The 111,813-nt window shown below is 69.6% G+C and carries 108 protein-coding genes and 3 tRNA genes (1 of these 111 cut by a window edge); 60 read left to right on the top strand and 51 right to left on the bottom strand.

Features of this window, described 5'->3' with window-relative positions:
* Window positions 1-23: 23 nt before the first annotated feature.
* The 3 genes from WD026_RS01095 to WD026_RS01085 are packed head-to-tail and all read right to left on the bottom strand — an operon-like array spanning window position 24 to window position 2,346.
* Window positions 24-824 carry an extracellular solute-binding protein gene (locus WD026_RS01095; RefSeq protein ID WP_425723176.1) on the bottom strand — a complete coding sequence of 267 codons (801 nt, stop codon included), beginning with the start codon at window positions 822-824 and terminating at the stop codon, window positions 24-26.
* Window positions 825-844: 20 nt separating this feature from the next.
* Window positions 845-1,612: a phosphate ABC transporter ATP-binding protein gene (locus WD026_RS01090; protein WP_425723175.1), complete on the bottom strand. Its 768-nt coding sequence runs from the start codon at window positions 1,610-1,612 to the stop codon at window positions 845-847.
* Window positions 1,613-1,617: 5 nt separating this feature from the next.
* Window positions 1,618-2,346 (bottom strand): ABC transporter permease, encoded by a 729-nt coding sequence (locus WD026_RS01085; RefSeq protein WP_425721819.1) that lies wholly within the window; start codon window positions 2,344-2,346, stop codon window positions 1,618-1,620.
* 117 nt (window positions 2,347-2,463) lie between these two features.
* Here WD026_RS01085 and WD026_RS01080 point away from each other — a divergent pair, with 117 nt between their 5' ends.
* Window positions 2,464-3,579 carry a substrate-binding domain-containing protein gene (locus tag WD026_RS01080; protein WP_425721818.1) on the top strand — a complete coding sequence of 372 codons (1,116 nt, stop codon included), beginning with the start codon at window positions 2,464-2,466 and terminating at the stop codon, window positions 3,577-3,579.
* 16 nt (window positions 3,580-3,595) lie between these two features.
* Here the strand turns inward: WD026_RS01080 and WD026_RS01075 are convergent, their stop codons facing one another.
* A complete protein-coding gene (locus WD026_RS01075; RefSeq protein ID WP_425721817.1) occupies window positions 3,596-4,636 on the bottom strand; it encodes an MBL fold metallo-hydrolase in 1,041 nt (346 codons plus the stop codon).
* A 321-nt stretch (window positions 4,637-4,957) separates the two neighbouring features.
* Here WD026_RS01075 and WD026_RS01070 point away from each other — a divergent pair, with 321 nt between their 5' ends.
* Window positions 4,958-5,863, top strand: coding sequence for an aspartate/glutamate racemase family protein (locus tag WD026_RS01070; RefSeq protein ID WP_425721816.1), 906 nt, complete (start codon window positions 4,958-4,960; stop codon window positions 5,861-5,863).
* Between the two features lie 12 nt (window positions 5,864-5,875).
* Here WD026_RS01070 and WD026_RS01065 read toward each other — a convergent pair whose 3' ends face one another.
* Window positions 5,876-6,766: an amino acid ABC transporter substrate-binding protein gene (locus WD026_RS01065; protein WP_425721815.1), complete on the bottom strand. Its 891-nt coding sequence runs from the start codon at window positions 6,764-6,766 to the stop codon at window positions 5,876-5,878.
* A 122-nt stretch (window positions 6,767-6,888) separates the two neighbouring features.
* Window positions 6,889-8,100 carry a bifunctional phosphopantothenoylcysteine decarboxylase/phosphopantothenate--cysteine ligase CoaBC gene (gene coaBC / locus WD026_RS01060; protein WP_425721814.1) on the bottom strand — a complete coding sequence of 404 codons (1,212 nt, stop codon included), beginning with the start codon at window positions 8,098-8,100 and terminating at the stop codon, window positions 6,889-6,891.
* Window positions 8,101-8,203: 103 nt separating this feature from the next.
* On the opposite strand from coaBC, the gene WD026_RS01055 reads away from it, so the two are divergent.
* The 6 genes from WD026_RS01055 to WD026_RS01030 are packed head-to-tail and all read left to right on the top strand — an operon-like array spanning window position 8,204 to window position 13,361.
* Window positions 8,204-9,850 carry a CTP synthase gene (locus tag WD026_RS01055; protein WP_425721813.1) on the top strand — a complete coding sequence of 549 codons (1,647 nt, stop codon included), beginning with the start codon at window positions 8,204-8,206 and terminating at the stop codon, window positions 9,848-9,850.
* A 16-nt stretch (window positions 9,851-9,866) separates the two neighbouring features.
* Window positions 9,867-10,724, top strand: coding sequence for a 3-deoxy-8-phosphooctulonate synthase (gene kdsA / locus WD026_RS01050; RefSeq protein WP_425721812.1), 858 nt, complete (start codon window positions 9,867-9,869; stop codon window positions 10,722-10,724).
* Between the two features lie 14 nt (window positions 10,725-10,738).
* Window positions 10,739-11,026, top strand: a complete 288-nt coding sequence (locus tag WD026_RS01045) for a DUF1330 domain-containing protein (RefSeq protein ID WP_302173886.1) — start codon at window positions 10,739-10,741, stop codon at window positions 11,024-11,026.
* A 33-nt stretch (window positions 11,027-11,059) separates the two neighbouring features.
* The gene (gene eno / locus WD026_RS01040; RefSeq protein ID WP_425721811.1) at window positions 11,060-12,343 is read left to right on the top strand and encodes a phosphopyruvate hydratase; all 1,284 of its coding nucleotides are present in this window, start codon (window positions 11,060-11,062) and stop codon (window positions 12,341-12,343) included.
* Window positions 12,344-12,350: 7 nt separating this feature from the next.
* Window positions 12,351-12,656, top strand: coding sequence for a septum formation initiator family protein (locus tag WD026_RS01035; RefSeq protein WP_425721810.1), 306 nt, complete (start codon window positions 12,351-12,353; stop codon window positions 12,654-12,656).
* Between the two features lie 6 nt (window positions 12,657-12,662).
* A complete protein-coding gene (locus WD026_RS01030; RefSeq protein WP_425721809.1) occupies window positions 12,663-13,361 on the top strand; it encodes an AAA family ATPase in 699 nt (232 codons plus the stop codon).
* Window positions 13,362-13,367: 6 nt separating this feature from the next.
* Here WD026_RS01030 and WD026_RS01025 read toward each other — a convergent pair whose 3' ends face one another.
* Window positions 13,368-14,348: an Hsp33 family molecular chaperone HslO gene (locus tag WD026_RS01025; protein WP_425721808.1), complete on the bottom strand. Its 981-nt coding sequence runs from the start codon at window positions 14,346-14,348 to the stop codon at window positions 13,368-13,370.
* 35 nt (window positions 14,349-14,383) lie between these two features.
* The gene (locus WD026_RS01020) at window positions 14,384-14,908 is read right to left on the bottom strand and encodes a gamma carbonic anhydrase family protein (RefSeq protein ID WP_425721807.1); all 525 of its coding nucleotides are present in this window, start codon (window positions 14,906-14,908) and stop codon (window positions 14,384-14,386) included.
* 38 nt (window positions 14,909-14,946) lie between these two features.
* Here WD026_RS01020 and WD026_RS01015 point away from each other — a divergent pair, with 38 nt between their 5' ends.
* The 5 genes from WD026_RS01015 to WD026_RS00995 all read left to right on the top strand — a co-directional run bounded on the left by WD026_RS01015 (window position 14,947) and on the right by WD026_RS00995 (window position 20,180).
* Window positions 14,947-15,828: a ferritin-like domain-containing protein gene (locus WD026_RS01015; protein WP_425721806.1), complete on the top strand. Its 882-nt coding sequence runs from the start codon at window positions 14,947-14,949 to the stop codon at window positions 15,826-15,828.
* A gap of 137 nt (window positions 15,829-15,965) precedes the next feature.
* A complete protein-coding gene (locus tag WD026_RS01010; RefSeq protein ID WP_425721805.1) occupies window positions 15,966-16,994 on the top strand; it encodes a sensor histidine kinase in 1,029 nt (342 codons plus the stop codon).
* On the top strand, window positions 16,991-18,502 hold the full coding sequence (locus tag WD026_RS01005) for a sensor histidine kinase (protein ID WP_425721804.1): 1,512 nt from the start codon (window positions 16,991-16,993) through the stop codon (window positions 18,500-18,502). Before WD026_RS01010 ends, WD026_RS01005 begins: the two co-directional genes overlap by 4 nt.
* Window positions 18,499-19,911, top strand: coding sequence for an ATP-dependent RNA helicase DbpA (gene dbpA, locus WD026_RS01000; protein ID WP_425721803.1), 1,413 nt, complete (start codon window positions 18,499-18,501; stop codon window positions 19,909-19,911). The genes WD026_RS01005 and dbpA overlap by 4 nt, the downstream gene beginning before the upstream one ends.
* Window positions 19,908-20,180 (top strand): DUF3297 family protein, encoded by a 273-nt coding sequence (locus tag WD026_RS00995; protein ID WP_425721802.1) that lies wholly within the window; start codon window positions 19,908-19,910, stop codon window positions 20,178-20,180. The genes dbpA and WD026_RS00995 overlap by 4 nt, the downstream gene beginning before the upstream one ends.
* Window positions 20,181-20,197: 17 nt before the next feature.
* Here WD026_RS00995 and xerD read toward each other — a convergent pair whose 3' ends face one another.
* Window positions 20,198-21,124 carry a site-specific tyrosine recombinase XerD gene (gene xerD, locus WD026_RS00990; RefSeq protein ID WP_425721801.1) on the bottom strand — a complete coding sequence of 309 codons (927 nt, stop codon included), beginning with the start codon at window positions 21,122-21,124 and terminating at the stop codon, window positions 20,198-20,200.
* A complete protein-coding gene (locus WD026_RS00985) occupies window positions 21,124-22,104 on the bottom strand; it encodes a tripartite tricarboxylate transporter substrate binding protein BugE (protein ID WP_425721800.1) in 981 nt (326 codons plus the stop codon). Before WD026_RS00985 ends, xerD begins: the two co-directional genes overlap by 1 nt.
* 160 nt (window positions 22,105-22,264) lie before the next feature.
* Between WD026_RS00985 and WD026_RS00980 the strand changes: the two genes are divergently transcribed.
* Window positions 22,265-23,176 (top strand): AEC family transporter, encoded by a 912-nt coding sequence (locus WD026_RS00980; protein WP_425721799.1) that lies wholly within the window; start codon window positions 22,265-22,267, stop codon window positions 23,174-23,176.
* 19 nt (window positions 23,177-23,195) lie between these two features.
* Here WD026_RS00980 and WD026_RS00975 read toward each other — a convergent pair whose 3' ends face one another.
* Genes WD026_RS00975 through WD026_RS00965 form a run of 3 tightly spaced genes read right to left on the bottom strand, consistent with a single transcriptional unit; the run spans window position 23,196 to window position 25,622 of the window.
* Window positions 23,196-23,825 carry a hypothetical protein gene (locus WD026_RS00975; protein WP_425721798.1) on the bottom strand — a complete coding sequence of 210 codons (630 nt, stop codon included), beginning with the start codon at window positions 23,823-23,825 and terminating at the stop codon, window positions 23,196-23,198.
* Window positions 23,822-24,814, bottom strand: a complete 993-nt coding sequence (locus tag WD026_RS00970; protein ID WP_425721797.1) for an MlaD family protein — start codon at window positions 24,812-24,814, stop codon at window positions 23,822-23,824. The genes WD026_RS00975 and WD026_RS00970 overlap by 4 nt, the downstream gene beginning before the upstream one ends.
* 4 nt (window positions 24,815-24,818) lie before the next feature.
* On the bottom strand, window positions 24,819-25,622 hold the full coding sequence (locus WD026_RS00965) for an ABC transporter permease (protein WP_425721796.1): 804 nt from the start codon (window positions 25,620-25,622) through the stop codon (window positions 24,819-24,821).
* Window positions 25,623-25,764: 142 nt separating this feature from the next.
* Between WD026_RS00965 and WD026_RS00960 the strand changes: the two genes are divergently transcribed.
* Window positions 25,765-27,330 carry an acyl-CoA synthetase gene (locus WD026_RS00960; RefSeq protein WP_425721795.1) on the top strand — a complete coding sequence of 522 codons (1,566 nt, stop codon included), beginning with the start codon at window positions 25,765-25,767 and terminating at the stop codon, window positions 27,328-27,330.
* Between the two features lie 6 nt (window positions 27,331-27,336).
* Here WD026_RS00960 and queG read toward each other — a convergent pair whose 3' ends face one another.
* Complete coding sequence (queG, locus tag WD026_RS00955; RefSeq protein WP_425721794.1) at window positions 27,337-28,428, bottom strand: tRNA epoxyqueuosine(34) reductase QueG; 1,092 nt, start codon at window positions 28,426-28,428, stop codon at window positions 27,337-27,339.
* On the opposite strand from queG, the gene tsaE reads away from it, so the two are divergent.
* The 4 genes from tsaE to WD026_RS00935 are packed head-to-tail and all read left to right on the top strand — an operon-like array spanning window position 28,411 to window position 31,443.
* Window positions 28,411-28,962, top strand: coding sequence for a tRNA (adenosine(37)-N6)-threonylcarbamoyltransferase complex ATPase subunit type 1 TsaE (gene tsaE / locus WD026_RS00950; RefSeq protein WP_425723174.1), 552 nt, complete (start codon window positions 28,411-28,413; stop codon window positions 28,960-28,962). The genes queG and tsaE overlap by 18 nt on opposite strands.
* A complete protein-coding gene (locus WD026_RS00945; protein WP_425721793.1) occupies window positions 28,959-30,407 on the top strand; it encodes an N-acetylmuramoyl-L-alanine amidase in 1,449 nt (482 codons plus the stop codon). Before tsaE ends, WD026_RS00945 begins: the two co-directional genes overlap by 4 nt.
* 20 nt (window positions 30,408-30,427) lie before the next feature.
* A complete protein-coding gene (locus tag WD026_RS00940) occupies window positions 30,428-30,901 on the top strand; it encodes an OsmC family protein (protein WP_425721792.1) in 474 nt (157 codons plus the stop codon).
* A gap of 2 nt (window positions 30,902-30,903) precedes the next feature.
* Entirely contained in the window at window positions 30,904-31,443 is a 540-nt protein-coding gene (locus WD026_RS00935; RefSeq protein WP_425721791.1) for a GAF domain-containing protein, read from the top strand.
* 13 nt (window positions 31,444-31,456) lie between these two features.
* On the opposite strand, the gene WD026_RS00930 is transcribed toward WD026_RS00935, so the two are convergent.
* The 3 genes from WD026_RS00930 to WD026_RS00920 are packed head-to-tail and all read right to left on the bottom strand — an operon-like array spanning window position 31,457 to window position 33,984.
* Entirely contained in the window at window positions 31,457-31,948 is a 492-nt protein-coding gene (locus tag WD026_RS00930) for an aromatic-ring-hydroxylating dioxygenase subunit beta (protein ID WP_425721790.1), read from the bottom strand.
* Between the two features lie 11 nt (window positions 31,949-31,959).
* Window positions 31,960-33,306, bottom strand: a complete 1,347-nt coding sequence (locus tag WD026_RS00925; protein WP_425721789.1) for an aromatic ring-hydroxylating dioxygenase subunit alpha — start codon at window positions 33,304-33,306, stop codon at window positions 31,960-31,962.
* 30 nt (window positions 33,307-33,336) lie between these two features.
* The gene (locus WD026_RS00920; RefSeq protein ID WP_425721788.1) at window positions 33,337-33,984 is read right to left on the bottom strand and encodes a DedA family protein; all 648 of its coding nucleotides are present in this window, start codon (window positions 33,982-33,984) and stop codon (window positions 33,337-33,339) included.
* A 38-nt stretch (window positions 33,985-34,022) separates the two neighbouring features.
* Between WD026_RS00920 and mutL the strand changes: the two genes are divergently transcribed.
* Window positions 34,023-35,966, top strand: a complete 1,944-nt coding sequence (gene mutL, locus WD026_RS00915) for a DNA mismatch repair endonuclease MutL (protein WP_425721787.1) — start codon at window positions 34,023-34,025, stop codon at window positions 35,964-35,966.
* A 125-nt stretch (window positions 35,967-36,091) separates the two neighbouring features.
* Window positions 36,092-37,435: an NADP-specific glutamate dehydrogenase gene (gene gdhA, locus WD026_RS00910; protein WP_425721786.1), complete on the top strand. Its 1,344-nt coding sequence runs from the start codon at window positions 36,092-36,094 to the stop codon at window positions 37,433-37,435.
* Here gdhA and WD026_RS00905 read toward each other — a convergent pair.
* A complete protein-coding gene (locus WD026_RS00905) occupies window positions 37,428-37,844 on the bottom strand; it encodes an HIT family protein (RefSeq protein WP_425721785.1) in 417 nt (138 codons plus the stop codon). The genes gdhA and WD026_RS00905 overlap by 8 nt on opposite strands.
* A 78-nt stretch (window positions 37,845-37,922) precedes the next feature.
* Here WD026_RS00905 and WD026_RS00900 point away from each other — a divergent pair, with 78 nt between their 5' ends.
* The 10 genes from WD026_RS00900 (at window position 37,923) to WD026_RS00855 (ending at window position 49,150) form a co-directional block, all read left to right on the top strand.
* Entirely contained in the window at window positions 37,923-38,786 is an 864-nt protein-coding gene (locus tag WD026_RS00900) for an alpha/beta hydrolase (RefSeq protein ID WP_425721784.1), read from the top strand.
* A 67-nt stretch (window positions 38,787-38,853) separates the two neighbouring features.
* On the top strand, window positions 38,854-40,128 hold the full coding sequence (locus WD026_RS00895; RefSeq protein ID WP_425721783.1) for a Bcr/CflA family efflux MFS transporter: 1,275 nt from the start codon (window positions 38,854-38,856) through the stop codon (window positions 40,126-40,128).
* Window positions 40,129-40,134: 6 nt separating this feature from the next.
* The gene (miaA, locus tag WD026_RS00890; RefSeq protein WP_425721782.1) at window positions 40,135-41,115 is read left to right on the top strand and encodes a tRNA (adenosine(37)-N6)-dimethylallyltransferase MiaA; all 981 of its coding nucleotides are present in this window, start codon (window positions 40,135-40,137) and stop codon (window positions 41,113-41,115) included.
* A complete protein-coding gene (locus tag WD026_RS00885; protein ID WP_425721781.1) occupies window positions 41,112-41,804 on the top strand; it encodes an ABC transporter ATP-binding protein in 693 nt (230 codons plus the stop codon). The genes miaA and WD026_RS00885 overlap by 4 nt, the downstream gene beginning before the upstream one ends.
* Window positions 41,805-41,843: 39 nt before the next feature.
* Window positions 41,844-43,316, top strand: a complete 1,473-nt coding sequence (zwf, locus tag WD026_RS00880; protein WP_425721780.1) for a glucose-6-phosphate dehydrogenase — start codon at window positions 41,844-41,846, stop codon at window positions 43,314-43,316.
* A 29-nt stretch (window positions 43,317-43,345) separates the two neighbouring features.
* Window positions 43,346-44,104 carry a 6-phosphogluconolactonase gene (pgl, locus tag WD026_RS00875; protein ID WP_425721779.1) on the top strand — a complete coding sequence of 253 codons (759 nt, stop codon included), beginning with the start codon at window positions 43,346-43,348 and terminating at the stop codon, window positions 44,102-44,104.
* A 12-nt stretch (window positions 44,105-44,116) separates the two neighbouring features.
* Window positions 44,117-45,964, top strand: a complete 1,848-nt coding sequence (edd, locus tag WD026_RS00870) for a phosphogluconate dehydratase (protein WP_425721778.1) — start codon at window positions 44,117-44,119, stop codon at window positions 45,962-45,964.
* The gene (gene eda, locus WD026_RS00865; RefSeq protein ID WP_425721777.1) at window positions 45,961-46,602 is read left to right on the top strand and encodes a bifunctional 4-hydroxy-2-oxoglutarate aldolase/2-dehydro-3-deoxy-phosphogluconate aldolase; all 642 of its coding nucleotides are present in this window, start codon (window positions 45,961-45,963) and stop codon (window positions 46,600-46,602) included. Before edd ends, eda begins: the two co-directional genes overlap by 4 nt.
* Window positions 46,599-48,197, top strand: a complete 1,599-nt coding sequence (pgi, locus tag WD026_RS00860; protein WP_425721776.1) for a glucose-6-phosphate isomerase — start codon at window positions 46,599-46,601, stop codon at window positions 48,195-48,197. The genes eda and pgi overlap by 4 nt, the downstream gene beginning before the upstream one ends.
* A 98-nt stretch (window positions 48,198-48,295) precedes the next feature.
* A complete protein-coding gene (locus WD026_RS00855; protein ID WP_425721775.1) occupies window positions 48,296-49,150 on the top strand; it encodes a hypothetical protein in 855 nt (284 codons plus the stop codon).
* 6 nt (window positions 49,151-49,156) lie between these two features.
* Here WD026_RS00855 and WD026_RS00850 read toward each other — a convergent pair whose 3' ends face one another.
* The 4 genes from WD026_RS00850 to WD026_RS00835 form a co-directional block, all read right to left on the bottom strand.
* On the bottom strand, window positions 49,157-50,137 hold the full coding sequence (locus tag WD026_RS00850) for an NAD(P)H-dependent flavin oxidoreductase (RefSeq protein ID WP_425721774.1): 981 nt from the start codon (window positions 50,135-50,137) through the stop codon (window positions 49,157-49,159).
* A 22-nt stretch (window positions 50,138-50,159) separates the two neighbouring features.
* A complete protein-coding gene (locus tag WD026_RS00845) occupies window positions 50,160-51,947 on the bottom strand; it encodes an acyl-CoA dehydrogenase (RefSeq protein WP_425721773.1) in 1,788 nt (595 codons plus the stop codon).
* Window positions 51,948-52,030: 83 nt separating this feature from the next.
* Entirely contained in the window at window positions 52,031-52,963 is a 933-nt protein-coding gene (locus WD026_RS00840) for an electron transfer flavoprotein subunit alpha/FixB family protein (protein WP_425721772.1), read from the bottom strand.
* A 28-nt stretch (window positions 52,964-52,991) separates the two neighbouring features.
* A complete protein-coding gene (locus WD026_RS00835; RefSeq protein WP_425721771.1) occupies window positions 52,992-53,741 on the bottom strand; it encodes an electron transfer flavoprotein subunit beta/FixA family protein in 750 nt (249 codons plus the stop codon).
* Window positions 53,742-54,068: 327 nt separating this feature from the next.
* On the opposite strand from WD026_RS00835, the gene WD026_RS00830 reads away from it, so the two are divergent.
* The 3 genes from WD026_RS00830 to WD026_RS00820 all read left to right on the top strand — a co-directional run bounded on the left by WD026_RS00830 (window position 54,069) and on the right by WD026_RS00820 (window position 56,967).
* Window positions 54,069-55,082 carry a TRAP transporter substrate-binding protein gene (locus WD026_RS00830; protein WP_425721770.1) on the top strand — a complete coding sequence of 338 codons (1,014 nt, stop codon included), beginning with the start codon at window positions 54,069-54,071 and terminating at the stop codon, window positions 55,080-55,082.
* Between the two features lie 98 nt (window positions 55,083-55,180).
* Window positions 55,181-55,675 (top strand): TRAP transporter small permease, encoded by a 495-nt coding sequence (locus tag WD026_RS00825; RefSeq protein WP_425721769.1) that lies wholly within the window; start codon window positions 55,181-55,183, stop codon window positions 55,673-55,675.
* Window positions 55,672-56,967 carry a TRAP transporter large permease gene (locus WD026_RS00820; RefSeq protein ID WP_425721768.1) on the top strand — a complete coding sequence of 432 codons (1,296 nt, stop codon included), beginning with the start codon at window positions 55,672-55,674 and terminating at the stop codon, window positions 56,965-56,967. The genes WD026_RS00825 and WD026_RS00820 overlap by 4 nt, the downstream gene beginning before the upstream one ends.
* On the opposite strand, the gene WD026_RS00815 is transcribed toward WD026_RS00820, so the two are convergent.
* Genes WD026_RS00815 through WD026_RS00805 form a run of 3 tightly spaced genes read right to left on the bottom strand, consistent with a single transcriptional unit; the run spans window position 56,954 to window position 60,058 of the window.
* Window positions 56,954-58,282, bottom strand: coding sequence for a mechanosensitive ion channel family protein (locus WD026_RS00815; RefSeq protein WP_425721767.1), 1,329 nt, complete (start codon window positions 58,280-58,282; stop codon window positions 56,954-56,956). The two genes, WD026_RS00820 and WD026_RS00815, sit on opposite strands and share 14 nt — an antisense overlap.
* Before the next feature lie 20 nt (window positions 58,283-58,302).
* A complete protein-coding gene (locus WD026_RS00810) occupies window positions 58,303-59,112 on the bottom strand; it encodes an enoyl-CoA hydratase (protein ID WP_425721766.1) in 810 nt (269 codons plus the stop codon).
* Complete coding sequence (locus WD026_RS00805; RefSeq protein WP_425721765.1) at window positions 59,105-60,058, bottom strand: histone deacetylase family protein; 954 nt, start codon at window positions 60,056-60,058, stop codon at window positions 59,105-59,107. Before WD026_RS00805 ends, WD026_RS00810 begins: the two co-directional genes overlap by 8 nt.
* 47 nt (window positions 60,059-60,105) lie before the next feature.
* On the opposite strand from WD026_RS00805, the gene WD026_RS00800 reads away from it, so the two are divergent.
* From WD026_RS00800 to mltB, 4 genes are read left to right on the top strand one after another with little or no spacing between them, the layout of a single operon-like run.
* The gene (locus WD026_RS00800; RefSeq protein ID WP_425721764.1) at window positions 60,106-61,026 is read left to right on the top strand and encodes an AAA family ATPase; all 921 of its coding nucleotides are present in this window, start codon (window positions 60,106-60,108) and stop codon (window positions 61,024-61,026) included.
* A gap of 4 nt (window positions 61,027-61,030) precedes the next feature.
* Window positions 61,031-62,014, top strand: coding sequence for a DUF58 domain-containing protein (locus tag WD026_RS00795; protein ID WP_425721763.1), 984 nt, complete (start codon window positions 61,031-61,033; stop codon window positions 62,012-62,014).
* Window positions 62,011-64,041, top strand: coding sequence for a transglutaminaseTgpA domain-containing protein (locus tag WD026_RS00790; protein WP_425723173.1), 2,031 nt, complete (start codon window positions 62,011-62,013; stop codon window positions 64,039-64,041). Before WD026_RS00795 ends, WD026_RS00790 begins: the two co-directional genes overlap by 4 nt.
* Window positions 64,038-65,180: a lytic murein transglycosylase B gene (gene mltB / locus WD026_RS00785; protein WP_425721762.1), complete on the top strand. Its 1,143-nt coding sequence runs from the start codon at window positions 64,038-64,040 to the stop codon at window positions 65,178-65,180. The genes WD026_RS00790 and mltB overlap by 4 nt, the downstream gene beginning before the upstream one ends.
* 6 nt (window positions 65,181-65,186) lie before the next feature.
* Here mltB and WD026_RS00780 read toward each other — a convergent pair whose 3' ends face one another.
* From WD026_RS00780 to orn, 4 genes are all read right to left on the bottom strand, one after another.
* A complete protein-coding gene (locus WD026_RS00780) occupies window positions 65,187-66,737 on the bottom strand; it encodes an FAD-binding domain-containing protein (protein WP_425721761.1) in 1,551 nt (516 codons plus the stop codon).
* Between the two features lie 82 nt (window positions 66,738-66,819).
* Window positions 66,820-68,682 (bottom strand): DEAD/DEAH box helicase, encoded by a 1,863-nt coding sequence (locus WD026_RS00775; RefSeq protein WP_425721760.1) that lies wholly within the window; start codon window positions 68,680-68,682, stop codon window positions 66,820-66,822.
* 288 nt (window positions 68,683-68,970) lie between these two features.
* Window positions 68,971-70,551 (bottom strand): inorganic phosphate transporter, encoded by a 1,581-nt coding sequence (locus tag WD026_RS00770; RefSeq protein WP_425721759.1) that lies wholly within the window; start codon window positions 70,549-70,551, stop codon window positions 68,971-68,973.
* A gap of 70 nt (window positions 70,552-70,621) precedes the next feature.
* Entirely contained in the window at window positions 70,622-71,221 is a 600-nt protein-coding gene (gene orn / locus WD026_RS00765) for an oligoribonuclease (RefSeq protein WP_425721758.1), read from the bottom strand.
* A 65-nt stretch (window positions 71,222-71,286) separates the two neighbouring features.
* Between orn and WD026_RS00760 the strand changes: the two genes are divergently transcribed.
* Genes WD026_RS00760 through rsgA form a run of 3 tightly spaced genes read left to right on the top strand, consistent with a single transcriptional unit; the run spans window position 71,287 to window position 73,809 of the window.
* Entirely contained in the window at window positions 71,287-72,564 is a 1,278-nt protein-coding gene (locus WD026_RS00760) for a M48 family metallopeptidase (RefSeq protein WP_425721757.1), read from the top strand.
* 6 nt (window positions 72,565-72,570) lie between these two features.
* Window positions 72,571-72,888, top strand: coding sequence for a 4a-hydroxytetrahydrobiopterin dehydratase (locus WD026_RS00755; protein ID WP_425721756.1), 318 nt, complete (start codon window positions 72,571-72,573; stop codon window positions 72,886-72,888).
* On the top strand, window positions 72,889-73,809 hold the full coding sequence (rsgA, locus tag WD026_RS00750; protein WP_425721754.1) for a ribosome small subunit-dependent GTPase A: 921 nt from the start codon (window positions 72,889-72,891) through the stop codon (window positions 73,807-73,809).
* 16 nt (window positions 73,810-73,825) lie between these two features.
* Here rsgA and WD026_RS00745 read toward each other — a convergent pair whose 3' ends face one another.
* The 6 genes from WD026_RS00745 to rpsP form a co-directional block, all read right to left on the bottom strand.
* Window positions 73,826-74,755 carry a CobD/CbiB family protein gene (locus WD026_RS00745; RefSeq protein WP_425721752.1) on the bottom strand — a complete coding sequence of 310 codons (930 nt, stop codon included), beginning with the start codon at window positions 74,753-74,755 and terminating at the stop codon, window positions 73,826-73,828.
* A gap of 34 nt (window positions 74,756-74,789) precedes the next feature.
* Window positions 74,790-75,473 (bottom strand): CoA pyrophosphatase, encoded by a 684-nt coding sequence (locus WD026_RS00740; RefSeq protein WP_425721750.1) that lies wholly within the window; start codon window positions 75,471-75,473, stop codon window positions 74,790-74,792.
* Window positions 75,474-75,545: 72 nt separating this feature from the next.
* Window positions 75,546-75,902: a 50S ribosomal protein L19 gene (gene rplS, locus WD026_RS00735; protein WP_086121047.1), complete on the bottom strand. Its 357-nt coding sequence runs from the start codon at window positions 75,900-75,902 to the stop codon at window positions 75,546-75,548.
* Window positions 75,903-76,002: 100 nt separating this feature from the next.
* Complete coding sequence (trmD, locus tag WD026_RS00730; protein ID WP_425721748.1) at window positions 76,003-76,779, bottom strand: tRNA (guanosine(37)-N1)-methyltransferase TrmD; 777 nt, start codon at window positions 76,777-76,779, stop codon at window positions 76,003-76,005.
* Between the two features lie 16 nt (window positions 76,780-76,795).
* On the bottom strand, window positions 76,796-77,383 hold the full coding sequence (rimM, locus tag WD026_RS00725; RefSeq protein WP_425721746.1) for a ribosome maturation factor RimM: 588 nt from the start codon (window positions 77,381-77,383) through the stop codon (window positions 76,796-76,798).
* A gap of 25 nt (window positions 77,384-77,408) precedes the next feature.
* A complete protein-coding gene (rpsP, locus tag WD026_RS00720) occupies window positions 77,409-77,666 on the bottom strand; it encodes a 30S ribosomal protein S16 (protein ID WP_086119933.1) in 258 nt (85 codons plus the stop codon).
* A gap of 178 nt (window positions 77,667-77,844) precedes the next feature.
* Between rpsP and WD026_RS00715 the strand changes: the two genes are divergently transcribed.
* Entirely contained in the window at window positions 77,845-78,375 is a 531-nt protein-coding gene (locus WD026_RS00715; protein WP_425721743.1) for a GNAT family N-acetyltransferase, read from the top strand.
* Entirely contained in the window at window positions 78,375-78,830 is a 456-nt protein-coding gene (locus WD026_RS00710; protein WP_425721741.1) for a hypothetical protein, read from the top strand. Before WD026_RS00715 ends, WD026_RS00710 begins: the two co-directional genes overlap by 1 nt.
* Here WD026_RS00710 and WD026_RS00705 read toward each other — a convergent pair.
* Together WD026_RS00705 and WD026_RS00700 are read right to left on the bottom strand one after the other, a co-directional pair.
* On the bottom strand, window positions 78,820-79,782 hold the full coding sequence (locus tag WD026_RS00705; protein WP_425721739.1) for an AEC family transporter: 963 nt from the start codon (window positions 79,780-79,782) through the stop codon (window positions 78,820-78,822). The two genes, WD026_RS00710 and WD026_RS00705, sit on opposite strands and share 11 nt — an antisense overlap.
* A gap of 83 nt (window positions 79,783-79,865) precedes the next feature.
* Window positions 79,866-80,381 (bottom strand): Fur family transcriptional regulator, encoded by a 516-nt coding sequence (locus WD026_RS00700; RefSeq protein ID WP_425721737.1) that lies wholly within the window; start codon window positions 80,379-80,381, stop codon window positions 79,866-79,868.
* A 100-nt stretch (window positions 80,382-80,481) separates the two neighbouring features.
* Here WD026_RS00700 and aztA point away from each other — a divergent pair, with 100 nt between their 5' ends.
* From aztA to WD026_RS00680, 4 genes are read left to right on the top strand one after another with little or no spacing between them, the layout of a single operon-like run.
* Window positions 80,482-81,258 (top strand): zinc ABC transporter ATP-binding protein AztA, encoded by a 777-nt coding sequence (gene aztA / locus WD026_RS00695; protein ID WP_425721735.1) that lies wholly within the window; start codon window positions 80,482-80,484, stop codon window positions 81,256-81,258.
* A 38-nt stretch (window positions 81,259-81,296) separates the two neighbouring features.
* Window positions 81,297-82,121: a metal ABC transporter permease gene (locus WD026_RS00690; protein WP_425723172.1), complete on the top strand. Its 825-nt coding sequence runs from the start codon at window positions 81,297-81,299 to the stop codon at window positions 82,119-82,121.
* Window positions 82,122-82,145: 24 nt separating this feature from the next.
* The gene (locus WD026_RS00685; RefSeq protein ID WP_425721733.1) at window positions 82,146-83,072 is read left to right on the top strand and encodes a metal ABC transporter substrate-binding protein; all 927 of its coding nucleotides are present in this window, start codon (window positions 82,146-82,148) and stop codon (window positions 83,070-83,072) included.
* Between the two features lie 15 nt (window positions 83,073-83,087).
* Window positions 83,088-83,969 (top strand): EamA family transporter, encoded by an 882-nt coding sequence (locus WD026_RS00680; protein WP_425721731.1) that lies wholly within the window; start codon window positions 83,088-83,090, stop codon window positions 83,967-83,969.
* On the opposite strand, the gene msrA is transcribed toward WD026_RS00680, so the two are convergent.
* A complete protein-coding gene (msrA, locus tag WD026_RS00675; protein WP_425721729.1) occupies window positions 83,950-84,501 on the bottom strand; it encodes a peptide-methionine (S)-S-oxide reductase MsrA in 552 nt (183 codons plus the stop codon). The genes WD026_RS00680 and msrA overlap by 20 nt on opposite strands.
* A gap of 32 nt (window positions 84,502-84,533) precedes the next feature.
* Window positions 84,534-85,424, bottom strand: a complete 891-nt coding sequence (locus WD026_RS00670) for a LysR family transcriptional regulator (RefSeq protein WP_425721727.1) — start codon at window positions 85,422-85,424, stop codon at window positions 84,534-84,536.
* Between the two features lie 99 nt (window positions 85,425-85,523).
* On the opposite strand from WD026_RS00670, the gene WD026_RS00665 reads away from it, so the two are divergent.
* The 8 genes from WD026_RS00665 (at window position 85,524) to WD026_RS00630 (ending at window position 95,224) form a co-directional block, all read left to right on the top strand.
* Window positions 85,524-86,717, top strand: coding sequence for an acyl-CoA dehydrogenase (locus WD026_RS00665; protein WP_425721725.1), 1,194 nt, complete (start codon window positions 85,524-85,526; stop codon window positions 86,715-86,717).
* Window positions 86,718-86,834: 117 nt separating this feature from the next.
* A complete protein-coding gene (locus tag WD026_RS00660; protein WP_425721723.1) occupies window positions 86,835-87,527 on the top strand; it encodes a TetR/AcrR family transcriptional regulator in 693 nt (230 codons plus the stop codon).
* Window positions 87,524-88,669, top strand: coding sequence for an efflux RND transporter periplasmic adaptor subunit (locus tag WD026_RS00655; protein ID WP_425721721.1), 1,146 nt, complete (start codon window positions 87,524-87,526; stop codon window positions 88,667-88,669). The genes WD026_RS00660 and WD026_RS00655 overlap by 4 nt, the downstream gene beginning before the upstream one ends.
* A 21-nt stretch (window positions 88,670-88,690) precedes the next feature.
* Window positions 88,691-91,843 (top strand): efflux RND transporter permease subunit, encoded by a 3,153-nt coding sequence (locus WD026_RS00650; RefSeq protein WP_425721719.1) that lies wholly within the window; start codon window positions 88,691-88,693, stop codon window positions 91,841-91,843.
* A gap of 42 nt (window positions 91,844-91,885) precedes the next feature.
* The gene (locus WD026_RS00645) at window positions 91,886-92,587 is read left to right on the top strand and encodes a protein-L-isoaspartate O-methyltransferase family protein (RefSeq protein ID WP_425721717.1); all 702 of its coding nucleotides are present in this window, start codon (window positions 91,886-91,888) and stop codon (window positions 92,585-92,587) included.
* Window positions 92,588-92,598: 11 nt separating this feature from the next.
* The gene (locus WD026_RS00640) at window positions 92,599-92,949 is read left to right on the top strand and encodes a rhodanese-like domain-containing protein (RefSeq protein ID WP_425721715.1); all 351 of its coding nucleotides are present in this window, start codon (window positions 92,599-92,601) and stop codon (window positions 92,947-92,949) included.
* 24 nt (window positions 92,950-92,973) lie between these two features.
* Complete coding sequence (locus WD026_RS00635) at window positions 92,974-94,326, top strand: TolC family outer membrane protein (protein ID WP_425721713.1); 1,353 nt, start codon at window positions 92,974-92,976, stop codon at window positions 94,324-94,326.
* A 19-nt stretch (window positions 94,327-94,345) separates the two neighbouring features.
* Window positions 94,346-95,224 (top strand): hypothetical protein, encoded by an 879-nt coding sequence (locus tag WD026_RS00630; protein WP_425721711.1) that lies wholly within the window; start codon window positions 94,346-94,348, stop codon window positions 95,222-95,224.
* A gap of 15 nt (window positions 95,225-95,239) precedes the next feature.
* Here the strand turns inward: WD026_RS00630 and WD026_RS00625 are convergent, their stop codons facing one another.
* Genes WD026_RS00625 through WD026_RS00605 form a run of 5 tightly spaced genes read right to left on the bottom strand, consistent with a single transcriptional unit; the run spans window position 95,240 to window position 100,469 of the window.
* Window positions 95,240-96,337, bottom strand: a complete 1,098-nt coding sequence (locus WD026_RS00625) for a rhamnan synthesis F family protein (protein WP_425721709.1) — start codon at window positions 96,335-96,337, stop codon at window positions 95,240-95,242.
* Window positions 96,334-97,608 (bottom strand): O-antigen ligase family protein, encoded by a 1,275-nt coding sequence (locus tag WD026_RS00620; protein ID WP_425721707.1) that lies wholly within the window; start codon window positions 97,606-97,608, stop codon window positions 96,334-96,336. The genes WD026_RS00625 and WD026_RS00620 overlap by 4 nt, the downstream gene beginning before the upstream one ends.
* Window positions 97,601-98,719 (bottom strand): UDP-N-acetylglucosamine 2-epimerase, encoded by a 1,119-nt coding sequence (gene neuC, locus WD026_RS00615; protein WP_425721705.1) that lies wholly within the window; start codon window positions 98,717-98,719, stop codon window positions 97,601-97,603. Before neuC ends, WD026_RS00620 begins: the two co-directional genes overlap by 8 nt.
* Window positions 98,720-98,724: 5 nt before the next feature.
* The gene (locus WD026_RS00610) at window positions 98,725-99,777 is read right to left on the bottom strand and encodes an N-acetylneuraminate synthase family protein (RefSeq protein ID WP_425721703.1); all 1,053 of its coding nucleotides are present in this window, start codon (window positions 99,775-99,777) and stop codon (window positions 98,725-98,727) included.
* Entirely contained in the window at window positions 99,774-100,469 is a 696-nt protein-coding gene (locus WD026_RS00605) for a cytidylyltransferase domain-containing protein (protein ID WP_425721701.1), read from the bottom strand. The genes WD026_RS00610 and WD026_RS00605 overlap by 4 nt, the downstream gene beginning before the upstream one ends.
* A 145-nt stretch (window positions 100,470-100,614) precedes the next feature.
* On the opposite strand from WD026_RS00605, the gene WD026_RS00600 reads away from it, so the two are divergent.
* Both WD026_RS00600 and WD026_RS00595 read left to right on the top strand, forming a co-directional pair.
* Window positions 100,615-102,012 (top strand): 3-deoxy-D-manno-octulosonic acid transferase, encoded by a 1,398-nt coding sequence (locus WD026_RS00600; protein WP_425721699.1) that lies wholly within the window; start codon window positions 100,615-100,617, stop codon window positions 102,010-102,012.
* Window positions 102,009-103,253 carry a 3-deoxy-D-manno-octulosonic acid transferase gene (locus WD026_RS00595; RefSeq protein WP_425721697.1) on the top strand — a complete coding sequence of 415 codons (1,245 nt, stop codon included), beginning with the start codon at window positions 102,009-102,011 and terminating at the stop codon, window positions 103,251-103,253. Before WD026_RS00600 ends, WD026_RS00595 begins: the two co-directional genes overlap by 4 nt.
* Before the next feature lie 6 nt (window positions 103,254-103,259).
* Here the strand turns inward: WD026_RS00595 and WD026_RS00590 are convergent, their stop codons facing one another.
* Window positions 103,260-104,642, bottom strand: coding sequence for a phosphomannomutase/phosphoglucomutase (locus WD026_RS00590; RefSeq protein ID WP_425721695.1), 1,383 nt, complete (start codon window positions 104,640-104,642; stop codon window positions 103,260-103,262).
* 125 nt (window positions 104,643-104,767) lie between these two features.
* On the opposite strand from WD026_RS00590, the gene WD026_RS00585 reads away from it, so the two are divergent.
* From WD026_RS00585 to WD026_RS00575, 3 genes are read left to right on the top strand one after another with little or no spacing between them, the layout of a single operon-like run.
* Window positions 104,768-106,321, top strand: coding sequence for an Ada metal-binding domain-containing protein (locus WD026_RS00585; RefSeq protein ID WP_425721693.1), 1,554 nt, complete (start codon window positions 104,768-104,770; stop codon window positions 106,319-106,321).
* Window positions 106,318-106,845, top strand: a complete 528-nt coding sequence (locus WD026_RS00580) for a methylated-DNA--[protein]-cysteine S-methyltransferase (protein ID WP_425721691.1) — start codon at window positions 106,318-106,320, stop codon at window positions 106,843-106,845. The genes WD026_RS00585 and WD026_RS00580 overlap by 4 nt, the downstream gene beginning before the upstream one ends.
* 23 nt (window positions 106,846-106,868) lie before the next feature.
* Window positions 106,869-107,774, top strand: a complete 906-nt coding sequence (locus WD026_RS00575) for a DMT family transporter (protein ID WP_425721689.1) — start codon at window positions 106,869-106,871, stop codon at window positions 107,772-107,774.
* 71 nt (window positions 107,775-107,845) lie between these two features.
* On the opposite strand, the gene WD026_RS00570 is transcribed toward WD026_RS00575, so the two are convergent.
* The 6 genes from WD026_RS00570 to purF all read right to left on the bottom strand — a co-directional run.
* Window positions 107,846-107,922: transfer RNA gene (locus WD026_RS00570), tRNA-Asp, on the bottom strand.
* 67 nt (window positions 107,923-107,989) lie between these two features.
* A tRNA-Glu gene (locus WD026_RS00565) sits at window positions 107,990-108,065 on the bottom strand.
* Window positions 108,066-108,147: 82 nt separating this feature from the next.
* Window positions 108,148-108,223, bottom strand: a tRNA-Ala gene (locus tag WD026_RS00560).
* 107 nt (window positions 108,224-108,330) lie between these two features.
* Window positions 108,331-109,713, bottom strand: coding sequence for a glutamate--tRNA ligase (gltX, locus tag WD026_RS00555; protein WP_425721687.1), 1,383 nt, complete (start codon window positions 109,711-109,713; stop codon window positions 108,331-108,333).
* Window positions 109,714-109,718: 5 nt separating this feature from the next.
* Window positions 109,719-110,927, bottom strand: a complete 1,209-nt coding sequence (locus WD026_RS00550; RefSeq protein ID WP_425721685.1) for an O-succinylhomoserine sulfhydrylase — start codon at window positions 110,925-110,927, stop codon at window positions 109,719-109,721.
* Window positions 110,927-111,813: the 3' portion of an amidophosphoribosyltransferase gene (purF, locus tag WD026_RS00545; RefSeq protein ID WP_425721683.1), read on the bottom strand. It continues 616 nt past the right edge of the window; the window shows 887 of its 1,503 coding nt (coding positions 617-1,503); its start codon lies off the right edge, out of view; it ends in the stop codon at window positions 110,927-110,929. Before purF ends, WD026_RS00550 begins: the two co-directional genes overlap by 1 nt.

Genomic DNA, 111,813 nt, shown 5'->3' with positions numbered 1-111,813 from the left:
CCGAAGGCGCGGCGCGGGGGTGTTCATTTGACGGCGTTGGGGAAGAAGAGCTGTTCGCCGCCGATCTTGTAGGCGGCGATCGAAGCCTGGCCGGCCGGGCCGGTGACCCAGTCCACGAACTTCTGGCCCTCGGCGGTCTTGACCTGCGGGTGCTTGGCGGCGCTCACCAGCATCACGCCGTACTGGTTGAACAGGCGCTGGTCGCCTTCGACCAGGATGGCCAGGTCGGCGCGGTTCTTGAAGTTCAGCCAGGTGCCGCGGTCAGCCAGCACATAGGCGCCCTGGGCGGCACTGGCCGCGATGTTCAGGGCCGGGCCCATGCCGCAGCCGCATTCCTTGTAGCCGCTGCCCTTGTTGGCGTCGGTGTCGGTCATCTTCCAGAAGCGCAGTTCGGCGGCGTGGGTGCCGCTCTTGTCACCGCGCGAGATGAAGGGGGCGTTGGCGGTGGCGACCTTCTTGAGCGCGGCCACGATGTCGCGGCCCTTGGTGCCGGCCGGGTCGGCCTTGGGGCCGATCAGCACGAAGTCGTTGTACATGACCTCCTGGCGCTTGGCGGCAAAGCCGTCGGCCACAAACTTTTCTTCGGCCACCTTGTCGTGCACGAACAGCACGTCGGCATCACCGCGGCGGGCCATGTCGATGGCCTGGCCGGTGCCCAGGGCCACCACTTTCACGTCGATGCCGGTGGCCTTCTTGAACTCGGGCAGCAGGTGGCCGAACAGGCCCGACTGCTCGGTCGAGGTGGTGGATGCGATCACGATGCTGGCCTGCGCCAGCGCGGTCGCGCTGCCCAGCAGGGCCGAGGTGCCGACGACGGCGGCGATCACGAGTTGCTTGAAACGGATCACAGGGCTTCTCCTTGAACAAAAAGATGGGCCTGCGGGCAGGTGGCGCGCAGGAGGTCGTGGTTGAAGAAATCGTTGACGGGCAGGTCGGCCAGCAGGCGGCCCTGCTCCAGGTAGACCACCCGGCTGGCCAGGCGCTTGACCTGGCCCAGGTTGTGGCTGCTGAACACCAGGGTGGGCGCGCGGCCGCTGGCGGTGCCGGCCTGGGTGAAGGCGGCAATCAGGGCCTCGACCTCGCGTTTGGCATGCGGGTCCAGGCTGGCCGTGGGCTCATCCAGCAGCCACACATCGGGCTGCAGCGCCCAGGCCCGGGCCAGGGCCAGCCGCTGCTGCTGGCCGCCCGAGAGGGCGCGCGCGTTGCGGTCGGCGATGTCGGTCAGCTCCACCTTGCCCAGCGCCTCCACCGCCCGCTGCTTCGCCTCGCGCCAGGGCAGGCCCTGCATCCACAGGCCGAGCGCGATGTTGCGGCGCGCACTCAGGCGCAGCATGTGCGGGCGCTGGAACAGCATGGCCACCCGACGCTGGTCGGGGGTGTGGATCTCGCCGGTGGTGGTGGGCTGCAGGCGGTGCAGGGTGCGCAGCAACGTGCTCTTGCCGCTGCCGTTGGCACCCACCAGGGCCACCCGCTCGCCTTCGGCGATGCGCAGGAAGATGTGGTCGAGCGCCGGGCGCCGGCCGGCCGAACCGAGCCGCACCTGCACGCCGCGCAGGTCGAAGCACACCGGGGGCACGGCCGAGGCAGCGGCCTGGGCCAGGGTCTCGGGCATGGGCTTCATGCCGGCACCATGGCCGGCATCAGGCCGTCGGCCCGCTCGCGCCAGCGCCGCAGCACCGACACCAGCGCATTGAGCAGCAGCACCACGGTCATCAGCACCAGCCCCAGGCCCAGGGCCAGCGGCAGGTCGCCCTTGCTGGTTTCCAGCGCGATGGCGGTGGTCATGACACGGGTGAAACCTTCGATGTTGCCGCCCACGATCATGACCGCGCCCACCTCCGAGATGGCCCGGCCGAAGGCAGTGATCAGCACGGTGAGCAGGGCATAACGCTCGTCCCAGGCCAGCAGCAGGCTGCGCAGGCCGGTGCCAGCGCCCAGCGAGCGCAGCTGCTCGCCGTGTTCGCGTTCGGCGTCTTCCACGGCCTGGCGCGTCAGCGCCGTGACCAGCGGCAGCACCAGCACGGCCTGCGCCAGCACCATCGCCTGAAAGCTGAACAGCCAGCCCAGAAAACCCAGCGGGCCGGAGCGCGACAGCAGCAGGTAGATGACCAGGCCGACCACCACGGCCGGCACGGCCAGAAAGGTGTTGAGCACGGTGAGCACGCCGTCGCGCCCACGGAACCGCACCACGCCCAGCCACGCGCCCAGCACGATGCCCACGCTGCAGGCCAGCAGGCAGGCCGTGGCACTGACCGCCAGCGAACGCATGACCACCGTCCACAGGACGGTATCGCCGGAAACGATCAGTTCCAGCGCGGTGACCGCGCTGCTTGCAAAGGTGCTCATGACGGCGGGCAGCTTAAGCGTAAGCATGCCAATCCACGGTACGTGAATTCGCGGTATGAACTGAACAACATAAGTTGCCGGATGCCCCTGCAGCGGCTTGATGCACACTGCGGGTCCATGCGAAGCATCGAGCTCTCCTACACCATCGGCCAACCCCGTCCGCGCGGGCCGGGCGCGCCGACCTTGCTGCGCAACCCCATGATGGATGTGCTGCACGCGGTGCGCACCCAGGGTTCGATCTCGGCGGCCGCACGCAGCATCGGCCTGTCGTACCGCCATGTGTGGGGCCAGCTGCGCGAATGGGAAGTGGAGCTCGGCCAGCCCCTGATCTTCTGGGAGCGCGGCCAGGCGGCGCGGCTCACCCCGTTCGGCGAACGCCTGCTCACCGCCGAACGCCTGGCCCAGGCCCGGCTGGGCCCGCAGCTGGAACACCTGCGGGCCGAGATCGAACGGGCGTTCTCGCGCGTGCTCGACGGCGAGAGCGAGGCCGATGCCGGCCAGCAGGACCTGCTCACGCTGTATGCCAGCCACGACCTGGCCCTGTCGGTGCTGCAGGAGCACGCCGCCCAGTCCAGCGAACGCCTGCACCTGGACATCCGTTTCTGCGGCAGCGTGGACGCCATCCGCGCGCTCAACGAAGGCCGCTGCTCGCTGGCGGCCTTCCATACCCAGCCGTTTGCTGCTGCCGGCAGCCTGAGTGCGCGCACCTACCGGCCGCTGCTCAAGCCCGGCCTGCACAAGATCATCGGTTTTGCCCGCCGCTCACAGGGCCTGATGGTGGCGCCGGGCAACCCGCTGCGGCTGCGCGACATGGACGACGTGGCCCGCCTGCAGGCGCGCTTCGTCAACCGCGCCCTGGGCACCGGCACCCGGCTGCTGGTGGACGAGCTGCTGCTGCAGGCGCAGCTGCTGGAGGCCGACATCGAGGGCTACCACCGCATCGAAGGTTCGCACGCCGCAGTGGCCATGGCGGTGGTCGGCGGCACGGCCGATGTGGGCGTGGGCACCGAGTACGCAGCACGACAACACGGGCTGGACTTCATTCCGCTGGTGCAGGAGCGCTACCTGCTGGTGTGCCTGAAGACCTCGCTGGAGACGCCGGCCATGCAGCGCCTGCTGCAGCACCTGACCAGCCCGGCCTGGGCGCAGCGGCTGCTGACCCTGCCCGGCTACGCGCCCGACCACTGCGGCGAGGTGGCCTCGATGAAGCGCCTGCTGCCCTGGTGGACCTGAGCCCCCGGCCCTGGCCTCAGAAGGCTTCCTTCTCGGCCTCCAGGTAGGCCAGGCTGATGTACTTGCCGATGTTGCTCTCGAAGCCCTGCATGCCGGCCGAGCGCGAGGCCACGCGGGGATCGCGCAGCACGGCGGCACGGGCGGCGTCCATGGGCGCGCCGTCCTTGACGGCCTGCACGCAGGGCTCGTAGATGCCGGCCATGAAATCGCCATAGTCCTTCAGCAGCGTCTTCGACGGCAGGCCGTGCCCCGGCAGCCAGGTCTGCTCACCGGCGGCCTTCTGCAGCGCCGCGTAGTACTTGAAGGTACCCACATAGGAGCCGTCGTCGATGTTGGCGATGCGGTTGTTCATGGCCACGTCGCCCACATAGGTCACGCGGTCTTCCACCACCTCCATGCTCAGATCGGACGGCGTGTGCGCGGTGCCGTAGTGGTGCAGCCGGATGCGGGTGTCGCCGAAGTCGAAGACCTGGGCATGCTCCACCGTGCGGTTGGGCACCACCACCTGCGTGCCCAGCGTGGCGCCCTGGGTCCAGCGCTCCATCATGCTGCGCCAGCCGCTGCCCTCGGTGCCGGCGATCTGCTCGCGGGTGTGGGCCAGGGCATGGATGGGCAGCTCGCGGCCGAACGCATTGACGAAGGCATGGTTGCCCAGCCAGTGGTCACCGTGGTAGTGGCTGTTGAAGACCGCCACCACCGGCCGGTCGGTGACGGTGCGGATCATGCGGATGGCCATCTCGCCGATCTGCAGCGAGCAGCCGGAATCGAGCATGACCACACCCTGCTGCGTCACGACGAACACGATGTTGGCCATCAGGCCCTGGTTGGCGGCGGTGGGAAAACCATCGCGCGCATGCACCAGCCAGACCCGTTGCGACACCTGCTGCGGCGGCACGTCGGGCACTTTGGGACCGGCGATGAAGCTTTGCGCCTGCTGGGCAAACAGGCGTGCGTCTGGAAAAGCGGCCAGACCGACTGCGGCGCATGTCGAGCCGCCGGCCAGCCGAAGCCAGTCCCGGCGCCGGATGCAGGCGGGCGGCGTCTGGTTCATGGACATCAGGAATCTCCTGTTTATATAAGCAATTAATTATTTAAACACAGCTTGCAGCGCAAGAACGTGATCGGCCCACCGCGCCGATCACCCAAACCTCAGAAGAAATCACGGCCCCGATGTGTCCCATGGCCTACCGCCATTCACGCCGGAGTCCAGATGATTCGCCGCTCAGTTGCCCAGACGTCCACCCCTTTCCTTTCCGTATCTCAGGCACCGCTGGATCCTGGGTCACCCCCTGATGAAAGACCTTCACGTCCACGCATCCCGACCCGCTGGCGCTGGACCGACGCCGCCACCGCGCAACGGGCGTTGACCGAGACCTATGTGACCGAGCTGCACGCCCATGCCCGGCAGATCGCGCATCTGCAAGGCCGTATGGCGCGCGATCAGGACTTCCCCGTGGAACTGCTGCGGTGCGTGCCACCAGATGCTCGCCGGTCCCCACTCCTGATCGTCGGTGGCATGGGGCCGCTGGCAGGAGTGCAGGCCCTGCAGACTGCGCTGGAGCGTTTCGGACATGAACGCGAAATCGTCCTGTTGCAGTTGTGTAGCGTGCCCGACCGGACTCAGGCACTGGCAGAGGACGACCAGCTGGGGCTGCCTTCGGCCCTGCACCATGAAGTGGTGGAAGCGCTGCACCAGGGCATTGCCGCTGCAGAGGCCGAACTGGAAACCCGTCACCTCGGTCCGGCCCATGTCGTCGTCGCGTGCAACACGGCGCACAACTTCGTGCCCGAGGTCATCGAGCGAAATCAGCTTCGGGACCCGCCTGGCTGGCGATTGCAGTCGATGGTGACCTGCGTGAGCCGGGCGCTGGCCGATACAGCTGGCACGGGGGGCCAGCCAGTGCTGGTCCTGGGCACCGATGGGACTCTCAAGACTCGGCTCTACCTCGATCCGCTGCAATCGGGCGGAGTACGCTGCGTGGTACCGGACACCGTTGCCCAGAACAGCCTGATGGCTGCCATCTACCAGGGAGTCAAGGCCTTCGACCCGGATGCCGTGCTGCACCATGGGCAGGCGCTGTTCCGACAGCTGATCGCAACGGGTTCGGTGGGGCCAGAGCAACGCATTGTGGTGCTCTGTGCATGCACCGAAGTGCCCGATATCGTGAACACGCTACGCGATCGGGGCGACCCCGATGTGCGGGACCTGCTGGTTCGGGCGACGGTGGCGGACCCGCTTCGCATCACCCTGGATCACATCGGCCGGCTGGATGCCGGCCGATGAGCATGGGCGACATTACTGGGCAGGCTGGTCAGACAGGTTCTTGAGGTTCGCCCTCAGTTCTTCACTCATGGGGGCATTCAGGTTGATGCCCTTGGGCGGGATCGGTGACTCGAACCACTTCTTGTACAAAGCGGCGAACTCACCGGTCCGGATCAGATCCTTCAGCGTGTCGTCCACCAGCTTCTTGAAGGCTGGATCGTCCTTGCGCAGCATGATGGCGTAGGGCTCGACCTGAATCGGCTCGCCGACCACCGCCAGCGAGGCCGGATTGACAGCGCTGGCACGCACCCCGTAGAGCAGGATGTCGTCCATGCCGAAGGCATCGGCCCGGCCCTGCTGCACCAGCAAAGCGGATTCGGCATGGTCCTTCGCGGCCATCAGGTCGAAGCCCAGCCCCTGGTCGGCGTTGAGCTTGCGCAGGACCTGCAAGTTGCTGGTCCCGGTCGTGGACACCACCTTGCGGCCTTTGAGATCGGTCACCGATCGCACCGGCGAGTCGGCCTTCACCAGGAAGCGCGTGCCGGTGTAGAAGTAGTTGATGCTGAAGGCGACCTGCTTGTTGCGCTCGGGATTGTTGGTGGTGGAACCGCATTCAATGTCGACGGTGCCATTGGTCAGCAGGGGAATGCGGTTCTGGGCGGTGATGGCCTGGGTCCTGACGACGAGATCACCGCGGCCGGTGACCCGTCGGACCTGCTCGACGATACGTCCGCAGATGTCCCATCCAAAACCGGTGGGCTGGGCATCGGCCCCCAGGTAAGAGAAGGGGAGCGACGCCTCGCGGTAGGCGACAGTGATGGCGCCGGAGGCCTTGACCTTGTCCAGTGTGGATGGCGACTGGGCCATGGCCGGGCTCGACAGCGCAAAAGCAAGGCAGGACAGCAGGGATCGGTGCAGGAGCATGGAGGATTCCGGTAAGGGTTGATGGATGCCGAAGTGAATACTTTGGTACTCAAATTGGCGCTCGCAATATACCCATCGGCAGGCGCTCGGGCCACGCCGTCCGGAAGCTCGTCGTCGAGGATTCAGCTCAAACGCCGCGCAATCTCTCCCACCAGCTGCCGCGCCAGGCTGAGCTTGTCGGCACGCGGCAGCTCGGTGCTGCCGTGCGCGTCCACCAGCAGCAGCGCGTTGTCGTCGCGGCCGAAGGTGTCCGGCCCGATGTTGCCCACCAGCAGCGGCACGCCCTTGCGTTCGCGCTTGGCCTGGGCATGGGCCAGCAGGTCGTGGCTTTCGGCGGCAAAGCCTACGCAATACAGGGCGCCGCTGCGGGCGCGCTGGCTGGCGGCCACGCCGGCCAGGATGTCGGGGTTCTCGACGAAGGCCAGGGCCGGCACCGCGCCCGAGCCGTCCTTCTTGAGCTTCTGGTCGGCCGCGCTGGCCGGGCGCCAGTCGGCCACGGCGGCGGCCGACACGAACACGTCGGCCCGGGGCGTTGCGGCCTGCACGGCGGCCTGCATGTCCAGGGCCGACCGCACGTCGATGCGCTGCACGCCGCGCGGCGTGGGCAGGCCCACCGGCCCGGCCACCAGCGTGACCTGCGCCCCGGCCTCGTGCGCTGCGCGGGCGATGGCGAAACCCATCTTGCCGCTGGACAGGTTCGTCAGGCCCCGCACCGGGTCGATGGCCTCGAAGGTGGGGCCGGCCGTGATCAGCACGTGGCGTCCCTGCAGGGATTTCGGCTGTAAGTGGCGCTGCACCTCATACAGCAGCTCGTCCGGCTCCAGCATGCGGCCGTCACCGGTCTCGCCACAGGCCTGGTCGCCCACGCCCACCCCCAGCACCACGGCGCCGTCGGCCTGCACCTGGGCCACATTGCGCTGCGTGGCGGGGTGTGCCCACATCTCGCGGTTCATGGCCGGGGCCAGCAGCAGCGGCACGCGTTCGATCGGGCGGGCCAGGCACAACAGGGACAGCAGGTCGTCGGCCCGGCCCTGGGCCAGGCGGGCGATGAAGTCGGCACTCGCCGGCGCCACCACCACCACATCGGCCTCGCGGCCCAGGTTGATGTGCGGCATGTGGTTGGGCTGGCGCTCGTCCCACTGCGACAGGTACACCGGCCGGCCGGAGAGCGCCTGCAGGGTGGCCACGGTGATGAAGCGGGTGGCCGATTCGGTCATGACCACCTGCACGGTGGCACCGTCCTTGACGAGGGCCCGGCAGAAATCGGCCGCCTTGTAACAGGCGATGCCGCCGGAAAGGCCCAGAACCACGTGTTTTCCGCTCAGATCGTTCATGCCGCGCAATGTAGCAGGGGCCAGCCTGCGCGGCCGGGTGCCCCGGGGGGGCCCCCTATAATTCCCATTTCCACCTCCTGCGGGCAAGCGGCTCGCCCGAGTCATGACCAAATTCGTGTTCGTCACCGGCGGTGTGGTGTCCTCCCTGGGCAAGGGCATTGCTTCTGCTTCTCTTGCCGCGCTGCTTGAATCGCGCGGCCTCAACGTCACCCTCATCAAGCTCGACCCGTACATCAACGTGGACCCGGGCACCATGTCGCCCTTCCAGCACGGCGAGGTGTTCGTCACCGACGACGGCGCCGAGACCGACCTCGATCTGGGCCACTACGAGCGTTTCATCGAAACGCGCATGCGCAAGAGCAACAACTTCACCACCGGCAAGATCTACCAGTCGGTGCTGGAGAAGGAACGCCGGGGCGACTACCTCGGCAAGACGGTGCAGGTGATCCCGCACGTCACCAACGAGATCCAGGAATTCATCCAGCGCGGCGCCGGCATCGGCACGCCTGACGCGGTGGACGTGGCCATCGTGGAAATCGGCGGCACCGTGGGCGACATCGAGTCCCTGCCCTTCCTGGAGGCCGTGCGCCAGATGAGCCTGCGCATGGGCCCGAACAACTCGGCCTTCGTGCACCTGAGCTACGTGCCCTGGATCGCGGCGGCCGGCGAGCTCAAGACCAAGCCCACCCAGCACACCGCCCAGAAGCTGCGCGAGATCGGCATCCAGGCCGACGCCCTGCTGTGCCGCGCCGACCGCCGCATCCCCGACGAGGAACGCGCCAAGATCAGCCTGTTCAGCAACGTGCCCGAGTGGGGCGTGATCAGCATGTGGGACGTGGACACCATCTACAAGGTGCCGCGCATGCTGCACGAGCAGGGCCTGGACGGCCTGGTGTGCGACAAGCTGCGCCTGAACACGCCGCCGGCCAACCTCAAGCGCTGGGACCAGCTGGTGCACGAGGTGGAACACCCGCAGGCCACCGTGACCATTGCCATGGTGGGCAAGTACGTCGACCTGTCGGACAGCTACAAGTCCCTCAACGAGGCGCTGCGCCATGCCGGCATGAAGAACCATGCCAAGGTGAAGATCGAGTACATCGACTCCGAAACCCTCACCCCGGACAACGTGGCCGAGGTGCTGGGCCGTTTCGACGCCATCCTGGTGCCCGGCGGCTTCGGCAAGCGCGGCACCGAGGGCAAGATCTGCGCCGCCCGTTTTGCCCGCGAACACAAGGTGCCGTATCTGGGCATCTGCCTGGGCATGCAGGTGGCCACCATCGAATACGCGCGCCATGTGGCGGGCCTGACGGGTGCCAACAGCACCGAGTTCGACCCCGACACCCCGCACCCGGTGATCGCCCTCATCACCGAGTGGAAGGACGCCGACGGCAGCATCCAGCAGCGCGACGCCAGCTCCAACCTGGGCGGCACCATGCGCCTGGGCGCCCAGAGCTCCGACGTGGCCCCCGGCACCATCGCCCACAGCATCTACGGCCCGGTGGTCACCGAGCGCCACCGCCACCGCTACGAAGCCAACGTGAACTACCTCGACCGCCTGCGCCAGGCCGGTCTGGTGATCTCGGCCCTGACCCAGCGCGAGCAGCTCACCGAGATCGTCGAGCTGCCGCAGAGCGTGCACCCCTGGTACGTGGGCGTGCAGTTCCACCCCGAGTTCAAGTCCACCCCCTGGGACGGTCATCCGCTGTTCAACGCCTATGTGCGGCAGGCGCTGACCCGCCACAAGTCCTGATGCCGGAGGCCACCCCATGAAGCTCTGCGGATTCGACGTCGGTCTGGACCGGCCCTTCTTCCTGATCGCCGGTCCCTGCGTGATCGAGTCCGAGCAGCTGCAGATGGACGTGGCCGGCCAGCTGCGCGACATCACGGCGAAGCTGGGCATTCCCTTCATCTTCAAGAGCAGCTTCGACAAGGCCAACCGCAGCAGCGGCACCAGCTTCCGCGGCCCGGGCCGCGAGAAGGGCCTGGAGATCCTGGGCCGCATCCGGCGCGAGCTGGGTGTGCCGGTGCTCACCGACGTGCACTCCGAAGACGACATCGCCCCGGCTGCAGCCGTGTGCGACGTGCTGCAGACCCCGGCCTTCCTGTGCCGCCAGACCGACTTCATCCACGCCGTGGCCCGCAGCGGCAAGCCGGTGAACATCAAGAAGGGGCAGTTCCTGGCGCCGCACGACATGAAGAACGTGATCGACAAGGCCCGTGCCGCCGCGCGCGAGGCCGGCCTGGACGAGGACCGCTTCATGGCCTGCGAACGTGGTGCGAGCTTCGGCTACAACAACCTGGTGAGCGACATGCGGTCGCTGGCCATCATGCGCGAGACCGCTGCGCCGGTGGTGTTCGATGCCACCCACAGCGTGCAGCTGCCCGGTGGCCAGGGCACCAGCAGCGGCGGCCAGCGCGAGATGGTGCCGGTGCTGGCCCGCGCCGCCGTGGCGGTGGGTGTGGCCGGCCTCTTCATGGAGACCCACCCCGACCCGGCCAAGGCCCTGTCGGACGGCCCCAACGCCGTGCCCCTGAAGCACATGCCGGCGCTGCTGGAGACACTCATGGCACTCGACGCCGTGACCAAGCGCAACGGCTTCCTCGAAAACGATTTCAACCACTGACCACCCCGCCCACCATGCCCGCCTACCTGATTGCCGACGTCACCGTCACCAACGAAGAACAGATGAAGGTCTACCGCGAGTGGAGCACCCGCGCCATGCAGGAGCACGGCGCCGAGGTGCTGGCCCGTGGTGGCCGCACCGAGCAGCTCGAAGGCGGCTGGGCGCCGCAGCGCATCGTGGTGCTGAAGTTCAAGGACCTGGCCGCCGCCCGTGCCTACTACGACTCCGAGACCTACACCCGGGCCCGGGAAGCCCGCGAGGGCGCCGGCTCGATCCGCATGATCGCCGTCGAAGGCGTCTGATCCCGTTTTTTCATCTCCAAGGCAGAAGAACCCATGAGTGCAATCGTTGACATCGTTGGCCGCGAAGTGCTGGACAGCCGCGGCAATCCCACCGTCGAGTGCGACGTGCTGCTGGAATCCGGCGTGATGGGCCGGGCCGCCGTGCCCTCGGGCGCCTCCACCGGCAGCCGCGAGGCCATCGAGCTGCGCGACGGCGACAAGAGCCGCTACCTCGGCAAGGGCGTGCTGCGCGCGGTCGAGAACATCAACACCGAGATCAGCGAAGCCGTGCTGGGCCTGGACGCCTCCGAACAGGCCTTCCTGGACAAGACCCTGATCGACCTGGACGGCACCGACAACAAGGGCCGCCTGGGCGCCAACGCCATGCTGGCCGTGTCCATGGCCGTGGCCCGCGCTGCGGCCGAAGAGGCCGGCCTGCCGCTCTACCGCTACTTCGGCGGCATGAACGCGGTGCAGATGCCGGTGCCCATGATGAACGTGGTCAACGGTGGCGCACACGCCAACAACAACCTGGACCTGCAGGAACTCATGATCATCCCGGTGGGCGCACCGAGCTTCCGCGAAGCCCTGCGCTGGGGTGCCGAGGTGTTCCACGCGCTCAAGAAGATCATCCACGACAAGGGCATGAGCATCGCCGTGGGCGACGAAGGCGGCTTTGCCCCCAACGTGCCCAGCCACGAGGCCGCGCTGCAGATGATCCTGGAAGCCATCGACAAGGCCGGCTACACCGCCGGTGAACAGATCGCCCTGGGCCTGGACTGCGCCGCCAGCGAGTTCTACAAGGATGGCAAGTACCACCTGGAGGGCGAAGGCCTGCAGCTCACCGCCGAAGAGTGGACCAACATCCTGGCCACCTGGTGCGACAAGTACCCCATCATCAGCATCGAGGACGGCATGGCCGAAGGCGACTGGGATGGCTGGAAACACCTGACCGAGCGCCTGGGCAAGAAGGTGCAGCTGGTGGGCGACGACCTGTTCGTCACCAACACCAAGATCCTGCAGGAAGGCATCGACAAGGACATCGCCAACTCGATCCTGATCAAGATCAACCAGATCGGCACCCTGACCGAAACCTTCGCCGCCATCGAGATGGCCAAGCGCGCCGGCTACACCGCCGTCATCAGCCACCGCTCGGGCGAGACCGAGGACAACACCATCGCCGACATCGCGGTGGGCACCAACGCCGGCCAGATCAAGACCGGCTCCCTCTCGCGTTCGGACCGCATGGCCAAGTACAACCAGCTGCTGCGCATCGAGGAAGACCTGGGCGACGTGGCGGTCTACCCGGGCCGCGCGGCCTTCTACAACCTGCGCTGATCGCCCCATGGCCAGCCGCCTCATCCCTGCCCTGCTGGTCGGCCTGCTGCTGATGCTGCACGCCCAGCTGTGGCTGGGCCGGGGCAGCGTGCCACGGGTGGCCGAGATGAAGCGCGAGCTGGCCGCGCAGCTGGAAGCCAACGAGCAGGCGCAGCAGCGCAACGACCAGATCGCCAGCGAGGTGCGCGACCTGCAGGAAGGTCTGGACATGGTCGAGGAGCTGGCCCGCCAGGACCTGGGCATGGTGCGGCCCAACGAGATCTTCGTGCAGGTGGCCGCACCGGGCACCGCGCCCGCACGCACCGCACGCTGACCGGCCATGGCCGCCCCGGTCGCTCCGGCCGCTGCCTGCATCGCCTTGCTGGGCGGCGAGTCCAGCGGCAAGTCCACCCTCTCCCTCGCACTGACCCAGGCCCTGCAGGCGCACGGCCTGCGCGTGGCCCTGGTGCCCGAGCACCTGCGCGCCTGGTGCCTGGCCGCCGGCCGCGCCCCGCACGCGCATGAACAGGCGGCCATTGCGGCCGAGCAGGACCGGCAGATTGCCGCCGCCCGCGAGAGCGACGTGGACGTGGTGGTGGCCGACACCACCGGCCTGGTGGTGGCCGCCTACAGCGCGCACTACTTTGCCGACGACGCCTTGTGGCCCGATGCGCTGCAGCGCCAGCGCGGCATCGACCTCACCCTGCTGATGGGCCTGGACCTGCCGTGGCAGCCCGACGGGCTGCTGCGCGACAGCCCGGCGGTGCGGGACGCCATCGACCGCCGCCTGCGCCAGGCGCTGCAGGGCGCCGGCCTGCCCTTCGCGCCGGTGTACGGGCGGGGCCCGCAGCGGCTGGCGCAGGCGCTGCGCGCGGTGCAGAACCGGCTGGGCAGCTCGCTGGGTGATCGGCTGGCCCGGCCCCTGGTGGACCCCGACGAGGTGCTGGAGCAAGGCAGTGGCCGCTGGAGCTGCGAGAACTGCAGCGACCCCGAGTGTGAACACCGGCTGTTCAGCAGCCGGATACGCCAGCGGGGCTGACCCCCGTCAGTGGGTCTGTCGGTTGACGGGCGGCTGCTGGTCGGCCTGCAGGAAGACCTGGGCCGCGTCCACCGGATCGAAGCGGTACTGGGCGCCGCAGAAATCGCAGCCCACTTCCACCCCGCCCTGTTCAGCGATGATGGACTCGACCTCGTCGCGGCCCAGGCTGCGCAGCATGCTGCTCACCCGCTCGCGCGAACAGGTGCAGGCAAAGCGCGGGCCTTGCTCGCCGGTCAGCGGCTCGAAGCGGCGCACGTCCTCTTCCCAGAACAGGCGGTGCAGGATGGTGTCGGCATCCAGGGTGAGCAGTTCCTCGCGCTTGAGGCTGGCGGCCAGGATGGCGATGCGGTTGTAGTCCTCGTTGCGGCCGATGTGGTCTTCGTCGCTGCGGGCCACGCCGCTGCCGGCCAGGTTGGCCTCGCCCTGCAGCGGCAGGCGCTGGATCAGCAGGCCGGCGGCCACCTGGTCGTTGGCGGCCAGCACCAGGCGGGTGTCGAGCTGCTCGCTCTGCAGCATGTAGTGCTCGATGACCTCGCTGATGCGCTCCAGCTTCTCGTGCCGGTCGCCGAACAGCGGCACCACGCCCTGGTAGGGCTGCTGGCCCGGCAGGCGGTCCCTGGGGTCCAGCGTGATGGCGCAGCGCCCCTGGTTGGTGACGTTGACCATGTGCGAGAGCGGCGCGTCCGGTGCCACCTCACCCATGACGGTGGCGGTGGCGCGCAGGGCCAGGTCGGGCTGCACCTCGGCCACGGCCAGCTTGACCGGGCCGTCGCCCATGATCTGCAGCGTGAGCGAGCCGTTGAACTTGATGTTGGCCTGCATCAGGGCGGCAGCGGCCGTCATCTCGCCCAGCAGCTCGGTCACGGCGGCCGGGTAACCACCGGCCTGGGCGCGGCGGCGCAGGATGTCCTGCCAGGCATCGGTCAGGCGGACCAGCATGCCGCGCACCGGCAGGCCTTCAAAGACGAATTTGTGGAGTTCGGACACGGGGGGCTTTCGAGGGGAACGCAGGCAGGTCGGGGTCAGCCGATCTTTTTCAAGCCCTGGCGGTAGCGGCGTGCGTTGTCGATGTAGTGCTCGGCACTGCGGCGCAGGCCGGCGATCTGCTCGGGGCTGAGCGTCTTGATGGCGCGCGCCGGGCTGCCGATGATCATGGAGCCGTCCGGGAATTCCTTGCCCTCGGTCACCAGGGCGCCGGCGCCCACCAGGCAGTGCTTGCCGATCTTCGCGCCATTGAGCACCACCGCGCCGATGCCGATGAGCGATTCGTCGCCGATGGTGCAACCGTGCAGCATGACCTGGTGGCCCACGGTCACGTGGCGGCCGATGGTCAGCGGGAAGCCCACGTCGGCGTGCAGCACGCTGCCGTCCTGCACATTGCTGCCCTCGCCCACGGTGATGGTCTCGGTGTCGCCGCGGATGGTCACGCCGAACCAGACGCTGCTGTCCTCGGCCAGCGTCACGCTGCCCATGACCTGGGCGTTGTCGGCCACCCAGGCGCTGGGGGCCAGCTGGGGAGCGGTTCCGTCGAGTTCGTAGATGGCCATGCGGTGCCTCCGGGGGTATGAAACCTAGAATTGTAGGGATGGCCTCCACCCCCGCCCGCCCCGCTGCCACGCCCGCCCTGCAGGACGCACACGACCTGCGGGCACGCGCGCTGCAGGCGCTGCTGTGCGACGACCCGGCGGCCAAGGCTTCGGCCACGAAGGCCCTGTGGCAGACCCTGCGGGACCTGCAGGCCGTCGGCCAGGCCGATGCGGTGCTGGAACGGCAGGCCGCGCTGGTCCTGCCTGAGCCGGCTGCGCCGCTGCCGGGACGGCCCGGGCGGCCGCTGCTGGTGCCGCCGGCCGACGTGCCGCACCGCACCCCCTTCACCCCCGAGGGACTGGCCGCCCAGCTGCACGCCATTGCCCACATCGAGTTCAACGCCATCAACCTGGCGCTGGACGCGGTCTGGCGCTTCGGTGGCATGCCGGCCGACTACTACCGCGACTGGCTGCGCGTGGCCCACGAGGAAGCCACGCACTTCGGGTTGCTGGCCGGGCTGCTCGGGGACATGGGCCATGCCTATGGCGACTTCAGCGCCCACGACGGGCTGTGGACCATGTGCGTGCGCACCCAGGACGACATCACCGCCCGCATGGCGCTGGTGCCGCGCACGCTCGAAGCCCGGGGCCTGGACGCCACCCCGCTGATCCAGCGCCGGCTGCGGCAGGTGGGCACGCCGCACGCATGCAGGGCGGTGGACATCCTGGACATCATCCTGCGCGACGAGATCGGCCATGTGGCCGTGGGCAACCGCTGGTACGGCTGGCTGTGCGAGCGCCAGGGTCTGGACCCGGTGAGCCATTACCGGCTGCTGGCACGCCGGCATGCGGCGCCCCGGCCGCGCCCGCCGCTCAACGAGGCCGCCCGGCGTGCTGCCGGTTTTTCGGATGTCGAGATGGCCGCACTGATGGCGGAATGAACCCCTGACGGGGGACGCCGCCTGGCCGTTTGTCACGTTTGAGCTGCGTAATCGGGTGTACACCACCGGGTAGTGCATCCAAAAGCGCCTCTCCGACGTAGCATCCCCACCAGGAGTGGGGAAATGACGGAAGTCACATGAGCAGCAAGAGCGTTCCGCTGGACGAATACCTCGGCCGCGCCTTCGACCGCACGCCGGTGTCGATGATCGTCGTCAACCAGGCGGGCGAGATCACGCGCGCCAACCGGCTGGCCGAGCAGACCTTCGGGTACGACAGCGACGAGCTGATCGGCCAGCGGGTGGAAGTGCTCGTGCCCGAACGCTACCGCCATGCCCACCCCGGCTACCGGCAGGGCTTTCTGGCCGAGACCTCGGCCCGCCCCATGGGCGCCGGGCGCGACCTGGCCGGCCGCCGCAAGGACGGCAGCGAGTTTCCGGTGGAGATCGGCATCAATCCGGTGGAAACCGGCGAGGGGCCCATGATCCTGTCGGTCATCCTGGACCTGTCGGAACGCAAGCAGAGCGAGCGCCGCATCCAGGAAGCGCTGGCCCAGAAGGACCTGCTGCTGCGCGAGGTGCACCACCGGGTCAAGAACAACCTGCAGGTGATCCACAGCCTGCTGGACCTGCAGGCCATGCGGCTGCAGGACCACGATCTGGTGGGCGCGCTGCGCGAGAGCCAGAACCGCATCCGCTCCATGTCGCTGATCCACCAGACGCTCTACCAGTCGGAGAACGTGGCCCAGGTGGACTTCGCGCGTTTTCTGGACGAGCTGGTGCGCGGCCTGACCGACTCCTACCGGTCCGAGGCCGGACAGGTGCGGATCGGGGTTCAGGCCAACGGCATCAAGCTGCCCATCAACGAAGCCATTCCCTGCGGTCTGGTCATCAACGAACTGGTGAGCAACGCACTCAAGCACGGTTTCCCGGACGGGCGCAGCGGCCACATCGAGGTGGAATTGCGCGAACCCGCCCCCGGCGAGGTGGTGCTGTCGGTCAACAACGACGGCGTGCCGATTGCCGAAGACCGCAACCTGCGCCAGACCCAGACCCTGGGCCTGCAGCTGGTGCAGCTGCTCACGCGCCAGCTCGGCGGCGTGCTGGACATCCACCGCAGCAACCCGGTGCGGTTCGAGCTGCGGTTCAAGGTGGAGGCAGCGGCATGAAGGGACCGGCCAAGATCCTGATCGTGGAGGACGAAGGCATCGTCGCCTTCAACCTGCAGCAACGCCTGCAGCACATGGGCTACACCGTGGCCGGCGTGGCCGAGTCCGGCAGCGAAAGCCTGTCGCTGGTGGAATCCGAGCGGCCCGACCTGGTGCTGATGGACATCCACATCAAGGGCGAGATGGACGGCATCGACGTGGCCGAAGCGCTCAGCCACAAGCCGCACGGCTCGGTGCCGGTGATCTACCTCACCGCCTATTCCGAAGATGCCACGCTGGAACGGGCCCGCCTGACCCGCCCCTACGGTTATCTGATCAAACCGTTCTCGGAACGCGAGCTGCACGCCACCATCCAGATGGCGCTGGAGCGGCACCAGATGCAGCTGGCCCTCCACGACAACCAGCGCCTGCTGGCCCAGGCCCTGAAATCGGCCGACATGGGCAGCCTGGAGTGCGACCCCGAAGCCGGCACGGTGCGCACTGCCGGGGCCAGCTCCCGCCGCATCGGCGTGGCCGAGCATGTGCCGGTGCCGCTGGCGACGGTGCTGCGCATCGTGGTCGATGAAGACCGGCTGGCCGTGACCCGCTGCCTCATGGGGCAGGTGCCCGGCCGCTTCAGCCAGGAGTTCCGCAGCAACGTGCCGGGGCAGGGATTGCGCTGGCTGCGCATGGACGGCGCCACCCTGGAGGACGGCCGCACCAACTGCGTGGTGCAGGACATCACCGCCACCAAGCAGACCGAGCAGGCGCTGCAGCAGGCCAACGAGGTGCTGGAGGCCCGTGTGCAGGAGCGCACCCGCGAGCTGCAGCAGAGCCTCAAGGAGCTCGAAGCCTTCAACAACACGGTGGCGCACGATCTGCGCGCCCCCATCCGCGCCATTTCGGGCCTGAGCGAGATCCTGCTGGAAGACCACAAGAACACCCTGGGCCCGGAAGGGGCTGCGGTGCTGCAGCGCATCGCCGCCTCAGCGGTGCACATGGGCAGCCTGATCGACGCGCTGCTCAACATGGCGCGCCTGTCCCGCCAGGACATACGGCTGGGCCGGGTGGATCTGGGCGAGATCGCCACCGAGGTGGTGGACAACCTGCGCCATGCCGAGCCACAGCGTGTGTGCGACATCAGCATCACATCGGGCATGGTGGTGCTGGCCGACCCGGCGCTGATGCGCAGCGTCATGGACAACCTGCTGCGCAACGCCTGGAAGTTCAGCGCCCGCGAAGCCATCACCCGCATCGAGGTGGGCAGCCAGACCATCGACGGCGAGACGGTGTATGCGGTGCGCGACCACGGCTGCGGCTTCGACGCGACCAAGGCAGCGCGCCTGTTCGATCCGTTCTTCCGCCTGCATGCCGAGCGCGACTATGCCGGCACCGGCCTGGGCCTGAGCATCGTGCACCGCATCGTCACCCGCCACGGCGGGCGCGTGTGGGCCGAGAGCGCACCCGGCCAGGGCGCCACCTTCCGCTTCACCCTGGGCCAGCCGGCAGGCAGCGACAATCGGGCATGACCGATGCCCGATTCGACACCCTTCCCCTCACGCCCGGCCTGCTCGATGCCCTGAAGCGACTGGGCTTCGAGCGCATGACGCCCATCCAGGCGGCAGCGCTGCCCCCGGCCCTGCTGGGCCGTGACCTGATCGCCCGCGCACAGACCGGCAGCGGCAAGACCGCCGCCTTTGCGCTGAACCTGCTGACCCAGCTCAACCCGCGCCATTTCGGCGTGCAGTCGCTGGTGCTGTGCCCCACCCGCGAGCTGGCCGACCAGGTGGCCACCGAGATCCGGCGCCTGGCCGCCGCGTCCGACAACATCAAGGTGGTCACGCTGTGCGGCGGCGTGCCGCTGCGCGGCCAGCTGGCCACGCTGGAACACGGCGCCCATGTGGTGGTGGGCACACCCGGCCGCGTGCTGGACCACCTGCAGCGCCAGAGCCTGCAGCTGGACGGGCTGCGTACCCTGGTGCTGGACGAGGCCGACCGCATGCTCGACATGGGCTTTGCCGACGACATCGCTGCCGTCGTGCGCGCCTGCCCGGCGCAGCGCCAGACGCTGCTGTTCTCGGCCACCTACCCGGACGACATCGCGAAACTGGCCGGCCGCATCCTGCGTGACCCGCTCACCGTGACCGTGGCCGATGCACCGCAGGCCGGCCGCATCGAACAGCGCTGGTACGAAGTGACCGAAGCGCAGCGCCTGCACACCGTGGGCCGCCTGCTGCTGCACTTCCGCCCCGCCAGCACCATGGCCTTCTGCAACACCAAGGCCCAGTGCAACGACCTGGTGGAGGTGCTGCGCGCCCAGGGCATCGGGGCACTCGCCCTGCACGGCGACCTGGACCAGCGCGAACGCGACCAGGTGCTGGTGCGTTTTGCGAACCGGTCCTGTCCGGTGCTGGTGGCCACCGACGTGGCCGCGCGCGGCCTGGACATTCCCAGCCTGGGCGCCGTCATCAACGTGGACACCACCCCCGACGCCGAAGTGCATGTGCACCGCATCGGCCGCACCGGGCGCGCCGGCGAGGACGGCCTGGCCCTGAACCTGGCCAGCCTGGACGAGATGGGCCGGGTGGGCCGCATCGAACAGCAGCAGGGACACGAGGTGCAGTGGTACCCGCTGGACAGCCTGAAGGACAGCGGCACCGGCCCGCTGCTGGCCCCCATGGCCACGCTGCACATCCAGGGCGGGCGCAAGGAAAAGATCCGCGCCGGCGACGTGCTGGGCGCGCTCACCGCCGACCTGGGCTACACCCGCGAGCAGGTGGGCAAGATCAGCATCAATGACTGGTCGACCTATGTGGCGCTGGACCGCAGCGTGGCGGCTGAAGCCGCGCGCCGGCTGGCCGGCACCCGCATCAAGGGCCGCAGCGTCAAGGTGCGGCTGATCGGCGATCTGGAACTGTCGGACAATGCCGCTCCATGAACGACAACACCTCCCCCGCCACCGCCTCCCCTGACAACCGCCCCGCCCTGCCCGACCGCCTGAGCATCGACCCGCGCAGCCCGCACCATGTGGCCGCCGTGTTCGAGCACGACATCGGCATCATGTTCAACGGCAAGGAACGCTTCGACGTGTCGGAGTACTGCATCAGCGGTGGCTGGATCAAGGTGCCTTCGGGCAAGACGCTGGACCGCAAGGGCCAGCCGCTGCTGATCCAGCTCAAGGGCCAGGTCGAGGCCTTCTACAAGTAAGCGGCGCCCGCGGTGCTTCACCCGCGCGGGTGGTGCCGCGCCACCAGCGTCTTCAGCCGCTCGCGCGCCACATGGGTGTAGATGGTGGTGGTGGAGATGTCGGCGTGCCCCAGCAGCAGCTGCACCGCCCGCAGGTCGGCCCCGTGGTTGAGCAGGTGGGTGGCAAAGGCGTGGCGCAGCGTGTGCGGCGACAGGTGCACCGCGATGCCGGCCTGCTGCGCATAGCGGCGCACCAGCTGCCAGAACATCACGCGGGTCATGGCCTCGCCGGCGCGTGAGCCGCGCGAGGTGACGAACAGGTCGTCGCTGGCCTGTCCACCCAGGATGTCCGGCCGGCCCTCGGCCAGGTAGCGCTGCAGCCACTGCCCGGCCACCTGGCCGAACGGCACCAGCCGCTCCTTGTTGCCCTTGCCGGTGACGCGCAGCACCCCTTCCGACAAGGACACATGCCAGGCCTTGAGGGTGACCAGCTCGCTCACCCGCAGGCCGCTGGCGTACATCAGCTCCAGCATGGCGCGGTCGCGCAGGCCCAGGGCGGTGCCGGTGTCGGGCGCGTTGAGCAGCGCCTCCACCTGGGCCTCGCTCAGGGTGTGCGGCACCCGCAGCGCCTGCTTCGCGGGCATGAGGCGCAGCGTGGGGTCGGTGGTGATGAAGCGTTCGCGCAGCGCCCAGCGGAAGTAGCGCCTCAGCACGGTGAGGCGCCGGTTGGCGGTGCTGGCCCGGGTCTGCGCATGCCGGGCCGCAAAGTAGGCATTGATGTCGGCCTCGGTGGCCTGCAGCAGGGTCTTGCCCTGCGGCGCCAGCCACTCGCCGAACAGGACCAGATCGCGCCGGTAGGCCTCCAGCGTGTTGCGCGAGAGGCCTTCTTCAAGCCACAGGGCATCGACGAAGGCCCCGGCCAGGTCCTGTGGCCCGGCCGGCACGCGGGAGGCCGTAGCGGTCATCAGTCCAGACGGAGCTTCTGCTTGTCCACCACCTGCTTGTAGACGCCGAACTCGGCCTTGATCTGCTCGGCGAACTGGGCCGGGGTGTTGGCCACCACCAGCGAACCGGTGTCCTCGATGCGCTTCTTCACCGCCGGGTCGGCCACGGCCTGCAGGGCGGCGGCATGGATCTTGTCCACCACCTCCTTGGGCATGCCCTTGGGTCCGATCAGGCCGTAATAGGCCATGCGGTTGACGGCCTCCAGACCCACTTCCTTGAAGGTGGGGATGTTGGGCAGGCCGGCCACGCGGTCGGGGGCGGCCACCACGATGGCGATCAGGCGGCCGTCGCGGATGAAGGGCAGTGCCGAGGGCAGGTTGTCGAAGATGATGGGCACCTGGCCGCCCACCGTGTCGTTCAGGGCCGGGCCGGCGCCGCGGTACGGGATGTGGGTGATGAAGGTGCCGGTCAGGCTCTTGAACAGCTCGGTCTGCAGGTGGCCGATGCCGCCGGTGCCCGAGGTGGCATAGCTGTACTTGCCGGGGTTCTTCTTGATCTCGGCCAGGAAACCCTTGTAGTCGCGCGCCGGGAAGCTGGGGTGCACCGCGATCACGTTGGGGGTGGCCGCGATGTTGATGATGGGCGTGAAGTCGGTGAGCGTGTTGTACGGGATCTTGGGGTTGATCGCCGGGTTGGCGGCCGTGGTGGACACGGTGGCCATGCCGATGATGTGACCGTCCGGCACGGCGCGGGCCAGCTCGGAAGCCCCCACCACGCCGCCGCCGCCGGCCTTGTTCTCGACGATCACCGACTGGCCCAGGGCCTTGCCCAGCGGCTCGGACATGACGCGGGCAATGATGTCGGTGGTGCCGCCCGGTGCAAACGGCACCTGCAGGCGGATCGGCTTGTTCGGGAAGGTCTGGGCCCAGACGGCAGCGCCCGGCACGGCAAGGCCGGCCAGCACGGCAGCGGTCGTCAGGACATGGCGTCGGTTCAGCATGAGAGGTCTCCTTGTGGGTATGAAGATGCGTCCGGCGCCAGGGCGCCGGCCCGCTGTGGGTGACCCATGAATGTACCAACCGGTTCCCGGCTTGCGATCCGGAGAACCACAGACGGGGAAAACCCCGAGACGACCCCGCTGCAGCCGCTATGCTCGGACGGTGAACCACGCCCAGCTGCTCTTCCCCGATTTCGCGCTCATCCTGTGCGGCTTCCTGCTCTGCCGCTTCACCGCCCTGGACCGCAAGGTGTGGGAGCCGGTGGAAGCGCTGGTGTATTACTTCCTGTTCCCGGTGCTGCTGTTCCAGGCCATCGTGCGCAACCCGCTCGATCTGGGGGCGGCGTCGCACCTCATGGGCGCCGGCATCACGCTGGGGCTGTGCGGCATTGCGCTGGCCTACTCGCTGCCGCGCTGGCCCTGGGTGGGGCGGCGGCTGGACACCCGGCTGCACGCCGCCAGTGCCCAGGTGGGGTTCCGCTTCAACTCCTTCATCGCGCTGGCCCTGGCCGACCGGCTGGCCGGGGCCCAGGGCGTGCAGATGATCGCCGTGATCATCGGCGTGTGCGTGCCGCTGTTCAACGTGGCGGCCGTGTGGCCCATGGCCCGGCACGCCGGGCGCGGCTTCGTGCGCGAGCTGCTGCGCAACCCGCTGATCATCGGCACCACCAGCGGCCTGCTGTTCAACCTGGCGGGCGGGTCGATCCCGGTGTGGATGGAGCCCACGGTCACCCGCATCGGCCAGGCCTCGCTGGCGCTGGGCCTGATGGCCGCCGGCGCCGGCCTGCAGTTCGGCCTGCTGGCCAGCGCCAAGACCCTGGGCGGGCTGGTGCTGGCGGTCAAGCACCTGGGCATGCCGCTCATGGCCTTCGGCATCGCGCAGCTCTTCGGTCTGGACCCGCAGCAGACCCTGGTGCTGCTCATGTTCTCGGCCGTGCCCACCGCCTCGAGCTGCTATGTGCTGGCGGCGCGCATGGGCTACAACGGCCCCTATGTGGCCGGGCTGGTGACGCTGTCCACCCTGCTGGGCATGGTGAGCCTGCCGCTGGCGCTGGGCGTGCTGGGCGGGCGTTGAGGCCCCGGGCCGGGTCGCGTCAGCGCGTGGTCACCAGGTCCATGCGGCGCTGCAGCCGCGCCGCCTCGTCGGTGCGGCCGGCCTGCAGGGCCTGCTCGCGCTGCACCCCCAGCCAGGCCAGCAGCGGCCGCCGCCAGCCCTGCGCGGAGGCCGTGTCCACCGCCAGCGCCACCTCGGCCGGCGTGATCTGCCCGGCCTGCAGCCGCGCCCCGGCCGCCACCAGGCGCGACAGGGGATCGGCCACCTCGGCCACGGGCTGGCGCTGCGCGGGGGGCAGCCAGGCGCGGTCGGCCTCGATGGCCTGGCCTTTCAGGTAGCGGGCATAGGCCTGCTCGGCGGGTGCGGCATCGGCGGCCAGCGCATCGAAGGCCGGGCAGACGCCTGGCTGCAGCGCGGCCACGCGGGCGGCACAGGCATGCAGCTCCGCCCGGGCCAGCAGCGCCGGCTGGCCGGTGCTGCGCAGCTCGCGGCGGGCGCGCTGCATCTCGGCCTCGGCCACGCGGTCGTTGCCCTGCAGCCAGGCCTGGGCCGCGCGGTCGAGCGAGATGCGGGCGGCCATCTGCCAGTCGGGCGGCGGCGGGGTGCTGCTGCAGGCGGCCAGGACCCCAGCCAACGCGAACAGGCACAGGCATTTCAGGGTTCGTGTCATGGCAGCTTGACCTCGGCATCGCGGGCAAAGGGCCAGCGGCGGTTCAGGTCCAGGATGAGGCCATCCACCAGGCGCAGGCTGGCTTCCACCTCGGCGCGCAGGGCGGTCAGGTCGACCGTGGCCTCGCGCGTGTTGGCGGCCACACCCTGCGCCTCCACCAGCACCGCGTCGAGCTTCTGCAGGCTGCCGCGGGTGTCGGCCAGCAGCGCGTCGAGCTGGCGCACCGTGGCGCGCACATCGCCCACCAGCCCGGCGGGTCGACCGTCCGGTCCGGGCGGCTGGCCCTGGCCGAACACCTGCCGGTCGGCATTGGCCACCAGCGAATCGAGCCGGGCCAGCAGCGCGTTGCTGCGCTCGATGGCCTGCAGCAGGCGGCGGGCATCGGCCTCGTTGCCGGTGAGCATGCCGGCCATGCCCTGCGGACCGGCCAGGCGCCCGGTGGCCACCTCCACATGGTCCAGCGATCGGGCCAGCGGCGCGTCGGCGCGGGTCAGGGCATTGAGGTTGCCCAGCAGGTCGCGCACGGCCGCCGTGAGCTGCGGAATCTCGGCCGCCGCATCGCCGCGCAGCACGGTGCGCTCGGCGCCGTCCGGCAGGGGCGGGTCGTCCAGCACGCCGCTGTAGGCCCGCAGCCGGGTGCCGCCCACCAAGCTGCGCTCCAGCGTGAAGATGCTGGAGGTGCGCAGCCAGCGGGCGTCGCGCCGGGGCACGTCCACCAGGATGCGGGCACGGCCGTCGTCGGCCAGCTCGATGCGGGCCACCCGGCCGATGGCAAATCCGGCAAAGGTCATGTCCATGCCGACCGCCACGCCTTCGGAATCGTCGGCCACCAGCACCACGCGCTGCGTGGGCTGGAACACGCCCCGGGCGAACAGCACATAGGTGACCGAGCCGATCAGCAGCACCAGCATGAGGACGATGAGCGCCGTGGCCTTGAAGGCCAGGTGGCGGACCGGGGGATCGGTGTCGGGGGGCAGGACGGGGGTCATGGGATCAAGCGTAGTTGCCCAGCAGCGAGCCGATCTCGATCAGCAGCAGGGCCGAGAACAGGCGGGCGAAGGAGGCCATGTCGCTCTGGCGGCGAAAGCGCCCGGCGGCATCGGGCCGGGCGGCCGCAGCCAGCGGCACCACCGCCACGGCCAGCGCGAACAGGCCGGTCTTGAGCGCAAAGATGAGCCCCACGGCCGGACTGAAGATGCCGCCCACCGCATGGGTGTAGGCCGGCAGGCCCCAGGGCGAGAAGCCGTAGATGCTGAGGTAGGACAGCACCAGCGCCGTCACCCCGGCCAGGCCGGCCAGCAGCAGCACCGCAAAGCCGCTGGCCAGCGCGCGCGGGAACAGGGCCAGGGCCACAGTGGCCAGGGCGTCGGGCGCGCTGGCCGCCTGGCGCCGCCGCGCCAGCAGGGCCCGCACCTGCTGGGCCTGGGGCATGGCGTGGCGCAGCGCCACGAACAGCGCCGCGTACAGCGGGATGAGTTCGAGCACCAGGGTGCGCACCAGCACCTCGATGGCGTACTGCGACAGGCCGTAGCTGGCCGCCGTGGCCACCACGATGCGGATCAGCACCAGGCTGACCAGCGCCGAGAGCACCAGGAACCAGGTGAGCAGGGGCAAGGTGGCGCGCACCAGCTGCTGCATGACCGCCTGCCGGCGGGCCGGCTGCAGATAGCTCGACGGCGACAGCGACAGCACCACCATCAGCGCGCCCAGGCGCAGCAGGTGCAGCACGCCGCCGGCCATGCGCACCACGCCCCGGGCGGCCGGGTCGGCATTGAACGACAGGAGCAGGCGGTCCATGCGGGCCATGATAGTGGCGGGCTGTGGCAGCGCGGATGCAACGGCCTGTAAGGGCGGCGCAGGCTGGTGAAAACGCGCATGGCCGAAACGGGCGGGTGCGGGTGGAATGCGGGGCTTGTCCTGTGCCCTGCCCTCATCCGCCATGTCCCACCACCTCGCCCCCGTCATCCGCCGCCAGACCATTGCCGACGCGCTGCACCGCACCGCGCTGCGCCTGCCCGAGAAGACCGCCATCGTCTGCGGCGACGTGTGCTGGACCTATGCCGACTTCAATGCCCTGGTGACAAGGCTGGCCGCCGGCCTGGCCCACATCGGCGTGGCCGAGGGCGACAAGGTGGCCGTGCTGGCCCGCAACTCCCACGCCTTTGCCGCGCTGCGCTTTGCCCTGGCGCGCCGGGGTGCCGTGCTGGTGCCGATCAACTTCATGCTCAAGGCCGACGAGGTGGCCTACATCCTGCGGCACGCCGGCGCCCGCACCCTGGCCACCGACAGCGGCCTGGCCGAGCTGGCCCGGGCCGCTGCCGCCCTCGACACGCCGGTGGAGCAGTTCATCTGGATGCCCGGCGAAGACCCGAGCGAGCCGGTGGAACGCATGCACCGCTTCGACCACCTGGCCGCCTGCGGCGACCCGCTGCCGCCGGTGCAGCTGGGCAGCACCGACCTGGCGCAGATCGTCTACACCAGCGGCACCGAGTCCAGCCCCAAGGGCGCCATGCTCACCCACGATGCGGTGCTGTGGCAGTACGTGAGCTGCGTGATCAATGCCGAGATCGCCGAGGCCGATGTCACCCTGCACGCGCTGCCGCTCTACCACTGCGCCCAGCTCGATGTGTTCTTCGGCCCGGCCATCTATGTGGGCAGCACCAACATCATCACCGGCAAGCCGGTGCCCGACCACCTGCTCAAGCTGCTGGAGCAGCACCGCATCACCAGCTTCTTTGCGCCGCCCACGGTGTGGATCGGCCTGCTGCGCTCGCCGGCCTTCGACCCGGCGCGCCTGACCCGCCTGGCCAAGGGCTACTACGGTGCGTCCATCATGCCGGTGGAGGTGCTCAAGGAACTGGCCTCGCGACTGCCTGCCGTGCGGCTGTGGAACCTGTACGGCCAGACCGAGATCGCGCCGCTGGCCACCATGCTGGCCCCGCAGGACCAGCTGCGCAAACCCGGCTCGTGCGGCAAGGCGGTGCTGAATGTGGAAACCCGGGTGGTGAACGACCAGATGGAGGACGTGGCGGTGGGCGAAGTGGGCGAGATCGTGCACCGCTCCCCGCACCTGATGCTGGGCTACTTCAACGACCCCGAACGCACCCGCGCGGCCTTCGAGGGCGACTGGTTCCACAGCGGCGACCTGGCCGTCATCGACGACGAGGGCTACATCACCGTGGTCGACCGCAAGAAGGACATGATCAAGACCGGCGGCGAGAACGTGGCCAGCCGCGAGGTGGAGGAAATGATCTACCGCCTGGGCGCCGTGAGCGAGGTGGCGGTGATCGGCCTGGCCGACCCCAAGTGGGTCGAGGCGGTGACCGCCGTGATCGTGGTGAAGGCGGGCCACCAGCTCACCGAGGACGAGGTGATCGCGCACTGCAACACCCACATGGCGTCGTTCAAGTCGCCCAAGCGGGTGGTGTTCACCGACGCCCTGCCCAAGAACCCCAGCGGCAAGCTGCTCAAACGCGAGCTGCGGCTGCGCTACGCGCAGGCCTGAGGCGGCTCAGCCCGCCGGCGCGAGCGACCAGGCCACCTGCTCCCGCACCACGGCACTCGTGTGGTCGGCCCGGGCCTGCAGCGCGGCGCGGGCGGCATCGGCCTCGGGGCCGGCCAGGCCACCGTGCAGCGCATTGCCCAGTGCCAGGGCGATGTTGCGCAGCCAGCGCTCGTGACCGATGCGGCGGATGGCGCTGCCTTCGGTGCGGCGCAGGAATTCGGCCTCGGTCCAGCCGAACAGCTCCACCAGCGTGCGGCCGGCCAGGCCCTCGCGTTCGTCGAAATCCGGCAGCGGGGAGCGCTGGGCAAACTTGTTCCAGGGGCAGACCAGCTGGCAGTCGTCGCAGCCGTAGATGCGGTTGCCCAGCAGCGGTCGCAGATCGGGCGGGATGGGCCCCTCGTGCTCGATGGTGAGGTAGCTGATGCAGCGGCGCGCATCGAGCCGGTAGGGGCCGGTGATGGCCTGCGTGGGGCAGGCATCGATGCAGGCGCTGCAGCTGCCGCAATGCGCGCTGACCGCCTCGGTGGGCGGCAGGGCCAGGTCGACGAAGATCTCGCCCAGGAAGAACATCGACCCGGCCTCGCGGTCCAGCACCAGGGTGTGCTTGCCGCGCCAGCCCAGACCGCTGCGGGTGGCCAGCTCGGCTTCCAGCACCGGGGCCGAATCGGTGAACACGCGGTGGCCGAAGGGGCCGATGTCGGCCGCAATGCGGTCGGCCAGTTTCTGCAGGCGCTGGCGCAGCACCTTGTGGTAGTCGCGCCCCCGGGCATAGACCGAGACCACCGCCTCGCCGGGGCGCTGCAGGCGCTGCAGTTCGCGCCCGGTCCAGTCGGGCGCGGTGCCCTCGGGCAGGTAGTTCATGCGGGCGGTGATGACGCTCACCGTGCCCGGCACCAGCTCGGCCGGGCGGGCGCGGGTCATGCCGTGGCGGGCCATGTAGTCCATGCCGCCATGGCAGCCGGCGTCCAGCCAGGCCTGCAGGCCGGGCTCGGCCGAGCGCAGGTCGACACCCGTCACACCGATTTGGGAGAATGCGAGCTCTTGCCCCCAGACGCGTATGCGGGAGACCAGTTGAGCGACATCCAGACCCGTGTTCATGCGGCACCGATTGTAGGAAGCGGTGTATGGCATGGCCGCTGGCCCCACGAGGAGGCCACGCAGGCCTTCGCGCAGCGGCTGGCCGCCTGCCCGGCCGTGGCCCATGCCACGCTGGCGCTGCAGGGCGATCTGGGCGCCGGCAAGACCACCTTCGTGCGGCACCTGCTGCGGGCCCTGGGCGTGCGCGGCCGCATCAAGAGCCCCACCTACGCGGTGGTGGAACCCCACTCCGCCATCGACTGCCCGCTCATGCCGCCCGGCGAGGCGCTGTCGATCTGGCACTTCGACTTCTACCGCTTCACCGATCCACGCGAGTGGGAAGACGCCGGATTCCGCGAACTTTTCGGCAGCCCCGGCCTCAAGCTGGTGGAATGGCCGGAGCGCGCCGCCGGCTTCATGCCCGCCATCGACCTGACGCTGGACATCGACCCCGATCCCATGAACACCGATCCCGAGCACGACGGTTCGCGCCTGGTGCGCGCCACCGCCCACACACCGGCCGGCCAGCGGCTGCTGGAGGCCCTGGCCGGATGACGCGCCTGCCCGATCCCGCCCGGCGCAGCCTGCTCCAGGTCGGCTCGCTGGTGCTGCTGCTGGGGCCGCACCACATTGCGCGCGGCGCCAGCGTGCTGGCGGTGCGCATCTGGCCGGCCGAGGACTACACGCGGGTCACCATCGAATCCGACACCCGGCTGGTCTCGCGCTCCAGCTTCGTGGACAACCCGCCGCGCCTGGCGGTGGACATCGAGGGCCTGGACCTGATGCCCGGTCTGCGCGACCTGGTGGCCCAGCTGCGATCGGACGACCCCAACATCGGCGGCATCCGTGTGGCCCAGTTCGCGCCCAACGTGGTGCGCCTGGTGATCGACCTGAAGCAGGCCATGAAGCCCGAGGTGTTCAACCTCGATCCGGTGGCGGCCTACCAGCACCGGCTGGTGCTGGACCTGCGCCCGGTCAACCCGCCCGATCCGCTGGAGCAGCTCATTGCCCAGCGCATGCGCGACCTGGACGAGGCCAGCGCCCGCGCCGCGCGCCTGCTGGGCCTGGAAACCCAGGGCACCGGTGCCACCGTGACGCCCGAACGCGCCGCCCGCCCCGACCCGCTGGGCGAGCTGATCGCCCGCCAGGAATCGGCCGGCAGCGCGGCCAAGGCCACCCCACCCGCCCGCGCCGAGCCACCGGTGGCCGCAGCGCCGTCGGACCGGCCCGCCCGGCCGGTGGCCCCTTCGGCCAAGGCCCGCGAACGCGCCCGCACCGAACGCCTGATCGTGATCGCGCTCGACCCCGGCCACGGCGGCGAGGACCCGGGGGCCATCGGTCCCGGCGGCACGCACGAAAAGAAGGTGGTGCTGCAGATCGCCCACAAGCTGCGCGAGCGCATCAACAACACCACCGTCAACGGCAACCCCATGCGGGCCTTCATGACCCGGGACGCCGACTTCTTCGTGCCGCTGCAGGTGCGGGTGGCCAAGGCCCAGCGGGTGCAGGCCGACCTGTTCATCAGCCTGCATGCCGACGCCTTCTACAGCCCGCGTCCGCAGGGCGCCAGCATCTATGCACTCAGCACCCGGGGCGCCAGCAGCGCGGCCGCCCGCTGGATGGCCGACAAGGAAAACGCGGCCGACCTGGTGGGCGGCATCAATGTGCGTTCGCAGGACGCCACGGTGCAGCGCGCCCTGCTCGACATGAGCACCACTGCGCAGATCAACGACAGCCTCAAGCTCGGCAGCTCCATGCTGGGCGAGGTCAAGCGCGTGGGCAAGCTGCACAAGCCCCGCGTGGAGCAGGCCAACTTTGCGGTGCTGCGTGCCCCCGACATTCCCAGCGTGCTGGTGGAGACCGCCTTCATCAGCAACCCCGACGAGGAAAGACGCCTCAACGACCCGAAGTACCAGAACGACCTGGCCGACGCCCTGATGCGCGGCATCGTGCGGTACTTCGAAGCCAACCCGCCGCTGGCGCGCAACCGCCAGATCTGACCCCTCCACCCGAACCCGACATGGCCCACCAGTACACCGCCGAGATCCTCTGGGAACGCGGCGACCAGACCTTCACCGACAACCGCTACAGCCGCCGCCACACCATCCGCCTGGACGGCGGGCTGGAGGTGGCCGGCTCGTCCTCGCCCCTGGTGGTGCCGCTGCCCTACTCCGACCCGGCCGCCATGGACCCGGAAGAAGCCTTCGTGGCCTCGCTGGCCAGCTGCCACATGCTGTGGTTCTTCTCCATTGCGGTGCGCGCCGGTTTCTGCGTGGACCGCTATGCCGACCACGCGGTGGGCGTGATGGCCGCCAACGAGAAGCGCAAGTTCTGGGTGTCGCGCGTCACGCTGCGGCCGGCCGTGAGCTTCTCGGGTCGCCAGCCCACCGCCGATGAACTGGCCGACATGCACCACCAGGCCCACGAGGAATGCTTCATCGCCAACTCGGTGAAGACCCAGGTGGTGGTGGAGCCCCAACCTGCAGGAGCCTGACCATGCCGCTGTCCGTGCACGACCTGGGCTACGAGCCCGACGATCTGAAAGTCACCGTCTCCGAGATGCTGGTGGCCACGGCCGACCAGTCCGACGAGGCGCTGGACCGCAACATCACCGACGTGCTGCGCACCCTGCGTGAGCGCATGAAGATGGATGTGGTGTTCTGTTCCGAGTTCGTGGATGGCCGGCGCGTCATGCGCCAGGTGGCCACGGATGCCACGCGCCCGGTGGTGCAGGTGGGCCAGTCGGCCGCGCTGGAGGAGAGCTGGTGCCACCATGTGGTGGAAGGCCGGCTGCCCGGCTACCTGCCGGATGCGTCGCAGCACCCGCTGGCGCGCCAGCTGTCGGCCTCGCTGCCGTTTGCCATCGGCACCCACATCAGCGCGCCCATCGTGCTGAGCAACGGCGAGGTGTACGGCACGCTGTGCAGCTTCAGCTTCAGCCCGCAGGACAACCCCAACCCGGACGATCTGAAGACGCTGGAGATGACCGCCCGCCTCACCGCCATGCGGCTGGAGGCGGGCCGCAAGGCCGGCTGAGACGTCTGAGGGTTCAGACCGGGTAGATCAGCGAGTTCAGCACCATCTCGCTGTCGTACACGCAGTGGCGGTCCTGCAGGCGCAGGCCCTCGGGCGTGTGCACGAAGGCGTCGATGTAGCGGCCCACCTGGAACACCTCGCTGGCGTTGCCCGGCTTGGTGCGGAACACCGCATAGCCCGACTCGGCGCGCACCGGATCGTCCGGCGTGCCGGCGCCCAGGTGGGTGATGCGCGCGGCCCCCACCACATGGCGGGTGTAGTAAGGCGCGTGGTAGATGGTGGTGGTGGCGCCCACCACGCGGTCGCGCATCATGGCCTGGCTCTCCAGGTGGATCAGGCACAGCGGCAGGCCACGGTCGAAGTTCTCGCGGCCCTGCACCTTGTAGCGGGCATCCGCCACGAACAGCTCGGGCCACAACGCGAAGCGGCGGTCGTCCAGCACGGCGGCGTACTCGGCGTTGAACGCGTCGATGTGGGAGCGCAGGGCCAGGGCGTCAGGGGTCATGACGGTCATGCTCAGACCCCCATGGCCCGACGCCAGTAGGCGTACATGGACCGGATCAGGGTTTCGGTGACCATGTGCTCGGTGGGCGGCTTGCCCACGTCGTCGGCCTTGCCACCCAGCTCCACCAGGGTGGCACCGTCCTCGCCCCACTGGCGGAAGCCGTCCTGGCTGAACTCGATGACCTCGCCATCGTCGGCGCTCACGAAGCCGGCCGGGCCGAACAGGTTGGCCTGGCGCAGGCGGCGGGTGGTCATCTCTTCGGAGTCGTCGGCAAAGCCGAAATGGGTCCAGACAAAGTCGAACTCGCCCGGGCCGCGCGGCACGATGTGGCGGGTGGACAGCGAGTTGACCTGCTGCTGCACGATGACACCGGGGAACAGGGTGATCATGGTCACGGTGGGCGTGATGGGGGTGCCGGGGTTCGACGGATCGTCGATGGTCCACCAGGGCTCGGGCACCACGTCCAGCAGGCGCGGATCGCCCAGCTTCATGTCGGCCTTGAAGCTGGTCACGCCCTCGGTCACGGCCTTGTTGGCGCCGCCATCGTTGCGGCGCGAGAGCATGACCGCATGCCGGCCGTGCCGGTCCATCACCATGCGGCTCTGCTGGTCGGCACGCCACAGGCCGAAGGTCACGAACCAGGTGTGCAGCAGACCCGGGTGGTAGGGGTCCTTGATGTTCTCCATCATCAGCTTCCAGTTGCCCGGAATGCGCTGGCGGTTGGTGCCCAGCAGCTTCAGCTCGCGGCCGGCAAAGATGCGGTTCAGCCAGGGCATGACGTCGCTGCCCAGGTAGTCCTCCAGCGGCTCGGCGTCGTCGCTGAAGGTGGCAAACACCAGGCCGTGCAGCACCGCCACGCGCAGCTTGGTCAGGCCGTTTTTCGACAGGTCGAAGTCTTCGGGCATGCCGCCATGCACACACTCGCTGTCGGCACCCTCGGCCTTCACGCCGTCCTTGAACGGCAGGCCGGCCAGATCGCCGTTGAGCTTGTAGGTCCACTGGTGGTAGGGGCACACGAAGCTGCGCGCGTTGCCGGTCTGGCCGTCCATGGGCGGCTGGCAGAAGCGCACGCCGCGGTGGGCACAGCGGTTCTCCACCACGCGGATGCCGTGGTCGGTGTCGCGGTCGCGCGGGGCCACGCGGTCGCGCACCATGATCACCTGGCGTTCACCCACCCAGCTCAGCTTGTAGTCGCCGGTCTTGGGGATCTCGATGGCCAGGCCGATGTAGTTCCAGTGCGGTCCATAGAACAGGCGTTCGAGCTCGCGCTGGTACAGCGACGGATCGGTGTAGGCCCAGTAGGGAATGCGGCTGGTGCCCGGGTTGGGCCAGCGGACCAGGGGTTGGGGTGCGTTCATGGGGCCTCCGTGTTCATGGGGTCGCTGTGCTCAGGGGGTCGCTGTGTTCGTGCGGGCCTTCCACGCGCCGAACAGCGCGATCAGACCCGGAATGAGGATCAGTGCCCAGATGATCTTGCTCAGGTTCGCCTGCACCCAGGGCAGGTTGCCGAACCAGTAGCCGGCCAGCGTGAGGCCCACCACCCAGATGAGTGCGCCGATCACGTTGAAGGCGGTGAAGCGCGCACGGTTCATCTCGGCCACGCCGGCCACGAAGGGGGCGAAGGTGCGGATGAAGGGCATGAAGCGCGCCAGGATGATGGTGATGCCGCCGTAGCGCTCGTAGAAGGCATGGGCCTGGTTGAAGGCGTTGCGGTTGAACAGCCGCGAGTTCTCCCACTGGAACACGCGGGGGCCGAAGTAGCGGCCGATGCTGTAGTTGGTCTGGTCGCCCAGGATGGCCGCGGCCACCAGCAGCCCCATGGCCAGCGGCAGGCTCATCAGGCCGGCACCGCACAGCGTGCCCACCACGAACAGCAGCGAGTCGCCGGGCAGGAAGGGCATGACCACCACCCCGGTCTCGGTGAAGACGATGAGGAACAGCAGGGCATACACCCAGGCTCCATAGGTCTGCACGAAGGCCTGCAGGTGCTGGTCGACGTGCAGGATGAAATCGATCAGGAAGGTGATGAGCTCCATGCCGGGGATTATCGGCGCGGCCTTCCTACAATTTGCCGATGACGACCCCGCCGATTTCCAGCGCCCTCCCCGCACCCCGCGCCATCCGCGAGCTGCCCGACGAGCTCATCAGCCAGATTGCGGCCGGCGAGGTGGTGGAGCGTCCCGCCTCGGTGGTGCGTGAACTGGTGGACAACGCGCTGGACGCCGGCGCCCGCCAGATCACGGTGCGGCTGCAGGCCGGCGGCGTGCGCCTGATCAGCGTGGAGGACGACGGCCACGGCATCCCGCGCCACGACCTGCCGCAGGCGCTCAAGCGCCACGCCACCAGCAAGATCGCCAGCCTGTCCGACCTGGAATCGGTGGGCACCATGGGGTTCCGGGGCGAGGCCCTGGCCGCCATCGCCTCGGTGGCCGAGGTCTCGCTGCTCACCCGCATCGACACCGACGACGTGCCGCACGGCTGGCTGCTGGATGCCCGCAGCGGCGAGCTCGGCCCCGCCGCCCGCCAGCGCGGGACCACGGTGGAGGTGCGCGAACTCTTCTTTGCCACGCCGGCACGGCGCAAGTTCCTCAAGAGCGACGCCACCGAACTCGCGCACTGCGTGGAATCGGTGCGCCGGCACGCGCTGGCCCGGCCCGACGTGGGCTTTGCCATCTGGCACGACGGCCGCCTGGTGGCCCAGTGGCGGGCCGCCGCCGTCGACCTGGCCGACGAACCGCAGGACGCGCTGGCCGCCCTGCGCCAGCGACTGGCCGACGTGCTGGGCAGCGACTTCGTGGAGCAGGCGGTGCCGGTGGCCTGGCCGGCCGAGCCGGGGCCGTCCACCGCGGTGCGGGTCTGGGGCTGGGCCGGTGTGCCGGACGCCGCCCGCTCGCGGGCCGACCTGCAGTTCACCTACGTGAACGGCCGCTATGTGCGCGACAAGGTCATCCAGCACGCGGTGCGCAGCGCCTATGAAGACGTGCTGCACGGCCACCGCCAGCCGGTGTTTGCCCTCTTCATCGCGCTGGACCCCACGCGGGTGGACGTGAACGTGCACCCGACCAAGATCGAGGTGCGTTTCCGCGACAGCCGCGAGGTGCACCACGCGGTGCATCAGGGCGTGAACACCGCCCTGGCCGCGCCCCGGGCCGCGGCGGCGCCGGTGGTGCCCCCCCCGCCGGCGCAGGGCATGCCGGCGGACCCGCTGCTCTCCGCCCGGCAGGACCGGCTGGCCTTCGGCGGCAGCGGCCCTTCGCTGGCGGCACCGGGCTGGTCGACCGCGCCCGCCCAGGCCGGTGTGCCGGTGAACGATCTGGCCGCGCTGTGGACACCCAGTGTGGCAGCCAGTGCACCGCCCGGCCCGGACGCCGCCACGGCGACCCAGCCCACCGCGCCCCTGCCGGCGCAGCCCCTGCCCGAGGGCGACTGGCCCCTGGGCAGGGCCGTGGCGCAGATCCAGGGCGTCTACATCCTGGCCGAGAACGCGCAGGGGCTGGTCATCGTGGACATGCACGCGGCCCACGAGCGCATCGTGTACGAGCGGCTCAAGCAGCAGCTCGATGCCCGGTCGGTGCCCATGCAGCCGCTGCTGATACCGGCCACCTTTGCCGCCACGCCCACCGAAGTGGCCACCACCGAGAACGCCACCGAGGTGCTGGCCCGCCTGGGGCTGGAGATCACGGCACTCTCCCCGCGCACGCTGGCGGTGCGGGCCGTGCCCACCACGCTGGCCCAGGGCAACCCGGTGGAGCTGGCCCGCAGCGTGCTGGCCGAACTGGCCGAGCTGGCTGGCGTGGACGCCGCCAGCGTGGTGCAGCGGGCGCAGCACGAGCTGCTGGCTACCATGGCCTGCCACGGCGCGGTGCGCGCCAACCGCCGCCTCACGCTCGACGAGATGAACGCCCTGCTGCGGCAGATGGAGGTCACCGAGCGCAGCGACCAGTGCAACCACGGCCGGCCCACCTGGCGCCAGCTGGCCATGCGCGATCTGGATGCACTGTTTTTGCGCGGACGCTGATCCGGTCGGCATCCAGACGCCCCAAAAACGTACGCAACGCGCCTGAAGCGCACCAGAAAACGGCATTTTGGTTCGCGAAATGCCGTTTTCGCATAATGTCATGCACTTTTTTGGAGCATGACCCGATGAAACACGCGTCCGTTCACGACTTCCTGGCCCAGGTGGCCCTGCGCAATCCGGGGCAGCCCGAGTTCCTGCAGGCCGTCACCGAGGTCATGGAAAGCCTGTGGCCCTTCATTGCCGCCCACCCGCGCTACGCCGAACAGGGCGTGCTGGAGCGGCTGGTGGAACCGGAGCGCGTGGTCATGTTCCGCGTGTCCTGGGTGGACGACCATGGCCAGGTGCAGGTCAACCGGGGCTACCGAATCCAGCACAGCATGGCCATCGGCCCCTACAAGGGCGGCATCCGCTTCCACCCCTCGGTGAACCTGTCGGTGCTGAAGTTCCTGGCCTTCGAACAGACCTTCAAGAACGCGCTGACCACCCTGCCCATGGGCGGCGGCAAGGGCGGCGCCGACTTCGACCCCAAGGGCAAGAGCCAGGGCGAGGTGATGCGCTTCTGCCAGGCCTTCGTGACCGAGCTGTACCGCCACGTGGGTCCCGACACCGATGTGCCGGCCGGCGACATCGGCGTGGGCGGGCGCGAGGTCGGCTTCATGGCCGGCATGTACAAGAAGCTGGCCAACAACGCGGCCAGCGTGTTCACCGGCAAGGGCCTGAGCTTCGGGGGCTCGCTCATGCGGCCCGAGGCCACCGGCTACGGCACGGTGTACTTTGCCCAGGAGATGCTGCGCACCCGGGGCAAGTCGTTCGAGGGCCTGCGGGTGTCGGTGTCCGGCTCGGGCAACGTGGCCCAGTACGCGGTGGAAAAAGCCATGGCGCTGGGTGCCAGGGTGGTCACCGTGTCGGACTCCAGCGGCACCATCGTGGACGAGGACGGTTTCACGCCCGAGAAGCTGGCCATCCTGATGGACGTGAAGAACCACCACTACGGCCGCGTGAGCGACTACGCCCAGCGCACCGGCGCCCGCTTTGAAGCCGGCGTGCGCCCCTGGCATGTGCCGGTGGACGTGGCCCTGCCGTGCGCCACCCAGAACGAGCTGGACGCCCAGGATGCCGCCACCCTGATCCGCAACGGTGTGCTGTGCGTGGCCGAAGGCGCCAACATGCCCTCGACCATCGAGGCGGCCAAGGCCTTCGAGGCGGCCGGTGTGCTGTACGCGCCGGGCAAGGCCAGCAACGCCGGCGGCGTGGCCACGTCAGGCCTGGAGATGAGCCAGAACGCCATGCGCCTGGGCTGGACCCGCGAAGAGGTGGACCGCCGCCTGCTGGAGATCATGCAGGGCATCCACGCCGCCTGCGTGCGCCACGGCCAGCGCGCCGACGGCACGGTGAGCTACATAGCCGGGGCCAACATTGCCGGCTTCGTGAAGGTGGCCGACGCCATGCTGGCCCAGGGCATCACCTGAGGCCGGTCGCGCGCAGCTGATCGGCCCAGGCCTGCAGCTGCGCCATCGGCGGGTCCATGCGGGGCCAGACCAGCCCCACCCCGTCGCCCTCGTGCCGGGGCAGCACGTGCACATGCACATGGGGCACGGTCTGCCAGCCGGCGGGGCGGTTGGTCTGCAGCAGCGTGATGCCGGCCGGTGCAAACGCCTGCTGCACGGCGCGGGCCATGCGGTGGGCCACCGCAAACAGGTGGGCGGCCTCGGCTTCGTCCAGATCGAGCAGGGTCTCGGCCACGCGGCGGGTGGCCACCAGCACATGGCCCGGGTTCACCTGGCCGGCGTCCATGAAGGCGATGACCCGGTCGTCCTCGAACACGATGGCGGCGGGTATTTCGCGGCGCGCGATGCGCGCAAACACACTGTCGGTCATGATGTGAGGCTCCGGCGTGGCGGGTGATCCGGGCATTCTCGCCTGAACTTTTGCCGCGCCACCCGCTCCACCTTTGCCATGAAGCGACTCATCGCCCTGCTGCTGGCGTCGCTCGGCCTGCTGGCCGGCTGTGCGACGCTGGACGAAAAACAGCGCCAGTGGATCTTCCAGCCCTCCGACCGCAGCTGGTCGGGCGGCTCGCTGGCGGCCGAAGACATGGACGATGTCTGGATCGAGTTCACCTCGGCCGAGACCGGCGAGCCGGTCAGGCTGCACGGCCTGTGGCACCCGCACCCCGACCTGCGCCAGCGCGCCGATGCGCCGGTGCTGCTGTACCTGCACGGTGCGCGCTGGAACGTGACCGGATCGGCCTTCCGCATCCGGCGCATGCAGGAGCTGGGCTTCTCGGTGCTGGCGGTGGACTACCGGGGCTTCGGCAAGAGCACCCCGCAGCTGCCGTCCGAGACGCTGGCCGCCGAAGACGCCCGCGCCGCCTGGGACTGGCTGGCGCAGCGCCACCCCGAGCGCCCGCGCTACATCTTCGGCCACTCGCTGGGCGGGGCGATTGCCATCGAACTGGCCCGGCAGGTGCCGGACGAGCGCGGCACCCTGGTCGAAGGCACCTTCACCTCCATCCCCGATGTGGTGAGCACCTTCCGCTGGGGCTGGCTGCCGCTGTCGCCCCTGATCACCCAGCGCTTCGAGTCGGTGCGCAAGGTGGCCGACATCGGCTCGCCGTTGCTGGTGGTTCACGGCAGCGAGGACCGGCTGATCAAGCCCGAGCTGGGTCAGAAGCTGTTCGAGGCGGCGCGCGGCCCCAAGGCCTTCGTGCTGGTCGAGGGCGGCTCGCACCACAACACCAATTCGGTCGGTCAGCCGCAGTACCGGCAGGCCCTGGCCGAGCTGTTCGGTCTGGGCGAGGCACCCCAGGCGATGCGGTGACGGCCATGGGCTGACGGCTGTCTGCCCACGGCAGTGTGCGGTCGGTGCATCTGCTACCCTCGACCGGATGTCTGCCCCCTCTTCCGCCGCCGTTGCGCCCGCTGCCATGAGCCCCGGTTTCGTGGTGCTGGCTCTGGCCCTGCTGCTGGGCCTGCAACCGGTGGCCACCGACCTCTACCTGCCCGCGCTGCCGGCGCTCACCACCGGGTTCGGCGCGCCCATGTCGCAGGCGCAACTCACGCTGACGGCACTGCTGCTGGCTTTCGGCCTGTCGCAGATGGTGTGGGGTCCGCTGTCGGACCGCTTCGGCCGCCGCCCCATCCTGCTCATCGGCCTGGGGGCCTTCGTGGCCGCCTCGGTGGGCAGCGCGCTGGCCGCCAGCATGGAGCAGCTGATTGCGTGGCGCGCCGTGCAGGGCGCCGCGCTGGGTGCGGCGGTCATGTGCGCCCGCGCCATCGTGCGCGACCTGTACGCGCCGGCCGAAGGCGCCCGCTTCATGTCGCGCGGGCTGACCGGTCTGGGCGTGATCGCCTGCTGCAGCGCCCCGCTGGGCGGCCTGTCGTCCGACCTGCTGGGCTGGCGCGCCGCGCTGCTGCTGATCGGCGTGTTCGGCGCGGTCACCCTGGCCATCATTGCCTGGCGCTTCCAGGAAACCGTGCGCCACACCAACCCGCAGGCCCTCCACCCCCGGGTGCTGATCGGCAACTGGGTGCGCATCGCGCGCCACCCCACGTTCCGGGCCTACGCCCTGCTGGCCACCGCGTCCTACGGCGGCCTGTTCACCTACCTGGCAGCATCGTCCTTCGTGTTCATCCAGGTGCTGGGCCTGAGCAAGACCCAGTACGGGCTGGTGATGTTCACCATGTCGCTGAGCTACATCAGCGGCACCGTGCTGTGCCGCCGCCTGCTGGCCCGGCTGGGGGTGCGTCGCACGGTGGCCGTGGCCGGTGCGCTGTCGCTCGTCGGGGGCAGCACCATGGGCCTGCTGGCGCTGGCGGGCGTGCAGACGGTGTGGGCCGTGGTGCTGCCGTTCTACCTGTTCATGGTGGCGCACGGCGTGCACCAGCCCTGCGGCCAGAGCGGTGCGGTGGCGCCGTTCCCGCAGTCGGCCGGCGCGGCCTCGGCGCTGGCCGGACTGATCATGATGGTCACGGCGTTTGCCATGGGCAGCTGGCTGGGCCACAGCATGGCGGCCTTCGGGCCGGGCCAGGGCAGCGTGCTGCCGCTGACCAACGGCATCTGGTTCTGGGGCGTGCTGTGTGCGCTGTGCGCCTGGACCCTGGTGCGCCGGCACGGCGAGGCACCGGCCGCCCCCCGGACCGCGGCATCCAGGGCATCCTGACCGGGCATGACCACCGCCGCCCGCCCGCGCTGCATCGCCCTGGCCGGCCCCACGGCCAGCGGCAAGAGCGCGGCCTCGCTGGCGCTGGCCCGGCACTGGCCGGTGGAGATCGTCAGCGTCGATTCGGCCCTGGTCTACCGGGGCATGGACATCGGTACCGCCAAGCCCACACCGGCCGAGCAGGCGCAGGTGCCGCACCACCTGATCGACCTCATCGAACCCACCGAGGCCTACAGCGCTGCCGCCTTCGTGCGCGACGCCACCCGGCTGGTGGATCAGATCGCCGCACGCGGCCGCACCGCCGTGCTGGTGGGCGGCACCCTGCTGTACTTCAAGGCCCTGCTGGTCGGGCTGGACGACATGCCCACCGCCGATGCGTCGGTGCGCGACGCCATCGAGGCCCGTGCCCGCGAACAAGGCTGGCCGGCGCTGCATGCCGAGCTGGCGCGGGTCGACCCGGTCAGCGCTGCCCGCCTCTTCCCCAACGATGCGCAGCGCATCCAGCGCGCGCTCGAGGTGCACGCGGTGTCGGGTCGGCCGCTGTCGGCCTGGCAGAGCGGCCGCACCCACAACCCGCACAGCCCGCTGCTGCCGCAGCACCTGATCTCGCTGGAGCCGCAGGACCGGGCCTGGCTGCACCAGCGCATTGCACAGCGCTTCGACCTCATGCTGGCCACCGGGCTGATCGACGAAGTGCGTGCGCTGCGCGCGCGCGGAGACCTGCATGCCGACCTGCCGTCCATGCGCTGCGTGGGCTACCGCCAGACCTGGGAAGCGCTGGACCTGGCCGATCCCCTGGATGCGGCCACGCTGACCGATCTGCGGGAGCGCGGCATCGCCGCCACCCGGCAGCTGGCCAAACGCCAGCTCACCTGGCTGCGCTCCATGCCCGAGCGCCGCCAGGTGGCCTGCGATGCGCCCGACGCACTCGCGCAGGTGCTGTCCATCGCCCACGAATGGCTGGGTCCTCCACCCTCACACCCATGACGCTGCACATCCAGAACCTGTCCCGGCACTACGACGACACCCTCATCTTCAAGCAGGCGAGCCTGAAGGTGGAGCAGGGCGAGTTCGTGGCCATCGTCGGCGAGTCCGGCGTGGGCAAGTCCAGCCTGCTCAACTGCATGGCGTCCCTGGACACCTGGAGCGAGGGGCAGGTCACCTGGACCGCCCCGGACGGCCGCGTGACCGATCTGGGCCGGCTGGACGAGAGCACCCGGGCACGGTGGCGGCGCAGGCATCTGGGCTTCGTGTTCCAGGCCTTCCATGTGCTGCCCCACCTGGACGTGAGGCAGAACGTCACCCTGCCGCTGATGCTGCTGGGCCGTGAGGATCCGCAGCGGGTGGAAGACCTGCTGGATGCCGTGGGCCTGACGGGCCTGGGTCATCGGCTGCCGGCCGCGCTCTCGGGCGGGCAGCTGCAGCGGGTGGCCGTGGCCCGCGCCCTGGTGCACCGGCCGGCCGTGGTGCTGGCCGACGAACCCACCGGCAACCTCGACCCCACCACCGCCGCCGGCGTGCTGGACCTGCTGCAGCAGCAGACCCGTGAAAACGGCGCCTCGCTGGTGCTGGTGACCCACTCCACCGTCGCGGCCGCACGGGCCGACCGGGTGCTGCAGCTGCGCAGCGATGGCCTGTACCCGATGGACCCGGTGCATCCCGTTACCGGCATGTAACTTGATTACATTAAACTTTGGGCTTTCTGTAACCGCACGATGCCCATGCCCGACACCCCCGCCCCCGACCGACCGCTGGACCTGGTGATCTTCGGCGGGGCCGGCGACCTGTCGGTGCGCAAGCTGCTGCCGGCGCTGTTCGCCGCCCACCGGCACGGCCATCTGCCGGCGCAGGCCCGCATCCATGTGCTGGGCCGCCAGCCCTGGGACCGCAGCAGCTTCCTGGCCTTCATCGAGGACAAGGTGGCCGGCTTCGTCGGGGCCGACGGACGCCAGAGCGGGCACTGGACCGGTTTCCTGGAGCGGCTGCAGCACGCCACGCTGGACGCCACCCGGGCCGAAGACTTCACCGCCCTGGGCCGGCAACTGCGGCCCGGTGCCGACCGGGTGTTCTACCTGGCCACCGCGCCCACCCTGTTCACCGACATCTGTGCCCACCTCGACGCCGCCGGGCTGATCAGCCCGGACAGCCGCGTGGTGCTGGAGAAGCCCCTGGGCCACGACCTGGCCTCGGCCCGCCGCATCAACGACGAGGTGGCGCGCCACTTCAGCGAGGAACGCACCTACCGCATCGACCACTACCTGGGCAAGGAGACGGTGCAGAACCTCATGGTGCTGCGCTTCGGCAACGCCATATTCGAGCCGCTGTGGCGCAGCCCCGGCATCAAGAGCATCCAGATCACCGTGGCCGAGAGCGTGGGCGTGGGCAGCCGCGCCGGCTTCTACGACGGCACCGGCGCACTGCGCGACATGGTGCAGAACCACCTGCTGCAGCTGCTGTGCATCGTGGCCATGGAGCCGCCGGTCTCGCTCGACCCCGACGCGGTGCGCGACGAGAAGCTCAAGGTGCTGCGTTCGCTGCGCCCCATGAGCCTGGCCGATGTGGCACGCGACACGGTGCGCGGCCAGTACACCGCCGGCCACATCGACGGCCAGCGCGTGCCCGGCTACCAGGACGAGGACCAGGTGCCCGCCGGCAGCCGCACCGAGACCTTCGTGGCGCTGCGCGCGCGCATCGACAACTGGCGCTGGGCCAACGTGCCCATCTTCCTGCGCACCGGCAAGCGCATGGCCGAACGCCGCAGCGAGATCGTGGTGGAGTTCGCCGACCTGCCCTGCTCGCTGTTCCCCGACACCCCGCGCCAGCCGGTCAACCGCCTGGTGCTGAGGCTGCAGCCCGAAGAACACGTGCAGCTGCAGATGATGGCCAAGGAGCCCGGCAGCGGCATGCGGCTGCGCCCGGTGCACCTGGATCTGGACCTGCAGTCGGCCTTCACCGAACGGCGGGCCGAGGCCTATGAACGCCTGCTGGTGGACGTGATCAAAGGGCGGCTGACCCACTTCATGCGGCGCGACGAACTGGAGGCCGCCTGGGCCTGGATCGACCCCGTCCTGCAAGGCTGGGAGGCGCTGGGCGAAGCGCCGCGGCCGTATGCGGCCGGCAGCTGGGGCCCGGCCGCGGCATCGAGCCTGCTGGCCAGCGAGAACGCCGCCTGGGCCGAAGCGCACTGACGAAGAGGACGAGGACGACGAGGACCCCCATGCCGACCACCGACGCCACCCCCCGCACCGACCCGATCCAGGAACACCACCACCAGCCGGCCGACACGCTGTGGCCGGCGCTGGCCGCCCACATCGGCCAGGCGCTGGAGACGGCCATGGCGCGGCGCGGCCAGGCCACGCTGGCGGTCTCGGGCGGGCGCAGCCCGGTGCCGCTGTTCGAGGCCCTGCGGCAGCTGCCGCTGGCCTGGGCGCGGGTGCATGTGATCCCGGTGGACGAACGCTGTGTGCCGCCGCTGCACGCCGACAGCAATGCCGCGCTGGTGCGCCGCCACCTGCTGCAGGAACACGCCATCGGTGCGCGCTTCGTGCCGTTCTTCGACGCCCTGCCCGATGCCCCCGAGTCGCTCGACACGCGCGACCTCGACGAACTCGCCCGCGCCGCCAGCCGCCGCGTGGCCACCCTGCTGCCGGCCGATGTGGTGGTGCTGGGCCTGGGCGAGGACGGCCACACCGCCTCGCTGTTTCCCGATGCCCCCGGCACCGCCCAGGCCCTGGCCACCGCCGAGCCGGTGGCCTGGACCCGCCCGACGCGGGCACCACACGCCCGCCTCACCCTGAGCCTGACCGCCCTGCGCGGCGCCGGCCTGCTGGAACTCCCGCTGTGCGGGGCGGTCAAGCAATCGGTCTACCGGCAGGCACTGCAAGGCGATGCTTCGGCGGACCGCCCGCTGTCGCTGCTGCTGGCCCGCAGCAGCGACCGGCCGCCGCCACCGCTGCATGTGTGGCTGGCGCCCTGATTCCCCATGCCCATGAACGACACCCCCCCTCCCCTGCATCCGGTGCTGGCCGCGGTCACCGAGCGCATCCGCCAGCGCAGCGCTGCCAGCCGTGCCGACTACCTGGGCCGCATGGCGCAGCAGCGCCGCGATGGCCGGCAACGCGCCGGCCTGGGCTGCGCCAACATGGCCCACACCACGGCCGCGCTGCCGGGTGACGACCGCCTGCGCATCCACGCCGAACGGGCCCCGCACCTCGGCATCGTCACCGCCTACAACGACATGCTCTCGGCCCACCAGCCGTTCGAGCACTACCCCGCCCTCATCCGCGACCATGCACGCGCCATCGGCGCCACCGCGCAGGTGGCCGGCGGTGTGCCCGCCATGTGCGACGGCATCACCCAGGGCGAGGCCGGCATGGAGCTCTCGCTGTTCTCGCGCGACGTGATCGCGCTGTCCACCACGGTGGCGCTCTCGCACAACGTGTTCGACGCCGCGCTCATGCTCGGCGTGTGCGACAAGATCGTGCCCGGCCTGCTCATGGGCGCGCTGTCCTTCGGCCACCTGCCGGTGGTGTTCGTGCCGGCCGGCCCCATGGCCAGCGGCCTGTCCAACGACGACAAGGCCCGGGTGCGCCAGCAGTACGCCCAGGGCCTGGTGGGCCGCGAGGCGCTGCTGGCCTCCGAAGCCCAGGCCTACCACAGCCCCGGCACCTGCACCTTCTACGGCACGGCCAACAGCAACCAGATGCTGATGGAGATCATGGGCCTGCACCTGCCGGGCAGCTCCTTCGTGCCACCCCACGGCCCGCTGCGCCAGGCGCTCACCCGCGCGGCGGTGGACACCGCCGTGCGCCATGCTGCCCCGGGCGGCGTGATGCTGGCCGAGGTGGTGGACGAACGCAGCGTGGTCAACGGCATGGTCGGCCTGCTGGCCACCGGCGGCTCCACCAACCACACCCTGCACCTGGTGGCCATGGCGCGCGCCGCCGGCGTGCTGATCGACTGGGACGACTTTGCCGAGCTGTCTGCCGCCGTGCCGCTGCTGGCCCGCATCTACCCCAACGGCAGCGCCGACGTGAACCACTTCCATGCCGCCGGCGGCATGCCCTGGCTGGTGCGCGAACTGCGCAGCGCCGGCCTGCTGCACGACAACGTGACCACCGTGGCGGGCCAGGGCCTGCTGCCTTACACGCGTGAACCCTGGCTCGACGGCGAGCGCCTGGCCTGGCGCGAGGTGCCCGCCGCCAGCGGTGATGCCACCGTGCTGCGGCCGGTGGCCGATCCCTTCAGCGCCGATGGCGGCTTGCGCCTGCTGCGCGGCAACCTGGGCCGCAGCGTGATCAAGGTGTCGGCCGTCAAGCCGCAGCACCGCGTGGTGCGCGCCCCGGCCCGGGTGTTCCACGACCAGGCCGAGCTGCTGGCCGAGTTCGCCGCCGGTGGCCTGCGCCACGACCTGGTGGCCGTGGTGCGTTACCAGGGGCCGCGGGCCAACGGCATGCCCGAGCTGCACAAGCTCACGCCCGCACTGGCCGTGCTGCAGGACGCCGGCCACGCGGTGGCCCTGGTCACCGACGGCCGCATGTCGGGCGCGTCCGGCAAGGTGCCGGCGGCCATCCACCTGAGCCCCGAAGCCCTGGCCGACGGCCCCATCGCCCGCGTGCGCGACGGCGACCTCATCACCCTGGACGCCGAGCGTGGCCTGCTGCAGCTGGAGGTGGACGACGCCACCCTGGCCGCGCGCACGGTGCAGCACCCCGAGCTGTCGGCCCACAGCCACGGCGTGGGCCGCGAACTGTTTGCGTTGTTCCGCCAGCACGCTGGTGTGGCCGAGCAGGGTGCGTCACCGCTGTTCCCTCCCTTGCCCCATCCGCTGACATGACCGTTGCCTCCCTGCCTGCCCTGCCCGCCTTCCGCTCCCGCGTGGTGCCGGTGGTGGTAATCGACGACGCCCGCACCGCCGTGCCGCTGGCCCAGGCCCTGCTGGAGGGCGGCATCGACGTCATGGAAATCACCCTGCGCTCCGACGCCGCGCTGGCCGCCATCGAAGCCGTGGCCCGCGCCGTGCCGGCCATGCACCTGGGTGCCGGCACCGTCACCCGCGCCGCCGACGTGCCGCGCGTGGTGGACGCCGGTGCGCGCTTCGCGCTGTCGCCCGGCTGCACCGAGGCCCTGGTGGACGCGGTGCGCGCCGTGGGCCTGCCCTTCATCCCCGGCGTCATGACGCCCGGCGAAGTGATGCGCGCCCGCGAACACGGCTTCCTGCTGCAGAAGCTCTTCCCGGCCGTGCAGGCCGGTGGCGTGCCCCTGCTGCGGGCGCTGGCCGCGCCGCTGCCCGATGTGCGCTTCTGCCCCACCGGCGGGCTGACCCCCGACAATCTCGCGTCTTTCCTGGACCAGCCCAACGTGGCCATGGCCGGCGGCTCCTGGCTCACGCCGGCCGACGCCGTGGCCGCGGGCGACTGGTCCCGCATCACCCGCCTGGCCCGTGAGGCCGTGGCGCTTTCCGCTCCCGCATGACCCTTCCTGCCCACCGCCCCCATCCCGTCGACCTGCCCGCCTGGAGCCGTCTGGCCGCCCTGGCCCAAGCCGGGCAGCCCCACCTGCGCGAGCTGCTGGCCACCGAGCCCGACCGCGCGCAGCGCCTGACGCTGCAGGCCGCCGGCATCACGCTGGACGCCACCCGCCAGCGCCTCACGCCCGCCGTGGAAGCCGCCCTGGTGGAACTGGCCCTGCAGGCCGACCTGCCCGGTCAGCGCGACGCCATGTTCCGGGGCGAGCCCATCAACACCACCGAGCAGCGCCCGGTGCTGCACGTGGCCCTGCGCGGCGGCCGTGCCACGCCCGACGCCCCCCACCCCTGGCCGGCCGAGGTGAGCCAGAGCGTGGCGCGCGAACTCGACCGCATGACCGCCTTTGCCGAGCAGCTGCGTGCCGGCCAGGTGAAGGGATCGGACGGGCAGGCCTGTACCGACGTGGTCAACATCGGCATCGGCGGCTCCGACCTGGGGCCGCGCATGGCCACCGAGGCGCTGGCGCAGCAGGTGCACCCCGGCGTGCGGGTGCACTACCTGGCCAACCCGGACGCGTGGGCGCTGTGGAGCGTGCTGCGCACGCTGGATGCCCGGCGCACGCTGTTCATCGTGGCCAGCAAGACCTTCACCACGCAGGAAACGCTGGCCAATGCCGCCACCGCACGCCGCTGGCTGCTCGACCAGGGCATCCCCGAGGCCGGCCTGCACCAGCACCTGGTGGCCGTGACCGCCGCCCCCGACGAGGCCGCGAAACACGGCCATCCGCCCGAGCGCACCTTCCTGTTCAGCGACTGGGTGGGCGGGCGGTATTCGCTGTGGTCGGCCCTGGGCCTGCCGCTGGCCGTGGCCATCGGGCGCGAGGCCTTCCTGCAGCTGCTGGCCGGCGCCCGCGCCATGGACCTGCACTTCCTGCAGGCGCCGCCGGCACAGAACCTGCCCATGCGGCTGGCGCTGCACGGCGTGTGGAACCGCAACTTCCTGGCCATGCCCAGCCTCATGCTGGCCGCCTACACCGCGCGCCTGGGCCGCTTCACGCCCTATGTGCAGCAGATGGACATGGAGAGCAACGGCAAGCACACCCACATTGATGGTGTGCCGGTCACGGTGGACACCGGCCCGGTCATCTGGGGCGGCCTGGGCATGGACGGCCAGCACGCCTTCTACCAGCTCATCCACCAGGGCCGCCACCAAGTGGCGGTGGACTTCATCGGCGTGCGAACCGACGACACGCCCCTGCCCCTGGCTGCCGACCACCTGGCCCTGGTCAACCGCAACCTGGTGGCCCAGGCCGAGGCCATGGCCCAGGGCCGCAGCCTGGACGACACCCTGGCCATGCTGCGCCGCCAGGGCATGCCCGAGGCACAGGCCCAGGCCCTGGCGCCGCACCGCCAGTTCCATGGCAACACACCCAGCCATGTGTTCTGGCTGGAGCGGCTCGATGCCTTCAGCCTGGGCGCCCTGGCCGCACTCTTCGAGCACCGCGTGTTCTGCCAGGCCGCGCTGTGGAACATCAACGCCTACGACCAGTGGGGCGTGGAGCTGGGCAAGACCCTGGCCAAGGCGATGGAACAGGGACAGTAGCCGGTGGTCGGGCCACGCCGAGGTTGACAGATTGGTGAGGAGAGCGGGCCGGCATCGGCACCACCTAAGCGGTCATTCCACCACGGCAAAGGCCCGCCATGCTCAGCACATCCAACTCCGGTTCCCAGCAGGATTCTTCACGCCTGTCCAATCACCGCGACCTGCCTGCGGTCATCCTGCGACTGGACACCCCGGCTGCCCGTCTTGCGCTGACCGCCATGAGCGAGCAGGACCTGCAGCAACTCGCCACCTCGCGCGGGTTTGCATCAGCCCATCACCCGTACAGCTTCGAAGTCCGTTTCGTGCTGGCCGACCAGGACAAGGCTGTGGGCTACTACAACCGCTTCGACGTCAACCACCCTTCCATCCGGCGGCGCTACAACGAGCACCAGGTCAAGAACTTCCTGGGCAACGAGGCCGATGACCACGAGTCCAACTCGACCGTGGGTGCGTCGTGGGACCACGACGGCTCCTTCGGCATCCACACCTCGACCCGGCACCACAAAATGCCCCGGCTGGTGTCGGCCAGCACCTGGGCCGCCCTGCAGCAGCCCGACTGGACCCGGTTTGACGGGCTGATCCTGCCGGCGGAAATCGAGGCACTCCAGGCCCGCCATCGGGCTTTCATCGAATCGAAGCCCCTGGTGGTGCAGGACGGTGAATGGGGATCGACCGAGGTGGCCAAGGCCATGGACGTGGATGCACTGCGCATCCAGCTGGAGACCTTCGACACCGCGACAGCGAACGCAACGACGCCGGTCGAACAGCGCAAGGCCCTGGACCAGCTGAGCAACGCGGTCCTGGCGCTGGAAACGCCGCTGGCCCGCCACGCCGGTGCCTGGGCCGTGCAGCAGCGTGAATCGCAGGCATCAGGGCAACCGAGCACCCCGTTCTTCGATCAGGAGGGCTGGTTGCGCGAGATCCAGGCGTCGGGTCGGCAGGTCAGCGCCTGATGCCCCTCACCCGCCGCAGATGCGGGCCTTCGCTTCGGCGTACTCGCGCTTGAAGCGGGCCACCAGGTCGGCGGCGGGCACCACCTCGCGGATGGCGCCGATGCCCTGGCCGCAGCCCCAGATGTCGCGCCACGCCTTGGCGGCATTCGCGCCTTCGCCGGTGCTGAAGTTCATCTTGCTGGGGTCGCTCTGGGGCAGGTTGTCCGGGTCCATGCCGGCATTGCGGATGCTGCCCTTGAGGTAGTTGCCGTGCACGCCGGTGTAGAAGTTGCTGTAGACGATGTCGTCCGAATTGCTCTCGGTGATCATCTGCTTGTAGCCGTCGACCGCACGGGCCTCATGGGTGGCGATGAAGGCCGAGCCGATGTAGGCAAAGTCGGCGCCCATGGCCTGCGCGGCCAGGATGGCACCGCCCGAGGCGATGGAGCCCGAGAGCGCCACCGGGCCGCCGAACCATTCGCGGATCTCCTGCACCATGGCAAAGGGGCTCTTCACGCTGGCGTGGCCGCCGGCACCCGCCGCCACCGGGATGAGGCCGTCGGCCCCCTTCTCGATGGCCTTGTGGGCGAACACATTGTTGATGACGTCGTGCAGCACCACGCCGCCCCAGCTGTGCACCGCCTGGTTCACGTCCTCGCGGGCGCCCAGGCTGGTGATGACGATGGGCACCTTGTACTTGGCGCACACCTGCAGGTCGTGCTCGAGCCGGTCGTTGCTCTTGTGCACGATCTGGTTGATGGCAAACGGCGCGGCCGGGTTGTCGGGGTTCGCGCGGTCGTGTTCGGCCAGGGCTTCGGTGATCTCGTGCAGCCACTCGTCCAGCTGCGAGGCCGGGCGGGCATTGAGCGCGGGCATGGAGCCCACCACACCGGCCTTGCACTGGGCAATGACCAGCTTGGGGTTGCTGATGATGAACAGCGGCGAGCCGATCACCGGGAATCGGATGTTCTTGAGAACCGGCGGCAGGCTGCGGGCGGGTGCGGTCATGTTGTCTCCAGGGTGGGGGTGATCAGAACGCGTCGGCGGTCAGTGCGGTCACGGCCTCGGCACCTTCCACGATGGCATCGCGGATGCCCGGGGCGCGGCTGAGGATGTGGTCGGCATAGAAACGGGCCGTGGTGATCTTGGCCTGCATGAAGGCCACGTCCTGTCCCTGGGCCGACAGCTTCTCGGCCACCAGCAGGGCGCGGCCGAGCTGCCAGCCGGCCATGAGGTTGCCGGCCAGCATGAGGTAGGGCACGCTGCCGGCAAACGCGGCGTTGGGGTTGCTGCGGGTGTTGGCGGCGATGAAGTCCACCACCTCGATGAAGGCTTCGCGGGCGGCCTTCAGGCGCTTGGCCACGGCCTGGGCCTGGGCGCTGCCGGCGGCCAGCTCGGCCTCGGTGACGGCGATCTGCGCGGCAATGGCCTTGGCGGTGGCACCGCCGTCGCGCGCGGTCTTGCGGCCCACCAGATCGTTGGCCTGGATGGCGGTGGTGCCTTCGTAAATGGTCAGGATCTTGGCGTCGCGGTAGTACTGGGCTGCGCCGGTTTCCTCGATGAAGCCCATGCCGCCGTGCACCTGCACGCCCAGGCTGGTGACCTCCAGGCTCATCTCGGTGCTGTAGCCCTTGACCAGCGGCACCATGAATTCGTAGAAGGTGGCGTTCTGCTGGCGCACCGCCGCATCCGGGTGGTGGTGGGCGGCGTCGAATGCGGCAGCGGCCACGCTGGCCATGGCACGGCAGCCCTCGGTGGTGGCGCGCATGGTCATGAGCATGCGCTTGACATCGGGGTGGTGAATGATGGGCGCAGCGGTGGTGAAGCTGCCGTCCACCGGGCGGCTCTGCACCCGGTCGCGGGCGTACTGCACCGCCTTCTGGTAGGCCCGCTCGCTGATGGCGATGCCCTGCACGCCCACGGCGTAACGGGCGGCGTTCATCATGATGAACATGTACTCCAGACCGCGGTTCTCCTGGCCCACCAGGAAGCCGGTGGCGCCACCGTGGTCGCCGTACTGCAGCACGGCGGTGGGGCTGGCCTTGATGCCCATCTTGTGTTCCACGCTCACGCAGTACACATCGTTGCGCGCGCCCAGCGAGCCGTCGTCGTTGACCATGAACTTGGGCACCACGAACAGGCTGATGCCCTTCACGCCCTCGGGCGCGCCGACCACGCGGGCCAGCACCAGGTGCACGATGTTGCCGGCCATGTCGTGCTCGCCGTAGGTGATGTAGATCTTGGTGCCGAAGATCTTGTAGGTGCCGTCCGGCTGCGGCTCGGCGCGGGTGCGCACGGCGGCCAGGTCGGAGCCGGCCTGCGGCTCGGTCAGGTTCATGGTGCCGGTCCATTCACCGGTGACCAGACGGCTGAGGTACTTGTCCTTCATCTCGTCGCTGCCGGCGGTCAGCAGGGCTTCGATGGCACCGTCGGTGAGCAGCGGGCACAGCGCGAAGCTCATGTTGGCGCTGTTGAGCATTTCGCCGCAGGCCGCGCCGATGGTCTTGGGCAGGCCCTGGCCGCCGAACTCCACCGGGTGCTGCAGGCCCTGCCAGCCGCCCTCGGCGTACTGGCGGTAGGCCTCCTTGAAGCCCGGGGTGGTGGTGACCACGCCGTCCTTCACGAAGGACGGGTTCTTGTCGCCTTCCCAGTTCAGCGGGGCGATCACGCCCTCGTTGAGCTTGGCGCATTCCTCCAGCACCGCCTGCGCGGTTTCCAGACCGGCGTCTTCAAACCCCGGCAGGGCCGCCACCTGGTCGATGCGCGCCAGGTGCTCGATGTTGAACAGCATGTCCTTGATGGGGGCAACGTAACTCACTGCGGGTCTCCTGAAATTCGTCGGTCGGGATGTCGGGTGCAAAAAAAGGGCATCACGACGATGCCCTTGGGGGTGCTGGCGCTTTACAGCTTGCCGATGAGTTCGGGCACGGCCTCGAACAGATCGGCTTCGAGGCCGTAGTCGGCCACGCTGAAGATCGGGGCCTCGGGGTCCTTGTTGATGGCCACGATGACCTTGCTGTCCTTCATGCCGGCCAGGTGCTGGATGGCGCCCGAGATGCCGCAGGCCACATACAGCTGCGGCGCCACGATCTTGCCGGTCTGGCCGACCTGCCAGTCGTTCGGCGCGTAGCCGGCGTCCACCGCAGCGCGGCTGGCGCCCAGGGCGGCACCCAGCTTGTCGGCCAGCGGGGTCATGACCTCGTTGAACTTCTCGGAGCTGCCCAGGGCACGGCCACCGGAGACGATGATCTTGGCGGCGGTCAGCTCCGGGCGGTCGCTCTTGGCGATCTCGCTGCCCACGAAGCGGCTGCTGCCGGCATCACCCACGGCGGCGACCGTCTCCACGGCGGCCGAGCCACCGGTGGCGGCAGCGGCGTCAAAACCGGTGGTGCGCACGGTGATGACCTTGGTGGCGTCGCTGCTCTGCACGGTGGCGATGGCGTTGCCGGCGTAGATCGGGCGTTCGAAGGTGTCGGCGCTGATGACCTTGGTGATGTCGGACACCTGGGCCACGTCCAGCAGCGCGGCCACGCGCGGGGCCACGTTCTTGCCGCCGGCGGTGGCGGGGAACAGGATGTGGCTGTAGCCGGCGGCCAGGGCCAGCACCTGGGCGGCCACGTTCTCGGCCAGGCCGTGCTCGAAGCCGGCGGCGTCGGCATGGATCACCTTGGCCACGCCGGCGATCTGCGCGGCAGCGGCGGCGGCGGCACCGGCGTTGTGGCCGGCCACCAGCACGTGCACGTCACCGCCGCAGGCAGCGGCTGCGGTGACGGTGTTGAGGGTCGCGCCCTTGATGGAGGCGTTGTCGTGTTCGGCAATGACGAGTGCGGTCATGAGTGTTCTCCTGTGTGCGGCGCGGGGGTCAGACCACCTTGGCTTCGTTCTTCAGCTTGTCGACCAGGGTGGCCACGTCGGCCACCTTGATGCCGGCGCCGCGCTTGGGCGGCTCGCTGACCTTCAGGGTCTTGATGCGCGGAGCGACGTCCACACCCAGGTCTTCCGGCTTGACGGTGTCGAGCGGCTTCTTCTTGGCCTTCATGATGTTGGGCAGCGTCACATAGCGCGGCTCGTTCAGGCGCAGGTCGGTGGTGATCACGGCCGGCAGGCTCAGGCTCAGGGTTTCCAGGCCGCCGTCCACCTCGCGGGTGACGCTGGCGCGGCCGTCGGCCACTTCCACCTTGCTGGCGAAGGTGGCCTGCGGCAGGCCGGCGAGCGCGGCCAGCATCTGGCCGGTCTGGTTGCAGTCGTCGTCGATGGCCTGCTTGCCCAGGATCACGAGCTGCGGCTGTTCCTTGTCGACCAGGGCCTTGAGCAGCTTGGCCACGGCCAGCGGCTGCAGCTCTTCGGCGGTCTCCACCAGGATGGCGCGGTCGGCACCGATGGCCATGGCGGTGCGCAGGGTTTCCTGGCACTGGGCCACGCCACAGGACACGGCGATGACCTCGGTCACCACGCCCTTCTCCTTCAGACGCACGGCCTCCTCGACGGCGATCTCGTCGAAGGGGTTCATGCTCATCTTGACGTTGGCGATGTCGACGCCGGTGCCGTCGCTCTTGACGCGCACCTTGACGTTGTAATCCACCACACGTTTGACGGGAACGATGACCTTCATGTTGCTGGGCTCCAGGGTTGGGATGGTTGTCGTGCGGGCCGGTCTGAATTGACGTGCACGTCAATTCGGATTGTATGTCTGCCCTGGGTGACTTCCGTGTGGCGGACCCGGGCAGAAAAACGAACGGTCGTGCTTTTTCGCGATTATAGGCGGGTACCCCGGGTGGTACGCAATCTCCCCCCGCCGTGCTGCGGCAAGCGTCGTCCGGCCGACATTCACCGACCCATCGGTCGGCGAATTCGGGTAAGTCTGGAGCCTGTGCAGCGGTGGGCTCCCGTACAGTGCCCGGTAGCCCATGAAGGCACCCACACCCACGGAGACCACCGCATGAAAGTTCGCCTGTTTGCCACCGCTGCCGCCGCGGCCGCGCTGTTTGCCACCACCTCGGTGAGCGCCCAGACCGTATTCACCGTCTCCAGCTGGCTGCCGCCGACCCACGCCGCCAGCGTGGCCCAGAAGAACTGGTGCGATCAGGTGGAGAAGGAAAGCGCCGGCCGCATGAAGTGCAACATCCTGCCCAAGGGCGTGGTGGCCGCACCCGGCACCTTCGACGCGGTGCGCGACGGCCTGGCCGACGTGTCCTACACGGTGGACGGCTACACCCCGGGCCGCTTCATCTTCACCCAGGTGGCCGAGTTCCCGTTCCTGGGCGACAGCGCCGTGTCCACCTCGGTGGCCTACCAGCGCATCTACAACAAGTACTTTGCGCCGCTGGGCGAGCACCGCGGCGTGAAGGCCCTGGCCGTGTTCACCCACGGCCCTGGCGTCATCTTCAACGCGAAGAAGCCGGTGACCTCAGCCGCCGAGGCCGCTTCGCTGAAGTTCCGCATCGGCGGCGGCAACATCAACGAGCTGTCCAAGGCCATGGGCTGGAACACCACGCTCAAGGCCGCGCCCGAATCCTTCGAGCTGCTGTCCACCGGCGTGATGGACGGCACCTTCTTCCCGGACGAGTCCATCACCTCGTTCAAGCTGTCCATGATCAAGCACGCCACCACCTTCCCCGGCGGCCTGTACAACACCAGCTTCGTCTTCATGATGAACCAGGACAAGTACAACAAGCTGAGCGCGCAGGACAAGGCCGTCATCGACAAGCTCTCCGGCGAACACGCCGCGCGCCTGTTCGGCGAAGGCTGGGACCGCATGGATGCGGCCAGCCGCGACAACCAGAAGGCCCAGGGCGTGCAGCGCATCATGGCCGACAAGGCCTTCGTGAAGGCGGTGATGGACAAGCAGGATTACCTGGAAACCACCTGGGCAGCGCGCGCCCAGGTCAAGGGCCTGAAGAACCCGCGCGCCGTGCTCGACGAGTTCCGCGCCGAGATCAAGAAGGTCAAGTGAGACCGCTGACCGCCTGATCCGCTCGGGCGGACCCCCCAGGCCGGCGCCGCAGCCCGCACGCTGCACGCCGGCCTCATTGCATCCGGGAACACAAGAACATGCTCGCCTCGTTGGAAAGACTGCTGCGCTGGACCACCGGCCTGCTGGCCGCTTCGGCCCTGTTCGCCATCATGTGGCTCACCGTGGTGGACGTCACCGGTCGCCGCTTCTTCAGCCACTCGGTGCCCGGCGGGCTGGAGCTGACCGAGATCCTGATGGTGGTGGTGATCTTCGGCGCCTTGCCACTGGTGTCCTGGCGCAGCGAGCATGTGGTGTTCGACTCGCTGGATGCCTTTCTGGGCGAGCGTGTGAAGGCTGTGCAGGCACGCCTGGTGCACCTGATCTGCGCCGGCACGTTTGCGCTGCTGGGCTGGCTGCTGCACACCCGGGCCCAGCGTTTTGCCGAGTACGGTGACACCACGGTCTACCTGCAGTGGTCGATTGCGCCGGTGGCCTGGCTGATGGCGGGTCTGCTGCTGGCCACGGCCCTGGTGCACCTGCTGTTCGTGTTCGTTGAGGCGCCGGCCATCGAACGCGGGGGAGACGCCGCATGATCGAAGCGTCCCTGGGTTTTCTGGCCGTCTTCGTGCTGGCCTTCCTGCGGGTGCCGCTGGCGCTCGCCATGGCACTGGTCGGCCTGGCCGGGCTGGGCCTGATGCGCGGCTGGACGCCGGCCTTTGCCAGCACCAGCCAGGTCATCTTCGAGACCGGCTTCCAGTACGTGCTGTCGGTGATTCCGCTGTTCGTGCTGATGGGCAACTTCGTGGCCCGTGCCGGCATGGCCCGCGAGCTGTACGCCGCCGCCAATGCCTTCGTGGGCCACCGGCGCGGCGGTCTGGCCATGGCCAGCATCATCGCCTCCGGCGGCTTCGGGGCCATCTGCGGATCGTCGATTGCCACCGCCGCCACCATGACCCGCGTGGCCTACCCCGAGATGAAACGCCACGGCTACCGCGACACGCTGGCCACCGGCGCCATTGCCTCGGGCGGCACGTTGGGCATCCTGATCCCGCCGTCCACCATCATGGTGATCTACGGGATCATCACCGAGACCGACATCGGCAAGCTGTTCATCGCCGGCATCCTGCCGGGCCTGGTGGCCATCGTCTGCCTGTGCCTGGCGGTGGTGGTGGTGACCTGGCGCGACCCGCAGGCGGGACCGCCCGCCGAGCGCACCGACTGGGCCGGCCGCCTGCGCGCGGTGCGCGGCATCTGGGGCGTGGCAGTGCTGTTCGCGCTGGTGATCGGCGGCATCTATGGCGGCGTCTTCACCGCCACCGAGGGTGCGGGCGTGGGTGCAGCGGGCGCCTTCCTGTTTGCACTGGCGCGTGGCTCGCTCACCTGGCGCAGCCTGCTGGACATCCTGATGGAGAGCACGCGCACCACCGCGATGCTGTTCACCATCCTGATCGGCGCCATGGTGTTCACCAGCTTCGTGAACTTCACCAGCATGCCGGGCGACCTGCGCGACTGGCTGCTGCAGTTCAGCCCCCACCCCATCATGGTGGTGGCGGCCATGATGGCGATCTATGTGATGCTGGGCCTGGTGATGGAGGAGCTCTCCATGGTGCTGCTCACCATCCCGGTGTTCTTCCCCGTTATCGTGGGCCTGGGCTTCGACCCGGTGTGGTTCGGCGTGCTGATCGTCACCGTGGTGGAGATCGGCATGATCTCGCCGCCGGTGGGCATGAACCTGTTCGTCATCAACTCACTGCTGCCCGGCGTGAAGCTCGGCGACATCTTCAAGGGCGTCTGGCCCTTCGTGCTGGCCGACGTGGTGCGGCTGGCCATCCTGGTGGCCTTCCCGGCGATCGCGCTGTGGCTGCCCGGCCTCATGGGCCGGTGATGGCCTTCGGAGCAGCGGCCGCCAGCGGGGCTTCGCCGGTGCGCACATGCAGCACCCGCTGCGGGTACGGAATCTCCACGCCGTGGCGGCGCAGCGCATCCAGGATGGCCAGGTTGATGGCCGAGCGGATGTTGAGCTGGCCGTTCTCGGGGTCGTTGATCCAGTAACCCACGGTGAACTCCAGGCCGTCGGCGCCGAAGGCCGAGAGCGCGGCCGACGGACCCGGGTCCTTCAGCACCCGGGGCTGGGCGGCAGCGGCCTCGGTGAGCAGGCGGATGACCAGATCCACGTCGCTGTCGTACCCGACCGAGACCACGGTGGACAGCCACACGCGCGCATCGGCCAGCGACAGGTTCTCCACCCGGTTGATGATGAGCAGCTCGTTGGGCACGATGGACTCGCGCCCGCTGGCCGAGCGGATGAGCGTGTAGCGGGCATTGATGTCGGTGATGCGGCCTTCAAAGTTGTCGACCCTCACCATGTCGCCAATGCGCATGCTGCGCTCGGCCAGGATCACGAAGCCGCTGACGTAGTTGGAGGCCAGCTTCTGCAGGCCGAAACCCAGGCCCACGCCGATGGCGCCGCCCAGCACCGACAGCGCGGTCAGGTCGATGCCCACGGCCGAGAGCGCAATGATCAGGCCCACGAACATCAGCAGCGCGCGGGTGGCATTGCTCACCGCCTTGCGCAGCGACAGGTCGCTGCCGGCGGCGTGCTTGAGCAGCCGGGCCTCGATGGCCGAGGAGATCCACAGCGTGAGGATGAGCACCGCGCCCGCGGTCAGGCCGCCTTCGATCAGGGTGCGCACGCTCAGCGTGCTGCTGCCCACCTTCCAGGTGATCTGGTCCAGCTCGGCCAGCACCACCGGCAGCAGGCCGCTGACCCACAGCACCATGGCCAGCCAGGCCACCCACGAGATGGTGCGCTCCAGCGCACGCACCCAGGGCGCCTGGGCGAACGCCACCTGCAGCACCTTCACGCCCACCCGGATGACCACCAGCGACACCAGCACCGGGATGATCACCTTGAAGGCCGCCAGCGGCACCCACAGGGCCAGCGCGGCGCGGGCCACATAACCCAGCAGCAGCAACAGCACCGGGAACAGCACGCCGTCCACCAGGCGCCGGCCGAACAGCACACTGGAGGGGTTCTGCCCGGCCGCCACCGACCGGCGCACCAGCGCGGCCAGCCCCCAGGCCAGCAGCACCGCCACCGCCAGCGCAGCAAACTCGATCAGCACCGTGGGCTGCAGGAAGGAATCGAACCAGAGCGCGAAATCGTCGATGGGTTTGGGAGCGGCAGCGGCAACGGTCATGGGCGAGAAAGAGGTACGGATCAGGCCCGCCAGGCGGGAGCACGTTTGTCGATGAAGGCCTGCACGCCTTCCTGGGCCACCGGGTGGGCCATGTTGCAGGCCATGGTGTGGCCGGCGAGCTGGTAGGCGGCATCCATGCCGGTCTCCAGCTGGCGGTAGAACATCTGCTTGCCCAGCGCCAGCGCCTCGCGCGGCTTGGCCAGCAGCTTCTTCACCAGAGCCTCCAGGGCGGCGTCGAGTTCCCCGGCCGGCACCACCTGGTTGATCAGCCCGCGCTGCCGGGCCTGCTGCGCGTCGATGAAGTCGCCGGTCATGAGCATCTCCATGGCCTGCTTGGGCAGCAGGTTGCGCGACAGCGCCACGCTGGGCGTGGCGCAGAACAGGCCGACATCGATGCCGTTGACGCCGAAGGTGGCGCCATCGGCGGCCACCGCCAGGTCGCACTGCGCCACCAGCTGGCAGCCGGCGGCCGTGGCCAGGCCCTGCACCCGGGCCACCACCGGCACCTCCAGCGCGCGGAGGGAGAGCATCAGCTTCGAGCAGCGGGCGAACAGGTCCTGGTAGTAGGCCTGCTCGGGCCGGGCCTTCATTTCCTTGAGGTCGTGGCCGGCACAGAAGGCACGGCCTTCGGCGGCGATCACCAGCACGCGGGCGGTCGGGTCGGCCGCCACCTGTGCAATGCCGTCGCGCAGCGCGGCCAGCATGGCCTCGGACAGCACATTGAAGGCCTTGGGGTGGTTCAGGGTGAGGGTGTGCACGCCGCGTGGGTCGCGGTGGTGCAGCAGCAGGTCGGGCGGTGCGGTCATGAAAACACTCCGTGGATCAGACATCGGCCAGCACGCGCAGGTGGGCTTCCACGCTGCGGGCCAGGGCACTGAGGGCATAGCCGCCTTCCAGGCAGCTCACGATGCGGCCCTGGGCATGGCGCTGGGCCACTTCCTTGATGCGCGAGGTCATCCAGGCGTAGTCCTGCTCCACCAGGCCGAGCTGGGCCATGTCGTCCTCGCGGTGAGCATCGAAGCCGGCGCTGATGAAGATGAGCTCGGGCTTGTGGGCGTCCAGCCGGGGTAACCACATCACGTCGATCAGCTCGCGGATGTCCATGCCCTTGGTGTAGGCCGGCACCGGAATGTTCACCAGGTTGGCCGCCGTGGAATGTTCGCAGGGCGGGTAGAACGGGTGCTGGTAGAAGCTGCACATGAGGATGCGGTCGTCGCCGGCCACGATGTCCTCGGTGCCGTTGCCGTGGTGCACGTCGAAATCGATGATGGCCACGCGCTTCAGGCCGTGGCGCTCCAGCGCATAACGCGCCGCCACCGCCACGTTGTTGACGAAGCAGAAGCCCATGGCCTGCTGGCGGGTGGCATGGTGGCCGGGCGGGCGCACCGCGCAGAAGGCGTTGGCCAGCTCGCCGGCCAGCACCGCGTCGGTGGCGTCGATCGCGGCGCCGGCGGCCACGAGGATGGCGTCCCAGCTGTGCGTGTTGATGGCGGTGTCGGGGTCGACCTGGGCATGGCTGGGACCACCGGCCGCGATCTCGTCACGCAGGTTGTCGGACAGGCCGCGCAGGGCCGCCAGGTGCATGCGGTCGTGGGCCAGTTCCAGGTCGGCCAGCGAGGCCGGGGTGGCCTCGCGCCGCTCCAGCGCCACGTCCAGCCCGGAGATGAGCAGACGGTCTTCGATGGCGCTGAGCCGCTCGGGGCATTCCGGGTGTCCGGCGCCCATTTCGTGTCTCCAGCAATCCTTGTGGGTGAAATAGCCCGTGGCCTGTCTCATGGCGGAATTACGGTAAGGTTCGCGGCATTTCCAGCCCGCACCCATCCATGCAAGCCGACGCCCACATCCAGCATCTTCTGACCCAGCTTAACACGGTGATCGTGGGCAAATCACGGCAGGTTCACGACTGCGTGGCCTGCCTGCTGGCGGGGGGCCACCTGCTGATCGAGGACGTTCCCGGGGTGGGCAAGACCACCCTGGCGCATGCGCTGGCCCGCTCCTTCGGCCTGCAGTTCTCGCGCGTGCAGTTCACCGCCGACCTCATGCCCACCGACCTGATCGGTGTGTCGGTGTACGAACGGGGCCGTGAAGGCTTCGTCTTCCACCCCGGCCCGGTGTTCGCCCAGGTGCTGCTGGCCGACGAGATCAACCGCGCCAGCCCCAAGACCCAGAGCGCGCTGCTCGAAGCGATGGAAGAAAAACAGGTCACGGTCGAAGGCGACACCCGCGACCTGCCGCAGCCCTTCTTCGTGATCGCCACCCAGAACCCGCACGACCAGCTGGGCACCTATGCCCTGCCGGAATCGCAGCTCGACCGTTTCCACATGCGGCTGTCGCTGGGCTATCCGGACCGCCAGGCCGAACGGGCCCTGCTGCGGGGCGAGGACCGCCGCGACATGCTGGACCGCCTGAGTGCCGCCCTGACCCCGGCCGACCTTGCCCGGCTGCAGCAGACCGTGGCCCGTATCCACACCGCCGAGCCGGTGCTCGATTACCTGCAGGACCTGGTGAACGCCACCCGCAGCGGCCGCTGGTTTGCGCAAGGCCTGTCGCCGCGCGCCGCACTGGCCGTGGTGCGGGCCGCCAAGGCCGAGGCCTTCCTGCAGGGCCGCGACTATGTGGCGCCGGACGACATCGCTGCCGTGCTCCCGCAGACCACTGCCCACCGTCTGGTGCCGGTGCGCGATGCCGGGCGCGGCGCGGTGGAACAGGTGCGCGCCATGCTCGACGCCGTGCCCCTGCCCTGAGGCCATGAAGACGCCGCTCGGCTTCCTGCGCCGCCGGCTGCAGGCCTGGCTGTTCCAGCGCCTCAAGCCCTCCGACACGCTGGTGCTCACCCAGCGCAACGTCTACATCCTGCCCACCCGGCCGGGCTGGATGCTGGCCATCACCCTGCTGGTGCTGCTGGTGGCCAGCATCAACTACCAGCTCAACCTGGGTTACCTGCTGACCTTCCTGCTGGCGGGCTGCGCGGTGGTGGGCATGCATGTGTGCCACGGCAACCTGCGCGGCACCACGCTGCACCTGGACGCGCCGGTGCCGGTGCACGCCCACGAAGCGGTGCAGCTCGACATCCGGCTGGTCAGCGAGAAGCGCAGCGAGCGCCTGGGCATCGGTCTGGGCGTGCTGCACGACGACGGCTCGCCGGCCTCGCTGGCCTGGACCGACGTGCCGGCGCAGGGCAGCAGCACGGTCCGTGTGGCCTGGCAGGCGCCCGGGCGCGGGCTGCACCGGCTGCCTGCGCTGACCGCACAGACCCTGTTCCCGCTGGGCACCTTCCGGGTCTGGACCGTGTGGCGCACCGCGTCCGAGGTGCTGGTCTACCCCGCGCCCGAAGACCACCCGCCGGCCCTGCCGCCGGGCGAACCGCTGGCCGGCGGCCACGGTGCGGCCCGCGCCCAGAGCACCGGCGAGTTCGACGGTGTGCGTGCCTACCGCCGGGGCGATCCGGTCAAGGCGGTGGTGTGGAAACGGGCCGCCCAGGCCTTTGCCAGCGGCCGCGACGATCTGGTCAGCCGCGACACGCTCTCCAGCGAACGCGTGCAGCTCTGGCTCGATCACCACCGCTGCGGCGGCGCCGGGCTGGAAGGCCGGCTGCAGCGCCTGACCGCCTGGGTGCTGATGGCCGACCGGCTGGGCCTGTCCTACGGGCTGCGCCTGCCGGGCCGCGAGATCGCCCCCGACCAGGGCCTGGCCCACCGCAACCGCTGCCTGGAGGCACTCGCGCTGTGCTGAACCGTTTCACCGACACCCTCTCCCACCTGCCACGCGAAGCGCGGGACACATTGTTCCTGCTGGCCGTGATCGCCTGGGTGGTGCTGCTGCAGAGCGCCCACATTCCCTGGTGGTGCAGCGGCATCACGGCCGGCGTGCTGGTGTGGCGTGCGGTGCTCACGGTGCGTGGCGCACCGCTGCCGGGCTGGGTGTGGCGTGCCGCGCTGCTGGCCGTCACCCTGGGCGCCACCTTCCTCACCTTCCGCACCCTGGTCGGGCGCGACGCCGGGGTCACGCTGATCGTGGTGCTGCTGGCCCTCAAGACACTCGAACTGCGCGCCCGGCGCGATGCCTTCGTGGTGTTCTTCCTGGGCTTCTTCACGCTGCTCACGCACTTCTTCTATTCGCAGTCGCTGGTCACGGCTGCGGGCATCCTGATTGCCTTGCTCGGCCTGCTGACCGCGCTGGTCAATGCCCACATGCCGGTGGGCCGGCCCAGTCTGGCGCGCTCGGCCCGCATCGCCGGCTCCATGGCGCTCATGGGTGCGCCCATCATGCTGGTGCTGTTCCTGCTGTTCCCGCGCCTGGCGCCGCTGTGGGGCACGCCGGGCGATCCCGAGACCGGCCGCAGCGGCCTCTCGGGTCAGATGCGCGTGGGGCAGATCGCCCGGCTGGCGCTGGACGAGAGCATCGCGCTGCGCGTGCGCTTCAACGGCCCCACGCCGCCGCAGGACCGCATCTATTTCCGGGGACCGGTGCTGTCCACCTTCGACGGTCGCGAATGGCGGCCGCTGGAGTCCGACTTCAACCTGGGCAACCGCCTGAGCGCCAACCTGCGCGTGGCAGGCGTTCCCCTGGGCTACGAGGTGACCATGGAGCCGCACGACCGGCCGTGGCTGTTCGTGCTGGAAGGCACCGCCACGCCGCCCGAGGTGCCCGGCACCCGGGTGCGCATGAACGACGAGCTGCAGTGGCTCACCCAGCGGCCCATGGGCTCGCTGGTGCGCTACACCGCCCAGGCCTACCCCGAGTTCCGCCACGGCCCGCCGCAGCTGGTGCTGGGCCTGCAGGACTTCCTCACCCTGCCCCCCAGCTACAACCCGCGCACCCTGCAGCTGGCGCAGGAGCTGCGCCGCCAGTACGGCCCCGGGCCGGACAACGCCCCGCGCCTGGTGCAGGCCGCGCTCGACCTGCTGCGCACCGGCGGCTACAGCTACACGCTCGACCCGGGCGTGTACGGGCGCGACACCGCCGACGAGTTCTGGTTCGACCGCAAGGCCGGCTTCTGCGAACACATTGCCAGCAGCTTCGCCATCCTGATGCGCGGCATGGACATACCGGCGCGCATCGTCACCGGCTACCAGGGCGGCGAGGTCAACCCGGTGGACGGTTTCTGGACCGTGCGCCAGCGCGACGCGCACGCCTGGACCGAGGTCTGGCTGCAGGGCCAGGGCTGGGTGCGGGTGGACCCCACCGGGGCGGTCATGCCCGGGCGCATCGGCTCGTTCGACCGGCTGGCCGCACCGCAGACCGGCGTGGCCGGCGCACTCACCGGCGTGCTGCGCAACACCCTGAGCGACGCGCTGATCAACCGCATGCGCCAGACCTGGGAGGCGGTCAACAACCGCTGGAACCAGTGGGTGCTGAACTACACCCAGGGCCGACAGCTCGACCTGCTGCGCTCGCTGGGCTTCGAGTCGCCCAGCTGGACCGATCTGGCCAAGGTGATGGCTGGCCTGCTGGCGCTGGCCACACTGATCGGCTCGGCCTGGGCTCTGTGGGAACGCCAGCAGCACGACCCGTGGCTGCGCCTGCTGGACCGCGCCCGGCGCCGCCTGCGCCAGGCCGGTCTGGAGGTGCCGCCGCAGGCCCCGCCGCGCACCCTGGCCGCTGCCGTGCGGGCGCAATGGGGCGATGCCGGCGAGCCGGTGGCCCGCTGGCTGCTGCAGCTGGAAGCCCAGCGGTACAGTGCGGGGGTGAGCATCCCGCTGCGCGACCTGGCCCGGGCCTACCGGCAGCTGGCCTGGCCCGCCCCGAACCGACCATGACCCCGATCCTGCGCCCCCTCTCCCGCCCCCGCCACACCCGCTTGCCCGCGCTTCGCTGCGCCCCGCTCCTGTCGGTCCTGCTCACCGCCGCCGTCTGCCTCGGCGGCCTGTCTGCCCATGCGGCCCAGCCCCGCAAGGCCGAGCCGCGTCCGGCCTCCGCCCCGTTCAGCTACAGCCAGAGCCCGGCCGCCATGGCGTTCGCCGACGACCTGGCCAGCCGCCGCGATCTGGACCCGGCCTGGGTGCGGCAGCAGATCGGCGCGGCCCAGCGCGTGCCGGCCATCATCCGGGCCATCACACCGCCGCCCACCACGCAGCCCAAGAACTGGGCGGCTTACCGGGCGCGCTTCATCGAGCCGATCCGCCTGAACGCCGGCCAGCGTTTCTGGGAAGAGAACGCCGCCACCCTGGCGCGTGCCGAAGCCCGCTTCGGCGTGCCGGCCAGCCTCATCGTGGGCGTGCTGGGCGTGGAGTCGCTCTACGGCCGGCACATGGGCAACTTCCGGGTCATGGATGCCCTGGTCACCCTGTCCTTCGACTTCCCCGCCGCGCACCCGCGCGCGGCCGCCCGCACCGAGTTCTTCCGCAGCGAACTGGAGCAGTTCCTCAGCCTCATGAACCGCAGCGGCCGCGATCCCATGGGCCTGCGCGGCAGTTACGCCGGGGCCATGGGCTGGCCGCAGTTCATGCCCAGCAGCTGGGCCAAGTACGCCATCGATTTCGACGAGGACGGCCAGATCGACCTGTTCGACAACCCGGCCGACGTGATCGGTTCGGTGGCCAACTACTTCAAGGTGTTCGGCTGGCAGACCGACATGCCCACCCGCTACCCGGTGCGGGTGGAGGCCGGCAAGACCGACCTGGACACCCTGCTGGCGCCCGACATCCTGCCCACCTTCAGTGCCGCCCGCATGCAGGCCCTGGGCGCCGGGCTGGAGGGTGCGGCGGCCGAACACGGCGGCCCGCTGGCCCTGGTGGAACTGCAGAACGCCGGCGCACCGTCCACCTATGTGGCCGGCACCGAGAACTTCTATGTGGTCACCCGCTACAACTGGAGCAGCTACTACGCCCTGGCCGTGATCGAGCTGGGCGAAGCAATCCAGGCGCGGGTAAATGCAGCCCGCAGCGCCGCGCGCTGACGCACCTCAGAAGTCGAAGCCGATCTGCTGCGAGGCCAGCTCGGCGGCGCGCTTCTGGCGCGGCCCGGCCATCTGCTCGGCCCGGCGCTGCTTCGAGCCATGGCGGCGCACGATCTCGGCCTGGTCGGCCTGCACCTCGCGCCGGGCACGCAGGGCATGCACCCGGTCCTTGGCGCGCCGGGTGGCCGGCTCCAGATCCACCACCGGCATCACCAGATCCACCCCCGGCTGCAGCCCCATGCGCTGCTGCAGGTCGGGCGGCATGAGCCAGGGCTGGAACAGCCAGGTGTCGGGCACGCGCTGCAGGGCCGGCAGCCAGTGCCGCACGAAGCGGCCATGGGGATCGTGGTCCTGCGCCTGCTTGACCGGGTTGTAGACCCGGGTGGTGTTGATGCCGGTGGTGCCGCTCTGCATCTGCATCTGGCTCCAGTGGATGCCGGGCTCGTAGTCCAGGAACTCGCGCGCGAGCCATTCGCCCACCGGCCGCCAGTGCAGCCACAGCGGATAGGCCGCCACCGACACCAGCATGGAGCGCATGCGGAAGTTCAGCCAGCCGGTCTCGCGCAGCATGGCCACGCAGGCATCCACCATGGGCCAGCCGGTGCGGCCTTCCATCAGGGCCTGCAGGTGCGCCGGGTTGTGTTCGGCCTCGCGCAGGCCGTTGTAGCCCCGGTGCATGTTGTGGTGTTCGATGGCGGGTTCGGTCTCGAGCTTCTGGATGAAGTGGCAGTGCCAGTGCAGCCGGCTCAGGAAGGCCGCCAGCCCGGCATGCTGACGGGTGCCGGCCAGCTCGGCGTCGTGCATGCGCGCTCGCGTGGCCTGCACCACCTCGCGCAGGCCCAGGGTGCCGAAGGCCAGGTGGGCCGAGAGGCGCGAACAGGCGTCGGGCGCGGTCAGCGGGGACGAGATGCCACCCCGATAACGCGCGCTGCGTTGCTGCAGAAAGTCGGTCATCACCGCCTCGCCCTGGCGGCGTCCGCCGCGCTGGCGTTGCGGCGGCTCGTGCGGCGGCAGGCCCAGCTCGTCCGCGCCGGGCCAGGGCGTGGCCGGCCAGGCCTCGGGGGGCACGTCGGCGGCCAGCAGGCGCGGCAGCACGGCCTGCGGCTCGGCCATCAAGCCCTCCCACTGGCCGACCCAGTGACGGCGCTGTTTCAGGCCCCGCACCACACCGAAGCCCCGGAACTCGCGCCACGGCACGCCACGTTCACGGCACCAGCGCAGCACGCGCCGGTCGCGCTCGAAGCTGGCGGCATTGCCGGTTTCCTGGTGCGACAGCAGTTCAGCGAACGGGGCGTGGTGGTGCAGCCGGTCCAGCACCTCCACCGCGTCGCCCACCGCCCAGTGCAGCCGCCCGCCGTGCGCACGCAGGTCGGCCGCCAGATCCTTGAGGCTTTCCTGCAGGAAGCCCAGGTGCTGCCGCGCGGCATCGGGCTGGCGCCACAGCGCCGGCTCCAGGATGTAGAGGCACAGCACCGGGCCAGCCCGGGCGGCCTCGGCCAGCGGGGCATGGTCCTGCACCCGCAGATCGCGCTTGAACCACACCACCCGGTACGTCATGGGCGGCATTGTGGTGAGGGCGAAAAAAAGCCGGACACAGGGTCCGGCTTGTCCGACTGACCGGGAGGGTCAGCGAGGGTGATCAGCGCGGGGTGCGGCGCGGTGCAGGGCGGCTGCCACGGTCGTTGAAGCCGCTGCGGTCGGCGTAGTTGCGCTCACCGCCGCGATCACCGAAACCACCGGGCTTGCCGGCGCGGGCCGGCGCGCGGTCGTCGAAGCCGCGCGGTGCCGAGCGCTGGTCACGGAAGTCGCCACGCGGTGCCCGGTTGTCGAAGGCCGGTGCCTCGCGGCCCTGGAAGCGCGGGTCGAAGCGGCCATCGCGGCTGCGGTCGACCATGGGGGCATCGCCACGCGCATCACCGCGGAAATCGCCACGGGGAGCGCTGCGGAAGTCACCCCGCGAGTCGCCCCGCGGATCGAAGCGCGGTGCGCTGTCGCGGTTCTCGAAACGCGGGCCGCGCGACGGCGGGCCGCTGCGGCGGTCACCGCCGCGGTCGTTGCGGCCACCGAAGCGGTCGCCACCCGGGCGGCCACGGCCGAACTCGGGTTGCGGGGCACGCATGCGCGGCTCCAGACCGGGGATGACCTCGGCGGTGAAGCGCTGGCGGGTGTAGGCCTCGATGTCGGCGATGCGGCGGCGGTCGCGCATCTCGGCAAAGGTCACGGCCAGGCCGTCGCGGCCGGCACGGCCGGTGCGGCCGATGCGGTGGGTGTAGTCCTCGGCCTTCATCGGCAGGCCGAAGTTGAAGACGTGGGTGATGGTGGGCACGTCGATGCCGCGCGCGGCCACGTCGGTGGCCACCAGGATCTGCACCTGGCCGTTGCGCAGCGCCATCAGGCGGCGGTTGCGGATGCCCTGGCTCAGCGCACCGTGCAGGGCCACGGCGGAGAAGCCGGCCTGCTGCAGGTCGTTGGCCAGACCGTCGCACTCGATCTGGGTGCTGGCGAACACGATGGCCTGGTTGATGGTGGCATCGCGCAGCCAGTGGTCCAGCATCTTGCGCTTGTGGTCGGCGTTGTCGGCCCAGAACAGCACCTGCTTGATGTTGGCGTGCTGCTCCTGCGGGCTGTCGATCTGGATCTTCTGCACCTGCGAGCCGTTGTCGTGCATCACCCGCATGGCCAGCTGCTGGATGCGCGGCGCGAAGGTGGCGCTGAACATCATGGTCTGGCGGCGCTGCGCGGTGAGCGCGTTGATCTCGGCCAGGTCGTCGGCAAAGCCGAGGTCGAGCATGCGGTCGGCCTCGTCCACCACCAGGAACTGCACCTGGTCGAGCTTTAGCTGCTGCGAGCGCTGCAGGTCAAGCAGGCGGCCCGGGGTGGCCACCACCAGGTCGGCGTTCTGCAGTTTGGCGATCTGCAACTGGTAGGGCATGCCGCCCACCACGTTGGCAATGCGCAGGCCACGGCAGTGGCGCACCAGGTCGATGGCGTCGTGTGCCACCTGCTGGGCCAGCTCGCGGGTCGGGCACAGCACCAGGGCGCCGGGGGTGGCGGCCTTGAAGTGGCGCGGGTTGGTCGGGTCCTTGCGCTTGGGCGCCTTGGGCGGGGCTTCGCCACGGGCCAGGGCTTCGGCGGCCAGGCGCTCGCGCTCGGCGCGCTCACGGGCGGCGGCCTCGGCCTGCTGCTTGAGCAGGGTGTGCAGCACCGGCAGCAGGAAGGCCGCCGTCTTGCCGCTGCCGGTCTGGCTGGAGACCATCAGGTCGGCGTAACGGGTCTCGCCTTCGGCCAGCAGGGCCTTGGGCATGACGCGGGCCTGCACGGTGGTGGGCTGGGTGTAGCCCAGGTCGGCCACGGCGGCCACCAGTTCGGGAGCCAGGCCCAGCGCGGCGAAGGCGCTGGCGTCCACCGGGCCGGTGTCGGCCGCAGGCGCCTCGACGGCTTCGATGGCGGTGTTCAGGGTATCGGGCGCGGCGTCGCCGCGTTCTTCAAAAGAGTCGCTCATGTCTGTTCCGGCGCGAAAGCGCCAAAGAACGAGCCAGCGGAGGGAATCAATGCCCCCGGCGCCGGATCCGTTCGTGGTTACACAACATCAACCACAAACGGTCCGCGCCGGTGCGTCAGGGTGACGCTGTTGGCGATGGCCCCGGTTCGAAGCAGCCGGCTGCCGGGGCAGCGGAGTTCGTGGTCGGGGGCCGGGTGTATGAGGCCAATGCACAAATCTGCCCGGTGATTCCGGGGCAGCCCGCGATTGTCGCACGTTTCCGGGAAAACCCTGAATATTTCGTGAGGATCAGGCCAGAACGGCCCGCACGATGTGGAACAGCACGGCCGCCAGCACCGCCGTGGCCGGCACGGTGACGATCCAGGCCGCCACGATGCGCATGACCGCCGAGCGCTTGACGATCTCCTGCTTGTAGGCCTTCTTGAAGGCCTTGCGCTCGTTCTTGGCGAAGAGTGCGCCATCGCTGGCCTCGCGCAGCTTGGCGCGGCGCTTCATCTCGGCCAGCATGCGTTTCTTCTCCTGCACCTCAGCCACCTCGAAGCGCTGCAGGTAGCCCTCGACCTCGTTGCGGTCGGCGCCCTGGTGGCCGGCGCGCACGGTGGCTTCCATCTTGGCGTAGTTGACCTTGAGCAGCTCGCGCAGGAAGCCCACGCCGAACACCGCGCCGATGGAGATGTGGGTGGTCGACACCGGCATGCCCAGCTGCGAGGCCACGATCACGGTCAGCGTGGCGGCCATGGCGATCGAAAAGGCGCGGATGTTGTCGAGCTCGGTGATCTCCTTGCCCACGGTGCGGATCAGCCGTGCGCCGTACAGCGCCAGACCCACCGACAGGCCCAGTGCGCCCAACACCATGATCCACATCGGCGTGCCGGCCTTGGTGGCGATCGCACCGGCCTTCACTGCCTCGTAGATGGCCGCCAGCGGGCCGATGGCGTTGGCCACATCGTTGGCGCCGTGGGCAAAGCTGAGCAGCGCGGCCGAGCAGATCAGCGGCCAGGTGAAGAGGCGGTTCACGCCGTCCTTGCTGTTGTCCTGGTGCTGGGCCATGCGGGCAATGGGCCGGCGCACCAGCGCCCAGGTGACCACGCCGATGACCAGCCCGCCCAGGATGCCGGTGACGAAACCCACCTTCACCAGCTGGCCCAGACCCTTGAGCAGCATGTACGAGCCATACGACCACGCCATGCCGCCGATGAGCAGCGGCACCACGCGCGACGCAGCCTCGGTCTTGTCGGACTTGTAGGTGACGCTGCGCTTGATCAGGTACAGGAAGGCGGCGGCGATCAGGCCGCCGGAGAGCGGCGAGATGATCCAGCTCACCACGATGGACGAGATGGTGGCCCAGTTCACCAGGCCCCAGCCACCGGCCGCAATGCCGGCGCCCATGACGGCCCCGATGATGGAGTGGGTGGTGGACACCGGCGCGCCCAGCGCGGTGGCCAGGTTGAGCCAGAGGGCGCCGGCCAGCAGGGCCGCGAACATGACCCAGGCGAACAGCGCGGGGTCGGAGATTTCGGCCGGATCGATGATGCCGCCCTTGATGGTGCCCACCACGTCACCGCCGGCGACGATGGCGCCCAGGGCCTCGAAGATGGCCGCCACGGCAATGGCCCAGCCCATGGTCATGGCGCCCGATCCCACGGCCGGCCCCATGTTGTTGGCCACATCGTTGGCGCCGATGTTCATGGCCATGTAGGCGCCGACAGCGGCGGCCACGATCAGCAGCCAGACGGCCGATGTGCTGAGCCCGGCGCCGGAAGCGCCGGTGAGCGAGGCATAGACCCCGGTGAGGACCAGAAAGGCAATCGCGCCGGAGAGCTGCAGCAGTTCCTGATGGCGGGCCAGAAATTTGTTTTTCTTGGGCATGGTGCGGGAATGTTCAACTTTCGTGAATGTCACGATTTTGACATTTCCGACCGCCCGGAATCCCGACGCTTCAACGCAGGAAGTGCTCGCGGTAGTGTTCCAGCTCGTCGATGGACTCGTGCACGTCGGCCAGCGCCGTGTGCTTCTGGTGCTTCTTGAAGGCGTCGTAGACCTCGGGGCGCCAGCGCTTGGCCAGCTCCTTGAGGGTGCTCACGTCCAGGTTGCGGTAGTGGAAGAAGGCTTCGAGCTTGGGCATGTACTTCACCAGGAAGCGGCGGTCCTGGCTGATGGTGTTGCCGCACATGGGCGAGGCGTTGCGCGGCACGTAGCGACCGATGAAGTCCAGCAGCTGCTGCTCGGCCTGGGCCTCGGTCAGGGTGCTGGCCTTGACCTTGTCGATCAGACCGCTCTTGCCATGCGTGCCCTTGTTCCAGGCGTCCATGGCGCCCAGCAGGGCATCGCTCTGGTGGATGACCAGCACCGGCCCTTCGACGCGGGGGGTGAGCTGCGGGCCGGTGATGACCACCGCAATCTCCAGCAGGCGTTCCTTTTCGGGGTCCAGACCGCTCATCTCGCAGTCCAGCCAGACCAGGTTCTGGTCGCTTCTGGCCAGTTCGGCCACGGGGGTATCGGCGCCCGGCGCCGCGGTGGTGGGGGTGTCGGAAGTCATCCGGGCATTGTCGCCCAAGGCCCCGGGGGGCCCGTGGCCACGGCCGGTTCGCTAGACTCCCGCCCATGGACACTGCCTCGATTGCCTTCACCGCCGTCTTCTGCGCCCTGCTGCTGGTCGGCCTGCTCACCCGCACCGTGCTGGGCAGCCGCCAGATCCGCCATGTGGTGCGCCATCGCGACCAGGTGCCGGCGGCGTTTGCCCACACCATCACCCCGGAGGCGCACCGCAAGGCCGCCGACTACACGGTGGCCAAGACGCGGCTGGCCCTGCTCAATGCCTCGTTCGAGGCGACCGTGCTGATCGGCTGGACGTTGCTGGGCGGCCTGGACTGGCTCAACGGCGCCCTGCTGGACCTCATGGGCGGCGGCCTGCTGCAGCAGCTGGCCCTGCTGGGCAGCTTTGCCCTGATCGGCGGGCTGATCGGCCTGCCCCTGTCGTGGTACGCCACCTTCCGGGTGGAGGAACGCTTCGGCTTCAACAAGACCACCCCGGCCCTCTGGCTGGCCGATCTGGTCAAGGGCTCGCTGGTGGGCGCCCTGGTCGGTCTGCCCATTGCGGCCCTGGTGCTGTGGCTCATGGGCGCAGCCGGCCCGGCCTGGTGGATCTGGGCCTGGGGCGTGTGGATGGGCTTCAACCTGCTGGCCCTGGTGCTCTACCCCACGCTGATTGCGCCGCTGTTCAACAAGTTCGAGCCGCTGGCCGACGAGACCCTCAAGGCCCGCGTGAGCCAGCTCATGCAGCGCTGCGGCTTCGCGGCCAAGGGCCTGTTCGTGATGGACGGCAGCCGCCGAAGTGCCCATGCCAACGCCTACTTCACCGGCTTCGGCGCGGCCAAGCGGGTGGTGTTCTTCGACACCCTGCTGCAGCGCCTGGCCCCGGGCGAGATCGACGCCGTGCTGGCCCACGAGCTGGGTCACTACAAGTGCCGCCACATCCTGCAGCGCATGGTGGTCATGTTCGGCATCAGCCTGGCCGGCTTTGCCTTGCTGGGCTGGCTCTCTGCCCAGGCCTGGTTCTACAGCGGGCTGGGCGTGCAGCCCTCCATGGACACGCCCAACGACGCGCTGGCGCTCATCCTGTTCCTGCTGGCCGCACCGCTGCTGACCTACTTCCTCTCCCCGCTGCTGGCGCAGCTCTCGCGCAAGCACGAGTTCGAGGCCGACGCCTACGCCGTCTCCCACACCAGCGGCGACGACCTGGCCAGCGCCCTGCTCAAGCTCTACAAGGACAACGCGAGCACGCTCACGCCCGACCCGCTGTTCGCCCGCTTCTACTATTCCCACCCCCCGGCCAGCGAGCGCCTGGCCCGCCTGCAGACCGCGCCACAGGCCGCTGCCTGAACCCGCATGAACCCCATCCACCAGAACCGCAAGGCGCTCGGCCCGACCGAGATCGTCACCCAGCTCACCCAGCTCAACGGCGAAGCCGCCAATGGCTGGAAACTCATCGACGGTGCGCTGGAAAAGCACTGGACGTTCGCCAACTTCCACGAGACCATGGCCTTCGTCAATGCGGTCGCCTGGATCGCCCACCGCGAAGACCACCACCCCGACATCGCCCTGGGCTACAACCGCTGCTCGCTGCGCTTCAACACGCACGACGTGAACGGCATCTCGGTCAGCGACTTCTTCTGCGCAGCCGCGGTCGACGCGCTGCAGGCCTGAATGGCCCATGACACGACCGGGCTGGTGGTGGCCGCCCACGGCCGCCACTGCCTGGTGGAAAGCGCGGACGGCAGCCGCCGCATCTGCCATCCCCGGGGCAAGAAGAACGCCGTGGTGGTGGGCGACCGGGTGCGCTGGCAGGTGAGTGGCGACGAAGGCAGCATCGAGCAGGTGCTGGAACGCCGCAACCTGTTCTACCGCCAGGACGAGCTGCGCACCAAATCGTTCGCGGCCAACCTGGACCAGGTGCTGGTGCTGGTGGCGGCCGAGCCCGAGTTTTCCGAGACCCAGCTGGCGCGTGCGCTGATCGCCGCCGAGGCCGAAGGCATCGAGGCGCTGGTGGTGCTCAACAAGAGCGATCTGACCGCCGCGTTCGAGCGCGCCTGGCAGCGCCTGGCGCCCTACCGCCGCATGGGCTGCAGCGTGCTGCCGCTGTGCCTGCAGGCGGGTGCGGAACAAGGGCTGGACGAACTGCAGCAGCGCCTGAACGGCCGCTGCACGCTGGTGCTGGGCCCCTCCGGGGTGGGCAAGAGCACCCTGGTGAACCGGCTGGTGCCGCAGGCCGGCGCCCAGACCGGCGAGATTTCCAAAGCCCTGAACTCGGGCAAGCACACCACCACCAGCACCACCTGGTACTGGGTGGACGGGGCGCGCCAGACCGCGCTGATCGATTCACCGGGCTTCCAGGAGTTCGGCCTGCACCACATCGAGGCCACGCGGCTGGCCTCGCTCATGCCCGACCTGCGGGCCACCCTGGGCGACTGCCGCTTCTACAACTGCACCCACCTGCACGAGCCCGGCTGCGGCGTGCGGGCCCATGTGGGGGCCGACCCGGCGGCCGATGCCCTGGCCATCGGCGAGCACCGTTACCGGCTGTACGGCCAGTTCTTCGAAGAGCTTTCAGCGCCCCAGCGCTACTGAGGCCCCCGCACCGCGCTCAGATGCGGGCCAGCGTGAGCAGCGCCAGCAGCAGCATCCACAACACCACCGAGCGCCACACCAGGCCCACCACGCTGCCCAGGTGGGCCAGCTGCGGGTCGGGGCGGGCGGCGGGGTCGCCCTCCTCCGGCGGCGGCGCGCCCTCGGGCAGCCGCATCAGGCGCACATTGATGGCGCCCGAGGTGGCCGCCAGCACCACACCGTCGCTGCCCACCGCGAACCGGTCGGCATCGCCGCGCCAGCTGGCCACGGCCTCCTCGAAGTTGCCCACGATGGCAAAGCCGATGCCGGTGAAACGGGCCGGCCAGTGATCGATCCACCGCCAGGCACGGGCCGCGGCGTGCTGCAGCGCCGGGCTGGGCGTGCCGTCCAGGCGCTCTCGCCAGTTGCGCGACAGGTACTCGGCCAGGCGGTACAGCACGGCGCCCGCCGGCCCCAGGCCCACCAGCCAGAACGCCAGAAAGCAGATCAGCACGCCGAACACGTGGCGGTGGGCGGCCAGCACCGAATGTTCGATGACCTGGCGCAGCAGCTCGGCGCGCGGCAGGCTGGTGGGTTCCACCCGCAACCAGGTGGCCAGCTTGCGGCGGGCGGACTCATCGTCGCCTTCTTCCAGGGCGCGGCGGATCTCGCTGAAGTGGTGGCTGAACTGCCGGAAACCCAGGGTGACATAGAGCACCGCCACCACCCACACAAAGGCCAGCAGCACGCTGAACTGCATCAGCAACAGGTACACGCCGGCCGCCACCGCAGTGGGAAAGGCCACGGCCAGCAACCAGGCCACCCAGCCCTGGGGGGTTTCGCCGGCGTCCAGGTTGCGTCGCACCGAGCGGGCCCAGGCACGCAGGCCTCCATGCACCGGGTTGTCGTAGGCCAGAGGTCGGGCCTGCTCGATCAGCAGGGCGAGAAGAATGGCAAGGAATCCCATCCCGCGATGATAGTGGGGGCTCGCAACCCCTCGGTCACGCGGCGGTGAGCAGCCGGTAGAAGTTGCGCAGCATGCCGGCGGTGGCGCCCCAGATGAAGCGCTCATGCCCGGCATCCGCGTAGGGCATGGAATACCACTCGCGGCGCTGGCCTTCGAACTCGAAGGCGTGGCGGCGGTGGTGGCGCGGGTCCATCAGGAACTGCAGCGGCACCTCGAACACATCGGCCACCTCGTGCGGGTTGGGCCGCAGCTCGAAGCCGGGCCGCACCAGCGCCACCACGGGCGTGACGGTGAAGGCGGTGCCGGTCACATAGTCCGGCAGGGTGCCCAGCACCTCCACATGGTGCGCCGGCAGACCGATCTCTTCATCGGCCTCGCGCAGCGCCGCGGCCACGGCATCCACATCGTCGGGGTCGATGCGGCCGCCGGGCAAGGCGATCTGACCGGAATGGGTGCTGAGGTTCGCGGTGCGCTGGGTCAGCAGCAGGCTGATCTGCTCACGCACCACCAGCGGCAGCAGCACCGATGCCCGGGCCGGGGCGCGGTCGGTGAAGCGGGGCTCCTGGCGCAGTTCGGGCGTCCAGACGGGTGGACGCTCAAACAGCTGGCGCAGGCCGTCGGCAGTGAACAGGCGCGGCGCCGGGCGCGGGTCGTGCTCGGTCCCGGTGGCCACCACCGGCACGGTGCGGGGATCGAAAGGCGGCAGTCGGGTGGTCATGTTCGGGCGGGTGCGGGCACAAAAAAGCCGCTCCGGGGAGCGGCTTTTCTGCGGGGTGGACCGGGCGGCCGATCAGGCGCCCAGCTTCTCCTTGATGCGGGCCGACTTGCCGCTGCGGTCACGCAGGTAGTACAGCTTGGCGCGGCGCACATCGCCACGGCGCTTGACTTCAATCTTGGCGATCAGCGGGCTGTACAGCGGGAAGGTACGCTCCACGCCTTCGCCGTTGGAGATCTTGCGCACGATGAAGCTGGAGTTCAGACCACGGTTGCGACGGGCCACCACCACGCCTTCGTAGGCCTGCACGCGCTTGCGGGTGCCTTCGATGACGTTCACGCTGACGATCACGGTGTCGCCGGGCGCGAATTCGGGGATGGTCTTGCCCAGGCGGGCGATCTCTTCCTGCTCGAGGATCTGGATGAGGTTCATGGTTTCCACTTTCACGATCATGACCGCGCTGCACTAAAGGCTGCGGATCCGGCGGTGCGCTCGGCCACAGCGGCCGGTCAGAGGATCGAAGAACCTGGGATTATAGCAAGCCCGCCGCCCGAAGGAACGACAGGTCGTTCTTGCTGAGGCGGCCGGCCTGGCGGGCCAGCTCGATCAGGTCCGGGCGCAGGCGGGCGGTGAGCCCCAGGCTCTGTTCGCGGCGGTAACGGGCGATGTGGGCATGGTTGCCGTCCAGCAGCACCTCGGGCACGCCCATGGGGCCGGCCGGCCCCTCCCAGACCTCGGGGCGGGTGTGGTGCGGGCAATCCAGCAGGCCATCCAGCGCGGCGTTGAAGCTGTCCTGCTGGTGGCTGCCCTGGTCGCCCAGCACACCCGGCTGCAGACGGGCCACGGCGTCGATGAGCGCCATGGCCGGCAGTTCGCCGCCGGACAGCACGAAATCGCCCAGGCTGATCTGGCGGTCGACGCAGGTGTCGATGAAACGCTGGTCGATGCCCTCGTACCGGCCGCACACCAGGATGGCGCCGGGGCTCTCGGCCCAGCGCTCCACGGCGGCATGGTCGAGCCGCTCGCCGATGGGGGAAAACAGGATGACCGGGCTGAGGGCGTGCTCGGGTTCGGTACGGTCGGCGCGGATGGCCTGCAGGCAGCGCCACAGCGGCTCGGCCATCATGACCATGCCGGGACCGCCGCCGAAGGGCCGGTCATCGACCCGGCGGTAGTTGCCCTCGGCATGCTCGCGCGGGTTCCACAGGCGCACGTCGACCTGACCGGACTCGAAGGCCCGCCGGTTGATGCCGTGCTGCAGGAACGGCTCGAAGAGTTCGGGGAAGAGCGTGATGACGTCGAAGCGCATGGGGCAGGCCCGGGCTTCAGTAGTCCACGCCCCAGTCGGCCGTGATGCGGCGCGTGGTGCGGTCCACGTCGTCGATGTAGGCGGACACGAAGGGAATCAGGCGCTCGGCCACGGTTTCCACGCCGTCCTGCACCAGCGGGTATTCCAGCACCAGCACCGAGGTAGGGCCGGTGGGCATGAGGTCGCGCACCACACCCAGATCCACCCCTTCACGGTTGACCACGCGCAGACCGATCAGGTCGACCCAGTAGTACTCGCCTTCGGGGGTGGCGGGGAAGGCGCTGCGGGGCAGGCTGATGCGCACGCCCTTGAGGGCTTCGGCCGCGTTGCGGTCGTCCATGCCTTCGAGCCGGGCCACCACGCCATCGGCATGCACCTTGATCTCGGCCACCCGCACCGCCACCGGGCCTGAGAACGCCGAAAAGCCGCGCGCGAACCGGGGTTCGGGCGGCTGCAGATACCAGTCTTTCGAGGCGAACAGCGCTTCGGTGTCGGCGCTGTGGGGCTGGATGCGGACCCAGCCCTTGATGCCCCAGGCCTCGCCGACCCGCCCCAGTTCCACCGCGTCGGCCGGCAGGGCCGACGCCTGAAAGACCGTCGTCATGACGGGACGGGTCCGCGCTGGCCGATCAGGCTGCCGGGGTGGCGGCAGCGGCCTGCTTGATCAGGCGGGCCACGGTGTCGGACGGGGTGGCGCCGACGCCGATCCAGTGGGTCAGGCGGTCCTGGGCGATGCGCAGCGGCTCTTCGCCACCACGGGCCAGCGGGTTGTAGAAGCCGATGCGCTCGATGAAGCGGCCGTCGCGGCGGGCGCGCTTGTCGGCCACCACGATGTTGTAGAACGGACGGGCCTTGGCGCCGCCGCGGGAGAGTCGGATCACGACCATGATTTATCCTTAGGGTGGTTCGGCAACGTCGCGAACTTTGCGGGTTGCCGGCGGATCTCTCGATCCGCTGGATTGCAGCACTCCAGACACGACTGACCACCCGGTCAGCGGAACGCCACAAAGCCCGAGATTATAGCCCGCCCGACCGCCAACGGAACGGCCCCACCCTCCCAGCCCCATGCCCCTGATCCGCCCCAGCCGCGACACCGACATTCCCGCCATCACCGCCATCTACGCGCACCATGTGCTGCACGGCACCGGCACCTTCGAGACCACCCCGCCCACCGAGGCCGACATGGCCACCCGCCGGGCCGACGTGCTGGGCAAGGGCCTGCCCTGGCTGGTGGTGGAGGACGACGCCGGCACCGTGCGCGGCTTTGCCTACGGCAACTGGTTCAAGCCGCGCCCGGCGTACCGGTTCTCGGTGGAGGACTCGATCTACATGGCGCACGACGCCGCCGGCCAGGGTCTGGGCCGGCTGCTGATGACCGAACTGCTGGCCGCCCTGGAACGCGCCGGGGTGCGGCGCGTCATGGCCGTCATCGGCGACTCCGGCAACGCCGGCTCGGTGGGCCTGCACACCGCCATGGGCTTCGAGCACGCCGGCACCATCCGCTCGTGCGGCTGGAAGTTCGGCCGCTGGCTGGACATCGTGCTGATGCAGCGCAGCCTGGGCAGCGGCGACACCACCCCGCCCAAGGAGGACTGATGGCCGCGCCCCGCAACAAGACGATCACTGTCGTGCTGGCCGTGCTCGGCGGCACCCTGGGCCTGCACCGCTTCTACCTCAAGGGCCTGGGCGACTGGGTAGGCTGGCTGCACCCGGTGCCCACCGCGCTGGGCTGGTGGGGCATCGAGCGCGTGCTGGCCTACGGGCAGGACGACAAGCTCTCGTGGGTGCTGATCCCGCTGCTGGGGTTCTCCATGGCCATGGCCTGCCTGGCCGGCATCGTCTATGCGCTGATGGACCGCGAAAAGTGGAACCGTCAGTTCAACCCCGACCACCCGGCGGATGCACCCGCCGGCGGCACCAGCTGGATCACCATCGGCGCGCTGATCGCCGCACTCATGGTGGGCACCGTGTCCTTCATGGGCAGCCTGGCCTTCGGCATCCAGCACTATTTCGAGTACCAGATCGAGGAAGCGCGCAAGATCAGCCAGTGAGCCCGGTCCCGGCCAGCGCCATCACCAGACTGAGCGTGCCCATCGCCAGGATGGTGGACAGCCCCATGCTGGCCGTGGTGAGTTCCTGGTCCACCTCGTAGCGCTGGGCGAACAGGAACACGTTGGCCCCCACCGGCAGCGCGGCGGCCACCACCATCACGGTGAACTGCAGGCCGTCGATGCCGGCGATCCAGCACGACGCGGCCACCAGCACCGGCAGCAGCAGGTTCTTGGAGGCGGCGATCCACAGCGCCTCTTTCAGATGCCCACCCAGCGGCGTGCGGGCCAGCGTCACGCCCACCAGCACCAGCGAGATCGGGCCGAAGGCACTGCCCAGCAGCTGCAGCGGCTTGTCCACCACGGCCGGCAGACCCCAGCCGGTCTGGGCATACAGCAGGCCGCACACGATGGGCAGCGGAATGGGGTGGATCAGCGCGCCCTTGAAGGCCGACCAGGCCGTCTCGAGCACATGCGGCGCGCGCTGCCCGCCGGCGCGGGCCTCGCGGGCCACGGCCAGCTCCAGCACCACCGAACCCAGCGTGAGCAGGATGAGCGCGTGCACCGACACCAGGGTGAGCAGCGTGACCAGCCCTGCCTGACCATAGGCCAGGCCGACCAGGGTGATGCCGATCATCACCATGTTGGAGAAGGTGCCGGCGAGGGCCCGCACCACGCTGCCCCGGTTGAAGCCGCGCCACGCAATGGAGCCGAAGAGCAGCAGCAGCGCGGCCGGAAAGTAGGCCGCAATCGGCCGCAGGTCCAGCTGCTCGAAGCGCACGCTGCTCATGGTGCGGAACAGCAGCGACGGGATCAGCAGCAGGAAGACCAGGTTGGACAGGTCCTTCACCGCGCTGTCGCGGATCCAGTCGCGACGGCCGGCCAGAAAGCCGGCACCGATGAGGAGGAAGACGGGCGTCAGCGACGCAATGACGGGATGCTCGGCGAAGTTCACCCGCCGATGCTAGCGCCGTGGCAGGCGCACCCTTGCCGCACAGGGTCGCCTGTGTGCCAGCCGGGCAGGCCGGGGTGAGGGGCTCAGTTGCTGTCGGGCGCCGGGTCGCCGGCGCAGGCGGCGCAGGTGCCGTGCACCGCCAGGTCGATGCGCCCGCCCTGATGCCCCAGCCGGGCCAGGGTGTGCTGCAGCTGCTCGACCACCGCGCGGGTGGGTTCGGCCGCATCCGGCAGCCGGAACTGCTGGTGGCAGGCATCGCATTCAAAACGCGGCACGGCGGCATCGTCGGTGCCATCGGCCAGGGTGAAGCGCCAGGTGCGGTCGCCGTCGGTGTGGCGCTCCAGCACGCCGATGGCGGCCAGCCGGTCCAGCAGGCGGTAGAGCGTGACGCGGTTGACCGCCGGCCCGCGCGCCTGCAGCGCCGCCAGCACCTGGGCATGGGTCAGACCCTGCGCCGGGCGCGCCAGGAACAGGCCGATCACCGCCCGCGTGGCCAGGGTTCGGCGCAGACCCGCCTGGGTCAGACGGGCCTGGATCTCGGGCGGCACCGCCACCGCTTCAGGGACAGCGGCGCGGTCGCGGGACACGGAACGGGTCACTCGGGCTCCTGCGGGCAGACGGGTCTGCCACGTGATTAATGCAATCGGGTTGCGATATGATCGCTGGATCGCAACTCGGTTGCAAGATCATAAAGCCGCCGTGGCCCACTCCGCCCTCATCGCCCTGCACGACCTGACCCTGGGTCACGACCGCCACCCGGCGGTGCACCACCTGAACCTGTCGGTGCAGGCGGGCGATCTGGTGGCCGTGGTCGGGCCCAACGGTGCCGGCAAGTCCACCCTGCTCAAGGCCCTGGCAGGGCGGCTGCCGCCGCTGGGCGGCCATCTGCATGCACCGCCGGCCGACGCGGTGGCCTGGCTGCCGCAGGCCAGCAGCATCGACCGCAGCTTTCCGCTGAGCGTGGCCGAGTTCGTGATGCTGGGTCGCTGGCACCGGCTGGGGCCCTGGCGCCGGCCCTCGACGGCCGATCGCCAGGCGGTGCAGGATGCCATCGCGGCGGTGGGCCTGTCGGGCTTCGAGAGTCGCCCCATCGGCACGCTCTCGGGCGGCCAGTGGCAGCGCGCCCTGTTCGCCCGGCTGGTGGCGCAGGACGCGCGCGTGATCCTGCTGGACGAGCCCTTCACGGCGGTCGACCCGCGCACCACCGAGGAACTGCTGGCCCTGCTGCACCGCTGGCATGCCGAGGGCCGCACCGTGATCGCGGTGCTGCACGACCTGGAGCAGGTGCGCCGCCACTTCCCGCTCACGCTGCTGCTGGCCCGGCACCGCGCGCGCTTCGGCGCCACGGCCGAGGTGCTGACCGACGCCCACTGGGACGAAGCGCAGCGGCTGCAGGAACCGTTCGAAGAACAGGCCGAGGTGTGCGAGGTGCACCCGGCACACGAGCCCCACGCCGGGCATGGAGCCCATCCGTGATCGACCTGCTCTGGGCACCCTTTGCCGAATTCGCCTTCATGCGCCACGCGCTGCTGGGCTGTGTGGCGCTGGCGCTCGGCGCCGCGCCGGTGGGCGTGTTCCTGCTGCTGCGGCGCATGAGCCTGACCGGTGACGCCATGGCCCACGCCATCCTGCCGGGCGCGGCAGTGGGCTATCTGGTGAGCGGCCTGTCGCTCACCGCCATGACGCTGGGCGGCATTGCCGCCGGCCTGCTGGTGGCCGTGGGGTCCGGTCTGGTGGCGCGCCACACGGTGCTGCGCGAAGACAGCAGTCTGGCCGCGTTCTACCTGCTCTCGCTGGCCAGCGGGGTGCTGATCGTCTCGGTCAAGGGCAACAGCGTGGACCTGCTGCATGTGCTGTTCGGCACCGTGCTGGCACTGGACAACGATGCCCTGCTGCTGCTGGGCGGCATCACGCTGGTCACGCTGCTGGGATTGCGCGCGCTGTACCGGCCGCTGGTGATCGAAAGCCTGGACCCCGGCTTCCTGCGCGGCATGAGCGTGTGGAGCGCCATCGCCCACCACGGCTTCCTGGTGCTGGTGGTGCTCAACCTGGTGGCCGGCTTTCATGCCCTGGGCACGCTGCTGGCGGTGGGCCTGATGGTGCTGCCGGCTGCGGCCGCGCGCCTGTGGGTCACCCGCATCCTGCCGCTCATGGCCCTGTCGGTGGCGCTGGCACTGGGTGCCAGCGTGGCCGGCCTGCTGATTTCCTTCCATGCCGACTGGCCCACCAGCCCGGTGATCGTGCTGTGCCTGGGCCTGGTGTATGCCGTGTCCATGCTGGCCGCTCCCGAAGGCCTGTGGCGGCACAGCCGGCCCGGCCATTCGCACCTGCGCGCCTGATCCACCCTGACCGAACCACCGCCCATGTCCCTGACCACCCGCCGCCCCCTGCTCGCCGCCCTGCTCTGCCTGCCCCTGCTGGCCTCGGCCCAGGCCCCGTCTGCCGCACCGGTGCGGGTGGTGGCCAGCTTCAGCATCCTGGGCGACTGGGTGCGTGCGGTGGGCGGTGACCGGGTGGCCGTGGACGTGCTGGTCGGCCCGGGTTCGGATGCCCATGTGTTCCAGCCCACGCCCGCACATGCCCGCCAGGTGGGACAGGCACAGGCGGTGTTCTCGGTGGGCATGGGGTTCGAGGGCTGGCTGGGCCGGCTCCTGCGCACCGCGGCCTACCAGGGACCCCAGGTGATCGTGTCCAAGGGCATAGCGCCGCTGCGCAACCGCGCGGGTGGCAAGGGGCACGACCACGATCACGACCATGGCGCCACCGACCCGCACGCCTGGCAGAGCGTGCCGCAGGCCCTGGTGATGGTGGGCCGCGTGACCGAGGGCCTGTGCCAGGCCGACGCCGCCGGCTGCGAGACCTACCGCGCCAACGCCGCCCGTTACGCCAGCCAGCTGCGCGAACTCGACGCCGAGATCCGCGCCGCCTGGGCCACGGTGCCGGCGGCGCAACGCAAGGTCATCACCTCGCACGACGCCTTCGGTTACTACGCCCGCGATTACGGCGTGCGTTTTCTGGCCGCCCAGGGCGTGAGCACCGAGAGCGAGGCCTCGGCCCAGGGCGTGGCCCGGCTGGTGCGGCAGATCCGGCAAGAAAAGGTGAAGGCTCTGTTCGTGGAGAGCATCGCCGACCCGCGCCTGATGGAGCAGATCGCCCGCGAGACCGGCGTGAAGCCCTCGGGCGCGCTGTTCTCCGATTCGTTGTCACCCGCGGGCGGGCCGGCGGCCACCTACATCGATCTGATGCGCCACAACACCCGCGCCCTGGTGACAGCCGCCCGGGGCGATTGACGCCATCCTGCCGGCATGCCGCTGACCCATCTCCTGCTGGCCCTGTCCGTGGTGGCGGTGTGGGGCACCAATTTCGTGGTGATCCGCTGGGGTCTGGACGGCCTGCCGCCCTTCCTGTTCGCCACGCTGCGCTTTGCCCTCTCGGCCCTGCCCTGGCTGCTGTTCGTGCCGCGCCCCACGGCGCCCTGGTCCAGGCTGGCCGCCTTCGGCGTGCTGCTGGGCGTGGGCCAGTTCGGCCTGCTGTTCCTGGCCATCGACGGGCGTATTGCGCCCGGCCTGTCGTCGCTGGTGGTGCAGACCCAGGTGTTCTTCACCATCGGCCTGTCGATGTGGCTGCTGCGCGAACGGGTGAAGCCCTGGCAGGTGGCCGGGCTGCTGCTGGCGGTGGGTGGCCTGTCCATCATCGGCTCGCACCTGGACGCCACGGTCACCGCCGCCGGTGTGGGCCTGGTGCTGGGCGCGGCCTTCTTCTGGGCCTGCGCCAACCTGGTGGTGAAGTCGCTCGGGCCGGTGAACATGCTGCACTTCATGGTGTGGAGCAGTGCCTTTGCGGTGCCCCCGCTGCTGCTGATCTCGCTGCTGACCGAAGGGCCGCAGGCGATCGGCCATGCCCTGCAGCAGGCCGGGCCAGGCGTGTGGGCCAGCGTGCTGTGGCAGGCCCTGGGCAACACCTTGTTCGGTTACGGCGTGTGGAACTGGCTGCTGGCACGGCACCCGGCCGCCACCGTCACGCCCATGGCGCTGCTGGTGCCGATCTTCGGCATGGGTGCCTCGGCCCTGGCCCTGGGCGAAGGCCTGCCGGGCTGGAAGCTGCTGGCCTGCGGCCTGGTGCTGGCCGGTCTGGCAGTCAGCGTGCTGTGGCCCCGCCTGCTGGCCTTCACTTCACGAAACGGCTGAAGGTCTGGCGGAACTTGGCCACCTTGGGGGCGGCCACCGCCATGCAGTAACCCTGGTAAGGATTGCGCTCGAAGAAGTCCTGGTGGTAGTCCTCGGCCGGCCAGTAGTTGGACAGCGGCAGCACCTCGGTCACGATGGGACGGGGGTAGATCTGCTCCTGCGTGAGCGCATCCACGAAGGCCTGGGCCTCGGCCCGCTGCGCGTCGCTGGTGCAGTAGATGCCGCTGCGGTACTGCGTGCCCACATCGTTGCCCTGGCGGTTGAGCGTGGTCGGGTCGTGGATGAGGAAAAAGATGGCCAGGATGTCGCGCAGCGAGATCACGGCGGGGTCGAACTCCAGCCGCACCACCTCGTTGTGGCCGGTGTTCCCGGTGCACACCTGCTCGTAGCTGGGCTGCGGCACATGGCCGTTGCTGTAGCCGGACTCCACGTCGGTGATGCCGCGCACCTGCACGAACACGGCCTCGGTGCACCAGAAACAGCCGCCGCCCAGGACGATGACCTCGCGGCCGGTGGAAGGGTTGTCGCTCATGAATCGCTCCGGGTCGGGTGAAGAACAGCCCGTCACTCTAGCGGCTGGGCCATGGCCCTGACGTGCTCCAGGAATGCCTGCAGCGCCACCGGCTCGCGCCCGGTCTTCCACAGGCAGCGCGTCTCGTAGCTGGGGGTGGGACGGTCCAGCGGCACGAACACCGCACCGGCCAGCCCGCTCTGGCGCAAGGCTGCCGGCACCAGGGCCACCGCCAGCCCCTGCGACACCACCGACGCTGCGCTCAGCCAGTGGCGCAGTTCGTAGCGCACCGTGGGCGAGAAGCCATGGTCGGTGCACAGGCCCAGCAGGCGCTCGCGGTAATCCGGCGAGACGGCGCGCGACACCATGGCAAACGGTTCGGCCGCCAGATCGGCCAGGTGGATCTTTTTGCGACGGGCCAGCGCATGACCCGCCGGCAGACAGGCCACGAAGGGCTGGCGCGACACCAGCACGCTGGAGAAACCCGGCGGCACGCGCGGGGTGTGCACAAAGCCCACGTCCAGCCGCTCGTGGCCCAGGTCCACCAGCTGCTCGGCCGAGCTCAGCTCGTGCAGCACCAGCCGCAGGCGGGGGTGATCGGCCTCGAAGCGCTGCAGCAGCGCCGGCAGCCCCAGGTGCAGCAGCGTGCCGGCAAAGCCGATCTGCAGATGGCCCAGCAGGCCGTTGGCCACGTCGCGCGCTTCCTGCACCGCCTGCCCCGCCTGGTCGAGCAGGGCGCGGGCCGCCGGCACGAAGGCCTGGCCCGCCGCCGTGAGCTGCACACCCCGGCTGTTGCGCTGGAACAGCGCCGCCCCCACCGAAGCCTCCAGCTGCTGGATGTTGAGCGACAGCGGCGGCTGCGTGATGGACAGGCGCTGCGCCGCCCGGCCGAAGTGCAGCTCCTCGGCCAGCACCAGGAAATAGCGCAGGTGGCGGAATTCCATCAATATGCCTTTTGTATGGATGAATACACCATCGATATTAGACAGGTATGCATGCAGGCCGGACAATCCGGGCCATCACATACCCCCCGGAGACACACCATGCTCGCACCCACCAAGGCCAAAGCCAGCTTCAGCTGGGAAGACCCGTTCCAGCTCGACCAGCAGCTGACCGACGACGAACGCCAGGTGCGCGAAGCCGCCCACGCCTACTGCCAGGAGCGCCTGGCCCCGCGCGTGACCGAGGCCTTCCGCAAGGAAATCACCGACCCGGCCATCTTCCGCGAGATGGGCGAGCTGGGCCTGCTGGGCGTGACCATCCCCGAGGCCTACGGCGGCGCCGGCCTCAACTATGTCTGCTACGGCCTGGTGGCGCGCGAGGTGGAGCGGGTCGACTCCGGCTACCGATCCATGATGAGCGTGCAGAGCTCGCTGGTGATGGTGCCCATCTTCGAATTCGGCACCGAAGCGCAGAAGCAGAAGTACCTGCCCAAGCTGGCGCGCGGTGAATGGATCGGCTGCTTCGGCCTGACCGAACCCAACCACGGCTCCGACCCGGCCGGCATGACCACCCGCGCCCGCAAGGTGGACGGCGGCTACAGCCTCAGCGGCAGCAAGATGTGGATCAGCAACAGCCCGATCGCCGACGTGTTCGTGGTCTGGGCCAAGGACGACGAAGGCGCCATCCGCGGCTTCATCCTGGAGAAGGGCTTCAAGGGCCTCTCGGCCCCGGCCATCCATTCCAAGGTGGGCCTGCGCGCCTCCATCACGGGCGAGATCGTGATGGACAACGTGTTCTGCCCCGAAGAGAACGCCTTCCCCGAAGTGCGTGGCCTGAAGGGCCCGTTCACCTGCCTCAACAGCGCGCGCTACGGCATCGCCTGGGGCGCCCTGGGTGCGGCCGAAGACTGCTACTTCCGCGCCCGCCAGTACGTGATGGACCGCCAGCAGTTCGGCCGCCCGCTGGCCGCCAACCAGCTGATCCAGAAGAAGCTGGCCGACATGCTCACCGAGATCAGTCTGGGCCTGCAGGGCTGCCTGCGCCTGGGCCGCCTCAAGGACGAAGGCCAGGCCCCGGTGGAACTGACCTCCATCCTCAAGCGCAACAGCTGCGGCAAGGCGCTCGACATCGCCCGCCTGGCGCGCGACATGATGGGTGGCAACGGCATCAGCGACGAATTCGGCGTGGCCCGCCATCTGGTCAACCTGGAAGTGGTGAACACCTACGAAGGCACCCACGACATCCACGCCCTGATCCTGGGCCGCGCCATCACCGGCATTCAGGCGTTTTCCTGAAGCGGCCGACGCACCGGCCCGGGCGGCTTCACCCGGGCTTTACCGTTGCGACAGGCTGGCGACACGCCGGCGTCCGACCGATGGGCTATAGTTGCTGACCCACCGGTCATTAGACGCATGGCAGTCCCCACCCCGCCCCACCCTCCCACGGACGACGCACCGCCGGTCCGGCAGCGCCGTACCCGGCGCAAGGAGGCACGGCCGGGCGAGCTGCTGGAAGCGGCGCTCTCCCTGTTCGTGGAAAAGGGCTTTGCCGCCACCCGGGTGGAAGAGGTGGCCGCCCGCGCCGGCGTGTCCAAGGGCACGCTGTTCCTGTACTTCCCCAGCAAGGAAGAACTCTTCAAGGCCGTGGTGCGCGAGACGATCGCGGGCCGCTTTGCCGAATGGAACGAAGAGTTCGAGCGCTTCGAAGGCGACAGCGTCGAGCTGGTGCGCTACTGCATGCACAGCTGGTGGGAGCGGGTCGGCCAGACGCAGGCCTCGGGCATCACCAAGCTGGTGATGAGCGAAGCCGGCATGTTCCCGGAGATTGCGGCCTTCTACCAGCAGGAAGTGATCCGCCCGGGGCACGACCTGATCCGGCGCATCCTGCAGCGCGGCATCGACCGGGGCGAATTCCGGACCCTGCCTCTGGATTACGCGGTCTATTCATTGATCGCCCCCATGATCTTCCTGCTGATGTGGAAACACTCCATGTCGGCCTGCACCCCCAGCTCGGCGCCCATCGAACCGCTGAGCTTCATCGACGCCCAGGTGGACCTGCTGCTGCGCGGCATGCTGGTCCGCCCCCAGCCCCTGACACGCCCATGAAACGCCCCCTGTCCCGTTCGGCCAAGATCCAGCTCGGCCTGCTGGTGTTGCTGGTATTGGCCGTGGCCTGGGGTGTGGTGCGGGCGCTGGACCGCCGCGCCACCCAGGCCGCCAGCGCGGCCGCCGCGGCGCAGAGCCTGCAGACCGTGCCCACCTACCAGCTGGGCCCGCGCGACGTGATCGCGGTGCAGCAGGCCGATCTGGAAGTGACGGTGCCGGTGTCGGGCTCGCTGGAGGCGGTACAGACGGTGGCCATCAAGGCCCGCGTGGCCGGCGAGGTGCAGGGCCTGCGCCTGCGCGAAGGCGACCCGGTGAAAGCTGGCGACGAAGTGGCCCGCATCGACAGCACCGAAGCCCAGGCGCGTGTGCGCCAGGCCGAGCAGCAGGCCGCGTCGGCCCAGGCCCAGGTGGCCATTGCCCGCCGCACCCAGGACAACAACCAGGCGCTGGTGAAGCAGGGCTTCATCTCGCCCACCGCACTGGACACCTCCACCGCCAACCTGGAAGCCGCCGAGGCCAACCACCGAGCCGCCCTGGCCGCCCTGGACATCGCCCGCAAGGGCCTGGCGGACACCCGCCTGCGCTCGCCGCTGACCGGCTTCGTGTCGGCCCGCCCGGTGCAGGACGGCGAGCGTGTGGGCATCGACGCACGGGTGCTGGAGGTGGTGGACCTGAGCGCCTTCGAGGTGGAGGCCACGGTGGCGCCGGGCGCTGCCGCGCCGCTGAAGACCGGTCAGACGGCACTGCTGCGCATCGAGGGCCTGGCCGAACCGGTGAAGGCCACGGTGGCGCGCATCAACCCCAGCGTGCAGGCCGGCAGCCGCAGCGTGCTGGTGTACCTGCGTGTGCCGGCCGTGCAGGGCATGCGCCAGGGCCTGTTTGCCCAGGGCCATGTGGTCACCGGGCGCACGCTGGTGAATGCCGTGCCGCAGAGCGCGGTGCGCAACGACAGGCCGCAGCCCTACATCCAGATCATCCGCGACGGTCAGGTGGTGCACCAGCCGCTGCCCGAGAGCGCGACCGGCCTGCTGGACCGCGAGCCGATGCGCGCCACGCCGGATCTGGCCGCCGGCACGCCGGTGCTCTCGGTCACCGCCGGCCTGATCCGCGACGGCACCCCGGTCCGCCTGCCGCAACCCTGATCCACCGCACGGAACAGCCCCATGTGGTTCACCCAGGTCTCGTTGCGCAATCCGGTGCTGGCCACCATGGTCATGCTGGCCTTCGTGGTGCTCGGCGCGTTTTCCTTCCAGCGGCTGCAGGTCGACCAGTTCCCCAACATCGACTTTCCGGTCGTGGTGGTCACCACCGCCTACCCCGGCGCCTCGCCCGAGATCGTGGAGTCCGAGGTCACCAAGAAGGTGGAGGAATCGGTCAACGCGATTGCCGGCGTCAACACCCTGACCTCGCGCAGCACCGAGGGCCTGTCGGTGGTGATCATCGAGTTCCAGCTCACGGTGGACGGCCGCAAGGCCGCCGAGGACGTGCGCGAGAAGATCGCCATCCTGCGCCCGGTGTTCCGCGACGAGGTGGAAGAGCCGCGCGTGCTGCGCTTCGACCCGGCCAGCCGTTCCATCTGGTCGGTGGCGGTCATCCCGGAGGCGGTCAATGGCCGTGCGCCCAGCGCGGTGGAACTCACCACCTGGTCGGAACAGGTGCTCAAGAAGCGGCTGGAGAACGTGCGCGGCGTGGGCTCGGTCACCCTGGTGGGCGCCACCCGGCGGGCCATCAACATCGACCTGAACCCCTCGGCCATGGAGGCCCTGGGCGTGACCACCGAACAGGTCAACGCCGCCGTGCGCAGCGAGAACCAGGACCTGCCGGTGGGCACGCTCAAGACCGACCAGCGCGAGCAGGTGGCCCAGGTGCTGTCGCGGCTGAAGAACCCGGCCGACTTCGAGCAGATCATCGTGGCCCGCCGCAACGGCCAGCCGGTGCGGCTGGGCCAGGTGGCGCGCATCACCGACGGCGTGCAGGAAGTGGAAAGCCTGGCGCTCTACAACGGCCAGCGCACCCTGCTGCTGCAGGTGCAGAAGGCGCAGGACGAGAACACGATTGCGGTGGTGGACGGCCTCAAGGGCGCCATCGAGGCGCTCAAGGCCGAGGTGCCACCGGGCGTGCGGCTGGAGCCCATTGCCGACGGCTCGCGGCCGATCCGGGTGTCGGTGCAGAACGTGCGGCAGACGCTGATCGAAGGCGCCATCCTCACCGTGCTCATCGTCTTCCTGTTCCTCAATTCGTGGCGGTCCACCGTCATCACCGGACTGACGCTGCCCATTGCCCTGATCGGCACCTTCTTCTTCATGAACCTGTTCGGGTTCACCATCAACATGATCACGCTGATGGCGCTCACGCTGTCGGTGGGTCTGCTGATCGACGATGCCATCGTGGTGCGCGAGAACATCGTGCGCCATGTGCAGATGGGCAAGACACCCTTCACAGCGGCCATGGACGGCACGCAGGAGATCGGCCTGGCGGTGCTGGCCACCACGCTGTCCATCGTGGCGGTGTTCCTGCCCATCGGCTTCATGGGCGGCATCATCGGCAAGTTCTTCCACGAGTTCGGCATCACCATGGTCGCGGCCGTGCTGATCTCGATGTTCGTGAGCTTCACGCTCGACCCCATGCTGTCCTCGGTGTGGCACGACCCTGCCGTGGAACACCACGGCAGCACACCCGGCGGGCGGCGCACCCTGTACGACCGCACCCTGGGCCGCATCACCGCCTGGTTCGACCGCTTCCAGGACGAGCTGGCCGAGACCTACCAGTCCGCGCTGCGCTGGTCGCTGGGCCACAAGGCCGCCACCATGGCGCTGGCCGTGGCCACGCTGGTGGCCAGCCTGTTCGTGATGCCGCTGCTGGGCACCGAGTTCGTGCCCAAGGCGGACTTCTCGGAAACCTCGGTCAGCTTCCACACGCCGGTGGGCTCGTCGCTGCAGGCCACCGAGGTCAAGACGCGCGAGGTCGAGGCCATCCTGCGCGAGTTCCCCGAGGTGAAGTACACGCTGTCCACCATCAACACCGGCAGCTCGCTGGGTTCCATGTACGCCAGCATCTATGTGCGGCTGGTCGACCGCAAGGACCGCAGCCGCAGCGTGGACGCCATGTCGGCCGTGCTGCGCGAACGCCTGCGCAGCGTGCCGGGCATCACCGTCACGCACGTGGGCCTGCTGGATGCCGTGGGTGGCAACAAGCAGATCGAGTTCTCGCTGCAGGGCGACGACCTGGACGAGCTGGAGCGGCTCACCAAGACCGTGATGGAGCGCATCCGCCCCATCGTCGGCCTGGTGGACCTGGACGCCAGCGTCAAGCCCGACAAGCCCACGGTGGACGTGGTGCTCAAGCGCGACGTGGCCTCCGACCTGGGCCTCAACACCCAGGCGGTCGCGGCCAGCCTGCGCACCTGGGTGGCCGGCACCACGGTGGGCAACTGGCGCGCCCAGAACGGCGAGAGCTACGACGTGAACGTGCGGCTGGCGCCCGAGAACCGGCAGCGCACCGACGACCTGCGCCAGCTGCCTTTCGTGGTGGGCACCGCCAGCGACGGCAGCAGCCGCGTGGTGCCGCTGGGCCAGGTGGCCGAACTGGTGGAAGCCACCGGCCCGAACCAGATCAACCGCCGCAACCTCAACCGCGAGGTCTCGATCAATGCCAACGTGTATGGCCGTTCGGCCGGCGAGGTGACGGCCGAGATCCAGAAGGTGCTCGATGGCCTGGCCCTGCCGCCAGGCTACCGCACCGAGTTCGGCGGCTCCACCAAGAACATGCGGGAGTCTTTCGGCTACGCCGTATCGGCCCTGGCGCTGGCCATCATCTTCATCTACATGATCCTGGCCAGCCAGTTCCACAGCTTCCTGCAGCCGCTGGCCCTCATGACCTCGCTGCCGCTCACGCTGATCGGCGTGGTGCTGGCGCTGCTGATGTTCGGCTCGACCGTGAGCATGTTCTCGGTCATCGGCATCGTGCTGCTCATGGGCCTGGTGACCAAGAACGCCATCCTGCTGGTGGACTTCGCCATCCGCGCCCGCGAAGGCCTGGACGGCCAGCCCCCGATGCCGCGCGAGGACGCCCTGCTGCTGGCCGCCAAGGTGCGGCTGCGCCCCATCCTCATGACCACCCTGGCCATGGTGTTCGGCATGGTGCCGCTGGCCTTCGCACTGACCGAAGGGTCGGAGCAGCGCGCGCCCATGGGCCAGGCCGTGATCGGCGGCGTCATCACCTCCTCGGTGCTCACCCTGGTGGTGGTGCCGGTGGCCTATTGCTACCTCGACGACCTGGCGCGCTGGCTGCGCCGGCTCTGGACACCCCCCCGATAAAATCGTGGGTTCCCCGCTCAACATCGCCACAGGAGTACTTCGATGACGTCCCCCGCAGGACTGGGTCTCAGCCCGGAACAGGCCCGCTTCAACATGATCGAGCAGCAGATCCGCCCCTGGGAGGTGCTCGATGGCCGTGTGCTGGAGCTGCTGGCCCGCGTGCACCGCGAAGACTATGTGCCCGAGGCCCACAAGGCCCTGGCGTTCGCCGATCTGGAGCTGCCGCTGACCGCCCAGGGCACTGACGGCCCGTGCATGCTGGCGCCGAAGGTGCAGGCCCGCCTGGTGCAGGACCTGCAGCTCAAGCCCACCGACCGCGTGCTGGAGATCGGCACCGGCAGCGGCTACATGGCCGCGCTCATGGCCGGTCTGGCCCGGCAGGTGGTGGCTATCGAGATCGACCCTGCCCTGGCCGACATGGCCCGTGCCAACCTGGCCCGCCAGGGCCTCACCCAGGTCGAGGTGCGCCAGGCCGATGCCGCCGCCCAGGACTTCGCGGCCTGCCAGAGCGGCGCCCCGTTCGACGCCATCGTGCTGGGCGGCTCGGTGGCCGAAGTGCCGCCGGCCCTGCTGTCGCTGCTGGCCCCGGGGGGCCGCCTGGCCGCCATCGTCGGCCACGAGCCGGTGATGCGCGCGACCATCATCACCCGCACGGGCGACGCCGCCTTCCAGACCGCCCAGCCCTGGGACACCGTGGCCCCGCGCCTGCGGAACTTCCCGGCGCCCTCCCGCTTCCGTTTCTGAACCCGCCCACCATGCAGTCCATCACCCCGGCCCAGCTGCCCCAGTGGCTTGAACAGATCCGGCAGGAACGACCGGACGGCCCGCTGCCGCTGGTGCTGGACGTGCGCGAGCCCTGGGAGCTGCAGACGGCTTCCGTGCGGCCTGACGGCTTCGAGCTGCTGCACATGCCCATGCGCACCGTACCGGCGCGTCTGCAGGAGCTCGACCCCGAGCGCCCGGTGGCCTGCCTGTGCCACCACGGCATGCGCAGCGCCCAGGTGGTGCATTTCCTGAACAACCAGGGTTTTGCATCGGTGGTCAACATCCATGGCGGCATCGACCGCTGGTCCCAGGAACTGGATGCGGCCGTGCCCGTCTACTGAAGAGCCCGTCTGCCAAGGAACACCATGAACCCGCTGTCCGTCACCTCCCTGCCCGTGCGCACCGCGCTGCGCCATGTTGCCGCTGCTGCCGTGCTGGCGCTCGGCGCCACCCAGGTGCAGGCGCAGAGCCTGCTGGAGCTCTACCAGGCGGCACGCGATTTCGATGCCACCTACCTGGCCGCCCGCGCCCAGTTCGACGCCAGCCAGGCGCAGGCCGACCAGGCCCGGGCCGGTCTGCTGCCGCAGGTGGGGCTGGGGGCCGGCGCCAGCTGGAACAACCGCGACAGCAGCAACAACCTGCTGGACGGCTCCAGCAGCAGCCGCTCGGCCACGCTCTCGGCCAGCCAGCCGCTGTACCGGCCGGTGGCCAAGCTCACCGACGAGCAGGCCACGCTCACCCGCGACATCGCCCAGGCGCGGCTCACCCAGGCCGAACAGGACCTGGTGGTGCGCACCACCCAGGCCTACTTCGATGTACTGGCGGCGCAGGACACCCTGACCTTCGTGCAGGCCCAGAAGACCGCCGTGGCCGAGCAGCTGGCCGCTGCGCAGCGCAACTTCGAGGTGGGCACCGCCACCGTGACCGACGCGCGCGAAGCCCAGGCCCGCTTCGACCTGGTGGTGGCCCAGGAAATCGCCGCCGAGAACGACCTGCGGGTCAAGAAGCTGGCCCTGGACCAGCTGGTGGGCCGCACCAACACCGCTCCGCGCCCGCTGGTGCTGCCGGTCAGCCTGCCGCCGCTGTCCCCGGCCGATCCGCAGGCCTGGCTGAACATGGCCGGCGAACAGCACCCCAGCATCGTGCAGGCGCGCCGCAACCTGGAGATTGCGCAGCTGGAAACGAACAAGGCCGAGGCCGGCCACAAGCCCACGGTCGATCTGGTGGCGTCCTACGGCACCAGCCGGGCTCCGTCGTCGGTGCAGGGCATCCCGGGCAATGTGCGCACCAACACCGGCAGCGTGGGCGTGCAGTTCAACCTGCCGCTGTTCGCCGGCTTTGCGGTGCAGAACCGCATCAAGGAAACACTGGCGCTGGAAGAGAAGGCCCGCAACGATCTGGAAGGCGCACGGCGCAGCGTCGATCAGTCCGCCCGCAGTGCGTACTTCGGCGTGGTCTCGGGTCAGGGCCAGGTGAAGGCCCTGGAGGCCGCCGAAGCCTCCAGCCAGAGCGCCCTGGACGCCAACCGGCTGGGCTACCAGGTGGGCGTGCGCATCAACATCGACGTGCTCAATGCCCAGAGCCAGCTGTTCCAGACCAAGCGCGACCTGGCGCAGGCCCGCTACAACGTGCTGCTGGGCAACCTGCGGCTGCGCCAGGCCGCCGGCGTGCTGACGCCGGACGACCTGCGTCCGATCAATTCGCTGCTGGCGCAGTGACGCTTCCACCAGGGCATCCATGAACCCGTCGTCCACCGGCGCCGCCTGGCAGTGCGTGCTGATCTGCTGGGGCACCAAGTACCCGGTCTCCATCGTCAACCGCCTGGTGCGGGCGATTGCCGAGCACAGCCCGGGCGTGGCCCGCTTCACCCTGCTCACCGACCGCGAACGCGAGGGGCTGGACCCCCGAGTGACGGCCGTGGACATGCCGGCCTTCTTCCGTCAGCCCGCCCTCATGCGCGCGGGCTGCCAGGCCAAGCTGTGCATGTTCGAAGACGGCGTGCTGCCCACCGACCTGCCGGCCATCTATGTGGACCTGGACACCCTGGTGTTCGGTGACCTCGGTCAGGCCCTGTCGCTCATGGACACACCCCGGACCGTGGCCATGCTGCAGAGCGCGATCATTCCCTTCGGCCCCATCGGCCGCTTCATCCACCGCCGCACCGAAGGCCGCAAGTACGCGCGGGGCAATTCTTCGCTGGTGGTGTTCCATCCGGCGCAGTGCCACTACATCGCCCGGCGCTTCCGCGAACTGTTCGCGCAGCACCCCGATCTGGGCTACCGCCCCATGGCGGCCGACGAACGCTTCATCAGCTGGGCCGCCCAGCCGCACATGAAGGCGCTGAGCGGGCGCTTTGCGGTCAAGCTCACGCTGGAATACATGTCGCGCATCCGGCTGTGGCTGTGGATCAAGCCGCTGCTGCCCTGGATCCGCGCCCGCCGGCAGCAGCAGGTGGCCGTCACGCTCAACGGCATCGACATCAAGCCCGAGAACCTCATGAAGCTGCGCGACGGCGATGTGGTCACCGACAACAAGGGCCGCGCCCTGATCTGGTCGGGCTGGACGCTGGGACGCATGCGCCAGCGCATCCTGGATTTTTACGCCGGCGTGGTCTGAGACCGCCGGCGGGGCTCAGGCGCCGGGCGTGCGGGCACGCACCTCGGCCAGCACCGCCTCGCCGGGATGCGGCAGGTCCCCGGCGGCCACCGCCCGCAGGTACTGGCGGCGCATGCGCACCTGCAGCTCACCCGCGTTCTTCTTGAGGTAGGGCACGCCCATCCAGCGGATGGCGGCATAGCACAGGGTGGACACCGGATTGCGCCGGTCCACCGCCGCCTGCAGCTGCGCCAGGGCACGCTCGCGCCAGCCCGGCGATCCGCTGGGTTCGGCCAGCAAGGCATCGCCGCTGCGCTGCAAGGGCTCGTCGGTGTAGGCGGCGTAATCCAGCACCTTGCGCAATTCTTCATCCGGCAGCACGCGCAGGCAGGCCATCAGACGGTCCCTGGAATGGATGCCCTCGCTGGCCACGCCGGCGCCCATCAGCGTGCGCGAGAAGCCACGTTCGCCGCGCTTGACGGTGAGCACCTTGTTGCTGCTGCACACGTAGTCGGCCCAGTAGCGGCGGAACACCTCCGACTGCCACAGCGCGCGCTTGAAGTGGAAGAAGTAGGACAGGAAGATGCCCGCATGCTCGGCGTCATGACCCCCGGGGTCCACGAACCGGAAGGCACCGGTGAAGCCGGCCGGCGAAGCCTCCATGGCCGGCAGCAGCGCGTCCTGCGGCACCACCGGGTACCAGATGCTGTCGTTGAGCATGACCACCTGCTCCGGCTCGATGCCCCAGTGCTGCAGCAGCCGGATGCCGTCGCGGTAACCACCGAAGTCGTAGCCGAAGTTCCGACGTTGCACAAAGCGCCACACCCAGGGACCCAGTCGCCGGGCATCGGCTTCGGCCACCGCATGGTTGGCCACCAGCAGCACCGAATGCCCCAGCGCCGCCAGGTGCTCGCAGGTCTGCCGGCAGGATTCGCTCAGGCCCTTCGGCTGGAACACCAGAAAGATGGCCACCTTGCCGGTCAGCGGATGCTCGCCGTCCTGCACCCGGCAGTCGGCCGGGAAACGGGCGTCCAGCCGACGCTGACGGGCCGGGCCGATCAGCCGTTCCGGAATGGCCTGCAGCTGCTGCTGCAGCGACGCCCACTCCCGGCGAAGTTTCCACAGCGGAATCATGTGGTGTCAGCGTCGGAGGTCGGCGATGCACGGGGCGGCCACGCCGCCATCAGCAACGGCAGCACGGTGGCGAACAGATGGCGCTCGGTCGTCACCCAGAACGGCCCGTTGATGAAGCCGTCCACGAACAGCACCGCCAGGAAACCGGTCACCAGTGCCCGCTGAGCACCGTGGCTGCGCACCACCAGCGCCGCCAGACAAGCCAGCACCCACAGGTACATCAGCAGGCCCGGCAGACCGTGGTCGACCAGGAAGAACAGGTACTGGTTGTGCGGATGGATGCACGACACCGAGCACTGCGCACCGATGGAATAGATAGCGGTCGACAGCACCCGGTAGCCACCGGGACCGTGCCCGATCCAGGGGCTGTCCAGGAACATGCCCCAGGCATTGCGCCACATGTCCAGCCGGGCACCGATGGAGGTGGACACCACGCCGGCGCTGTCGTACTGCTGGGCCTCGGCGATTGCCTGGGTGACCCGGGCGATGATCTGCGGCGAACTGAAGGCCAGCACCACGGCACCGGCCACCAGCAGCAGCACCGAGGCCCAGCGCACCCGGGCCGACTCGATGGTCATGATCATCGCCATGCCCATGGCCATCACGGTGACCTGACCGGTACGACCGGCCAGCAGATGAGTGATGCTGAACACACCCAGCGCCACGATGACGACCCAGCCCCAGCGCAGGGCCGGTTGACGGGCCAGCACGGCCTGGTGCACGGCCCAGGCCACGAACACCGACATCGCCAGGCCCTGGGCGATGTAGTCGTTGAAGATGTGGTGCGACACACCGAAGCCGCGCTGATGGGAGTCGGCCCAGGGGATATGCACCCAGATGCTGGCGTAGGTGGACCCCAGCGTGATCAGGCAGCCGATGGCGAAGGCCCACCAGGCCCGCTGGCGCCATCGGGCCTGATCGAACACGGTCAGCAGGATCAGCATCAGGGGCAGCTTGCTGTACACGTAAAGGTGCGAGCCGATCACCTTGCGGTCGGCGTCCGACCAGGCGATGCCCAGCAACATCCACAGGCTGAGCAGCACGACCGGCAGGGTCAGCGGGCTGGCCCGCAGGGCGTCCCATTTGGATGGCCAGCGGCCGGAACAGAACCAGCCGATCAGCAGGAACAGGATGCTGATGTTGACCAGCGCGATCGAGGTCGGCACCCCGATCAGCAGGCCCACGGCCGACCACCGGGCCATGCCGTCGAAGAAACCGGTCGTGCGGTCCAGCCAGCCACGCGCCGGCATTGCCAGGGCGGCCTCACTCATCGGCAAACACCTTCTGCAACGGCCGCGCCCAGAAGCCCGGGTCCTGCAGCACCTGCACGAAGCGGGCAGCGGCGTCGCCGGCCCCGAAGGTGGTGTCGTGGGGGAAGCGGCGGCCCCAGGTGTCGGCCAGGAAGCGGTCGATCACATCCACATCGAAGGCCGAGCACGGTGTGATGGACGGGCCGCTGGCGCGCCGGTTCTGGCGCGTGCCCACGTCCAAGCTGGGAACGCCCAGGAAGGGCGCCTCGCGCACGCCGGCGCTGCTGTTGCCGATCATGGCACTGGCATGGCGCATGAGCTCGCTGAAGTAGGCGAAGCGCATGGACGGGATCAGGCGGAAGCGCTCGGGCGGCAGCCCGTTCAACACCCGGAAGATGTCTTCGGTGCCCGGGTCGTTGTTGGGCGCGATCACCACGAACTGCCGGCCACTGGCCTGCAGCCGGCCGAACAGCGACTGCGCCTGCGCACCGATGGTGCTCGCCTCGGACGTGACCGGGTGAAACACCGCGATGCCGTAGTCGTCGAACGGGATGGCGTAACGCTCCTTCACCTGCTGCAGCGTCACACCGCTGGGGCGGGCATGGGTGTCGAGTTCGGGCGAGCCGATGTTGAACACGTTGGCCGAGGCCTCGCCCAGGGCCAGCACCCGCTGACGGGCCGGCTCGGAGCTCACGAAGTGGGCGCTGCACAGCTTGGTGTTGCAGTGGCGGATCGACTCGTCGATGGTGCCGGACACCTCGCCTCCCTCGATATGGGCCGAGGGGATGTACTTCATGGCACAGACGATGGAGGCGGCCAGCGCCTCCACCCGGTCGCCGTGGATCACCACCAGATCGGGCCGGTGCTCGTGCACGAAATCGGAGAAGCCCAGCACGGTCTTGGACAGGATGAACTCCTGCGCATCGCCTTCGCGCTGGTTGTGGAATTCGTGGATCTCGGCCCCCGGAAAGCGCCGCACCTCCAGCCGCGTCTCGCCGTAGCGGCCCATCATGTGCATGCCGGTGACGAAGAAGCTGATGGCAAAGCCCGCCTGCTGCGCCGCCAGAGCGAGCGGTTCGAGCTTGCCGTAATCGGCCCGCGTGCCGGTGACGAAGAGCAGGCGTCGTGCCATGGCCATCAGTGGTTCACCATCGGTGCCACACCGTCCAGGTCGGACCAGCGCAGCTGCTGGTTGCGGCGCACCGAACGCGTGAGGCGAGCACCCACCAGGCGGTCGAAGTGCTGTACCGAGATCTCGCCCGAGCCGGGCCGGCGGGCCCAGATGTCCTTCTCGGTGATCACATGGCCCAGCGGCAGGTCGCGGTCGGCCACGATGGAGCCGCGGGCGAAGCGGTAGACGTCCTCTTCGGGCGCGGTGCGCACCTTGGGGTTCATGAGGGCGGTGTGCACCTCGCGCGAACGGTCGATGAGGAAGCGCAGCTCGGCCGGGTCCATGGAGCACGGAATGTCCGGGCCCTTGCGGTAACGGGTGTCGGTGAAGTGGCGTTCCAGGATGCAGGCGCCCAGCGCGACCGACGCAATGGCCATCTCGGGGCCGATGCTGTGGTCGGAGAAGCCGATGACCGCATTCGGGAAGGCCCGGCGCAGCTCGCCGATGCCCTGCAGGCTGACGATCTCGGGCGGCGACGGGTAGAGGTTGGTGCACTCCAGCAGCGCGTACTCGATGCCGGCCTCGTCCAGGGCCTGCACCGAAGGGCGCAGGCTGTCGATGGTCTGCATGCCGGTGCTCATGATCACCGGCTTGCCGAAGCTGGCGATGTGCCGGATCAGGGGCACATGGTTGCATTCGCCCGAACCGATCTTGAAGCCCGCCACACCGATCTCGGCCAGGAAGTCGGCGGCCGCGCGCGAGAACGGGGTGGAGATGTAGATCATGCCCAGCGACTCGGCGTAGCGCTTGAGCTCGATCTCGTCGTCCTTGCCCAGGGCGCATTCCTCCATCACATGCCAGATGGACTTGTCGGCATTGGGCGGGAAGATGGCCTTGGCCTCGTCGGTCATTTCGTCATCGACGAAGTGGGTCTGGTGCTTGACCATCTCGCAGCCGGCCTTGGCCGCGGCCAGCACCATGCCCTTGGCAACATCGAGGCTGCCGCCGTGGTTGATGCCGATCTCGGCGACCACCAGGGGCGGCTGGGTGGGAGAAATCTCGCGGTGTGCAATCTTCATGGGAGCTCCGGGTCGTGTGGGGCAAGCAGGCGTTCAGCCTGCTCGAAGTCGTGCAGGTTGTCGATGTCGTGGCTGCGCTCGGGCGGCATGGCGACCACGCCCACCGAATCGGCGGCCAGGCTGCCGGTAGCGATCAGGCGGGCGGCGTCGAACACATAGACCGCACCGTTGGGCCGGACCACTGGCGGCAGCGACTGGCGATTGGCAAAGCAGTGTTCGGGTGCCGACAGCGGCACGAAGCGCTGCCCGTCGAGCCGCCCCCACTTGAGCACGCCCCGGTCGGCCTCGGTCACGCTCATCACCAGACCGAAGTGGCCGCTGGCGTACAGCTCCAGCCCGGCGCGGATGTCGGCCGGTGTGCGCAGGGGCGAGGTGGCCTGCAGCAGCACCACCGTGCCCGTCACGCCGGCCTGCTGCAACGCATGCACCAGCACCGGTGCCATGGGCACGGTGTCGCCAGCCAGTTCGGAGGGGCGGGGCACGCAGGTCACCTGCGGCGGCAGCGCGGCAGCCAGCACGTCGGGCAGATCGGTGGTGATGACCACGCGGGCGGCGCCGGCGGCCAGGGCCTGGTCCAGCGCATGGCGGTACAGGGGGCGCCCGGCCAGCGGACGCAGGTTCTTGCCCGGCAGGCCCTTGGAGCCGGCGCGCAAGGGAATGACGGCGGTCCAGGCCGGCGTGTCGAGGGGCATGTGAAAGGGTTCGGTGCAGGGTGCGGCGCGCCAGTGGCGTCGCAGGGCCTAACTATACTGAACGGCCTGTGCCGGGCGCTCTGTCGGGCGGTCCGTGTGCCGCCCGCCCTGCCCTCCTCCCCGCTCCCCACCGGTCCCTGTGCCCATGACCTTCGCCCCGCCGTTGTCCGACCGCCCGCTGCCGTTTCGCTGGCAGACCCGGGTGCTGTTGTGGCTCTACGGGCTGGCCTGGCACCTGATGTTGCCGGTGTTCCTGCTGTTCCTGTGGCGCCGGGGTCGCAAGGAGCCGCTGTACCGGCAGCACTGGGGCGAGCGCTTCGGCCGTGTCGTCACGGCCCTGCAGCGGCCGGTGTGGGTGCACTCGGCGTCCATGGGCGAGCTGCGTGGTGCCGCCCCCTTGATCCGCGCCCTGCTGGCCCAGGGCTACCCGGTGCTGGTGTCCACCCTCACGCCGGCCGGACGCACCGCCGCGCACACCTTGTTTGCCGACGACATGGCCGCCGGCCGGCTGCAGGTGTGCTTCGTGCCGCTGGAGCTGGGCTGGGCGGTGCGGCGCTTTGTGGCCCACACCCGGCCACGGGCCGCGCTGATGACCGAGATCGACACCTGGCCGGTGCTGCTGAGCAGCATCCGGCGCTGCGGCGTGCCGCTGGGCATGGCCAATGCCCAGTACCCGCGCAAGAGCATCGAGCGCGATCAGCGCGTGGCCTGGGGATTCCGGGCCGACATCTTCCGTGCCTACCAGCTGGTGATGTGCAAGTCCGAGACCCACGCCCGGCGCTTCCGGGCCGTGGGCTGTGAACGGGTCGAGGTGGTGGGCGAGACGCGCTTCGACCTGCCGCCGTCACCCGCCCACCTGGCGGCCGGCGAGACCCTGCTGCAGCCCTGGAACCTGGCCACCGGCGTGGCCGGCGGCCGCCCGGTGCTGTGCTTTGCCAGTGCCATCGTCGGCGAGGACGAGCCCTTCATCGACGCCATCCACCGGGTGCGGCAGGGCGTGGCCGATGCCGGGCTGCCACCGCTGCTGGTGGTGTATGTGCCGCGCAGCCCGCAGCGCTTCGACACCGTGGCCGATCTGCTGACGGGCGCCGGCCTGCGGGTCAGCCGCCGCAGCCGCGACCTGGATCCGCAGCTCAAGCCCCTGCACCACGCACCGGCCATGGATGGCATCGACGTGCTGCTGGGCGACTCGCTGGGCGAGATGTACTTCTACCTGGCGCTGTCGCAGGTGGTGGTGGTGGGCGCATCCTTCGTGCCCATGGGTGCCCACAACGTGATCGAGCCGCTGGCCCTGCGCAAGCCGGTGATGGTGGGCCCCAGCATCTGGGGCATCGAATACCCGGGCGTGGAGGCGCTGGAGGCCGGCGTGCTGCAGCAGCACACGGACATCCCCAGTCTGGCCCGCGCCCTCACCGAGCTGCTGACCTCGCCGCAGCGGCAGGCCCAGGCCACCGCCGGCGCCGAGGCCTTCTACGCCGAACACGGCGGATCGACCCGCCGCCACATGGCCGTGCTGCAACCCTGGCTGGAGGCCTGCGCGTGACCCTGGCCCTGCGTGCCTACGTGGCGCTGTCGCACCTGCTGACCCCGGTCTGGCACCTGGGCCTGAAGCAGCGGCTGCGGCGTGGCAAGGAAACGCCGCGCAGCGTGCACCAGAAGCTGGGCCATGAATACGCCGACCGGCCCGCCGGCCCGCTGGTGTGGGGGCATGCGGTGGGTGTGGGCGAGGCCATGGCGCTGGCCGGACTGTTCGCCCGCATGGCGCAGGCACGTCCCGATGTGCATTTCCTGATCACCACCACCGCCCGCACCTCGGGCGATGCACTGCGGCGCACCGGCCTGCCGCCCGGCGTGCAGCACCAGTTCGCACCGGCCGACACGCCCGGCGCCGTGGGGCGCTTCCTGAACCACTGGCGGCCCGATGTGGCGGTGTGGTGCGAGATGGACCTGTGGCCCACCCTGATCGACGCCACTGCGGCACGCGGCATTCCGCGGGTGCTGGTGAATGCGCGGCTGAGCGAGGCCTCCATGGCCAGGCGCCGCTGGGGCCGCTGGATCTACCGGGCGCTGCTGCCCGGCTTCGACCGGGTGTTCGCGCAGAACGACACCAGCGCCGCCCACCTGGTGGCCTTGGGTGCCGAGCCCGACCGGGTGGTGGTGAGCGGCACCATCAAGTCGCTCACGCCGCCGCTGGCCTGCGATGCCGACGACCTGTCGGCCTGGCTGGCCGCCTTGCGCACGCGGCCGGTGTGGCTGCTGGCCTCCAGCCATCCCGGTGAAGAGACCCTGGCGCTGCAGGCCCACGCGCGGCTGCGCGAACGGCATCCCGATGCCCTGCTCATCATCGCGCCGCGCGCACCCGCCCGCGGCGCCGAGGTGGCGGCGCTGTGCCAGCCGGCCGCACCTTTGCGCAGCGCCGGTGTGCACCTGCCCGATGACGGCGCGGTGTACGTGGCCGACACCATCGGCGAGATGGGCCTGTGGTACCGGCTGGCCCCGGTGGCGCTGGTGGGCGGCTCCTTCGCCCCGGTGGGGGGCCACAACCCGCACGAGCCGCTGGCCCTGGGCTGCCGTGTGCTGCACGGGCCGCAGGTGTGGAACTTTGCCGAGAGCTATCAGCAGCTCGACGCCGCCGGCCTGAGCATGCCGGTGGCCGATGCCGACGCCGTGGCATCGGCGGTGGAGGCCGCCTGGGCCGGTGCCGCGCTGCCCCACGCACGCCCGCCCGAAGACACGCGGGCTGCCGCCGTGCTGCAGCACCTGCTGGGGCTGCTGCCCGGCTGAAGCAGCTCAGTGGGCCGCAGCGCCCACCACCGCGTCCGGCTTGGCCTGGCGCAGCAAGGCCAGCATGTGGGCTTCGATGCGGTGCAGCGCCTCCACCGTCTGGCCTTCAAAGCGCAGCACCAGCACCGGCGTGGTGTTGGAGGCGCGGATCAGGCCGAAGCCGTCGGGCCAGTCGATGCGCACGCCGTCGATGGTCGAGAGCTTCGCCGGGGCATCCACCTGCACCTGCTCGACCAGCCGCGCCACCACGGCATGCGGCTCGCCCTCGGCACAGGTCACGTTGAGTTCGGGCGTGCTGTGGCTGGTGGGCAGGGCTTCGAGCGTGGCGCTGGCATCGGTGCTGCGGCTCAGGATCTCCAGCAGGCGGGCGCCGGCGTAGCTGCCGTCGTCGAAACCGAACCAGCGCTCCTGGAAGAAGATGTGGCCGCTCATCTCGCCCCCCAGCGGGCTGCCCAGTTCCTTCATGCGGGCCTTGATCAGCGAATGCCCGGTCTTGTAGATGTGGGGCACGCCACCGGCGGCCTCGATGGCCGGACCCAGGCGCTGCGAGCATTTCACGTCGAACACGATGTCGCCGCCCGGCACACGCGACAGCACGTCCTGCGCAAACAGGATCATCTGGCGGTCGGGGTAGATGTTCTGACCCGAGCGGGTGACGATGCCCAGCCGGTCGCCATCACCGTCGAAGGCCAGGCCCAGTTCGGCATCGGTCGCGGCCAGGGTGCGGATCAGGTCCTGCAGGTTCTCGGGCTTGCTGGGGTCGGGGTGGTGGTTCGGGAATTCGCCATCCACCTCGCTGAACAGCTCGATCACCTCGCAGCCCAGCGCGCGGAACAGCGCCGGGGCCGACGCACCGGCCACGCCGTTGCCGCAGTCCACCACGATCTTCATGGGGCGGGACAGCTTCACGTCACCGACGATGCGGTCGCGGTAGGCACCGGCCACGTTCACATGGCGCACCCGGCCGCCATCGGCGTCCACCGCAGCGTCCTGTTCGATGAGGCGGCGCAGGGCCTGGATGTCTTCACCGAAGATGGCGCGGCCGGCCAGCACCATCTTGAAGCCGTTGTAGTCCTTGGGGTTGTGGCTGCCGGTCACCTGGATGCCGCTGCGGCACAGGGTGCTGGCCGCGAAGTACAGCATGGGCGTGGTGACCATGCCGACATCGATCACATCGATGCCGGCGCGCACCAGGCCGCGGATGAGGGCCGCCGACAGGGCCGGGCCGGACAGACGCCCATCACGCCCCACGGCCACCGTGGTCTCGCCTTGCTGCCGCGCCACCGTGCCGAAGGCACGGCCCAGGGCCTCGGCCACCGCCTCGTCCAGCGTGGCGGGCACCACGCCGCGAATGTCGTAGGCCTTGAAGATGGACGCGGCAACCTGCATGCAATGCTCCCTGATGGACAAACCCGGAATTGTAGGAAGCCGTCCCCGGGCAGCCTGTGAAGCAGGGGTAAACGCAGGTCCGGAAACGGCGACCCGCCGGCGCCTTCCGGGCCTAACATGCCGCCATGTCCGCATCCACTGCCTCTGCCGCCACCGCTGTGCCCGACCCGGCCGAACCGGCGGGTGCGGACGAGGCCCGCTACCGCGCCCTGTGTTCACGCGACCGCCGCTTCGACGGCCGCTTCTTCACCGGTGTGACCAGCACCGGCATCTACTGCCGCCCGGTCTGCGCCGTGCGGACCCCGCGCCGCGAGCATTGCCGCTTCTTCGACCACGCCGCCCAGGCCGAGCAGGCGGGCTTTCGCCCCTGCCTGCGCTGCCGGCCCGAACTCGCGCCGGGCGAGCGCTGGTGGAGCACGGTGGACGCCGGTGACATCCTGTTGCAGCACGCGCTGCGCTGGCTGGACGATCCACCCCCGGCCGACGACGACCGGGCGCTGCTGGCCCGACTGGCCGGCCACCTGGGCGTGAGCGACCGGCACCTGCGGCGCGTGTTCGCGGCCCGGCTGGGCGTGTCGCCCGGGCAGGTGCTGCAGACCCGGCGTCTGCTGCAGGCCAAGCAGCTGCTGACCGACACCGACCTGCCCGTGGCCGAGGTGGCGCTGGCCGCCGGCTTTGGCAGCCAGCGCCGCTTTCACGCGGCCCTGCAACAGCACTACGGTCTGCCGCCGCTGCAGATCCGCGCCAGCCGGCCACCGGGCCGTCAGGCCGGGCAGGTCTGGCTGACCTGGCGCCCGCCGCTGGACCTGCCGGCCCTGCTGGGTTTTCTGGCCGACCGCGCCTTGCCCGGCGTGGAGGTGGTCGACACCGCCGCGCTGAGGTACGCACGCAGCTTGCGTGTGCCGGGGCCCGGTGGCACTCGGGCGGGCTGGTGCACGCTTCAGTTCGATCCGGCCCGGCAGCGCGTGGCGCTGCAGGTGAGCGACGGGCTTCTCGGTGCCCTGCCGGCGGTGATGGCGCGGCTGCGCGCCCTGTTCGATCTGGACGCCGACCCGCTGGCCATCGGCGCCGTGCTGGACACACCGTTCGCCCACAGCCAGGGCCTTCGGGTGCCGGGCACGGTGGACGGGTTCGAGCTGGCGGTGCGCGCCATCCTGGGCCAGCAGATCACCGTGGCAGCGGCCCGCACCCTGGCGGGTCGGCTGGTGCAGGCCTTTGGCGATGTGTTGCCGGACGGGGCAGCGCCCGCGGGCCTGTGCCAGCTCTTCCCGCTGCCCGAACAGTTGCTGGCGCCGGATGCCGCCGACCGCCTGGGTGCGCTGGGGGTGGTGCGACAACGCCAGCGGGCCATCATGGCCCTGGCCCAGGCGGTGCACCAGGGCGGCCTGGACCTGTCGCCCCGGGCCGACGTGCCGGCCACGCTGGTCGCCCTGCAGGCGCTGCCCGGCATCGGCCCCTGGACCGCGCACTACATTGCCATGCGTGCGCTGCGCTGGCCCGACGCCTGGCCGCCCGGCGATGTGGTGCTGCTCGAAGCATTGGCGCCCCGGGCCCTGGGTCTGACACCCCGCGAGCGCCAGCAACACGCCGACACCCAGGCCGCTGCCTGGCAACCCTGGCGCAGCTACGCCGTCATCCGCCTGTGGGCGGGCCATCCACCCCAGCCATCCGCACCATGACCTCACACCTCTCCTGCCCGCCGGTGGCCTGCACCGACGTCTCCACCCCGCTCGGCCCTCTGCTGCTGGTCGCCACCGAACACGGCCTGGCGGGTGCCTGGTTCCACGAGGGCCAGCGCGACACCCCGGCCGCCGACGTGGTGGCACGCTGGCCACGCGACCCGCACCACCCGCTGCTGCAGCGCACCGCGGGGGTGCTGGACCGTTACTTCGCGGGACAGGCCGGGGCCTTTGACCTGCCGCTCGATCTGAGCGCCGGCACCGACTTCCAGCAGGCGGTGTGGCAGGCGCTGTGCCTCATCGAGCCCGGCCGCACCGTGAGCTACGGCGAGGTGGCACGGGCCATCGGCCGACCGTCTGCGGTGCGGGCCGTGGGCGCGGCGGTGGGTGCCAATCCGATCAGCATCATCGTGCCCTGCCACCGCGTGATGGGGGCCAACGGCTCACTGACCGGTTATTCTGGCGGGCTGCACCGCAAGGTGGCCCTGCTGGCGCTCGAATCCGGCGAACCCCGGCTGCTCTGAACGCCCGCACCCCACCCTACCCCATGCCCCCCGTCCTGATCCTTGAGTTCGTTGCCCTGGCCGCCCTGTGGGGCTCGTCCTTTTTGTTCATGCGCCTGGGCGCCACCGATTTCGGCATCGTGGCCACCGCGGGTCTGCGCGTCGGGCTGGCGGCGCTGTTCATGCTGCCGGCGTTCCTGGTGCCGGGGGTGTGGACCGACTTCCGCCGCCGCATGGGCCCCATCCTGTTCGTGGGGCTGCTCAATTCCGGCATCCCCTTCATGCTGTTCGCGTTTGCGGTGCTGCACATCCCCACCGGCCTGACCTCCATCCTGAATGCCACGGTGCCGCTCACCGGTGCGGTGGTGGCCTGGGTGTGGCTGAAGGAGCGTCCGGGTGCCTCGCGCATGCTGGGGCTGGCCATTGGCTTCGCCGGTGTGTGCCTGCTGGTCATCGGCAAGTCGGGGCTGAGCGGCCTGGCCGCATCTTCCAGCCCGCTGGCCTTGCTGGCCATGGGCGCCTGCCTGCTGGCCACGGTGTGCTACGGGCTGGCCGCCAGCTTCACCAAGAAGCACCTGGGCGGCCTGCACCCGCTGGCCACCGCCAGCGGCAGCCAGATCGGCGCAGCCCTGGCGCTGACCCTCCCCACCATGGTGTTCTGGCCCAGCCAGCCCGCCGGAGCCACCGCCTGGTGGGCGGTGATCGCGGTGGCTCTGCTGTGCACGGCGATTGCCTACGTCATCTTCTTCCGCATCATCGAAAAGGCCGGCCCCAGCAAGGCGCTCACCGTCACCTTCCTGGTGCCGGTGTTCGCCATGAGCTACGGCGCCGTGTTTCTGGATGAACGCATCACCGCCTGGATGGTGGGCTGCGGGCTGGTGATCGTGTGCGGCACCGCGCTGTCCACCGGGCTGGTGCGGGTGGGATGGCTGGAACGGCGGGCGGCTTGAAGGACCGCGGCGTTCAGGAGCGCCCCAACGAAAACGGGCTGCATGATCGCTCATGCAGCCCGTTGTGTGTCTGGCGGAGTGGACGGGGCTCGAACCCGCGACCCCCGGCGTGACAGGCCGGTATTCTAACCAACTGAACTACCACTCCTGGCAGTTGGCGTTCGTTCTTGCGAACCAAGTGCCACCACTTGTGCCTACGTGCCTTGCGGCATGTTTGGCGACCCTACGGGGATTCGAACCCCGGTACTCACCGTGAAAGGGTGATGTCCTAGGCCTCTAGACGATAGGGTCATAACCTGGACTGGAATCTCGCATTGTAGCAGTGTTCAAGGGCGTTTCCTGGACCCTGCCGCACTGCGCGACTCCGAATTGTTGGTGGAGGTAAGCGGGATCGAACCGCTGACCTCTTGCATGCCATGCAAGCGCTCTCCCAGCTGAGCTATACCCCCACAGGGTTTGCTTTCAACCCACTTGGCTCGGCTCACAGCAGCTTTTGATGTCTGCTTGTTTGCGTTGCGTCGTGTGCATCAGCAAGCCTCAAATTATAGACCACTTTTCAGCCGTTCTGCAAACGGGTGATCACAACTTTTTTGTCGTGCAGTGCCAGCACCGCATCCAGCGACGGCGTCTGGGCCGTGCCCATGACCAGCACCCGCACCGGCATGGCCAGTTGCGGCATCTTCAGGCCGTGCTCGGCCAGCACCGACTTGATGGCGGCGCCGATGGCCACCTTGTCCCAGGCACAGGCTTCGAGCTGCTGGACGAGCGACTGCAGTGCGGGCCGCACCGCGTCGGTCACATGCTGGGCCTGCTCGGCTGCATCGGGCACCACATCGGCGTAGAAGGCACGGGCCCACTGGGCCAGCGCCACGGTGGTGTCGCAGCGGTCCTTGAACAGGCCGCAGATGGCGGGCAGTCGGTCGTCGGCCTGCAGGCCCATACGCTCGAGCTGCTGCGCCACCAGCGGTGCCAGGGCCGCGTCGTCCATGGCCTTGAGGTGTTGCGCGTTCACCCAGCGCAGCTTGGCCTCGTCGAACTGCGCCGCGCTGCGGCCCAGATGATCGAGGTCGAACCACTGCAGGAACTGCTGGCGGCTGAAGATCTCGTCGTCGCCATGGCTCCAGCCCAGGCGGGCCAGGTAGTTGACCATGGCGTCGGGCAGATAGCCTTCGTCGCGGTACTGCGTCACGGCCTTGGCGCCGTTGCGCTTGCTCATCTTCTCGCCCTGCTCGTTCAGCACGGTGGGCAGGTGGGCATACACCGGCGGCTCGTGGCCGAGCGCGCGGAAGATGTGGATCTGGCGCGGCGTGTTGTTGACGTGGTCGTCGCCACGGATGACATGGGTGATGCCCATGTCGATGTCGTCCACCACCACGCAGAAGTTGTAGGTGGGCGTGCCGTCCGGGCGGGCGATGACCAGATCGTCGAGCTCGGCGTTGCCGATCTCGATGCGGCCCTTCACCTTGTCGTCCCACACCACGCTGCCACCCACCGGGGTGCGGAAGCGCAGCACCGGCTGCACACCCTCGGGCACTGGCGGCAGGGTCTTGCCCGGCTCGGGGCGCCAGGTGCCGTCGTAGCGCGGCTTCTCCTTGGCGGCCATCTGGCGTTCGCGCAGGGCGTCCAGCTCGGCCACGCTCATGTAGCAGGGATACACATGGCCGGCGGCCTTGAGCTGTTCCAGCACGGCCTTGTAGCGGTCCATGCGCTGCATCTGGAAGAACGGGCCTTCGTCGTGGTCCAGCCCCAGCCACTTCATGCCTTCGATGATCACGTCCACCGCGGCCTGCGAGGAACGCTCCAGGTCGGTGTCCTCGATGCGCAGGATGAAGTCGCCCTGCGTTGACCGGGCAAAGGCCCACGGGTACAGGGCCGAGCGTATGTTGCCCAGGTGGATGAAGCCGGTGGGCGACGGTGCAAAACGGGTGCGTACTTTCACGGGGTTCACAGGGTGTCCAGACCGCGCGAGAGGTCTGCTTTGAGATCGTCAAGGTGTTCCAGGCCCACGGCCACGCGCACCAGGTTCTGCCGGATGCCGGCGGCCTGGCGCTGGTCTTCGGTCAGGCGACCGTGCGAGGTGGTGCCGGGGTGGGTGATGATGGTCTTCACGTCGCCCAGGTTGGCGGTGACCGACATCAGCTGCGTGGTGTCGATGACATGGAAGGCGCGGCGGCGTGCCTCGGTGGCGTCGGGCGCCTTCACGTCGAAGGACAGCACCGCGCCGCCCATGCCCGACTGCTGGGCCATGGCCAGCTCGTGCTGCGGATGGCTCTTGAGGCCGGGGTAATACACCCGCTCCACCTTGGGGTGGGCCTCCAGCCACTGCGCCAGTTCCAGCGCGCGGCGCGACTGCGCTTCCATGCGGATGCCAAGCGTCTCCATGCCCTTGAGCACCACCCAGGCATTGAAGGGCGAGAGGCTGATGCCGGCGCTGCGCATGACCGGGATGAAGGTCTTGCGGACCAGCGCTTCGCTGGCGCACAGCGCGCCAGCCACCACACGGCCCTGGCCATCGAGGTACTTGGTGCCGGAATGGATGACGATGTCGGCACCCAGCCTGGCCGGCTGCTGCAGCGCGGGCGAGCAGAAGCAGTTGTCCACCGCCAGCAGGGCACCGGCGTTGTGGGCGATGTCGGCCAGTGCGCGGATGTCGCACACATCGGTCAGCGGGTTGGTGGGCGTCTCGGCAAAGAACAGCTTCGTGGTGGGGCGCACCGCCGCTTTCCATTCGGCCACGTCGGTCTGCGAGACGAAGGTGGTCTCCACGCCGAAGCGGGCGAATTCGGTGCCCAGCAGCTTGATGGTGGATCCGAACACCGAGCGCGAGCACACCACATGGTCACCGGCCTTGAGCAGCCCCATGCACAGCAGCAGGATGGCGCCCATGCCGCTGGCCGTGCCCACACAGGCCTCCATGCCTTCGAGTGCCGCCAGCCGCTGCTCCATGCTGGCCACGGTGGGGTTGGAAAAACGCGAGTAGATGTAGCCGTCTTCCTCGCCGGCAAAGCGGCGGGCCGCGGTCTCGCTGTCGGGCTGGGTGAAGCTGCTGGTGAGGAACAGGGCCTCGGCGTTCTCGCCGTACTGGGTCTTGTCGACCGCCGCACGCACCGCCAGCGTGTCGCGGTGCAGACCTTCGGGCAGGGGCTTGCTCATCAGGCCACCTGAGCGTTGGGCAGGGCCAGACGCGAGGTGTCTTCGGTGCCCTCTTCGGTCTGGTCGCGGCCCTGGTTGAGGCGGGCGATGTCCTCGGCGGTGATGTCGCCGGTGACGTACTCGCCGTCGAAGCAGGAGGCATCGAAACCGCCCAGCTTCGGGTTGAGCTGGCCCACGGCCTGCTTCATGCCGTCCACATCCTGGTAGATGAGCGCATCGCAGCCGATGATCTGGCGCACCTCGTCGACCGTGCGGCCATGGGCCACCAGCTCGTCGGGCGTGGGCATGTCGATGCCGTACACGTTGGGGAACCGCACCGGCGGCGCGGCACTGGCCAGGTACACCTTGCGGGCGCCGGCATCGCGGGCCATCTGCACGATCTCGCGGCTGGTGGTGCCGCGCACGATGGAATCGTCCACCAGCAGCACGTTGCGGCCCTTGAACTCGCTGCCGATCACATTGAGCTTCTGGCGCACCGACTTCTTGCGCACCGCCTGGCCCGGCATGATGAAGGTGCGGCCCACATAGCGGTTCTTCACGAAGCCCTCGCGGTAGGGCAGGCCCAGCAGCTGGGCCAGCTCCATGGCGCTGGGACGCGACGACTCGGGGATGGGAATGACCACGTCGATGTCGTTCGGCGGCACGGTGGAGATGACGCGCTTGGCCAGCGTGGCGCCCAGGTTCAGGCGGGCCTGGTAGACCGAGATGCCGTTGATGACCGAGTCCGGGCGGGCCAGGTACACGTATTCAAAGATGCAGGGCTTGAGGGCCGGCGCCGCCGCACACTGCTCGGCCTGCACGTTGCCCTGCAGGTCCACGAACACCGCTTCGCCCGGCGCCACGTCGCGCTCCAGCTCGAAACCGGTGCCTTCCAGCGTGACCGACT

The sequence above is a fragment of the Hydrogenophaga sp. R2 genome, from assembly GCF_049843595.1.
Lineage (GTDB): Bacteria > Pseudomonadota > Gammaproteobacteria > Burkholderiales > Burkholderiaceae_C > Hydrogenophaga.
Note: the sequence above shows the minus strand (reverse complement) of the source record. Positions and strands in the feature narration are given on the sequence as shown.

Coding starts and splice junctions, on each gene's coding strand:
- orn (WP_425721758.1), bottom strand. CDS start 71,221: ATGACTTCCGACACCCCCACCACCGCGGCGCCGGGCGCCGATACCCCC.
- neuC (WP_425721705.1), bottom strand. CDS start 98,719: ATGGCACGACGCCTGCTCTTCGTCACCGGCACGCGGGCCGATTACGGC.
- WD026_RS00935 (WP_425721791.1), top strand. CDS start 30,904: ATGCCGCTGTCCGTGCACGACCTGGGCTACGAGCCCGACGATCTGAAA.
- WD026_RS00825 (WP_425721769.1), top strand. CDS start 55,181: ATGCTCGCCTCGTTGGAAAGACTGCTGCGCTGGACCACCGGCCTGCTG.
- WD026_RS00830 (WP_425721770.1), top strand. CDS start 54,069: ATGAAAGTTCGCCTGTTTGCCACCGCTGCCGCCGCGGCCGCGCTGTTT.
- WD026_RS00670 (WP_425721727.1), bottom strand. CDS start 85,424: ATGGAATTCCGCCACCTGCGCTATTTCCTGGTGCTGGCCGAGGAGCTG.
- WD026_RS00660 (WP_425721723.1), top strand. CDS start 86,835: ATGGCAGTCCCCACCCCGCCCCACCCTCCCACGGACGACGCACCGCCG.
- WD026_RS00925 (WP_425721789.1), bottom strand. CDS start 33,306: ATGAACGCACCCCAACCCCTGGTCCGCTGGCCCAACCCGGGCACCAGC.
- WD026_RS00655 (WP_425721721.1), top strand. CDS start 87,524: ATGAAACGCCCCCTGTCCCGTTCGGCCAAGATCCAGCTCGGCCTGCTG.
- msrA (WP_425721729.1), bottom strand. CDS start 84,501: ATGAGCGACAACCCTTCCACCGGCCGCGAGGTCATCGTCCTGGGCGGC.
- WD026_RS00745 (WP_425721752.1), bottom strand. CDS start 74,755: ATGGGATTCCTTGCCATTCTTCTCGCCCTGCTGATCGAGCAGGCCCGA.
- WD026_RS00575 (WP_425721689.1), top strand. CDS start 106,869: ATGCCCCCCGTCCTGATCCTTGAGTTCGTTGCCCTGGCCGCCCTGTGG.
- WD026_RS01090 (WP_425723175.1), bottom strand. CDS start 1,612: ATGCCCGAGACCCTGGCCCAGGCCGCTGCCTCGGCCGTGCCCCCGGTG.
- rplS (WP_086121047.1), bottom strand. CDS start 75,902: ATGAACCTCATCCAGATCCTCGAGCAGGAAGAGATCGCCCGCCTGGGC.
- WD026_RS01035 (WP_425721810.1), top strand. CDS start 12,351: ATGGCCAGCCGCCTCATCCCTGCCCTGCTGGTCGGCCTGCTGCTGATG.
- WD026_RS01030 (WP_425721809.1), top strand. CDS start 12,663: ATGGCCGCCCCGGTCGCTCCGGCCGCTGCCTGCATCGCCTTGCTGGGC.
- WD026_RS00815 (WP_425721767.1), bottom strand. CDS start 58,282: ATGACCGTTGCCGCTGCCGCTCCCAAACCCATCGACGATTTCGCGCTC.
- WD026_RS00850 (WP_425721774.1), bottom strand. CDS start 50,137: ATGACCGCACCCGCCCGCAGCCTGCCGCCGGTTCTCAAGAACATCCGA.
- WD026_RS00835 (WP_425721771.1), bottom strand. CDS start 53,741: ATGAAGGTCATCGTTCCCGTCAAACGTGTGGTGGATTACAACGTCAAG.
- kdsA (WP_425721812.1), top strand. CDS start 9,867: ATGAAGCTCTGCGGATTCGACGTCGGTCTGGACCGGCCCTTCTTCCTG.
- WD026_RS00585 (WP_425721693.1), top strand. CDS start 104,768: ATGTCCGCATCCACTGCCTCTGCCGCCACCGCTGTGCCCGACCCGGCC.
- mltB (WP_425721762.1), top strand. CDS start 64,038: ATGACCCCGATCCTGCGCCCCCTCTCCCGCCCCCGCCACACCCGCTTG.
- xerD (WP_425721801.1), bottom strand. CDS start 21,124: ATGACCGCTACGGCCTCCCGCGTGCCGGCCGGGCCACAGGACCTGGCC.
- miaA (WP_425721782.1), top strand. CDS start 40,135: ATGACCACCGCCGCCCGCCCGCGCTGCATCGCCCTGGCCGGCCCCACG.
- WD026_RS00650 (WP_425721719.1), top strand. CDS start 88,691: ATGTGGTTCACCCAGGTCTCGTTGCGCAATCCGGTGCTGGCCACCATG.
- WD026_RS01080 (WP_425721818.1), top strand. CDS start 2,464: ATGCGAAGCATCGAGCTCTCCTACACCATCGGCCAACCCCGTCCGCGC.
- WD026_RS00995 (WP_425721802.1), top strand. CDS start 19,908: ATGAACGACAACACCTCCCCCGCCACCGCCTCCCCTGACAACCGCCCC.
- WD026_RS00895 (WP_425721783.1), top strand. CDS start 38,854: ATGTCTGCCCCCTCTTCCGCCGCCGTTGCGCCCGCTGCCATGAGCCCC.
- WD026_RS01085 (WP_425721819.1), bottom strand. CDS start 2,346: ATGAGCACCTTTGCAAGCAGCGCGGTCACCGCGCTGGAACTGATCGTT.
- WD026_RS00640 (WP_425721715.1), top strand. CDS start 92,599: ATGCAGTCCATCACCCCGGCCCAGCTGCCCCAGTGGCTTGAACAGATC.
- pgl (WP_425721779.1), top strand. CDS start 43,346: ATGCCGACCACCGACGCCACCCCCCGCACCGACCCGATCCAGGAACAC.
- WD026_RS00775 (WP_425721760.1), bottom strand. CDS start 68,682: ATGAGCGACTCTTTTGAAGAACGCGGCGACGCCGCGCCCGATACCCTG.
- WD026_RS00975 (WP_425721798.1), bottom strand. CDS start 23,825: ATGACACGAACCCTGAAATGCCTGTGCCTGTTCGCGTTGGCTGGGGTC.
- WD026_RS01015 (WP_425721806.1), top strand. CDS start 14,947: ATGGCCTCCACCCCCGCCCGCCCCGCTGCCACGCCCGCCCTGCAGGAC.
- mutL (WP_425721787.1), top strand. CDS start 34,023: ATGACGACCCCGCCGATTTCCAGCGCCCTCCCCGCACCCCGCGCCATC.
- WD026_RS00760 (WP_425721757.1), top strand. CDS start 71,287: ATGGACACTGCCTCGATTGCCTTCACCGCCGTCTTCTGCGCCCTGCTG.
- zwf (WP_425721780.1), top strand. CDS start 41,844: ATGCCCATGCCCGACACCCCCGCCCCCGACCGACCGCTGGACCTGGTG.
- WD026_RS01005 (WP_425721804.1), top strand. CDS start 16,991: ATGAAGGGACCGGCCAAGATCCTGATCGTGGAGGACGAAGGCATCGTC.
- WD026_RS00665 (WP_425721725.1), top strand. CDS start 85,524: ATGCTCGCACCCACCAAGGCCAAAGCCAGCTTCAGCTGGGAAGACCCG.
- coaBC (WP_425721814.1), bottom strand. CDS start 8,100: ATGAACGATCTGAGCGGAAAACACGTGGTTCTGGGCCTTTCCGGCGGC.
- WD026_RS00610 (WP_425721703.1), bottom strand. CDS start 99,777: ATGAAGATTGCACACCGCGAGATTTCTCCCACCCAGCCGCCCCTGGTG.
- dbpA (WP_425721803.1), top strand. CDS start 18,499: ATGACCGATGCCCGATTCGACACCCTTCCCCTCACGCCCGGCCTGCTC.
- WD026_RS00930 (WP_425721790.1), bottom strand. CDS start 31,948: ATGACCCCTGACGCCCTGGCCCTGCGCTCCCACATCGACGCGTTCAAC.
- WD026_RS00905 (WP_425721785.1), bottom strand. CDS start 37,844: ATGACCGACAGTGTGTTTGCGCGCATCGCGCGCCGCGAAATACCCGCC.
- WD026_RS00820 (WP_425721768.1), top strand. CDS start 55,672: ATGATCGAAGCGTCCCTGGGTTTTCTGGCCGTCTTCGTGCTGGCCTTC.
- rimM (WP_425721746.1), bottom strand. CDS start 77,383: ATGACGACGGTCTTTCAGGCGTCGGCCCTGCCGGCCGACGCGGTGGAA.
- WD026_RS00645 (WP_425721717.1), top strand. CDS start 91,886: ATGACGTCCCCCGCAGGACTGGGTCTCAGCCCGGAACAGGCCCGCTTC.
- WD026_RS00985 (WP_425721800.1), bottom strand. CDS start 22,104: ATGCTGAACCGACGCCATGTCCTGACGACCGCTGCCGTGCTGGCCGGC.
- WD026_RS00685 (WP_425721733.1), top strand. CDS start 82,146: ATGTCCCTGACCACCCGCCGCCCCCTGCTCGCCGCCCTGCTCTGCCTG.
- gdhA (WP_425721786.1), top strand. CDS start 36,092: ATGAAACACGCGTCCGTTCACGACTTCCTGGCCCAGGTGGCCCTGCGC.
- queG (WP_425721794.1), bottom strand. CDS start 28,428: ATGAACACGGGTCTGGATGTCGCTCAACTGGTCTCCCGCATACGCGTC.
- WD026_RS00590 (WP_425721695.1), bottom strand. CDS start 104,642: ATGCAGGTTGCCGCGTCCATCTTCAAGGCCTACGACATTCGCGGCGTG.
- WD026_RS00800 (WP_425721764.1), top strand. CDS start 60,106: ATGCAAGCCGACGCCCACATCCAGCATCTTCTGACCCAGCTTAACACG.
- WD026_RS00680 (WP_425721731.1), top strand. CDS start 83,088: ATGCCGCTGACCCATCTCCTGCTGGCCCTGTCCGTGGTGGCGGTGTGG.
- WD026_RS00885 (WP_425721781.1), top strand. CDS start 41,112: ATGACGCTGCACATCCAGAACCTGTCCCGGCACTACGACGACACCCTC.
- WD026_RS01065 (WP_425721815.1), bottom strand. CDS start 6,766: ATGCTCCTGCACCGATCCCTGCTGTCCTGCCTTGCTTTTGCGCTGTCG.
- WD026_RS00855 (WP_425721775.1), top strand. CDS start 48,296: ATGCTCAGCACATCCAACTCCGGTTCCCAGCAGGATTCTTCACGCCTG.
- rsgA (WP_425721754.1), top strand. CDS start 72,889: ATGGCCCATGACACGACCGGGCTGGTGGTGGCCGCCCACGGCCGCCAC.
- WD026_RS00795 (WP_425721763.1), top strand. CDS start 61,031: ATGAAGACGCCGCTCGGCTTCCTGCGCCGCCGGCTGCAGGCCTGGCTG.
- WD026_RS00840 (WP_425721772.1), bottom strand. CDS start 52,963: ATGACCGCACTCGTCATTGCCGAACACGACAACGCCTCCATCAAGGGC.
- WD026_RS00965 (WP_425721796.1), bottom strand. CDS start 25,622: ATGGACCGCCTGCTCCTGTCGTTCAATGCCGACCCGGCCGCCCGGGGC.
- WD026_RS00805 (WP_425721765.1), bottom strand. CDS start 60,058: ATGAGACAGGCCACGGGCTATTTCACCCACAAGGATTGCTGGAGACAC.
- WD026_RS01020 (WP_425721807.1), bottom strand. CDS start 14,908: ATGGCCATCTACGAACTCGACGGAACCGCTCCCCAGCTGGCCCCCAGC.
- WD026_RS00900 (WP_425721784.1), top strand. CDS start 37,923: ATGAAGCGACTCATCGCCCTGCTGCTGGCGTCGCTCGGCCTGCTGGCC.
- WD026_RS01045 (WP_302173886.1), top strand. CDS start 10,739: ATGCCCGCCTACCTGATTGCCGACGTCACCGTCACCAACGAAGAACAG.
- edd (WP_425721778.1), top strand. CDS start 44,117: ATGAACGACACCCCCCCTCCCCTGCATCCGGTGCTGGCCGCGGTCACC.
- WD026_RS01075 (WP_425721817.1), bottom strand. CDS start 4,636: ATGTCCATGAACCAGACGCCGCCCGCCTGCATCCGGCGCCGGGACTGG.
- WD026_RS00780 (WP_425721761.1), bottom strand. CDS start 66,737: ATGACGTACCGGGTGGTGTGGTTCAAGCGCGATCTGCGGGTGCAGGAC.
- WD026_RS00635 (WP_425721713.1), top strand. CDS start 92,974: ATGAACCCGCTGTCCGTCACCTCCCTGCCCGTGCGCACCGCGCTGCGC.
- WD026_RS00580 (WP_425721691.1), top strand. CDS start 106,318: ATGACCTCACACCTCTCCTGCCCGCCGGTGGCCTGCACCGACGTCTCC.
- WD026_RS00970 (WP_425721797.1), bottom strand. CDS start 24,814: ATGACCCCCGTCCTGCCCCCCGACACCGATCCCCCGGTCCGCCACCTG.
- WD026_RS00605 (WP_425721701.1), bottom strand. CDS start 100,469: ATGCCCCTCGACACGCCGGCCTGGACCGCCGTCATTCCCTTGCGCGCC.
- pgi (WP_425721776.1), top strand. CDS start 46,599: ATGACCCTTCCTGCCCACCGCCCCCATCCCGTCGACCTGCCCGCCTGG.
- WD026_RS00625 (WP_425721709.1), bottom strand. CDS start 96,337: ATGATTCCGCTGTGGAAACTTCGCCGGGAGTGGGCGTCGCTGCAGCAG.
- eno (WP_425721811.1), top strand. CDS start 11,060: ATGAGTGCAATCGTTGACATCGTTGGCCGCGAAGTGCTGGACAGCCGC.
- WD026_RS00920 (WP_425721788.1), bottom strand. CDS start 33,984: ATGGAGCTCATCACCTTCCTGATCGATTTCATCCTGCACGTCGACCAG.
- trmD (WP_425721748.1), bottom strand. CDS start 76,779: ATGCGCTTCGACGTCATCACGCTCTTCCCCGAACTCTTCGAGCCGTTC.
- WD026_RS00755 (WP_425721756.1), top strand. CDS start 72,571: ATGAACCCCATCCACCAGAACCGCAAGGCGCTCGGCCCGACCGAGATC.
- WD026_RS01055 (WP_425721813.1), top strand. CDS start 8,204: ATGACCAAATTCGTGTTCGTCACCGGCGGTGTGGTGTCCTCCCTGGGC.
- WD026_RS00810 (WP_425721766.1), bottom strand. CDS start 59,112: ATGTCTGATCCACGGAGTGTTTTCATGACCGCACCGCCCGACCTGCTG.
- WD026_RS00940 (WP_425721792.1), top strand. CDS start 30,428: ATGGCCCACCAGTACACCGCCGAGATCCTCTGGGAACGCGGCGACCAG.
- WD026_RS00550 (WP_425721685.1), bottom strand. CDS start 110,927: ATGAGCAAGCCCCTGCCCGAAGGTCTGCACCGCGACACGCTGGCGGTG.
- WD026_RS00715 (WP_425721743.1), top strand. CDS start 77,845: ATGCCCCTGATCCGCCCCAGCCGCGACACCGACATTCCCGCCATCACC.
- WD026_RS00740 (WP_425721750.1), bottom strand. CDS start 75,473: ATGACCACCCGACTGCCGCCTTTCGATCCCCGCACCGTGCCGGTGGTG.
- rpsP (WP_086119933.1), bottom strand. CDS start 77,666: ATGGTCGTGATCCGACTCTCCCGCGGCGGCGCCAAGGCCCGTCCGTTC.
- WD026_RS00770 (WP_425721759.1), bottom strand. CDS start 70,551: ATGCCCAAGAAAAACAAATTTCTGGCCCGCCATCAGGAACTGCTGCAG.
- eda (WP_425721777.1), top strand. CDS start 45,961: ATGACCGTTGCCTCCCTGCCTGCCCTGCCCGCCTTCCGCTCCCGCGTG.
- WD026_RS00710 (WP_425721741.1), top strand. CDS start 78,375: ATGGCCGCGCCCCGCAACAAGACGATCACTGTCGTGCTGGCCGTGCTC.
- WD026_RS00620 (WP_425721707.1), bottom strand. CDS start 97,608: ATGAGTGAGGCCGCCCTGGCAATGCCGGCGCGTGGCTGGCTGGACCGC.
- WD026_RS00600 (WP_425721699.1), top strand. CDS start 100,615: ATGACCTTCGCCCCGCCGTTGTCCGACCGCCCGCTGCCGTTTCGCTGG.
- WD026_RS00690 (WP_425723172.1), top strand. CDS start 81,297: ATGCGCCACGCGCTGCTGGGCTGTGTGGCGCTGGCGCTCGGCGCCGCG.
- WD026_RS00945 (WP_425721793.1), top strand. CDS start 28,959: ATGACGCGCCTGCCCGATCCCGCCCGGCGCAGCCTGCTCCAGGTCGGC.
- WD026_RS01010 (WP_425721805.1), top strand. CDS start 15,966: ATGAGCAGCAAGAGCGTTCCGCTGGACGAATACCTCGGCCGCGCCTTC.
- WD026_RS00960 (WP_425721795.1), top strand. CDS start 25,765: ATGTCCCACCACCTCGCCCCCGTCATCCGCCGCCAGACCATTGCCGAC.
- WD026_RS00630 (WP_425721711.1), top strand. CDS start 94,346: ATGAACCCGTCGTCCACCGGCGCCGCCTGGCAGTGCGTGCTGATCTGC.